Genomic DNA, 86,133 nt, shown 5'->3' on the forward strand with positions numbered 1-86,133 from the left:
TGCTGAAGAACTCCTGGTAGATGACGTCATGGTGGTCCGCCCTGGTGAGAAGATCGCGACGGATGGCGTAGTCATTGACGGCGCGTCCGCCGTCGACGCCTCTCTCGTTACCGGTGAATCTGTTCCGGTCGAGGTCGGTCCGGGCAGTCAGGTGACAGGCGCCACCATCAACACCTCTGGCCGTCTGTTGGTTCGGGCCACACGGGTTGGGTCCGACACCACCCTGGCGCAGATGGGCCGTTTGGTCAGCCAGGCGCAGACCGGAAAAGCGCCGATCGCACGTCTGGCGGACAGGATCAGCGCGGTGTTCGTGCCGATCGTGCTGGTGCTTGCGCTGGTGACGTTCCTGTTGTGGCTGTTCTTCTCCGGCGACCTCAATGCGGCGTTTACGGCTGCGGTTGCTGTCCTCGTGATCGCCTGCCCCTGCGCCTTGGGGCTTGCAACTCCTGTGGGCCTGCTGACAGGAACGGGCCGCGGCGCCCAGCTGGGCATCCTCATCAAGGGTCCACAAGTGCTTGAGGACACCCGCCACGTGGACACCATCCTGTTGGACAAGACCGGCACTGTGACCAGCGGAAAGCTTGCCGTGGACCATACAGTTGCCCTCAACGGCCACTCGCCGGCAGCAGTTCTGACCCTTGCCGGTGCGGTTGAGTCAGCATCGGAGCACCCTATCGCCCATGCGATTGCCGCAGCGGCCAAGGAAGCAATGCCCGACGCCGGTACCTTTCCGGGCGTGGATGACTTCAGTTCCGCTCCTGGCGGCGGAGTCCGGGGAACCGTGGCGTTGGACGGCACCGCAAAAACGATTGTCGTTGGGCGCTCAGGCTGGCTTGAGGAGAACGGCATTGCCCTCGATTCCAGCCAACGGGACGAACTCGCAGCCCAGGAGAACAGCGGTGCCACCGCAATTTGGGTTGCGGTGGACGGACAAGCTGCGGGCATCGTCAGCCTGAGCGATACCATCAAGCCCAGCTCGGCTGCTGCGATCCAGCGGCTGAAGGACCTGGGAATTCGTCCGATGCTACTGACGGGTGATAACGCCGCCGTGGCCGCCCAGGTAGCTGCCGCCGTCGGGATTTCTCGTGAGGACGTCTTCGCCGGTGTCTTGCCCGAAGGCAAAGTGGACGCGGTGCGGAAGCTTCAGGACTCCGGTGCAACTGTGGCTATGGCCGGCGACGGCGTGAACGACGCCGCAGCGTTGGCGCAGTCCGATCTTGGCATTGCGATGGGATCGGGCACGGATGTCGCGATCGAAGCCTCGGACCTTACGGTAATGGGCAGCGATCTGGGTCAGCTCGTCCAGGCCATTGAGCTCTCCCGCAAGACGCTCTCCACTATCAAGACGAATCTGTTCTGGGCCTTCTTCTACAACGCGATTGGTATCCCGGTGGCAGCTCTTGGGCTGCTGAATCCGATGATCGCCGGCGCAGCGATGGCAGCGAGCTCCGTGCTTGTTGTGGCGAACTCCCTGCGGCTGCGCTCGTTCGGGAAGTAGCGCCTACTACGTAGCAGCACATGACGTTCCGGGTTCCCGGAACGTCATGTGCTGCTTTCAGTTTTCAGGGTTGGGCCCGCTAAGCCGTCCCGAAGCGGACAGCAGCCCGGGCCTTTGCCTTGGCGGCTTCCTCGTCACGATTCTTCGCCGGGGCATGGCTCACCAACGAATCCAGCAAGTGCTGAGTGATGTGGGCGATCTCGTGGACGGCCTCAGCGAAAGCCTCCTCGTTGGCCCTGGACGGCTTGGTGGACCCGCTGATCTTGCGCACATATTGCAGCGCGGCGGCCTCCACTTCTGCCGACGTAGCGTGTGGTTCGAAGTTATGGAGAGTCCTGATATTCCGGCACATAACCCCATGCTAACTATGGGCAGCGCTGCATGGGGAGGGGTGCCCATCGACGCTCTTTGGAATCCCACGATAGGTTTTAGCTATTGGATCTTCCGGATGAGCCGGAGGCCGCTGGGGATGCCGAAGAGCTCGGGTCCGAACAAATGAAGGAGAATCTCATGGCTATTTGGGGTGCAGATGTTGATCAGCTTCGTCAGCTCGGTAACAAGCTGAAGGCCGGTGCCGAGAACATCGAGCAGCAGCGTTCACAGCTCAAGGGTGCCCTTGACGGCACCGACTGGAAGGGCCCGGACGCTGACAAGTTCCGCGGCGAGTGGGACAGCCAGCACGCTTCCAACCTGAAGAAGGTTGCCGACGCCCTTCGCGAAGCCGGTGACCGCGCTCAGAAGAACGCTGAGCAGCAGCAGCAGGCTTCCAACTAAGACAGTTGGGAAAACCCCGGACGCAAAGGCGTTCGGGGTTTTCGCTTTTCCAGGATCAAAACTTGCAGTCGCCCTTTAGTCCCGTGGGACCTTGGCGACAGGCCCCGAGGGGACAGGTTCGACGTCGTTCGCGTGATCCAGGACCCTGGCGCCGACGGCCTCTTCAGCGGTCCGGGCTGCCTTGCGGTCGCCGCGCAATTCGTCCACGCGGACCAGGACCACACCGCCCACAATCAGAAGTCCGCCCAGCAACTGGATGGAACCCGGCAGTTCGCCCAACAGCAGCCAGGCCCAGATCACGGCGAACAGCACCTCTGTCAGCGAAACGAATGACGCCACTTTGGACCCCAGGCTGCGCGCCGCCATGATCCCTGAAACGTAAGCGAGGACGGTCGCGAGAATAACAAGTCCCACAGCCGAAACCCACCAAGGTATTGTCCATGAGCCGAGGGTCGTATCAGCGGTACTGAATGTCATGGGGATCAATCCCAAGGCGCCCACCAGCCACATGACCAGCGCGCCCACCAGAAGCCCGCCCGAGGCGAGCACGAGTGGCGGAAGAGTGTCGTTTTCCTTGGCTGTGATGAAGAAATAGATCACAAGGCACACTGCGGCTGCCATGCCCCAGAGGACACCGATGAAGTCCACCTTCACAGCACCGGTCAGGTCCAGGACAAGGACCAGTCCGCCCAGCGAAAGCAGTGCGCCGGCAGCGGTGAGGGCCCGGGGACGGCGTCGGCTGGCGATCCAAAGCCACAGCACGATCATCACCGGAGCCAGGTATTCGAGCAGCAGTGCGACACCCACGGACAAGCGGGCCACCGCATTGAAGTAGAACAGCTGGCAGCCGGCGACTCCGATGAGCCCGAACAGCAGGATAGTCAGCCAGTTGTCCTTGAGCTGGTGCCAGCGGCCGCGGAGAACTACGACGCCGGGAATCGCCAGGATCAGCGCGGCACCGGTGAGTCGCACGGCAACAGCAGCGCCGGGTGACCAGCCGGTTTCCAGCATGGATTTAGCGAAGGAGCCGGAGGTGCCGAAAACTGCGGAAGAAAAGAGAGCGATGCCGAGTCCTGAGGCCAGGAAACCTTTTGCATCAGCCTTCGTCTTTGTAGCTGACACAGCAGCCTCCTGTCAGGAGTAAAGTGGGCTTATGGTCATGACAGTACTCCCGAAACATGTAAGGAGTCAAAGTGCATTTTGCGCCTGACACCGAGATTGCACTTCGCAGCGTCGTAAATCTCGTCAACACCGCAGCCAATGGCGAGGATTCCCTGACGTCCGTGGAGGACCTTGACGCGTTTCTGGCGGCCGAAGAATTTTCCGGTTCGAGGACTCATGACGAAGCGGAATTGCGCAGTATCAAGCGCCTCCGGAGCGAATTGGCATCACTGTGGTCCGCCGATGAGGACACCGCCGCAAAGACTGTGAACAAACTGCTGGTTGACGCCAAGGCACTCCCCCAACTCGTGAAGCACGATCACTGGGACTGGCATCTCCACGCCACAACCCCCGAAGCACCCTTGGCCGACCGCATGGGCACGGAAGCTGCCATGGCAATCATTGACGTGATCCGCAGCCAGGAAATGGACCGCATGCGCGTGTGCGCCGCCGACGACTGCGACGCCGTGGTCCTTGACCTCAGCCGGAACCGTTCCAAGCTCTATTGCGACACAGGTAACTGCGCCAACCGGGCCCACGTCGCGGCATATAGGGCAAGGAAAGCTGCTGAGGGCGAGTAAGAACCCTGCATAATGGCTGACATGGGGACATCGAGTGACGCTAACGAAGGCAGTATCAACGCCGGACCGCCGCGCTACCCGGTTACGGCTCAGACTCGATTTCAGGACGCGGACTGGCAGCACCAGATGACAGGGCCTTCCCCAAGGCGGCCAACGCTCGGCACCCTCCCCAAAGAGCGGTACGGGACAGGGGGCATGACAAATTTCGGTCAGTTGGGAATTGCGTTCTCCCTGTTGGCGCCGACTTGGGTCATGATCCAAATGTCCCTAACAGTCGATTATGACGGTTTGGCGGGGATCGTCGGTTTGCTATTGAGCGGCATGATAATTCCAGCATTCGCCATCATTGCCGTCATGGTGCTGGGCCTGCCTGTTCGTCTGGCTCCTCTCCTCAGTCGCTGGTGGACTGGGAACGGAGGCGCACATGTTTCAGTCGCTACTGTCGCGGTAGGGCTCATGGTCGCCGGCATCGTCAAAACCCAGCGACAGGTTGGCATCTTGGATGGAGTCGCCTATGACGTCGTTACGCCGGACCCCGGCTTGCTTTGCGGCGGGTGGTTCCTACTAGCGTTCCTCTTTGTCAACGCGGCACTGCCTCTTCGGTGGCGTCGCCGCACAACCCCGAATAATGCATATCCCAAGAAAGCTGCCGAAGGCGAGTAAGAACCCTGCATAATGGCTGACATGGGGGAACAACCAAACCAGGATCGGCGATTTCAGGCACACAGGCAACCTCATACCGCCTGGGTTCGGCCACCAGACTGGCCGGACATGGCCCACTATTGCAATGGGCCTCGCCGTGGCCCTGGGTCTTCCCCTACGCCTTAATCGTCGACTGAGCCTTTGGTGGGTGGGAAATTGGGCCGTGTATATCGTTCTCGCTGTGGCGGGCGCCCTGCTTCTGGTTTGGGGCTACAACAAGCCTGAGCGTCAGGTGGGTGAGATCGACGGATTCACTTACGACGTCGTCCTGCCGGACGCAGGCTTGCTCATGGGCGGATGCTTCCTCGTGACGTTCCTCGCCGTTAACGCCGGTTTCCCCCGCAGATCCCATCGCGTGCCACCTATGCCACGCAAATTCCGCGGCGCCCAATAAACGGACGAGTGCCACCCGGATCGAGGTGGCGCAGACGAATTTTCGTGGCGCGCACGCGTTCCGTGGCGGTCGCGGATATGCGCGTCAGCGGGCCGGGACGTTAAGGGGCACCCGCCCCACAAAAAAGCGCCTCCCCACCGAAGTGAGGAAGCGCTGGAAGGTCAGTGGCCGCCGTCGGGAGTTTCTGTCTCATCAGCAGCCGAACCGGGGGCTGCGGAGCCGCCGTGCCCTGGGCGCTTTGAACTGAGATTGACGCCCGAGCCCTTGCCCAGGTGCTCGGCGTTTTCCTTGTGGCTCATGGAAAGCATCGCAGCCACTACGAGGCTCACGATGAACGCGATACCGGCGCCCGTGAAGGCGAGGTCGAACCGGGGAGCGCGTGCGCTGCCGCCCGAGGCGAAGATCAGCACGGCAACAAATGCCAGTACTGCGAAGAACGCGGAGAACATGAGGGGTCCCTTGACCGAGGTCCGCATCTTGCGCGGCTCTCTTGGTGTCTGGTCTGCCACGGTCATTCCTCCAATGATGGCGGGCCTGTTCGGCTCCCCGCCGGTTGCAAAAGTTCTACAGCGAGTAGAACGTCCAGCTACTAGTTTACGGCCTCGGGGGAAGCGCCCGGCGCAGTGGCCTGGGTCCCCGACTGAGCGTCATGCCGGAGGGTGAGTCCGGAGAGCATCCACAACACTCCGGAAAGGATCGCGCCGCCACCAGCGACGCCCAAAAGGGCGTGCGCCCCGAGCGAAATGAAGAACGGCAACGCCACTGCAGTACCCACAGCGATAACGCCGGAAACAATCCAGTCACGGGTCAACGTGTCGCGATTTCGCAGGCTGTGGACCAGTTCAAAGACGCCAAGTACCAGTAGCGCTGCGGCGGCGGAAAGCGCGACGCCGGCGTCGGACTGAGTGACCAAAGCCGCCACACCGCCTGCAGCGACCACCACCGGAACGGCCGCCGGCAGAACGGGGGACATCCACAAAGCGCCTGCCGTCCCCAGCAGATAGAGGCCGATAGCCCACGCGAGGACCTGCACAGAAGGCGATCCCCAGAAGATCGTGACAAGGCCAAATACCAGTGCAACCGCAGCGCGGATCAGCACGGGTTTCCAGAGCTCGGCCACGGAGGCAGACGGTGTCTGGGCAGAATTCGCTGGGAGAGTCACGCGTCCAGTTTAGTGCGAACCCAGCACCATCCATTTATCAGTGCGCGCACGCAACCCCAACGTGACCCCGCGGGCCAGCATGTAGCCGAGCGCAAAGACGACCCACAACCACACCAGGCCCGCCGCGCCGTCGGGCCTGATGACATGGACGGCCGCCAGCAGTGGCACATAGACCGCAAGATTTACGACGCCGGCAATCGCCAGATAGCGCGCGTCGCCAGCACCGATGAGGACTCCGTCGAGGACAAACACGTAGCCCGCCAACGGCTGTCCGACGGCGAGGACCCAGAGGGCAAGGGTCAAAGCCTCCCGGACACCGGTATCAGAGGTGAAGAGGTAGCCGGCCCAAGGAGCAACCAACGCCAGCAGCAGCCCGGTGACCACCCCAAAACCGAGACCCCATCGGATCATGGTCCGCGTGAGTTCCCGGACGCGGCCAGCATTTCTCGCACCCAGCTCCTTCCCGATCAAGGCTTGCGCGGCGATGGCGAGGGCGTCCAGAGCGAAGGCCAGGAAGGAGAAAATGGTCATCGCCAACTGGTGCGCGGCGAGGTTCACCGCACCCTGGGCTGTGACCACTAGGACCGTGGCGAGGATGGCGAGGCGGAGGCTGAGCGTGCGCAGCATCAGCCACGAGCCAACCTTGGTCATGGCCCGGATGCCGTGCCAGTCGGGCTTGAAGGACACGTCGTGTTGCCGTGCATTCCGCCCGACCATCACCAAATACACTGCGGCCATGGCCCATTGCGCAATGCTGGTCCCGATCGCCGAACCGGTCACGGAGAGGTGCACGGCGTACACGAGAAACCAGTTCAGCCCGATGTTCAGCGCAAAACCTGCAGTTGCAACCACCAGAGGAGTCCGGGTGTCCTGAAGACCACGGAGCACGCCGGTGCCTGCGAATATCAGGAGCATCGCGGCGAGCCCGGGCATCGACCAGCGCAGATAATCGACCGCGAACCCACGCACATCGCCGGTGGCGCCCATCAGACCTACGAGAGGTTCGGCAGCGACGAAGCCGACCACAGCGAGCGAAATGCCCAGCACCAAAGCCAGCCACACGCCGTCGCGCCCTGCAGCCAAAGCTTTCGCCAACTTACCGTCACCGATCGCGCGGGCAACCGCCGGCGTCGTCGAATATGCCAGGAAGACCATAAGTCCCACTGCGGTGTGCATGATCGTGGATGCCAGGCCAACACCAGCGAGCTGATCGACGCCAAGGTGGCCAACGATGGCGGAGTCGGCCAGCAAGAACAGCGGCTCGGCTATGAGCGCACCGAACGCGGGCACTGCCAGATGCAGAATCTCGCGGGCATTCGAACGAGTGGTGATGGTTGTGGTTTGAGGCACTAAACAAGCCTAGTCTTCTCGGGGGGCGGGTAAATTTGGGGCCGTGTCACACAAGCATCCCGTTACAGTTTCCGTTGCCCGCACCATCCTTCCGGGGTACACCCGACAAGCAAACGCCTGGGCACACGCCGGCCAGGAATTGGCGCGTGAGTGGCCTGGGTATCTGGGGTTGGGATGGGTTCGGAGTGGCGCCAGATCAAACGAATGGCACATGCTCTACCGCTTCGCTGATGCTGAAACGCTGCACGGATGGGAGCAGTCCGAGGAGCGGCGCTGGTGGATTGATAGCGCCCGGGAAATGATGGAGACCACCCGCGTTGAACGGCGCACAGGAATCGAGGGCTGGTTTTCACAGGCCGGTGACGCCTCTGTGGTCGTCCCCGAAACCGTTGTGCCGCCTCGTTGGAAGCAAGCTATCAGCATCTTCCTGCCTTTCTTCCCACTCAGTCTGTTGGCTAATTTCCTGCTGCACCCCCTGACGCAGGGGTGGCCGCTGGTGTTCCAAGTGCTCCTGAATATCGTCATCCTGACGCCGTTGATGACGTACATCTTCCTGCCGATCACGACGCGCCTTCTGCAGCCATGGCTACAAGCAAGGCCACGTGGGAAAAGTCACGGAACTTCTTAATTGGTTGACTCTTCAACTTATCTGGGCAAAGGTTGAAGCTATGAACAAGTCCAGCCTGAGCACCACAGCCCTGACCGTCCTGCGCGTTATTGCAGGTTTTCTCTTCGCCGCGCACGGTTGGCAGAAGTTCAACGAATTCACCATCGCCGGAACGCAGGCCTCCTTCGCGCAGATGGGTGTCCCCGGCGCTTCCGCGGTAGCCCCGGTGATTGCAACCCTTGAACTCGTGGGAGGTATCGCGCTGATTATCGGGCTCCTGACCAGGGTCTTCGCAGCCCTCCTCGCCATTGACATGCTCGGCGCACTGTTCCTGGTTCACGCACCGGCTGGCGTCTTCGTCGCCAATGGTGGATACGAGCTAGTTCTGCTCTTCGCCGGCGCCGCCCTGGCCCTCGCTCTTGCTGGTGCCGGCAAGCTCTCCGCCGACAACGCACTCTTCGCCAGGCAGGGATCCAAGCTCCGCGTCCTCGCGTAAGCGCCCTGCTAACCCCAGACGTTCTCTCACATACCAGCCCATTGAGCCGGATGTTCTCTCCCTTTCGTCAGGAAAGCGATAGAACATCCGGCTTTAAGCCGCTGGAAGTGAGAGAGCGTTTAGCCTTCTACACCAGTCAGCTCATTCGGAACATGCTCCAGCTCAGCTGACTTCTTCACTTTGCCCGTCTTCAAGTCCACCGCGTGAATGGTGCTCGTCGCAGGTTCAGTGACGAACGCCGTCGAGCCTTGGACAAACAGCGTGGGACGCGGGTCCTGCCACGTGGTGGATTCTTCCCAAGCGGCGACAACCGGGATCGTCGAGGTCACAGAACCGGAAACCGGGTCGATAACGCGTAAGGAACCATCAGTTCCGAGCACCAGAGCTTCACCGGCAGGTCCGCGCCCCAGCGAGCGGAAGGAGTAGCTGGTTCCAATATCCACAAGCTGAAGGTTTGCGGTCTCAGTGTTGACCAGCGAAATACGGGTTGGGCGTTCCAGCTCAGCAGCCTTGTCCACCTTGTAATCCCCCAGAATCACGGGCGACTTCTCGCAACCCGCCTGATTACCCAGACGTCCATATGCATCGGGGCTGGCCACCTTGGTGATCACGCCATCCTTGTAAATCAGCATGCCGTTCTCACAACCGACCACCACAGCTTCTCCGGCAGCAACAGCCTCACCATGGACGCCAGGGCAGTCCTCATTGCGGACGATTTCCTGACGCTCTTGGCCCTTACCTGCGGTGAGGATAGCGATTCCGGAGCGGCTTTCCTCATTTCCGAGCGTCACCAGCAACTTGCCATCTTCAAGTTCGACTGCCACACCGTGATGCGCTTCTGGCGTTGTGTAGACGTCGGTTGCGGGCAGGGCACCATCCTCGATCGAAGCACCCAATGAGGACGACTTGAAGCTCTCAACCTTGCCTGATCCGTCATTGAAGAGGACTGTCTTACCGGCATGACGAACCACGTGACCGGACTTGTCCGCTTCCAACGCCAGCTCGGTCAGCTTGGGCTCAGCGACGTAGTGATGACTATGGTCACCGTGCGGCTCGGTCCAGGCACCTGCGTCGAACAGGCGGAACGAGTCTCCCGTGGAAACAAACACGTGGCGTCCGTCTCCAGCTGGATTCAGTCGGTTGAAACCGGACAATTCCGCTCCTCCCACAGGCTTGAGGGTGGTGGCGTCCAGGACTCCAATACCGGCATCGTGCGTGTAAACCAGACGCGAAATGGGCCCGCCGGCCTCTTTCGGGCTGGACTTCTCACTGCTGGAAGCGGCGGGCTCTGCACCATTGCCCGCTGACCCTCCAGGGGCTCCGCACGAGGTCAGCAGAAGGGCGGAAAGCCCGACGGCGGCAAGCGGCTTTGCGGGGAATCGGCGTTTCGGGGTGGCTGGGACAGGGGAAATAAGGATGGGATGATGAGGCATGCGTTAAATGATATTGATTCTCATTTGTGTATCAAGTACAACGCTGGCTGTGTCACTTAGAAGGGCAGCATCAACAGTATGTTGACAACATAATGTTGATATTCCATGCTTGGGGTCGAAGAAGCGAAGGAGCAGCACATGGAAAACGTCGGAGGCTCCCAGGACGCTGACGAAGCGGAGCGGGAAACCAGCGCCGTCCGTTTACTCATGGACAGGGGTGGGTCAAACCTCAGTCGCCGGCCCTGGCTTGCTCCTAGCCAACCTCCCGCCGCTATGGACCTGATCCAGCACGTACTCTGGCGGTCTCGGGGTTCCGACCAGGGCGCAGACGCGAATCTCGCCCCCGTCGAGGCCTCGGATCTACGTGGCGCCCTCGCGCTGGTGGCCGCCGCTCGTGGTGAGATGGACGCCGTCGAAACCGCGCTTCTGTTTCTTGCGCGGGCAGAAGGCCTCACGTGGCCGCAGATTGCAGAGAGCCTCGGGCTCCGCTCCGCCCAGGCCGCACAACAACGACTGGATCGGCTTTCGGATCGACCGAACCCTGGTGTGCGGTGACGATGGCTCTGACACTGAGCGGAACCGCCGCGAGCGCAGGGACCGCCTCCGGGACAGCGCGAAGCATCAACGGGCCTGATTGCTTCGGTCGGTTTCGACTTGGCGATGTCTTGGTGGGCCGCACCACGGACCCCGCGTGGACGCCACTTTTCGGAATGGCTGCGGCAGTTGTCACTGAGAATGGCGGAATGTTGTCCCACGCCGCGATCGTTGCCCGTGAGTTCGGAATACCGGCCGTAGTAGGTGTCCGGGACGCTATGACGTTGCTCGCGGACGGAAGCTTTCTGATGATCAACGGATCCTTGGGCACAGTTGCCTGTGCTGCCGTTGCGGAATCACCTAATGACTGGCGACTTGTTGTTTACACTTCACGCCGTGCGGCTCCTCGGGTTCGCCGAAACCCAAGCGGTCGCGGATCGATTCAACCGGGATCACAGCTTGGTCGAATCCGAACTCATCGACGCCGGCGTGCTCGGGTTCGTTTCCCATACTTCCTTTGCTGGTAGCAGTGGGTGGTCCCTGTCCAGTGCCGGGCGTGTAGAGAATGAACGCCTCCTCGCAGCTGAGCTGGAGCGTGAAGACGCCCGCCCAGCGGTGATCGGGGTGCACGGCGAGTTCGTGAACCTCAATGTGACCGTCGTCAGTGCCTGCAGCGCCGTCCAACTGCAGCAAGTGACGGGCACGGCCGCCTCCGGGATTTTGGAGGAGGCGCTGGCTTCGTGGAGTCTGTTGGAAGAACGCCTGACGGGATCATTGCCACGATTCGGGGGCTACTCCCGGCGGCTGATGGACGCGCTCGAGCACGCCCGGAGGGACATTGCCTGGTTCACTGCAACCGACTGCGATTCCTTCCACCGGGCATGGTTCGAGCTGCATGAGGATCTCATCGCAACCCTGGGAATCCAGCGCGGGTAGGCAGCGGTCGTCCGGTCACTTGGACAGCGGGTCCAGACTTACTCACGTAACAGAAACATGCCGACAGTAAACTTCCAGCATGAGTGAGACAGCCGACAATTCAGTGACCCTCCGCTTCCTTGCGGCTCCGATGGACATTGGACACAGCGGCTCGGTCGACGCTGGCACAGTCCTTGAGTGGGTGGACAAGGCCGCGTACGCCGCAGCGGTGGGCTGGGCTAAGTCGTATTGTGTCACCGCCTACGTGGGCAACATTCACTTCACCGATCCGGTGAACAGCGGCGACATGGTGGAGGTAACTTCCACCATCGTGTATACGGGTCGCTCCTCCATGCACATCCACACGGTGGTCAGTTCCCGTGACCCCAAGGGCGGACCGGAGACGATGCACAGCCAGTGCATGGTGATTTTCGTGGCGGTCGGACCTGACGGCAAGCCGATTCCCGTGCCGCAATTCGAGCCCGCCACCCCGGAAGAAATCGAGCAAAGGGATCATGCGCTTGCGCGCATTGAAGTTCGTGAACAGATCGTCAATGCGATGAACGCCCAGGAATATACCGACGCCGGGACCGCCGAGCGCGTCGTCCTGCGGTTTATGGCGGCCCCAACTGATGTGAACTGGGGCGGCAAGGTCCACGGCGGCATCGTCATGAAATGGATCGACGAAGCCGCGTACGTTTGCGCCTCGCGATACTGCGGCAAGGACACCGTGGCAGTGTTCTCAGGCGGCGTGCGCTTCTACCGGCCGTTGTTGATCGGCCACGTGGTGGAAGTAGAAGCTCGTCTCGTTTACACGGGCGCAAAGGGGATGCACATCGCTGTCCACGTCCGCTCCGGTGATCCGAAAACCCGCGAGATGAACTTAACAACGTACTGCCTCACCGTGATGGTGGCCCGGGACGAAACGGGAACGGCGGTGCCCATTCCTGAGTGGGTTCCTGTGTCCGAAGAGGACAGGAAGTTGCATGCCCACGCCCGCGAGTTGTTGGAAATCCGAGGCCGGGCTCCGGGGAATCGGCTGCCGGATCATTTGCTCAAGGCGACCGGCAACTAGCTGAAACTCCATCACCTCAGGCCCGAACACCAGTAAAATTAAGCCTAGAGGTGCGTGGAAATGTCTCTGGCTTTTGCTGTTGTCTTAGTCCTGTTGGGCTTGGCTTCCCTTGCCGCCGCGATAGGCGCGGTGGTGCTGATTATTCGCGACGGCCGAGGGCAAATTCCGCTGGTACCGTCGGTTCGGCCGTGGGTGGCAGGAACCCTCCCAAGTCGCCCATACTCCACGCTCCGTCGCATTTAGCGTAGCGGCGCCCGCAGCCAATGGCGGAAAAGGCTGCCTTCAGGTGGAAGACAGCCGGGCGCTAAACTGGATCATGACCGGTGCCCGTGCCCGTCTTCCGGCTTGGTTCTTCGCCCTGGCCGTTCTCCTTTCAGGCTGTTCGTCCGCGACCGGCGTAGACGAGGCCGCTCCGAATCAACAGACATCATCTTCCACGGCCCAGCCAGTGGCCGGCGGTGTCGCCGGTCCAGCTCAGGGGCCCACTCAGACAACAGCCCCTCCTCCGATTCAGACACCGGCTCCAGTCCCAACGCCTGTAGCGGTGCCTCAGGCGTACTCCCTGAACCTGTACCAAGAAGGCGACTTCGTACCGCAGTACACCTTTGATTGGTGTGTCGCAGCGAGCATCCAGATCGCGCATAACCTCGTCGACGATACCGGAGGCGGCACGTGGGCGGGCCGCGCCCAGCAGTCCGAGCTGTGGGAAATGGCGCGAATGCGCTCGTCCGACTCCTTCAACGGCGCGAACCCCTTTGGCTGGGCAGCGGTGCTGACAGCCGTCGGGATGGGGCCCTACGAAGTCGTCAGCATCGGTAATTATGGGGAAGCAATTCGAACTGCAGCACGGGCCATGGCCACTACAGGCCGTCCGGTCGGCCTGGTCATGTGGAGTGGCCGTCACGCCTGGGTGATGAGCGGATTCGAGTCACTCGGGGATCCCTCCCAGTTCCCGGACTTCTCCGTCACGGGAATTCGCGTGCAGGATCCGCTCTATCCCTACGGCAGTGGGCAGTGGGGGCCTTCCCCTGCGCCCAACAGCCTGCTGACCCCTGAACAGCTGGCGACGCAGTTCGTGGTCCGGGAGCCGCGACGCTGGAGCAGCGCGCTCCCCACTGGGTACCTGCTGGTGCTTCCCCGGCCTTGAACAGCCGAAGCCCTGATGAAAACACCCCACTAAATCAAGTGCAGGTCTATACGCGGACCGGGAGCCCGCCGGAGAGCGCATGGGACAACAGGGCCCCTGCCGTCCACCTCATTGAGGCGACGGCTTCCACACGACTAAGCCCGCCGACGTCGATTAGCCAGACGAGGGACTCAATGCCGATGGCGCTGCGTATCGCCAAGACCAATTGATGGATGTCCCGGTCCGTCATTGTCCTTTGCAGTGGGGCAAGCGCTTCGGTGATCCAGCCAATTGCCCTGCCCTGCCGGAGGGGAAGGCTGTTGCCTTCTCCGTTTGACTGCTCAAGCGAAAGCCGCAACATGGTGCGTTGCTGGGCTTCGGTTTCAACAATAATCCGAAGGAACTCCACTACCACTGCGTCCAATCGCTCCGCGACACCCTCGGGAGGAGAGGCCGGAAGCAGTGATGTTCGTGCAGTTTCAGGATGGGCGGCAGCCAGAAGCTCCCGCTGTCCGGAGAAATACCTGTAGGCGGTGCTTCGTGGGATGCCCGCCGCTTGAGCGGCCTCATCCACAGTGGGAGAAACGCCGGACGCGATCAGGGTACGGGCTGCCGCGAGGAGCGCCTCCAGGGTGCGACGCTTTTGACCGGTCCGCCCAACGTCAACGTAGGCTCTTGACATACCCCTCATGGTACATGAGTCTTGTCATGAGACATACGTCTCATAAAGTCTTCCTACAACGCATTGAGGCGAGCACCATGGAGACGAAGAAGGCAGCATCGGCAATCATCCGACAGCCCGGAGAAGGGGCCAAGCGCTGGTTCTTCGGTGGCGGCATCCATACTTGGAAAGCGACGGCTGACGAGACAGCAGGGGCGTTCCTCCTCTTTGAAGACGAAATGTCCCTCAATAAGGTGACGCCGATGCATACGCATCCGGAGTCTGACGAGACCATGTACATCTTGGCCGGAGAGATCCTGATGAACATGGACGGTGAGGAGCATCGCGTCGCCGCCGGCGGAGTGACCATTGCGCCCCGCGGCGTGCCACACGCGTTCAAAGTTCTTCAGGACGGAACCCGCGTTTTATGCCTCCACACACCCGGCAGCTCGCAGGCGTTTTACGACGGCGCCAGCGAACCTCTTCGCACGGAAGACGAGGCTCAGGCGGTGGACTTCGACCGGATTCGAGAATCCGGTCGGGTAAATGGCGGCATCGAAATCGTTGGCCCTCCCCCGTTCGCGTAGGCCGGGCCCTGAGCCTGAAGGGTTAGAACCCGCCCCCACCACCAGAATCGCCGGCCATGTTCGCGAAGCGCGAGTAGTGGCCCTGGAACGCGACAACAATGTCTTTGGTGGGACCGTTACGGTGCTTGGCGATGAGGATGTCGGCCTCGCCGGCTCTCGGCGATTCTTTGTCATACACGTCTTCACGGTGGAGCAGGATGACCATGTCGGCGTCCTGCTCGATGGAACCTGATTCACGAAGGTCAGACACCATGGGGCGCTTGTCCTGGCGCTGCTCGGAACCACGGTTCAGCTGTGACAGCGCAATGACGGGAACCTGAAGTTCCTTGGCTAGCAGCTTGAGGGCACGCGAGAACTCGGAAACTTCCTGCTGGCGCGACTCAACCTTTTTACCGGAGCTCATCAGCTGGAGGTAGTCCAGGATCACGAGCTTGAGGTCATGCTGCTGCTTCAGCCGGCGGCACTTTGCCCTGATTTCCATGAGTGACATGTTGGGGCTGTCATCGATGAAAAGCGGGGCGTCGTTCATGCGACCCATGGTGGTGGCGATCTTGGACCATTGCTCGTCCTTGATGGTGCCCTTGCGAAGGTCCTGCAGCCCGATGGTTGCCTCTGCCGAGAGCAAACGCATGGCGATCTCGTTCCGACCCATTTCGAGGGAGAACATGACCGTAGCCAGGTTGTGCTTGATGGCTGCCGATCGGGCGAAGTCCAACGCGAAGGTGGACTTACCAACCGCAGGACGGGCCGCGATAACAATCATCTGGCCAGGGTGGAGGCCGTGGGTCAGTTCGTCGAGTTCGTAGAAACCGGTGGGAACGCCCACCATGCCTTCGCCGCGATGCCCGGAAGCTTCGATCTCATCCACGGTGGACTCCATGACGTCCTTCAACGCCACGTAGTCTTCGGCAGTGCGCTTTTCTGCAACCGCATAGACTTCGGCCTGTGCCTGGTTGACGAGGTCTTCCACCTCGCCGTCCTGGCCATAGCCCATCTGGACAATCTTGGTGCCTGCGTTCACGAGGCGGCGCAACACTGCGCGCTCTGCCACGATCTCGGCGTAGTAGCCGGCGTTGGCTGCCGTAGGCACAGTTTGGATGAGCTCGTGCAGGTAGGCAGGTCCGCCGATCCTGTTGATCTCACCTCGCTTGGTCAGTTCATCGGAAACCGTTACAGCGTCGGCAGGTTCGCCGCGGCCATAGAGATCAATGATGGACTCGTAAATCGTCTCGTGAGCCGGACGGTAGAAGTCATGACCACGGACGATTTCCACAACATCGGCAATGGCATCCTTGGACAACATCATGCCGCCCAAGACTGACTGCTCAGCGGGGATATCTTGCGGAGGTTTCCGGCTCGAGTCCGAAGCGCGTGTGCCCTCGATTGAGTCCAAGTGCGTAACTGACAAAGCCGTCCTCCATTTGTGTACCGCTGCAGAGAGTTAATCCCTCAGTGGTGCGTAAAGCGCAGGTGAACCTGGGATGGATTGCCCGAGCCTCCGGACCAGCCGAGTGCTCCTGTTATATCCATGGGGGTCCGACAATTTTCGGCTTTCCCCAATTTCCACAACTTATCCACAGAAGTCTCCCCAAGCATGTTTGCGCGCGGCTGCTTGAAGGTCACTGAGAGGGCAAATTCCATACTGAAACAGGTACCCGAGCCACGTTAGCGGTGTGCAGTCCGGGCGCAAAGTCCGCCGTCAAGTGCACATGTGGATAACCTGTGGAATACCGCCCCCACGTTGTGCACAGTCTGTGCGTTACCCTGTGGATAGAGAAATTCTTTTTGCAGTAACTAGGTTCTGACCTGCGGAAACATTCATCACAGGCTGTGGAGCAAAGAAAGTTTTGGTGGAAAACCATCCACAGACCCAGCTGATCTGGTTGGTCATCAGGGCCTCAAATCCATGCTAAACATGCCGCAAATGTGATGCATCTTACAAAGCGGGCCTTAATTTGACACTGCCCTCTCAGAAGTCTATGCCGAGACTGGAATGTGCTGTGGATAACCAAGTTCTGGCATAAGCTCTAAGCATGGGGATGAACTTTGGTGACGTGCTGATGATTGCCCTTCCGCTAATTGTCCTCGTGGGCCTGCTGTGGGCGCTTTCAGCGGCCTTCAAACCGCGCGATACAGGCCTTTCTGATGCCGAGCGCTATCAACACGAACTTGCGGCCCGTTCCGCAGCGCACCAAGCCTCGCAAGTTCAGGCTGCGCTTGCTGCCAGGGCCAAGATCGAGGCTTCCACCAAACCAAGCCAGAACGAGGCCCAGCACACCCAGCAGACAGAGCAAAGCCGGGCCGCTCATCAGGCCCAAGCCGCCAGGACGGCGGGCGCCCAGACGGGGCATCAGCCTGCGGTGCTTCCCAATGGGCAGCTCAATCCGCAGCTCGCCTTTGAGTTGCAGAACCTGGTTCGCGGCGGGCGCAAGATAGAAGCCATCAAGGTCTTCCGCCAGGCCACACATTCAGACTTACTCACTGCTAAGAACTACGTAGATCGGCTCTGACAACGCCATGGATTCCTTGTTTGTCCCGCTCGTGATTTTGATCGCGGTCATTGCGGGCGTATTGCTGCTGATGCGTTCCTTTAGCAAGCGTTCGGCCGAGACAAAGGCTGGTGTAGCTGCAGCCAACTCCCCCAAGGATCCGGTTCAGCTGGCCAAAGAATCCGCGGCGAAGCTGAATGAGGAACAGCACAGGCGGCTCTATTCGCTCATTGCCCAGGGTCAGGGCATGGCAGCGATCAAACTGTATCTGCAGGCCACTGGTGAGGGGCTACGGGCGTCGCGCGACGCCGTCGGCGCTCTGGCCGCCCACCCACAGCCCTTCACGCCAGAGGCGCAGCCCAAGGATCTGTTGTCGGACGACGACGACGAGCCCGAGCGTTTCCCCTACCGGTACCGGGCCATCGTCAGCAAAGGCGATGTGACCCGCGAGGTGAGCAGCAACATGCTCAACGACGAGATCTACGGACGAATCCGGACTTTGGCAAAAAGCGGTGATGTGGAGGGCGCAGCTCTGGCCCTGACACGCCACTCGGACATCACCATCAAACAGGCCCGTGAGTTCATCGAACTCCTGGACGACTAAGCGCGACTAAAAGTCGAACAGGTCCCCCAGGAATCCTTCCTTCTGAGCGACGCCTGACATTCGAAGAGTTGGAACGCCCGTGCATACTGAACGCATGATTCATCCGGACCTGGTCGAAGCACAGCGGCTCATCAAACGGCTTGGGAGGGAGTGCCCCCAACCCACTCCGGAGGCCGACAACGTAGAGTACGGAGCCGCTATCGCCATCAGTGGCAGGGCGTCGATTCGTTTCCGGGTCGGCAAGCTCACGCCGACGAAGGTGGGTCTGTTCGTGGCTGTGTGGCGGCGATCGGCCGACGGAGGCACGGAACCTTTCCCCGCGGACCACGCTTCCGCCGACGACGCGGACACCCTGGTGATCTCAGTAAGGGAAGGGGCGAAGTCCGGTCACTTCGTGTTTCCACTGTCAGCCCTGATCAGCCACGGCATAGTTTCCGTCGGCGGCTCCGGTGGGAAGCGTGGTTTCCGCGTTTATCCCCCGTGGTCCCTTACGTCGAGTCGCCAGGCGCGAAAGACACAGGAGTGGCAATGCGCCTACTTCCACGACTCCAATGACATTGGATTACCTGCCAGCTGAAATACCGGCCAGCAGCTGTTCGAATGGCAGTGACTCCAAGGTTGGGGCCTTGCGCCCAGGCTGGGGGCCGCTGAGCAGTTGCACGAGTTCACCGGCAGCCCGGTCTACGCGGGCCGACAGGGGCGAGCCGCCGTCGTCGTTTCCCCAGTCCTGGGGCCCGGCGAAGACGCCGGTGGACGCAACCCGGGTCCGCAGGTAGCTGAACAGCGGACGCATGGCGTAGTCCAGGACCATCTGGTGGCGGTCGGTACCGCCGGTGGCGCCAAGCAGTACGGCCTTGCCGTCGAGGGACTTGGGGTCCAGGACGTCGATGAAGGACTTAAAGAGGCCGCTGTAGGACGCGCTGAAAACGGGGCTTACGGCGATGATGCCATCGGAATCCTCGACGCCGGCAATCACCTCTGCGAGGCGCGGAGCGGCGTACCCGGTGACGAAGTTGTTGGCGATGTCCACGGCCAAATCTCGAAGTTCGACGACGTCGATCCTCGCCTCGTAGCCTGCCGCCCGCAGCTGCCGCTCAGTGGAGGCCGCCAGCTGGTCGGCCAGTAGACGACTCGACGACGGGACGCCGAGTCCGGCGGAAAGGACTGTGATGCGGCGGGTTTCCATGGCATTCTCCTGTTGCTCGTTCATTCCCAGCATACATGCATATGCATCTAAATGAGTGAACGGGGGAGCATCACAAACTATTCCCGCACGGTATCTACGGTCAGCGCTTCTTTCCTCCAACACCCGGGACGGCCGTGACCTGTTTCATCCAGGTCGCAATTTGGTCTTCGTCGATGTCGTCAACGGATTCGAGCTCCACACCCCGCGTCGCTTTGCCCATTCCCACGGGCGTCACCGGCGGCACGGGCTGGAGTGTCACGCCATTGATAAACATGAGTTTGACGTGGCCAGCGAAGCCACCGCAGCTGAAGCACCAGCCGTCGCCGACGCCGTAATACGCCATGCCCCATTTCACCGAGCGCTCGAGCCCCGGTAGTGTCTTGGCCGCCAGCGCATCAATGGCTTCGGCGACGCCACGCTGAGGCTGCGGAAGGCTGGCAATGTAGGCGAAGACGGGCTCGTCGCCAACTGCCGCCTTGGCGGGGCTTGCCCTCCCGGTCATGGCTTCCGGCAGCCGGAAGGCACCGGCCTCGATATGTTCTTCCGAATGGTCCACGGTAATTCCCTCACTTCGCTCTGGAGGCATGCGTGGACAGGAAGTCCAAGGTCTTGTCCCTGGCATCGCGAGCCTCGCTGAAGTTCAAGTGGAACTGGTACTCATGCGGCAGCTCGGGGTCGTGATCCGCAGCCCAAAACAATTCGGTCACCGGAACACCCGCTTCCTTCAGGCGATTGCTGTAGGGAACCGACTGAAGCCACGTCAGACCATCGCCGTTGCCGCCACTGATGAAGGTCGGCGGGAAATCCTTGGTCACGAAATCGATGGTGGACATGGTGCTGCCCGCATATGTGGAGGACCAGTCCTTAGTTCCCGTATATGCCCACAGCGAGGTTTTGAAGCCCCACGCAACCAGGCCATTGAGATCCGCCATCGCCCGGAGATCGTAGACTCCGCAATGCAGGATGGTGGCGGCAAGGTCCGATTTCTGGAGCGCGGGTTTGATCCCCATCAGGTTGGCGTACTCGGGATTAACAGTGAGAGTGGTCATTTGGCTGGCCAACTGCGCTCCTGCAGAATCGCCGGCCAGGACAATCCGCGTGGTGTCCACATTCAATTCAATGGCGTGCGCCTTGATATAAGCAAGGGCATCGTTGATGTCCCGTACTGCCGTGGGATAGACGGCCTCCGGTGCGATCGGGTAGCTCATCCCAATGGTCGTGTATCCCTCAGCGGCAAGAATCCGAAGATATGGTTCCACATCGCCTTGAGCCCCGGAGATCCACGCGCCGCCGTGAATCCAGACGATGGTGGGGAGCGGAGAAGTGGTCCCCGCAGGGCTGAAAACGTCAAAGGCGGAGCCGGGCTTGTAAACGACACCGGAGCGCTCCTGCAATGGAGTGTCCGGGACATACGGCGTCATCTCATCGATAGTGGACTGAGCTCCGCGTTCAAAAACGCTGCGAATTAACATGGCGGACGGCCAGGGAGTAGCGGAAACGGCTAGGAGGATGATCAGGACCAGGATGATGGCCAGGTCCAGTTTCCTCAGGCGGGAAGGGCGCCGTCGTTTGGCCCGCAAAGCCGCACGGGAGCCTGAGCCTAAGGGGGAATCGCCTCCCGCCGCTGTTCGGGCTGATGCCGCGCCAGTCATGCTGGCTTGAGTCGATTCCAGTGGCCCCATTACACACTCCCCCAGTCGGTGTACCTGGGGACCATGCTAAGCCGTCAGACCTGCATCACGAAGGCCAGGCACTGAAATCGCCCGCGTCGCCCTTCTTAGGCCTTCGGACGCGACGCCTTGAGCAGCAGTCCCCCACCGCCGTCGAACGTTACCGTGTGAAATCCGGGGCCGCGGGCCACCTCCTCAAAGCCCCAGCGCTGGTGGAGGGCGAGCGACGGTTGATTGCGGGAGTTGACCACATACCAGGCCGAATCCGCCCGCTTCCAGATCCACAGCAGCCTCGCCTCCGTCAGTTCTGCCGCCACGCCTTGGCGGCGAAAATGCGGAGCAACCGTGATTCCGCCGAGGTAGTAGCCCGCAGGCGCAGGTCCGTCAGAATGGTCCCAGTAGTGCGTTTTGGCCCAACCCACGACGCCGGGACTTCCATCCCGGGGCATGTCCGGTGGCGCTTCGGCCACCAAGACCAGTCGATACGAATCCATGATTGCGGCACTGATTCCAGCTCCGAACTTCGAAGCAGCGGCGGGAGAAGTTCGCCCGGCGGTGAGCTCTACTTCGGTGATGCCAGGAACGTCACCCTCACGAGCGGGACGGATGAGGAAAGACATTGGGCCAGTCTAATTTGCTGCAAGGGCTTGCAATATGAGTTCAAACTCATAATATGGGATTAGTGATGTGGCCTGCCTCACGCGGCGCGCATCAATTCCAAGCCTTCAAAGTGGAAGGCCCAACGATCGGATTCCCCATGTCAGACATTGCTGTTCTGATCAACACAGCTGTAGCGGTCCTGGCCGCCGTTGTGCTGATCGTCCGCTTCAGAGTCAATCCCGTCATTTCCTTGGTCATCGCCTCCGTGTATTTAGGCCTGGCGGTCGGCCTCGGTGTCGAAGAGACCGTCAAGACGATCACGTCCGGCTTCGGCGAGATCATGGTCGATGTTGGGCTGCTCATCGCTTTCGGCGTTTTGATGGGCTCCATCCTCAATCAGAGCGGGGCTATCCGGCGCCTCGTGGAGCATCTGCTCAAGACCTTCGGTCCCAAGCGCCTGCCGTACACGATGGGTCTGGCGATAGGCACGCTCCTCCAGTCCATTTTCCTGGATGTCCTCCTGGTTATCTCAGCCCCGCTTGCCCGTAAGTTGGCTCCCAAAATCGGAAAACTGGGGACGGCACGCATGGCAACCGCCATGGCTATCGCACTGGAATGCGGCATTGTCTTTACCGTGCCCGGTGTGGCTTCGCTGGCTTTGGCCGGCCTCCTCAACGTCCCGCTCGGCAAAATGTTGCTCTTCGGCCTGCTGCTGGTGATTCCCACCATCGTCATTTCCATTGCCATCATGACGTTCCTCTTCCGCCGCGGTTTCTGGAATGAAGCCAAGGACGAGGACCACACCTTCGTGGCAGAGGAAGACAGCGAGGGCGAGGAACCCGTAAGCGGCTCCCTCCCCGGAACAGATACCGCCAGCAACTCCGGCGCCGGCTCCAACACCCAACCAACCAAGGGCGCAGTGGTTGTTGCCGAACGCGAGAGCAAAGAGAAACCGCTGATCATGCTCTTTGCCCCGCTCCTGACTTCCCTGATCCTCATCGGCGCGGGTGCCATCCTCCAGATTTTCAAGATCGATCTCCCCTGGCTCCAGCTCCTTGGCGAACCTGTCATCGCTCTTCTCATCGGACTGATCGGCACGTGCCTTGTAACCCGTGCGTCCATTGGCCAGAAAAAGGTTGAAGAGGCCATTGCTGTCGGCTTCAAGGAAAGCGGGCAGATCCTGATCCTCACCGGCGTGGGCGGATCCCTGGCGGCCACCGTAAAGGCAGCTGGTCTCGGCGACATCCTTGGTGGCTTCTTCTCAGCGAGCACCGTAGCCCCCTTACTGGTGGTCTGGGCCATCGCCGCAGTGCTGCACATCGCCGTCGGCTCCGTCACCCTGTCCGCCATTACGGCAGCCGGGCTGCTGGCACCCATCGCGCCCGCGATTGGACTTGATCCCGTGCTGCTGGCCCTCGCCGCCGGCGCCGGCTCGCTCTTCATGGTTCACGTCACCAGCAACACGTTCTGGCTCCTGCAGTCCCTTTTGGGCCAGAGTGTGAGGGGTGCATTGAAATCGGTCACGGTGGGAGTGTCAGTAGCCTCCGTGGTCGCGATCCTGCTCATCCTGCCCATGAGCCTGCTGTTCTGAACGCCCGTCGACCGTCCCATCACCAAAGCACGCACGAGAGAAGACCATGACACACGAAACAATCACCCCGCTGGACGGCGTCCGAGTCCTCGAACTCGGCAATTACATTGCCGCTCCCACGGCTGGCAGGCTGCTTGCCGATTTCGGCGCCGAAGTCATCAAGGTCGAGCGTCCAGGCACCGGCGACGAGCTCCGCAACTGGCGCCTCCACAAGGGCAACACCTCCATGCTCTACCGCACGCTGAACCGCAACAAGAAGTCAGTGGTCCTGGACCTCCGCACCGAGGCCGGCAAGCAGGCTGTCCTGGCCTTGGTTGCCAAGTCGGACATCCTGCTTGAGAACTTCCGCCCCGGAACGCTGGAGAAGTGGGGCCTCGGACCGGAAGTCCTCAACGAAGCCAATCCGGACCTCATCGTCACCCGCATCTCTGCCTTTGGACAGACCGGGCCCCTGTCCGAGCGGCCGGGGTTTGCCGCCGTCGCCGAGGCCTTTAGCGGTTTCCGCAATCTGGTAGGTGACCCGGACCGCGCTCCGGTGCGCGTAGGCGTCTCCATCGGAGACTCGATCGCGGGCCTTTACGCCGCCTTCGGCTCCATGATGAGCCTGTACCAACGTGAAGCACGACGCCGAAGCTCGGCTGGCGCTGTTCCCCTCACCGAGCGCATCATCGATGTCGCGCTGAACGAAGCGATGTTCTCCATGATGGAATCGCTGATTCCTGACTATCAGGCTTACGGCGTGGACCGGCAGCGCGTGGGCGGCCGGATGGAGGGCATTGCGCCCTCGAATGCGTACGTGTGCAAGGACGGTGCCAGCATTGTGGTGGCCGGCAATGGCGACTCGATTTTCCAACGGTACATGCAGACCATCGGCCGGCCGGACTTAGCGGAGGACCCAGCGCTGCAGACAAATGCCGGACGCTGGGCGAGCCGCGAGGAACTGGACCAGGCAATCGGCGACTGGACAGGGCAGCTGACCGCGTCTGAAGCATTGGCCGCCTTGGAGGAGGCAGGAGTTCCTGCAGGTCCCATCTACACCGCCGCGGATATCAGCACGGACAGCCAGTACGCGGCCCGCAACATGATCCAGAAGTTCGATGTTTCCACAGGCGAGGAGATCCTCCCGGGAGTAGGTTTCCCGGGTATCGTGCCCGTGATCGGGGAGCAGTCCCTGCCCATCCGCAATCTTGGGCCGGACCTCGGCGAAAATACTGAAGAAATCCTTGGCGGGCTCCTTCACTTGGATGCTGCCCAAATCGATGCGGCTTCCGGCCGCGAGGAGGCTCTCCGACCATGAACGGCTTTGAAAGCACCCACGCCACAACGCTTGGAAACACCTTAGGCAGTGCCATCCTGAGGGACGTCACCTTGCGGGACGGGCTGCAGCTCACCGGAAAACTCCTGCCAACGGAGCAAAAGATCGAAACAGTCCGCGAGATGCTGCGCCTGGGCGTCCCGGCGATCGAGCTCGGATCCATGGCGCGCGCGGACCTCGTCCCCACCATGGCCAACACTCTCGAAGTGGTCCACGCCCTCACGCCCGAGGAACTCGAAAAGTGCTGGATCTGGGTAGCCACACCCGGCCATGTTGCCAAGGCATCAGCTGCAGGCGCGCGGAATTTCCAGTACTGCCTGTCTGCTTCGGATTCACATAACAAGGCGAACATCGGCCGGACCACGGACGAGAGCCTGGCTGCTTTGCCTGAGGCCGTGGAGTACGCGCGTGCAGTGGATGGCCAGATTCAGCTGTGCATTGCAACGTCCTTCACCTGTCCTTTCGAAGGCTACGTTCCGGAGGAGCGCATCCTGGCCATTGCTAACGATCCCCGGGCGGAGGGCACCACTGACATCGTCATCTGCGACACCTTGGGGCAGGCCGTTCCTGCCCAGGTGTCCAGCCTGATCGAGCGTGTGCGGGATGAATCTCCTGCCCGGCGAATCGTCTATCACGGCCACGACACTTGGGGGTTGGGCGTGGCCAACACGCTCGCGGCAATCGAGGCGGGCGCAGCAATGGTTGACGGCGCCTTGGGAGGCCTGGGTGGCTGCCCCTTCGCCCCCGGCGCCAGCGGCAACACTTCCAGCGAGGACATCGTGTTTGCCACACGTCCCGAATGGCTGACGCCGGATGTCTTCGGGGAGCTTGTGGTCTTGTCCGAGAAGCTGCTGGCAGAGCTGGGCGAACCCAACCGTTCAAAGGCTGCCCAAGGCGCCCGCTCCCGGGCGGCAGCCTTTGACTGGGTCATCCCCTCCCCGGCCGTTTAGAAGCTAGGCTTCCCCGCTCCGCCGGCCGCCATCAGCTCCAGCCGCCGCAGAGTTTCGCGGTTGCGGACGGTAATCATTGGATCCCTAAGTACCTTTGGCACCACCTTGCCGGGGCCCCGGATCGCGTCTTCGGCCATGGACACCCGGCACTGGTTGCCACCCAGGTCCTCCAAGGTGATGCGGACCTTTGCTTCACCTACGGGCCAGCCACGGGCCAGGAGTTCCAGGCTCCGGCCAGGCTCGACGGCGGTGACACTCGTGCTGTCGTTGAGGAGGAGCGGCCACGATCCCACGGAGTGATGGAGCTTGGATCCGACCTGTGGCCACTGGTCATCCACAGCACGAATTCTTGATGCACCCACCACCCACCCGGAGTAAAGCCAACCGTCAGCGATGACATTCCAGACGTCGGCGGCAGAAGACTTGAACAGCTGCGTAACGGTGGACATGGAGTTCCCTTCTACGTGCCTTCGGCATCTGTGGTGGGGCTAAGCTAAGCATGCTTATAAATTCTCCGCCATAGGCCGCTTACACTGTTGCCATGGTCAGCAGGGAGTGGCGTTACTGGGCGGCATCCGTAGCCCTGTTGGCCGCCCTGCCCCTGGCGGCATGTGACGGCTCCCCGGGCCAAGAACCGCCCACCAACCCCGAGGCACAGCCCATCTCCGTAGAGGTTAATCAATCCCGGGACCAATACGGCAAGCAAGCCATCCTCATACAGCTCACCAACACCGCAGACATTACCGTTACCGTGAGCGGTGCGCGGCTGAAGTCCGCGTTGTTTGAGAAGGACATCATCTGGGAGCCAACAGCCGGCGCCCTGGAGCTACCGCCTCGGCAGCCCAAGAGCCTTCCTGCCAACCTGCCTGCGCCGCATTGCGGGCAGTCGCCTACTCAACCCCTCAAGGCCGTCGTTGAATATTCGGAGCCAGCTAAGGGATCCGCAGAAACCTCGGTTGAGGCGCAGGATCCGTTCAACGTCCTGCCCCGGAACGCCGACGAGCTGTGCTTGGCAGCCGACGCTGCCGCCGTAGCTGCCATCGTCTTGGACCCCGATCTTGAGGTGGCCCCCGATGGTCGCACCGCCGTCGTGCGTCTTGTCATTACTCCTGCGAGCACTCCTGGTGAGTCAACGCAAAAGCTCACGATTAACTCCATCGACGGAACCACCCTGCTGGCCGAATCGCCCGCGGATCCTTGGCCGCGGGACATCGCGATATCGTCCGGCGCCGCCCCGAAAGAGGTGCCCTTGACGATCCGTCCTGCGCGTTGCGACCCGCATGCAGTGGCCGAGGATAAGGTGGGAACGCTGTTGCCGCTAAGGATCTCGGTGGGTGCACGGGAAGGCGTACTGAAAATTGCGGCACCAAATGAGTTGCGTGGGCGTATCTACGACTTCGTGACGTCAGCCTGTGGTGGAGCCGCTCGTTAGGGCGTTTCTATTCGTCAGTGCTCGACGTGACGGTCCCCTCCGAGAAGACGAACTCACCTATGACGGTGACGCCGTCGAGGTCGTAAACCGGGATACTCACCGGACCCTTGGCCCGGCTTGCCTGCCAATGCAATGCCTCTTCTGGCGACTTGAACAGCGATGGATCGCCAGTTGCTACTTTTCGTTCCTCGTTCTTGACATACCCAATTCGATCGTTGGTTGCATACGCCCGAATCAGGTCCGGTTCAAGGGAAACCCCATCGACCTCAGTTGGAAGGCCATACGTTTGGCCAGCGGCATTCTTCTCGAAGGTGGCGTCACCTAACACGACAGCTGGCGCATGCGGCACTACTTGGGGCTTGGCCGTCGGCTGGGATGTAGCGCTGGCAACTCCGATTCCGGCACCCCCGAGAAGAACTGCACCCAGAAGGACAGTTGTTGTTCGGGTTTTCAATAGACGTTTCATTTTCCCCTCCGAAATTATGGACACTGGACGCTCCTCGGAAAAGGCCAGCACTGTCGAAAATTGTTTGGAAGCTTTTCAGACACTTGGCCTAGGACTCCAGTCCATGTACGGATGCCTTTAGGACGCTAATCACTTCGGGCGGTATCTGGGGATCATTGATCAGGCTCACAACCGGTTCATACCAGCGAAGTACACAGTTCGAATTGAGTCTGCCGAAGGCTATTAGGTCCTGATCCTCAAGCTTGTCGCCGTTGATCAGTCGTCGAAGGGATGGGAGGGCAAGCGAAGCAGCAATTATCAGTTGTGCATCGATCGGGACCATGGGCTCACCGCTGATCCATGACCTCAGCGGCTCACCAGGTCTGTAGTTGGCGGATTCCCGTGGCAACTCCGGTGAAGGACTGATGGACACCAAGTGTTGTCGCCTCTCTCACGGACTAGGTAAATTCCTCACAGGATTTCCCACGATTGATCCGGCCCCGCCTGTGTGCACCAGACAAACAGTGAGGGGCGGACACATACTATGTGGGCCTGCATACGGAAACGTGACGTGGTTCTCAATGATCCGGCCAGGGAAATTCAGACAACCTACCCGGACGCTGCCAGAGAGACTGGATTTAGCCCACTGTCGCCAGAGCGGCCGGAGCGCATTCCACCCTGACTTTCACATTGGCTTCCACCGTCTTCACTTCACCGTCCATCTGGTATGGCAGGGGTTTGAGTGTAGTGAATTCGTAGCTGCTCACGCTCGGCTGATCGCCCAGACCTTGCGTGGTTGCTCGGAGGGCAGTCAGGAGCACTCGCCATTTGGGCATGTGCGGAAAGATGATGACCTCAAATTTCCCGTCCGAGGGGTGATCGTCGGCCTCACTGAGCGTGGCGTACTTGGCCATTTCGGGGATGTTGGCGAAAACCAGGCTGTCGAATTTCCTGCGTTTGCCCTCGGAGGTGCGGATGCCGAAGGGCTCGAATTTCGAGAAGGTCTTGATGACCGAAACCATCTCAGTCAGGGCTCCCTTGCTGCCCTTTTCGAGCTCGGTGGCCACAACAGGTGTGAGGCCGAATCCGATATAGGAATGCGCATACTCCAACGGCTCGCCTTCTTTTTGGCCAGTGTGAATGCTCAGGAGGTCAATTTTCCGGACGTGTCCCTCAGCAATAGCCTCTTCCAGTGGCTTGGTTCCCGTGATCCGACGGTGATCGTTGGCGTTGCCCGCGGCCATGACCGCACACACCGCTTGCGGGTTTCCGGCCTGCATCACGCCGTTGACAACCTCGTTATAGCCACCATCACCGCTCACGGAGACAACAAGGACGTCGCCTCCCTTTGCTGCCGCCGTCCGGGCCAACTCCACAGCATGTCCAGCGTGTTCAGTGGGCTGCAGGGTAATCTCTGGCGCGTAGGGCAGCATGTCCTTCAGCTTGACCTGTAATTGCTCGGCCAGTTCGGGCGCATTGCCCGTGCTGTTGGGATTGAAAATAATGGTGATCGATTCAAAAGTTCGTGCAGAATCCATAATGTGCTCCTTGCGTGTGCGCCCGTTTGGTTACTACCCGTTAGCTCTCAATATCCCCTACGACTCCCCCGGGAACCGCCCACCAATGAGTCTGGTCATATGTTCCGCAGTCGCGAGCAAAGGTTCCACCCACGCTTGGCACGTTTCCAGTGGCATCCGCAGCGTGGGGCCGCTGATGGTGACTGCGCCCACCAGGGCAGCGGCTGAATCGAACACTGGCGCCGAAAGCCCGGAGGCCCCGTCTTCCCGCTCCCCTACAGTGATCGCAAAGCCATCGGCCCGCGTCTTCTTGACCGCAATCTCCAATTCCTCGGAGCTGGTGATCGTGTAGTCGGTAATGGGCTCCAACGGGTCGCGAAGGACAGCCTCCATCAATTCCGGCGACCAAGCGAGCAGGACCCTGCCGGCCGAACCTGCGTGGAGCGGAATGATCTTGCCAAGGTGCATCTCCCGGCGGAGCGCGTGACGGGTATCTGCCATGGCGACGCACACGCGGTAGTGCTGTTCGGCTTTGAAGAAGCACGCAGTCTCACCGGTAGTATCGCGCAACGTCTTGAGTAGCGGGCTCAGGATGTCCACCACCTCCATGCCACGGGTGGCTGGAGCTGCCCAATAGGCCATCCGCATGCCAATGCGGTACGCGTCGCCCTCCCGGTCCAGGAATCCTTGGGACGTCAGGTTGGTGACGAGACGCTGCACCGTGGATGTCGGCATCCCGGTGTACTCGCGAATGTCGCTCAGCTGCAGCACCGGCTTCGAGAGGGAAAAGGCGTCCAGGATGGACGTGATCTTGCCAAGGACAAGCAAAGGGTTGCCGTTGGCCTTCACGGAAGCATCGGATGCTGACATAAGTCTCACGCTAAACGCTCGCCGGAGGGGACGCCAATCCCCGGGCCGGTAGAACTACAGCAGGACCGTGCCCTGGATGCAAGTAACAGATGCCCCTCCGACCCAGATGTCACCGCCCCCAGCCTTCACATGGATGCGACCCGCCCTGCCCAAGGCAGTGCCCTGCGCCGCCACGTATTCTTCAGGAGCCCGGCCGCTGCCGATCAGCCACTGCGCTGCACCGGCATTGAAACTGCCGGTCACGGGATCTTCCACCATCGCGTCGCCTGGAATGAACGTCCGCACTTCAAAGTCGACGTCGGAACCGGGCTCGTGCGGGCCGATCACCCCGACCTTGAGATCACCCATGGCCACCAGATCCGGCTCGATCGCCAGGACCTGTTCGGCGGACTCAAGCAGGACACCAACCCACTCAGGGCCGTTCACCAGCCATGATGCGTCCAGCAAGGAGTCCTTCGGCAGCCTAAGACCGGCCGTCAGCTGGGAACGAACATCGGCATCCACCGGCTCGAAGCGGGTCAGTGGTGGTGCAGCAAAAGCCAGCCGACCGGCGTCGTGCTTCACCCGGACCAAACCTGCGCCACATTCCTGCACCAGCACGCCGTCAGTCTTGGGCTCTCCCCCGGCCTGCAGCCAGGTGTGTGCGGAACCGAGGGTTGGGTGCCCAGCGAACGGGAACTCCTCGCTGCCCGTGAAGATGCGCACACGGTAATCGGCACGCGGATCTGTTGGAGGGAGAAGGAAGGTGGTCTCGGAGAGATTGGTCCAATTAGCAAAGTGCTGCATCGCCTCGCTGCTCAGTCCCTCTGCGTCAACTACTACTGCCAGCGGGTTACCGCGATATGGCTGGGCTGAGAAGACGTCAACTTGGTGGAAAGGGCGGATGCGCAAGGATTCTGAAGTCACCGCTGCAGGCTATCACTGGGTGGCTGGCCGGTGATGTGCATGCGAAACTACGAGCATGGCAGAGAACAAGACCCAGCCCACGGACGTGTCCGTGGATGAATTCCTGTCCTCCGTGGAACACCCCGGCCGGCGCGCCGATGGGTTGGAACTGCGGAGGATGATGCAGGAGATCACCGGGGAGGAAGGGGTTATGTGGGGGCCCACCATCGTGGGATTCGGTAGCTACCACTACAAATACGAGAGCGGACGCGAAGGTGACTCTGCCGCCGTCGGATTCTCACCGCGCAAGGCGAACCTCGCGCTCTATGGCCTCACGTACGGCCCCGATGCCGACCGCCTGCTTCCGGAGTTGGGCAAGCACAAGACCGGAGCCGCATGTTTATACATCAATAGGTTGGACGACGTGGACCGTGAGGTCCTCGCAGAGATGATCCGGACGGGCTACCAACACGTCATGTCGGAGCTCAATACCCCGTAAATCTCCGCCGAGGTGGCATTTAATGACAATCCCAGCGCTCCGGATTGGCATTAAATGCCATCTCGGCGCGGGTTGGGGGCAACAAAAGGACCCCCACCACCGGAAACCGGCAGCGGGGGTCCTTCTTAGCAGTCAGAGACTACTTCCCTGCAACGACCTCGAGGTCGATAACAGCGGAAACATCCTCGTGCAGGCGAACGTTGGCCTGGTACGAACCGACAGACTTGATGTGGTTCGGCAGTTCAACGTTGCGCTTGTCGATGGCGCCGAGGCCAGCGGCCTCAACAGCAGCAGCGACATCAGCAGGCTTGACGGTGCCGAAGAGACGACCGGACTCGCCGGCCTTCACCTCGAGCTTGACCTTCTTCGAGGACAGAGCCTGAGCCTGTGCCTGTGCAGCTTCAACAGAAGCGTGGGCACGAGCAGCGCGGGCAGCCTTGATGGACTCAACCTGCTTCTCGCCACCCTTGGTCCAGGTCAGAGCGAAGCCGCGGGGCAGCAGGAAGTTACGTGCGTAACCGTCCTTGACCTCGACAACGTCGCCAGCAGCACCGAGACCGGTTACTTCGTGGGTCAGAATGAGCTTTGCCATGTTAGTTAATCCCTTCCCTTAGCCGCGGCCAGCGCCGGAGTAAGGCAGCAGAGCAACTTCGCGGGCGTTCTTGATTGCCTGGGCGATCTTGCGCTGTTCCTGAACGGTAACGCCAGTAACGCGACGAGCGCGGATCTTTCCGCGGTCGGAGATGAACTTGCGCAGCAGTGCTACGTCCTTGTAGTCGATGACAGTGATGTCAGCGGCCTTCAAGGGGTTGGACTTTGGTTTGGGCTTACGGAGTTCAGCCTTAGCCATCGTGGAGCTCCTTTTCTATGGAGCCCGTGGATATTGATCCACGGGATGGTGGTGTTCGACGGCGGTAATCGCCCGGATGCCTTGCGGCAGTCCCGGCGGGTTCCGGCGTCGGACTTTTTCTTGGTGTTTAGAAGGGAGGTTCGGAATCCGGGCCGTTGCCCCAGCCGCCTGCATTGCTGACACCGGGCGTAGCCCAAGGGTCATCCTGCTGCGCGGGCTGGTTGCCGCCCCAGGTTCCACCGGAGTTGCCGCCCTGGCTTGCACCAGCTGCTGCACCTCCTCCAAAGCCACCGGCGTTACCGCCACCGAAGCCACCCTGGCCACCGTTTGCGGCGCCGAACTGGCCACCGGAGCGCTGGGTACGGTTGACTTTGGCGTTTGCGTAACGCAGGCTCGGGCCGATTTCATCGACCTCGAGCTCGATAACGGTGCGCTTCTCGCCTTCTTTGGTTTCGTAAGAACGGCTCTTCAAACGGCCGGAGACAATGACGCGCATGCCCTTGGTGAGGGACTCGGCCACGTTCTCGGCTGCTTCGCGCCAGACGGAAGCGCGGAGGAACAGGGTTTCCCCGTCCTTCCACTCATTCGACTGACGGTCAAAGGTCCGGGGAGTAGAAGCGATGGTGAAGTTCGCTACTGCTGAGCCAGACGGGGTGAACCGCAGCTCCGGGTCATTGGTGAGATTACCGATGACCGTAATAGTGGTTTCGCCTGCCATCTACTGCCTCCTTGTTCGTTCCTGCGGTGTAAAGATCTGGAAGGGGCTGATTACTCAGCAACGACCTTCTGGTCTTCGGGGCGGATGATCTTGGTGCGCATGATCGTCTCGTTAAGAGACAGCTGGCGGTCAAGTTCCTTGGCGGTAGCCGGCTCAGCGGTGAAGTTCACCACTGCATAGATACCTTCGGACTTCTTCTTGATGTCGTATGCCAGACGGCGACGGCCCCAGATGTCAACCTTTTCGATGGTTCCACCATCGGTGGTGATGACATTGAGGAACTTCTGAAGCGACGGCTCTACGGTACGCTCTTCGACCTCGGGGTCGATGATTACCATCAATTCGTAAGGACGCATATGTGAACCCACCTCCTTTGGGCTAAGCGGTTACGGTATTTCCGTAACAGGAGGTTCATTTGCGATGCTGTGGCTCGCTCCCCCGCCGAAGACTCGGAAGGAGGGCGCAACACAGACTTCAATATCTTAGTGCATCTCCTGCACTCAAAGCTATTCGGTGGGGTCGTGGACCGAAACCTGCCAGTTGCCGTATGTGGATAACCCCGGCTCTGCAGGAAGCTGGCGCCCGCTTGAAACGACAAAACCCCTGGAAGATCAGCGATCTTCCAGGGGTCTCCTGTGCGCGGAGGGGGACTTGAACCCCCACCCCCTTTCGAGGACTAGCACCTCAAGCTAGCGCGTCTGCCATTCCGCCACCCGCGCAGGGTGATTCGAAGAAACAGTGTTTCGTTTTTCTCCGTAACAGCGACAAAGACACTAACACGAGGATGCCCATTCCGTAGATTCCTGCGTCCCGGATCAAAAGGGGAACCCGAGCTAGGGTGGGGGCATGGATGCACTGAACTCCCTGGTCCTGACAGTCGTTTTCGCAGCGATCTTCCTCTACGCCCTCTATTTCGTGGTCCGTTCGGGCGTACGGGATGGCATCCTTCAGGCCGACAAGAAGCGCAGCAGTACCGGCGTCGGTGACTAGGTGGCCATGAACAATGTGAGAGTCAGGCGCAGCCGGTTGCGCTTCGTGGTCATGGTGGCAGCGGGCGCCGCAGCCTTCGTGGTCACAGGCTTCGCAGGCAGCTGGGTTGATGCCCCGGCCGTGGGCTGGGCAACGGCCGCGCTGATCTATGTTGCGTGGGTGTGGCTGGTGATAGCGCGGATGGATCCCGCCGAAACGCGGCAACACGCGACCTCCGAGGACCCGTCCCGTGGGGCCACCGACCTTCTGATCCTCATCGCAAACCTGGCCAGCATCGCAGCCGCGGTCGCGGTCATCGTCAACTCGCACACCGAAGGATCGGACACGCGCTTTTACTCGGCCGCACTGTCCCTTGCATGCGTAGCCCTGTCCTGGATGCTGGTCCAGACGCTCTTCACCCTGCGCTATGCGGAGCTCTACTACAGCCCCGACGCCGACGCCGGTGGTGGAGTGGGTGGCATCAGCTTCAACCAGGATCGCCCACCGCAATACACGGATTTCGCTTACCTGGCCACGAGCCTGGGCATGACGTATCAGGTTTCAGATACCAACCTGGGCAACCATAGGATCCGGCTTGAGGCCTTGAAACACGGTCTGCTCTCCTACCTGTTCGGCACCGTCATCCTGGCCGTCACCATCAACCTCGTCATTGGTTTGGCCCAGTAGTCCACCGCCGCCCGCCGAACAGTTCCGGACGGGACGCCCAGTTCCGGACGGCGTGGCCAGGCGTAGGCTACTTGCCATGAAGCCCCGGCTGATTTGGGTTGCGGCGATCATTCTCGTGGCCGCGATCGGCGGACTGGTGTGGTTCGCGGTGGACAAGTCGCGCGTGTGCCCAGCCATTGGGAGCGCCACGCCGATCGAGCTGAAGATAGCGTCGACGCCAAGCCGCGTCCAGGCATGTTTCGGAGACGGCTGCACACCGCGGCCCCTCCAGCAGCAGACGGATGGCCGCTGGCTCGTTCCTCAGGAGCCACAGTATCTACCTGCCGGGCAGTCAGCTTCCCCTCCCAGCGTGGTGGCCAAGGTTCGTGTTGTGGTCAAGGAGTCCGGCAAACGCCAGCGGGACGCCGTCTTCGACATCCCTGCGATTCCGGGTGTTCCGGACACCACCGGCGCACAATGCCCCGGGCCCATCCAGTACCTCCCCGTTGAGGTGCCTTAACCACAAACGGGGCAGCCGCCGTCGAACGCTGACGGCGGCTGCCCCGGACGAAAAGGACGCTTACGACGCCGGACCGGAACCCGACGTCACACGCTCGGCTTCCCCGTCACCCACCGGAGCCGAGGGCGTGCCACGCTTGCGGTATCGGAATACGCCGATGGCGACGACAACCGCAGCCAGAGCCAGCGAGAGGAAGAGCGATTCTCTTGTGGATTCAAGGATCACCATGCCGATGATGAGCGCAACGATGCTTCCAATTGCTATCCACGTGAGATACGGGAAGAACCACATCTTGAGGTCGAGCTCCTTTGCGGCCGCGCCCATTCGACGGCGAAGGATGAGCTGTGAGCTGGCGATGACCAGCCACACAAACAAGGCGATGGCACCGGACGTATTGACGAGGAACAGGAACACGGTGTCCGGCGCAACGTAATTCAGCCCAACCGTGATGAAGCCGACCACGGTTGAGGCCAATACTGCTGCCGCAGGCACGCCGCGCTTGGAAATCTTCATCCAGGATTTCGGGGCGTCGCCACGCTGCGAGAGCGAAAAGAGCATACGGCTTGCTGTGTACAGGCCCGAGTTCAGGCAGGAGAGAACCGATGTGAGGACCACGATGTCCATAATGGTGCCGGCACCCGGGATTCCGTAAAGCTCAATCACGGCAACGTACGGGCTTTTGGCAACTGAAGCGCTGTTCCACGGCAGGAGCGTGACCACAATGGCAATGGAGCCGATGTAGAAGATCAAGATGCGCCATACGGTGGACTTCACGGCCTTCTTGACGGCGTCCACAGGGTTTTCGGACTCGCCCGCAGCGATCGTGGCAATCTCGGCACCGAAGAACGAGAAGACCACTACGAGGATGCCGGCCAGGACGGCGCCGGGACCGTTGGGCATGAAGCCACCCTGATCCAGGAGGTTGGCCACGCCCGGAGCGGAAACGCCCGGGATCAGGCCAAGGATCGCTGCAATACCTGCGAGCAGGAAGATGACGATTGCGGCCACCTTGATGGACGCGAACCAGAATTCGAACTCGCCGTACGACTTCACGGAGCCGAGGTTGGTAAGTGTCAGAAGCACCATGAGAACCAATGCCCAAACCCATTGGTCGACGCTTGGCACCCAGCGGTGCATGATGGCAGCGCCGGCGGTGGCCTCAATGCCGAGCACGATGATCCAGAACCACGCGTAGAGCCAGCCAATGCTGAATCCCGCCCAGCGGCCCAACGCCTTGTCCGCGTAGGTGGAGAAGGAGCCTGTCTCCGGGTTGGCCGCAGCCATCTCGCCAAGCATCCTCATGACGAGGATGACCACCAGGCCAGCGGCCAGATAGGCAACAAGGATGCCTGGACCGGCCTGTTGGATGGCGGCACCGGAGCCCACGAAGAGCCCAGCACCAATCACGCCGGCGATGGCGATCATGGAGAGGTGTCGTGGCTTCAGGGACTTTGAAAGCTGTTGGTCAGCGTGCATGGGTCGGCGCCGTCCTTAGTGTCTTTGGAGAGGGCCCGAGTTGATGTGCAACGGGCCACATGGCTTTTCCACACTAGCCATCCGCGAAGGGCAAAATCCTGTGCGAGTGTACATTTTGCGGTTCTCGAAAAAGGAAGCATGCACAAAAAGTATGACTATAGGCATCTAAAGTTTCCTAGGAGAAACATTCGAAACGCCCTTGAAACGAGTCCTTGAGGCTTTCTTAGCCTCCTTCGGGGACTTAGACGTCGGTCCGGAAGAACAGCTCCGCCACAGAAGCCAAGCGGAGCGGGTCCTCCACGCCGCACAACTCCCGTGCCGAATGCATGGACAGCAGGGGGATGCCGACGTCGACGGTCCTTATCCCCAGCCGCGTCGCTGTAAGGGGACCGATGGTCGAGCCGCACGGAAGGTCATTGTTGGAGACATATTCCTGATACGGCACATTAGCGTCGTTGCACATACGAGCCCACAGCGCAGCTCCCGTCGCGTCGGTGGCGTAGCGCTGGTTGGCGTTGATCTTCAACAGCGGCCCCCCGTTGAGTACGGGCCGGTTTACGGGATCATGCCTCTCGGCGTAGTTCGGGTGGACGGCGTGGCCGGCATCCGCAGAGACACAGAACGACGCCGCCAGGGACTGCCGCCGCTGGCTCACCGAAGCGCCAAGACCGTCAGAGATTCGGGTCAGGATGTCCTCAAGGATGGGCCCGCAGGCACCCGAGCGCGAGTTGGAACCGATCTCTTCATGGTCAAACGCGGCGAGGACAGCGATGGGGCCGTCTTGCGGCGCCGCTTTCGCATGTTCGATCAATGCCACCAAGCCAGCGTGCGTCGAGGAAAGGTTGTCCAAGCGGCCGGAGGCGAAGAACTCACCCTTGGCGCCGAAAATCGCAGGTGCCTGGGTGTCCGCCACCACGACGTCGTAACCACCGATGTCTGCCGGATCAACGTCGGCGCCCTCGACTCGACCGGCAAGCAGGCCTAAGAGATCCTCGTTGGCCGGGTCACCCAGCCCGAAAATCGGGTTCATGTGCTGCTGCTTGGACAGAAGGAGGCCGTTGTCATTGACGGCACGATCCAAGTGGATAGCCAGTTGCGGGAAGCGCAGGAGCGGGCCCGTTGCAGTCAAGTGCTGCGTGCCGTCGCGTAGCACCAGGCGACCGGCCAGTTGCAGCTCGCGGTCCAGCCAGGAGTTAAGGAGAGGTCCGCCGTACACCTCGACGCCGGCCTGCAGCCAGCCGAACTTGCCGGTAGTGGGCTTCGGCTTCAGTTTGAAGGAGGGGGAGTCCGTGTGGGCGCCCAGAATATTGAAGCCGGTGGTTGGACCGGCATTTTCGGGCATAACCCACGCGATCAGGGCGCCATCGCGGATGACATAGAACTTGCCCGCGCCACCTTCCCACGGCTGCAGTTCATCCAAGGAGGTGAAGCCAGCGCTATCAAGCCGGCGACCGGCCTCGTGCACTGCATGGAAGCTGGACGGCGAAGCCGAAACATACGCGCCGAGGTCCTGGACGTGGTCAACTGCTGCGGAGGCATTCGAAGGCATGCCCCCGAGTCTAGCCGCGCGCTTCGACCTCCTCGCGTCAGACCGTGACGTTCAGCGCGGCTGTGTAGCCTCCCTGGACCGAACCAGACATGGTGGCCAACTGATATATGCCTCCATCGTCAGCAAAGACGTTGTCATCCGCCAGGGTGCTCTTTGCGAAGTTACGGACACTCGACTCATATCCCTGCGAGGCGTAGACGTCCTTGCAGGCCGCCTCGGTCAGGGCGATCTGGGAAACTGCCAACACCTGCCCAGCCGCAGACGTGTTGCTCATGGATTCAAATACCTCAAAGTGAATATGAGGCCACCGGCCACTGTAGGCGCCGGGATAGATGGTGGTGAAAGTGACCTGGCCGTTGCTGTCGGCTTCCTGGACGCCCCGGAGGTAGTTCTCGTTCTTCAGCCCCGAGTCGTACAGGGAATACTTTCCGTTCTGGTCACAGTGCCATGCATAGACCGCTGCGCCCGCCAGCGGCGAACACCCGTTGGCGTTGTCCAGCAGCGTTAGCGTGAAGGTCAGCGGGACACCGGTGGCCTTCGTGCTGGAGCTTCCGAAGCTTGAAGTGATGTCCTTGCGGACCACTCCCGATGCTTCGAGCACATTGGGCCCGTTGGAACCATCGCCGGGGTAGGGGCCGAGTGTTTCCTCGGGGATCTCTACTCCGCATTCAGCGAGTGCACGCGTCACGGTACTGGTGGCGGAAGGCGTTCCGGCCGCCGTCGTGCTTTCTGTTCCGGTAGCGGCAGCAGCGCTGGAAGACGACGACGGCGATGCGGTGCCACCTCCGGAACCCGGCGTACAAGCAGCCAGGGCTGCTGCCGTCCCGGCGCCGAACAGGACGCCCAATGTGCGCCGGCGGCTAAGGAGAGTGGAGAGATCGAATTCAAGGCCGCGATCGTGGTCTGGATGGGGCTGCGGGGAGGTCATAGGTCCATCAAACCCACAGGGGCTGTGCCTTGTACATGCAGAATCTGTGGCGCGCCTATGAAAGTTGCGCGCGCAGGGCCTCCAGCATGTGTGTGCAATATAAACATTTCTATATGCTTGTAATGCTCGTCACGTTGTGCCACGATTGCTCCCAGTAAGCACATCCACGGAAGGCATTGCCCCATGAACATTGAACTTAAAGCCGTGCGGAAGCTGCGCATCCACTGGCCCATCCCGCTGGACACGATGACCCAACTTGCTAGTGGCGATCTGGGGGCCCTGGAGTCTGACCCAGGCATCGCCTCGCTGCTGCAAGCGCTCACTGCAACGCCGGAGCTGGGTGGCTTCGGCAATTACCACCACGTCTTCGAGTCCTCAGCAGGGTTCGAGGGGTTTACCGTCGCGGAAGGTGCCAATCCCACGTTGGGAAGCGTGGGGCAGAGGACCATCTCGCCGACATTCGTGTTCACCACCTACTTCGATGACTCGCTCTCAGACCAGGCCGTTCATGAGCTCGTCCAGCGGATCGTGGATATCCACCCGTGGGAAGTTCCCGTCATTGAAGTCTCCGGGCCACTGAGTGTCTCCAGCAGCGTCCATGCTCCCGCCATTGAAAGCAGGGTAGCCTGATGAATTCCCAGTTATGGCAGCAGCTCGCGCCCCTGCTCCAAGGCAGGACGTACACCGATCTGACGCACGCGTTCCATCCGGGCCAGCCCCATTTTGCTGCCTTTCCGGATGAGTCCCGCGAAGCCCTCTTTGACATGGAAAAGGGGGACGGCTTTACCGCCCACCGGTACTCGATCGTTGGCCAGTGGGGCACCCACGTGGATCCGCCGTCGCACTTTGTCCGGGGCGGCCGAACGCTTGACGAGATACCAGTGGAACAAATGCTGTTGCCCTTGGTTGTCCTGGATATCAGCGACCGTGTTCGCGACGATGACGATGCCACCCCCACGCTCGCCGACGTTCAGGGGTGGGAGGCGAGGAACGGGCACATTTTGCCAGGTTCGTTTGTGGCGCTCCGCACTGGTTGGAGCCGGCGATGGCCCGATGCCCAGGCCATGGCGAACAAGGACCAAGCCGGTATCAGCCACACTCCCGGCTGGTCACGGGAGGTTCTGGAATACCTGATCGAGAAGCGGGCTGTGGCTGCGGTGGGCCACGAACAAACGGACACTGATCCCGGCGTTGCCACTTCCCAACAGGACTTCAGCCTGGAAACTTATGTCCTGGCCCGCGACAAGTGGCAGATTGAACTCCTCGCCAACCTGGATAACGTACCCGAGGCAGGCGCCGTCCTGGTTGCTACCTGGGCCAAACCCTTGGAAGGCAGTGGCTTTCCGGCCAGGGTTTTCGCCATCCACTAGCTAGAATCAATCCATGTCAAAGACCTCAAGCATGGGCCGCGGCATGATGGCCATCCTTGCGATCGGTGCCCGTCACGCGCAAGGACACGACGGCGGTACGGTCGCCGACGTCGCGGCCGACCTGGACAAGGACCGCAGCCAAGTATCGCGGAGCCTCAAGGGCGCCTTGCAGGAGGGTTTCCTGGCCCGCAGGGATCAGAGGAAATACAGCTTGGGCTGGACTATCCTGACGGACGCCCAACTGGTCGCTGAACAACGGCTGAAGACGGACGGGCTAACTGCGCTTGAGGGTCTCGCTTCTGAAACCAACGAGGCATGCTTTCTTGGCGTGCTCAGCGGCAACAGCACGGTCACCATCGGTGAACAAGTGCCTGCCAGCGCCAACCTCGTGGGATCGTGGCTTGGACGTCCCTATCCTGCATATTGCAGTGACGCGGGCCAAGCACTTCTGTGGGACGCCCCGGACGATGAAGTTCGCAAGATCTTCGAGTCTGTTGAATTCGTGAAGCATGGACCCAATACGCCTTCTTCCGTGGAGGACTTCCTGGCGCGGCTCAATGATGCTCGCGAACGCGGTTACTCGATCGTGGACGAAGAAGCTGAGCCCGGACTCTACTCACTGGCTGCGCCTATACGCGACTTCAAAGGGGAGGTTGCTGCGGCCCTGCAGATAGTTGGCCCGAAGTCCCGCATTGAACCTCACCGCGAAACGTACGCCGTCGCGCTCCACTCCTGGCAGGAATGGCTGGAGTCCATGGTGGGTGGACGACTTCAATAGCCGCCCTGACCTCAGTTCCCCGTTGCGGAACCGGGAGTCCCGGATGCGGAACCGGGAGTCCCGGATGCGGAACCGAGCCGGTGCGCTGCCGAATGCAGCAGCGGGGCCAGTTCCGGCGCGGCCCTCTCAAGATCGGAAAGCGTACCCAGGACACTGAGCGCAGCAATGATGGCGCCTGAAGAATCCCGAACAGGTACGCCCAGTTCCCACACGCCGTGTTCGAACTCCTCGGCCGCCAAAACAAATCCCCGGGGCCTGTCGCGCTCCATGAGGGCGTCGACTTCCGCTTCGGAATGCGCTGCAGCAGGCCCGCCAACTCCAATGAAGTTGACATCCTTGAGCAGGGCTTCAAGTTCGTTCCGGGAGTGGTCCCATAGCAATGCCCGCCCGGAACCCGTACACCACACAGGCGTGACCATTCCCGGCTTCGCGAATCCGCCCAGCACCGAGTTGTTGGTGGAGGAACGCAGCAGCAGAACCTTGACACCATCGCGCACTGACAGCCGGGACCTAAGCCCCAGGGACGAGACCAACTCTTCCAGTTCTGCCCGGGAATCACGCACCCAGCCAACATTAAGGGAGGCGGCCAGGCTGAAGAACCGGGGTCCCGCACGGAAAGGTCCGCGCTCCAGCCGCTCCAGCAGCCCCAAGTTGCACAGTTCCTGGGCCAGTCGCGAGACCCGGCTCTGCTCCATGTCCAGCTCAGCCGCGAGCTGGGATACGCCAAGGAGCTGACGGCCCTGCTTTTCGCGGTCAGTAACCAACCGAACGAGACGAAGCCCCTGCGCCAACGACGACGCCTCCGGTGACACCTCCAAGAAATCCCGCTCCTTCCGCCAAGCGCTCACGCCATTCTCACACGCCCGCGTCAGGGGCAAGAATCAGGGGCCCTTGGTCAGGACGACAAACGGCTTCACGGCCGGACTCTCTCTGAAGTCCGGCCGTGAAGCTCTGTGCTGGATTGATCAGGCGATCTGCTTAGCCGCCGCGCGTCCATGCCTGAAGTGGAAGTAGATGTAGCAGGCGGCCACGAACGGAATACCGAAGTAAAGGGCAGCAACCTGGTTTGGATCGAAGGCAATGCCTATCAGTGAGACCAGGCAAAGCGTGAATGCCAGGATGGGAACCAACGGGAAGAACGGGGCCTTGTAGGCAAGATCGGCCACCTGCCCGCCGTTTCGGATAAATGCCCGGCGATGGAAGAAGTGGGATGCTGTGATTGACATCCATACCCCTACCACCGCGAATCCCGCCACGGAAACAAGGGCAAGGTATACCGTTTCGGGGGCAACCACGCTGCTGATCAGCGATGCCAGCCCGCCAAGCATGCTGACAGAAAGGGCAACAAGGGGAATCCCGCGCTTCGTCAGTCGCTTCAGTGCCTTTGGCGCGTGCCCCTCGTCGGACAGCGAGTACAGCATGCGGGCACAGGAGAACAGTCCGCTGTTTCCGGCAGACAACAGTGCCGTGATGATGACGAAGTTCATGATGTCCGCCGCATAGGGGATGCCCACCGAGGAGAACACCGTAACGAACGGGCTCTCATCCAAGCCCACCTGATCGAAAGGAACAGTGGCGGCGATGACGGCAATGGCACCGACGAAGAAGATCAGGAGACGAATTACAGTGCTGCGCATGGCTTTGGGAATGTTTCGCGCGGGATCGGTAGTTTCTCCAGCAGCGACGCCGATGAGTTCAGAGCCGGAGAAGGCGTAGAAGACTGCCAGGGCAGTAACAAGAACCCCCGAGAAACCGTTGGGGAAGAGGCCCCCTGAGGTGTTGAAGTTTTCAAAAAGGAACGGCTGGTTTCCGGATTCCGAGAGCGGCTGGAACCCGAGGAGTGCGGCTCCGCCAAGCACGATCAACGCGATGATCGCCCCCACTTTAACTATGGAGAACCAGAACTCGGACTCTCCGAAGAACCTGGAGGAAATGGCATTGAGTCCGAAGAGGATTGCTGCGAACACCACGCACCAGACCCACACGTCCACGCCGGGGAACCACCGCTGCATGAGCAGGCCCGACGCCGTGAATTCGGACCCGATCGCAACCGCCCAGCAAAGCCAATAGAGCCAGGCTGTGGCGAAGCCCGTGGCGGGACCAATGGATCGTGCAGCGTAAATGTGGAAGGCGCCTGAAACCGGGTAGGCAATGGCCAGTTCGCCGAGGCAAGCCATCACAAGGTAGACCACGAAGGCCCCCACCAAGTAGGCAATGACAGCGCCAAGGGGACCCGCTTGGGAAATCGTGTATCCGGAACTGAGGAAGAGGCCCGATCCGATGACGCCGCCCATCGCGATCATGATGAGGTGGCGCGGACCCATCGTTCGGCGGAGGCCGGTTTCGGCAGCGGTGGACGAGGCGGGAGAAGCGGGAGCATCAGGTAGTTGGTCCAATTGCAGGGGTGCTGAAGGTTCCATGTGGTGTCTCCGGTTAATGACAGATGCGAACGGTACGCCTGAGGACATCCGGACTGAGGGTGCCAAGAAGGGCGTCTGTAGTGACGAAGGTAACACAATTTCGACGCATATGGTCATTAAAAACATTTGTTAATGCATATGTTGCACGTTACGCGCTGCGTGGTTAGCCGGGATTAGTAGTCCGGGTTGCTCGGTACAACAAGTCCCGTCTCGTACGCGTACACCACCACTTGCACACGATCCCTCAATTGCAGCTTGCTGAGGATGCGGCGGACATGGGTCTTGACAGTGGCCTCGGACAGGAAGAACTTGTGGGCGATCTCCGCGTTGGACAGCCCCTCGGCGATGGTCGTGAGGATCTCGGTTTCGCGCGGAGTGAGATCGTCCAATAACGGATCGCGATGTGGGTTGGGCGATTGGCCGGGCACGCTGCCGCCGCGTACATATGTTTCCAACAGCCTCTGCGTCACGCGGGGGGCGACAACGGCGTCGCCACTGGCCACTAGTCGCACAGCGTGCACGAGTTCAACCGGGGCAACATCCTTGAGCAGGAAGGCAGAGGCGCCCGCTTGCAGCCCCGAGAAGGCGTATTCGTCCAGGTCAAACGTGGTGAGGATGATGACCCGCGCTTCGGAACCGGAGTCCGAAATGCGGCGCGTGGCTTCTATGCCATCCATGGTGGGCATCCGGACGTCCATAAGCACCACATCCGGCTGCAGCTCCTCAACCTGCCGGACTGCCTCGTTCCCGTCCGATGCCTCGCCCACTACATGGAAGTTATCTTCACCTTCAAGGATGAGTCGAAAGCCCATTCGCAGCAGTGGCTGGTCATCCACCAGCAGGATCTTGATGACGCCGTTCTCTACCACTATTCCCCCTTTTCGCCGTTCCAGTGCAGCTCGGCGTGGACCGCCCAGCCTCCCCTTTTGCTCGGACCGGCACTAACGATTCCAGCATAGATTCCCGCCCGTTCACGCATCCCGGCGATGCCTTGCCGTGTTCCCAGGCTGTCCATTGACTCGCCACCCTCGCGGGTTCCGCGGCCGTCGTCGAGCACGTCTATACTGACCAGGTCGCCCTCGCGGGCTACCTGCACGTCCACGCGGCTAAGAGAGCGCCCATAGCGAAGAACGTTGGTCAACGATTCCTGCACAATCCGGTAAACGGTGAGCTCGAACGCAGGATCGGCCGGAAGCGCGGGCCCAGTGTGCGCGTAGTGCAGCGGCAGGCCAGCCGTGCGGAATCCATCCAGCAGCTTGGCCAGGTTAAGCCCGGACTCAAGCGGTGTCAGCGGCGCCGGGCGGCCGGAATCGTCGCGCAGGACTCCAAGCACCCGGCGCATGTCCGCAAGCGCCGCCCTACCCGTTCGGGACAGTTCACCCAGGACATCCCCGGCGCGGTCGGGGTCCTTCTTGACCACAACTGCAGCACCGTCCGACAAACTGATCATTACCGTCAGGGAGTGAGCCACGACGTCGTGCATTTCGCGGGCAATCCTGTTGCGCTCGGTGACCTTGCCCAACTGCGTTGTCCGCGCCGCCCAGGCAGCAATCTCGGCCTCATGCTCCCGCCTCTGGCGGACCGAGATACCAATGCCCGTGGCCAGCAGGTTGGACAACATGATGGTTACAGCAGTGGCGATGTTGTTGATGAGGTGGAAGTTCTCGGGGACGTCCTGCAGGGTGTTCATACTGCTGGGACTTGTCCACATGAAAAGGTACAGCAGGCTCAGCGGCAGGCTGGCAGCGCCAAACACCACCAGTGAAGTTGCTCGCTTCCGGTTCGTGGCTACAGCGTAGAGGGCGAACCACAGGCCCGCGGAAACGTTTGAGCCCCACGGGTTCAGCACGGTGGCCAGGACTTCCAGAACCGCGACGGCGGCAACCACCTGAAGCGGGTAGCGCCGCCGGAATATCAGGACAGTCGCGATCAGCAGCAAGAGCCCGACGACGAGCCACTTTCCCTCAATGATCGAGGCGATGATAGTGGGCAAGGCCAACAGGACGTAGCAAAGGACAACCACTGCATCCATCGCGCGGGGACGCTGGAAAAAGTACCGACGAATACGGCCCCTGCGGCGCTGGGCAATTTCAGCGAAGGACGCGTCGGCTGTCACAGCCGGCGCGTCCTTCACTTGTGGAGCTTCAGTCATGGATTGAGCCTAGACGGCCTAGACGTCCCGCTTCTTCAGCAGGACCATCGCCAAGGCAACCGGCACTACAACCCAGGCGCCGAGAACCAGGGCGGCCTGCCAGACTTCCAGGGTGTCCGGAACATGCTCGACGGCGGTCATCGGGTTGATCGTGTTACCCGGAAGGTACTTGCGGGCCTCCACGAGGAAATCGCCGGGAATGAGCTGGAAGGCAATCGGAGCCACAAAGAACAGGCCCACGAGGCTCATGATGCCTCCTGCCGAGTTGCGGACGATGGTTCCAAGTGCCATACCAATCGCTGCCACGGCTGCCACGTAAATGCTGTTGACCAGCAAAAGCTTGACCGATTGCGAGCTACTGAGATCCAGCTTCAGATCGTAGTTATCCACGATCGGGAGTGACACGAGGCCAGCTATGAAGGTGGACACCGCCGTCAACAGGAAGGCACTGACCATCACGACTATCAGCTTGGCCAGGAATGGCGAGAGCCTCTTGGGGACCGCGGCGAAGGTGGAGCGCGCCATTCCCGTGGTGAACTCGGAGCTCATGAGCAGGACGCCCAACGAACCGAGGATTAGCTGGGCGAAGGCGATGCCGGAGGTGGGGATGCTAACGGCGATGTCCCCGCCCTGCGCGGCAATGGCTGCGGCCGCTTCAGGATCCCTCGCAGCTTGCTCAGCGAACTGCCCCGTTCCCCAGGCCGAAAGTGCTGCGAAGCCGACCATCACCAAGGCTGTGGAAGCAAGGAGAATCAGCGTGGACAACAGTGTGCGGAACTTGATGAACTCCGAGTTCAGTACGCGATGGAACGCCGGTCCGGGACCGACGGAATTACGCATGGACTTGCGGTCCAAAGTGGTGGTGCTCATGTCTATTTCCCTCCGGCCTGAACGGGAACAGCGGCCCCGGCGGTGATGTGCGAGTGGTATTCCACCTCGTCTTTGGTCAACTCCATGTACGCCTCTTCAAGGCTTGCCTGGAGCGGGGTCAACTCGTAGACCATGACCTGGTTGTCCAGGGCAGTCCTGGCGATTCCGCGCGGATCCAGGCCCGAAACTTCCAGCAGCTCACGCTCGTGGACCTCCACGGAGACACCCGTGCCGGCGAGCAGTTGCATGAGCCGCTCCGGCTGGTCCGTGCGGACGCGGGTGCGGGCCTGGCCCTTGCCGGTGATGATCTCTGCGATGGGTGCGTCCGCAATGATCTTGCCGCGGCCAATCACGATCAGATGGTCTGCCGTCAACGCCATCTCACTCATGAGGTGGCTGGACAGGAATACGGTGCGGCCCTCGGAAGCGAGGTACTTCACCAGGTTCCGAACCCAGACCACGCCTTCCGGATCCAGGCCGTTGACGGGTTCGTCCAGGATGATGGTCTGTGGATCGCCCAGGAGCGCTGCCGCAATGCCGAGGCGCTGGCCCATACCGAGCGAGAAACCCTTCACCTTCTTCTTGGCGACTTCTCCCAACCCGGTCATCTCGATGACCTCCCGCACCCGGCTCTTGGGGATGCTGTGGGTCGCGGCCATGGCGAGCAGGTGGTTGTACGCCGTGCGGCTCGTGTGGACTGCCTTGGCATCCAGGAGCGCACCGATTTCACGCAGCGGCGCAACATGCTTGGCGAACGGCTCACCGTTCACGGTCACCGAACCCGCAGTGGGAGTATCCAGCCCCATGATCATGCGCATAGTGGTGGACTTGCCGGCACCGTTCGGGCCCAGGAAGCCCGTCACCCGTCCGGCTTGGACAGTGAAACTGACACCGCCGACGGCGGTTTTCTCGCCGTAGACCTTCGTCAGGCCTTTTGCTTCGATCATGGAAGCGTTCCCTCCTCGGAGCACGTGTGCGTGCAGATGAGTTGTTGACTGTACTAACCACGCTAGTCACAGAGGGTGCGGAAATCGCCTGTCTCAGGGATGATTCAGGGTCCAGTCAGGGTAGTCCTCCCGGATGACCCCAGGATCTAGGATCCTGGGTCCACCGGCAGTGGGCAGTACACACGGAGCTCGCGCCTCTTGACAGTGAAGACGGCACTGCGCACCCCTGGCTTAGGCTCACCGTCCACGGCAAGGACCAACGGTTCTCCGATCGCCTCAATGGTCACGGTGGTTGCCTCGGTCAGATGCGTGACTTTGGAAGCGGCAACGGTACCCGTGACCACGGCCCACAGCAGTCGGGCACGGGCAAATGGTTCATCCGCCGTGATCATGCGGACGTCGAAGACGCCGTCGTCCAGCACGGGGCGTCGAAGTGGGGCATGGTCGCTGGGGTAGTACCGTCCTCGGCCCAGGTACAGGATCCATAGCTTGTGCCTCACGCCGTTAACGGTGAGCGTCGTGGGCGAGTTCACGCCGAACGTTCGCAGCGATGCCACCAGACTGGCCAGGGGCTTGCCCATGGCAGGCTGCAGTCTCTCCCTACGGCGTACGAGGTTCGGATAAACACCCACACTGGCCGTATTCAGCATGGCGATCTCACTGGCCTCAGGGTTGTCAGGCAAACCGCGATGTACGGCAACATGCCCGAAATCCACCAACGCGGCCTGACCTTGCGTGACTGCCTCGATTGCGTCGTCAATCGAACTGGTCCCAAGATCACGCGCAAAGTGGTTAAGGGTGCCCCCGGGCAATACCAGCAGAGGCAGGGAATGCTCGACGGCGGCAGCCGCCGCAGTGCCCACCGTCCCGTCACCACCCCACACGCCAAGCGCTATGGTGCCCGGCCGGGTAGCTGCCGCTTCAACTTCCGCGGCTACATCCTCGCCCTCAGCGATTTCATGAATATGCGCCTTAGGGAATACATCCTTCAAGAGTTCGCCGGTTTCCTGAGAGTACGAACCGCCGAGGACGTTGACGGCGATACTCAGCCCCTCGCCGTCGACAATCGCTGGAGCATCTGCCGGCGTTCGGCGGGGTTTGGGCTCGGCGGGCTTGGCCGGCCACCATTTACGCGTCAGCAGTGCAGCACCCGCTCCAAGAGCAGAACCAAACACCACGTCTGACGGCCAGTGGGCGCCTGTGTGCACACGGGAGTAAGCCACGCCTGCCGCTAGGGGCGCGAGTACGGCACCCAGGACGGGAGAGACCATCCCCGCTCCCACAGTAAAAGCCACGGCAGAAGCCGAGTGGCCAGACGGCATTGACGAACTAACGGGCTGTGGATGCACGAATCTGAAGACCGGCAAATGCTCAGGCAGGGGTCGCGTCCTGGGGAGTGCCGTCTTGAAGATGACGTTGGTGACGCCGGAGGCAACGCCCAAAGCAAGGAGTCCGTGCAGGGCTGCCCTGCGCGGCTTTCCTGGAACACTCGCCATGATTCCCGCGATACCGAACCAGAGCTTCCCCTTGGTGGCCGCTGCGGAGAGCCGCCGGAAGAGATCATCATGTTCACCGTGAGGCTGGCGCGAAACCGCCCTGACAAGGAAATGATCGAACCTTGCCACGTGCTTGGGCCCTTTGCCCAGGAAACCTCGCATGCCACCACAGTAGCGCGAGCTTGGCCGCACGAGCCTGCGGCATTCCCGTGACGTTCAGACGCTCCATCCAAACTTTCCCTGACTACGATGAGGTGCATGCTCCGAGTCCTGCGTCCGCGTCGAAGGCCCGGCTGGCAGATCGTCGCCCCAGCCTTGTTCTTGCTCTGCGCATTCGCGGTCCCGGGAGCCATGCTTGTGGCCGGTCAGGGAGAACCCGCCCTTAACAGAATCGATACAACATGGCAGGCCTATACCTTCACCCTGCACGCCCCGTTCTGGGACGGAGTAAACGTAGTGCTCAACGCGGTTGGCTATGTAGGGATGCTGGTGTTGCACCTTGTTTTGGTGCTCGCACTGCTCATCTGGCGGCGTCCCAAGGCTGCTATCTTCACTGCACTGGCGGGACTTTCTGCCCTGGGGCTCACGCAACTGACCAAAGCCGTTGTCGGCCGCGAAAGGCCGCAAGGCGCAACGGTCCTCTCGGATACCGGTTCATACCCTTCGGGGCATGTTTCTGCCACAACCGCGTTTCTCGTCGTGTTGGCGTTGCTGATTGGCCGGCAGTGGGCGAAGGTGGTGGCCGTTCTTGGCATACTCGCGATGATGATCAGCAGAACCTACCTGTCGGCTCACTGGTTAAGTGATGTCTTGGGTGGCGCTTGCCTTGCCGCCGGCGTGGTTCTGCTGTTGTGGTGGCCGTTCTCAAAGATATGCGTCCAGGAGAATGAAACCGCTGGCCGGGCAACTATTTGGCGCGCAGGGGCCTCGCAACGCCAGCAAGAAGCAGGGCAACAAGAATAGGTACTCCGATCGCCAGGAGTGCCATGTGAATTCCCGTTTGATCGCCAAGGTAACCCAGAAGCGGCGGGCCAGCCAGGAACGCGACATAGCCAATCGTTGAGACCACAGAGACCCGTGCCGCTGCATGCTTGGGATCGTCGGCCGCAGCGGACATGCCCATGGGGAAGGCCAACGCCGCACCAACGCCCCAGAGAGCAGCACCAAAGCCGGCCAGCACCACGTTGCCGGCAAAGACGAACAACGCCAGGCCCAGCGCGGCCGCTGCCATGCTGGCCCGCAGGACAGCGACGCGGCCGAACCTGTCGATGACCTTGCCGCCTAGGAAGCGCATCCCCGTCATGGCAGCAACGAAGAGCGCGAAGAGCAGGGCGCCGGTCGCTTCGGAGGTACCGAGTCCATCGACTGCTGCCTTGGCAATCCAGTCATTGCCGGCGCCCTCCGTGAGGGTCGCACCCAAAACCACCACACCGATGAGCAGGGTCCGGCCGTCCCGCCAAGCCGTGGGTCCCTTGGGAGCCGGCGCGCCGTCGTCGAGAGTTTCAGCCACTGACGCTTCGTGCGGCAGGAAGTAGCGCGGCACGGTCAGCGCGAGGAGGACAGCAAGTCCAGCGATCACGAGCAGATGCTCAGGGAGGCCAACACCAAGTTGGGAGAGCCCCGCCCCGATCAAAGCGCCTACAAAAGCCCCGCCGCTGAACGCTGCGTGAAACTGGGGCATGATGGTCCGCTTGAGCCGGTGTTCGACGTCGGCCCCTTCGATGTTCTGGGCCACGTCCCAGAGGCCGATGCCGATGCCAAAGAAGAAGAGGGCCATCGCTGTGGCCGGAACCGATGCAGCCATGAGGGAGAAGGCGATCGCCGCACCTGCCGCCCCCGCCACGATGCCCGCAAGACGTACCGTTCCGGCGGTACCGATTCGGCCCACCACCCAACCTGCGGATGGCAATGCCATCAAGGACCCGACGGCGGTGCAAAGCAGCAGGGTGCCCATTTGACCGGAGGTCAGGCTGAGAGCCTCAGTGACAGCGGGGATGCGTGCCGCCCAGCTGGCAAACACCAAGCCGTTCATGGCGAAGATCAGGAACGTCGCCACCGCCGCGGCGTTGACATTGGCGGTGCTTTTTGTGCTGGTGGTCATGCAATCACAACTTCCACAGAGAGTTTGTCGAGCCGGGCAAGATCTTCGGAGGATGGCTTGAGGTCCGTGACGATGATGTCCACAGTGTCCATCGCAGCAACCAGAGCTACCGCGCTGGCATTCCACTTACTGCCGGAGGAGGCAACGATCACCCGCGACGCCGATTCCAGGCCAGCGCGCTTCACTGCGGCGTCGTCCAGGTCATGGGCCAGCAGTCCATCCTTGAGATTGAGGGCGCAGGGCGTCACCACAGCGGTATCGAACCGCAACGAGCGGATATTCGCTTCGGTCATGGGCCCGCGGAAAGACTGTTCGCCTGGAATGAGGCTTCCTCCCGGGAGTATGAGCTGCGGCCGGCGGCCTTCCTTGGCGTGAGTCAGCGCCTCGACGCCGTGCAATGACATCGGCATCACTGTGAGTTCACGCTGGCCCAGTCGCCGCGCAATCTCCGTGGCGGTGGATCCGCTGTCCAACCACACATGCTCGCGGTCCTTCAACAGTGCGTCAACAGCCGCCGCGATCTTGAGCTTTGCCTCGTGATCTTCCAGTTCTCGCTGCCCATAGCCGGGGTTGTCACCTCGCGCTACCAGACTGCGGGCGCCGCCGTGGATCCGCTTCAGTACTCCATTGGCAGCAAGAATCTCGAGATCACGGCGGACTGTGGCGCCCGAGGCTCCGGTGGCGGCTACCAGCTCGTCCACGGATACTTCTTCGCGTTTGCGCAGCAGCTCGCCAATGAGCCGGTGGCGGTCAGCAGTTCCCATGATTCAACGGTATCAGGCTCGCGCTCATTTAATCACGCAGTGTGATCATTTGCTCACCGATGCTCTCTCACATCCGGACACTTAAATGCCGATGCTCTTCCACATCCCACCCCTCAAACCCGGATGTTCTCTCCCTTGCGTCAGGAAAGTGAGAGAGCATCCGGCCAAAAGGGCAACGAGGTGAGAGAACGTGGGGACTACCGGGCGCGCTCCACGCGTTTCTCATCCCAGACGGGTTCCTCGGACTCGTAGACCTTGCCATCGGAGCCGAAGATCAGGAAGCGGTCAAAGGACTTGGCGAACCAGCGGTCGTGGGTGACAGCCAGGACCGTTCCCTCGAAGGCATCGATTGCCCGCTCCAGCGCCTCGCCGGAGTGCAGGTCCAAGTTGTCGGTGGGCTCGTCAAGGAGCAAGAGGGTGGCTCCAGACAGCTGCAGCAGCAGGATCTGGAACCGGGCCTGCTGGCCACCGGACAGTGACTCGTACTTTTGCTCCGATTGACCGGCCAATCCGTAGGAGTCCAGAGCACCTGCCGCAGCTTCGCGGGGCAGGCCCGAGCGGTGTTCATCGCCGCGGTGCAGGATCTCCAACAACGTCCGGCCCAGCAGATCGGGGCGAACGTGCGTCTGTGCGAAGAATCCCGGGCGGATACGGGCGCCCAACTTCACAGTTCCTTCATGCGGCACTTCAGCAATGACAACGTCCGACACCGGCAAGTGCTCCCGCTCGGGGTCGGTGCCACCGGTGGCAAGCAAGCGCAGGAAGTGGCTCTTACCGGAACCGTTGGAACCGAGTACGCCCACACGGTCGCCGAACCAGATTTCCGTGGAGAACGGCTTCATGAGCCCAGTCAGTTCAAGCTTCTCCGCCACGACGGCGCGTTTGGCTGTTCGCCCACCCTTGAGGCGCATCTTGACGTTCTGCTCAATTGGCAGGGCCTCGGGTGGTCCAGCCTCCAGGAACTTGGCAAGACGGGTCTGTGCTGCCTGGTACCTGTTTGCCATGTCAGACCGGAACGCGGCCTTGTTCTTGTACATGTTGACGAGTTCCTTGAGCTTCACGTGCTCCTCGTCCCAACGCTTGCGGAGTTCCTCGAATCGGGCGTTCCTGTCGGCGCGTGCCTCTACATAGGAACCGAAACCGCCGCCGTGGATCCAGGCTCCGGCACCGTTGATGCCGGGTTCCAGCGTCACGATTCGGCCGGCGGCGTTGTTGAGCAGCTCGCGGTCGTGGCTGATGAACAGCACGGTCTTCTTGGATTCGTTGAGCTTGGATTCGAGCCAGCGCTTACCGGGGACGTCAAGGTAGTTGTCCGGTTCGTCCAGGAGCAGGAGTTCGTCCGGACCAGCGAAGAGGGCTTCCAACACGAGGCGCTTCTGCTCCCCACCGGACAGCGTGGAGGCACGTCGGAACTGTGCTTTGTCGAAGGAAATTCCCAAAGCCGCCATGCACACTTCGTCCCAGACGGTCTCGACGTCGTACCCGCCGGCGTCTCCCCAATCCACGATCGCCTGGGCGTACTTCATCTGGGTGGGCTCGTCGTCGTGCTCCATCATGGCGAGCTCTGCGTCTTCTACAGCCTTGGCAGCTGCCGCGAGACCGGCTTGGGCCGTCGAAACCAGCAGATCCCGGACAGTTGATTCATCCCGGACTTGCCCCACGAACTGCCGCATGATGCCCATGTTCCCGGATTTGCCCACGACGCCTTCGTCGGGTGTGAGGTCGCCGGAAATGATCTTAAACAGCGTCGTCTTGCCGGTTCCGTTGGGTCCAATCAGCGCGGTCTTGGTGCCGTCAGGCACCTTGAAGGTCACGCCGTTGAGCAGCTGGGTGCCGTCGGAGAGGAAGTAGTCGATGCCGGAAACGTCAATATGGGCCACCGCCCAATCTTCCCACGGCCAGGTATTAGGGCTCGACGGCGGAACTTGGCCTGGGTGCCCAGCGGGCTAAGCGTCAGGCTTTCGCCGGGCAAACTGGGGTGCATGCTCGGGTCGTGGGCCGAAGGCAATCATCCGTGCAGGCAACTTCCGGAAGCTGGGAAAATTACGGAGCACAAAGAGCAACAGCTTGGGCGGCTTTGGCTGCTTGCCCGCCATGACCTGTGCGAAGATCACGCGATGCAGCACCCGCTGAAACGTCTGCACAATCACGGTTGGGGCCCACCGCCGCTTCTGGACGGCGGCGAGGTGATCGTCGTCGAGCGTTTTGCTCAGCAGCGGGGAAGCAAGGATCCGGGCCGCTGCGACGGCGTCCTGCACCGCCAGGTTGATCCCCACGCCGCCGGCGGGGGACATCGCGTGCGCAGCATCGCCAATCAGCAAGAGGCCTGGCTTGTGCCACTCGGACATGCGGTTGAGCTTCACGTCCAACAGGTGGAGATCATCCATGGAGCCAATGTTGTCCACGCGGTCGGCAAGATCTGGCCGCAATCTGGCGATGCGTGCGCGAAACGCCTCTACGCCTTCGGCCCGCAACTGCGGATCCAGTCCTTTCGCCGCAAGGTAGGCGATCTGATAAAAGTCCTTGCGGGTCAAACTCAGCAACACGTCCGAGGTCCCGAAGCTGGGCGCAATCGACGCCACGGCTTTCCTCTCGTCTGCATTCCTCGGAAGCCGGAACCACCAGGTATCGAACGGCACCGGAAATTCGCGTGGGATCAAACCTGCCCGTGAACGAAGTACGGAACTACGACCGTCACATGCCACCGTCAATGAAGCGTTCACTTCGCCCGTCCGCACGGTTTCGCCCGTCAGGGGATCCCGGGTTCTGTAGGCCACGCCCGTCACGGCGCCGGACCCATCGCGGAGCAGCTCTGTCGCCTCAGTGTTCATCCGAAGTGTGAAGGTGGGTTCCTGCTTGGCTGCCTCCACCAGAAAGTTCAGCAAGTCCCACTGGGGCACCATGGCCACGTAGTTGTACGGCTCCTTGAGGAGCCCGAAATCAGCGAGGATCACTGAATCCCCGGTCCCGGCTGGCAGTTGGAAATTGCCGAGCTTGCTCTGCGGCAGCTGCCGGAAACCTTCGCCCAGCCCCAACTCGTCCAGGAGGCGAATGGTGGAAGCATGTACGGTATCGCCACGGAAGTCCCGCAGGAAATCGGCGTGCTTCTCCAGCACAGTGACTTCGACTCCGGCCCTGGCAAGCAGCAAGCCCAGCACAATCCCGGCCGGTCCTCCACCAACCACAACGCACTGCGTGCTGCTTTGCATAGCTTCTCCCGATTTAGCCGGCGGCGGTGAGGAACGACTTCAACAACGGCCCGCTGGTGGTCGCACCCAGCCCGCCGTCTTCCACGAATACTGCAACTGCCAGGTCTCCATGGACGGCAACAATCCAGGCGTGCGTTTTGGGCGGGTCGTCATTGCCGAACTCGGCAGTTCCCGTTTTTGCGCCAACGGGCGCTCCCGGTACCTGGGCGAGGAATCCTGCGTGCCCGGAGGTCACCACTGCCCGCATCATGTCCGACAGTGCCGCGGCTTCTTCCTTGGTGATCGGCTTGGTTGAGGGTGGTGATGCGGGCGCCGTGCTGGCGGAAGCGGACGACGGCGGCGCGCTGCCGCTTTCCGTGGGCGTGGCTGTGGCGCTGGAGTTCTGGGCCTCAGGGTTCAGCACGAGTTGAGGCGACACCGGAGCGCCGTTGCCAACAGAGGCTGCCATGATCGCCGCAGACAGCGGGGAGAAGAGCACCTTCCCCTGGCCGATCATGGATGCCGCGTGCTCGGTTCCCTCTGCCGCTCCGGGGACGGAACCGAGGAAGGCGTCGGCTCCCAGCTTGGGCGCTTCCACGGCCACGCCCAATGCCATCGCGGCAGACTCGAGTTGGTCCTGGCTGACGGTGTCACGGGCATTGATGAAAGCGGTATTGCAGGAGTGCGCAAAAGCGTCCCGCAGCGTAACAGAGCCCAAGGAGCTTTCCGGGTAGCCCTCGGAGTTCTTGAAGGTCCTGCCGTCAACCGTCAGGGTCGGGGTACATTCCACCTTGGAATCAGGCGTGGCGCCGTCGCGGAAGAGCGCCAGGGAATCGACGATCTTGAACGTGGAGCCCGGCGCATATTGGCCAAGCATCGCCGTGTTGTAGCCGTTGCTGCCCGGACCGGATGCCGCCGCCAGAACAGCTCCAGTAGAAGGCTTCAGCGCCACAATGGCGGACGCTGGCCCTACTCCGGCAAGCGTTTCTTCAGCCAGTTGCTGCAGCTTCAGGTCAAGCGTGGTCTTGAGGGTTGTTCCAGGCACGGGAAGGGACGAGAAGAACACTTTGGTTGCCGGGGTCTCGCCTTCCGACTTCGCTTCCTGCTTGGCGACTACCTCCACGCCGTCCTTTCCGCGGAGCAGAGAATCGTATTTCTGTTGAAGGCCGCCGGTTCCTGTGGTGTCCCCGGCCCTCAGGGCACCATTGGACTTTTCGATCTGCTCTGCACTGGCCTGGCCCACGCTTCCCAACAGCGCCCTGGCGAAGGTGCGTGTCGGTGCCAGAGCCATGGAATCCAGGATGCTCGCGCCACCCGGAATGGCAGTGATCTTTGCTTCGGTAATTTCGGGGGTGTAGGCACGGAGGACGATGCCTTCCACGAAAGCTTGCGGACCCGAGGCTGCCACCTGCTTGGCGTACTCTTCAACATCAAGGCCGAGCAAAGCAGCCATTGCCCGGGCGGACGCATCCGCCTGATCAGCGGCAAGCTTGGTCTTGTCGATACCAACGCGGAAAACAGGGCGGTCTTCCACAATGGGGGCATCCCCTGCGCCGAGGATCTGTCCGCGCTGGGCAGGAACCGTCTTAACGGAGAGGGTCTCGTCATCCGAAAGTTCGGGCGCGAGGAGCTGGGGTTTCCATTGAACAGCCCACTTGTCGCCGGACTTTTTCAACGTAGCTTCGGAGCTGTACTCCCATTTGGCCGAGCCAATGTTCCAGCTGTAGTTCAAAGGGAAGGTGGCGGTCTCGCCGTCGAGCTTCACGTCACCTGACTGAACCGATGGCTTGGCGCCGAGTCCCTCAAACACCGCTTTGAGTTGATCGTTGGCCGCGGAGCTGTCCTTGCCCTCCACGGTGAGCGAACCGACGTCGAGCGCGGCAAGCGAGGAGGCCAACTGCTTCGCTGCACCCTCGGCACCCGCGCGGCCGTCATCGCAGGCGGTCAGCGAACCAGCCATCACCAGCGCCACCAAGCCAAGAACAAGATTCCGTGTTTTCATTTTCCCCATTTGCGACATTATGCCCCGTTCCACTGACACTTTCTTGTCGCGCCCACACCCCGGACCCGTCCCACCCCCGGGTCCACCGAAAATGACTTTTAACGCCGGCGAATGATCCTGCGTTGCGCCGCCACGGCAATCGCCGCCGTTCGGTTGTCCACGCCGAGCTTGGAGTAGATGTGCACCAAGTGCGTCTTCACTGTTGCCTCGGAAATGAACAACTGCTTCGCCATGGCGCGGTTGCCCATTCCGGTGGCCAGGAGTTCCAGCAACTGGACTTCCCTGGGGCTCAATGCAGGGGACGGATTCCGGATCCTGCCCATGAGCCGGGCGGCCACCTCCGGTGCCAGCGCGGTCTGACCAGCGGCAGCGGACACCACAGCTTGCTGGATCTGCTCAGGCGGGGCGTCCTTCAACATGTAGCCGCTGGCACCGGCCTCGACAGCGGCAAGGATGTCAGCGTCCGTGTCGTAAGTGGTGAGGATAAGGACAGGCGGCGGGGGAGTCCCGGCCTCGCCGGCTTTGATCCTGCCTGTTGCCGTCACGCCGTCCATACCGTTGCCCATTTGCAGGTCCATCAGCACCAGGTCCACGGGCTCACCCAGTGTGTTCAACCTGCCCAGCTCGGCCAGCGCTGCATCACCGTCCGCCGCCTCGGCCACAACGCTGATACCAGGAAAATCGGCGAGCATTGCCCGGAGGCCGGCCCGCACAACAGGATGGTCGTCCACCAGGAGGATGCGGATCTCACTCATGCCGCACCATTCCCGGCAGGCAGCGGCACCCGAAGGGCAACCACCGTTCCCTCGCCAGGCGCCGACTCTATATCCAAGCTGCCTTCCAGCGCCGCCAACCGTTCGCGAAGGCCCTGAAGTCCGACGCCGGTGCCGTCCCCGCGAGCATTGCCAACCGCCGTCGACGGTTCAAAACCCACGCCGTCGTCAAAAATGTCCAGGGTTATTTCCGAGCCAAGGAAGGACAAGGTCACGACGACGGCACTCGCGCGGGCGTGGGCCCACACGTTTGCCAAGGAGGCCTGGGCGGCCCGAAGCAGGGTGGTCTGGTACGTATTGGGCAAGTCCAAGGGGGTGCCCACAAGTTCGAAGCGGCAGCGCAGTGCGGTTCCCCGGGCGGCTGCTTCGGTCTCGGTCTTCTCGCAAAGCCTGCGCAACGTGTCCACCAGATTGGACTCCTCCAAAGCAGGTGGCCGGAGATCACGGACAAAACTCCGGGCCTCGGCAAGGTTGGCCGAGGCGGTGTCCTGAACTATCCTCAATCGTTCGTTCGCAGCCTTCACGTCCCCCTCGTCCAAGGCTTTCCCCGCAGACCTGCCCATCAAGACGATGCTGGAGAACCCCTGCGCCAAAGTGTCATGTATTTCCCGGGCCAGCCGTTCGCGCTCAGCCAGGACCCCGGCATCGTGCTGGGTTTTGGCCAATTCTGCCCGTGTTCGTCGGAGATCGTCAGCAACAACGCGTTGATTCTCGGCTTCCAGGAACAAGGCACGGTATGCCAACCCGGTGACCACGGCAAAGCCAGCTCCAAACATGGGTCCCAGGACCATCGCAAGCTGCAGACCGCCGTCGGCCGCGCCTCTGCTGTGGAACCAGAGGGCACCAATCAGCAAAGCGGTGCTCACCACGATTGCCGGCAAGGCGAGACGACGGGGGAGTACGTGCAATTGGAGGAAGAAGAGCGGGAAGGCAACCCATGCGAAATCGCCGCTGACCAGGAGAAGCAACAGCCACAAGATCATCACAGCGGCAAGCCACCAACCTGAGTAGGGTGTGGGATCGAACCGGCCGGCTCCGGTGGCGTGGCGTTTCTCGAGGATGGTTCCCACGAGATACACCAGGGCCAAGGCGGCTGACAGTCCCAGTCCAGCAATGACCGCCACCGGCGACGGACTGCCCGCAGTGCCTGCCAGGAGCCGCACCACTGCCACCAACAGCAGCGCCGCGAAGCCCACATGGAGACTTATCCGCAGCACACGGAGGATTGTGGCGGTGCCCGTAGGAGTCTCCTGCATGCGTCCCAGCCTATCCCCGGCCTTGCGCCGCTCCCTGAAAAATTCCGCGTCGTGAAGCAGGAATCAACCAATCGGATGATGGCCGGTTCAACCCCTTGATGTGCGCGAATCCATCGGGCTCCCGATGTGCCCGGTTCCATTGGCCGGAAGAGTGGATTCAGACGGGACCAAGCCCGCATCCAAGCAAAGGATTCTGATGTTTCTCGCCATCCGCGACATCCGCTACGCCAAGGGCCGCTTCGCGCTCATGGGGAGTGTTGTCGCACTTATTACGCTGCTGCTGGTAATGCTTTCGGGGCTTACTGCCGGGCTCGGAAACCAGTCGACGTCGGCCATTGAATCATTGCCCGCACAGCAGATCGTCTTCGGCACACCGGCGGGCGGGGAGCCGAAGGCCTCCTACACCGAGTCTGAGGTTTCCACTGCCCAGCTCGAGGCCTGGCGGGAACAACCCGGCGTGTCATCGGCACAGGCGGTGGGCATTAGCCAAACCCGCTTCCAATCCTTGGCCGGGGATGGCGTTCCTAAAGGCACGGCAAATGTGGCAGTTTTTGGCGGTTCGACGGCTCCTGCCCCTGTTGAAGACGGGACGGTAGTGGTCGGCGAAACCCTTGCGAAGGAACTGACGCTTGAGGCTGGCAGCCGCGTCCGGGTCGGTGGTACGGAGCTGACTGTTTCAGAAGTTGTGCAGGACCAGTGGTACTCGCACACCGGCGTCGTGTGGACCACGCTGGACACCTGGCGAAACATCGCCCACGCTCCCCAGGGCACCGCCACGGTCCTGGCCATAAATTACGACGCCGGTGCCTCCGTCAGCGTTGATGCCGCCAACGCTGCGGCTGGCACGGTGAGCATGGATCCCGTCGGCTCTTTCCAGGCTCTCGCCTCCTACAAGAGTGAGAACGGCTCGCTAATGCTTATGCAGGCATTTCTTTACGGAATCTCTGCTTTGGTGATCGTGGCCTTCCTTACGGTGTGGACAGTGCAGCGGACGCGTGACATTGCGGTCCTGAAAGCCCTCGGCGGCTCTTCCGGGTATGTCCTGCGTGATGCCTTGGCCCAGGCGGCGATCGTGCTGCTGGCCGGCGCCGCATGTGGCGGTTTGTTAGGTCTGGCAGGCGGACTTCTCGCGGCCACCGCGGCGCCGTTCCTCGTCACGCCTTTTACCACCTTGGCACCGGTTGTCGGCGTCGTCCTCCTAGGCCTCGGCGGCGCTGTCCTCGCGGTCCGCAATGTAACCAAAGTAGATCCACTATTTGCCCTCGGCGGCAACTAGACCTTGAACATTCCCAGGAAGGCATAAATCATGACGCATGCATTGAATCTCATCAACATCACTCTGGAATACCCCGACGGCGACTCCACCCTCAAGGCCTTGGATGCCGTAGACCTTGCAGTTGGACGTGGGGAGTTCCTCTCTTTGGTGGGTCCGTCCGGTTCCGGCAAGTCCTCACTCCTGGCTGTTGCGGCCACGCTCGTGAAGCCCACCTCCGGACTCGTCCTCATCAACGGGCAGGACGTTTCCGCGCTAAAGGAGGCCGAACGCACGGCCCTGCGGCGCGACAAAGTCGGCATCATCTTCCAGCAGCCAAATCTTCTTCCGTCGCTGACCGCCGTCGAGCAGTTGCTGATCCGGGACCATCTTCGTGGCAAAGCTGTCCGTGAGGCCCTTGGCAAAGCACATGAACTCTTGGAGATCGTGGGCTTGGCCGCATCGGCAAACAAGAGGCCGCACCAACTATCCGGTGGGCAGCGTCAGAGGGTGAACATCGCCAGGGCCCTCATGGGCAGCCCCACCGTATTACTGGTGGACGAACCTACCGCAGCCCTGGACCACGAACGCAGCGAATCGATCGTGAGGTTGTTGCGCCGGATAACGGACGAATTCTCCACGGCTACTGTGATGGTCACGCACGACACCGAGTTTCTCCCTCTGACTGACTCCGTCGCAACCATGCGGGATGGACGAATCAGCCGCGCCGTCCTCCCGTCCGCTCTGCCCAATTAGGTCGCAGTTGAGCGCGTTTTGCGTGCTCAGAACGCGCTCAGCTGCGACTTACTTGGGGGAGCCGAGCAAAGCTTCATCCTGCGCGTCGTCGTAGGCGTCGCGGGCTTCGAGAATCGTAGGCACGTGGCTCTCGGCCCAATGACGCAAAAGTGTGAGGGGTTGCAGGAGGGATTCGCCCATTGGAGTAAGTTCGTAATCCACTCGCGGAGGCACCTGAGCGTGGACGGTCCGCGTAATGAGCCCATCGCGTTCCAGGGCACGCAGGGTCTGCGTCAGGACCTTCGGCGTGACAACGTTGACCATCTTGCGCAGCTCCGAGAACCGCACGGGCCCATCACCGAGGACTTGGATCACCAAAGACGCCCACTTGTCGCCGATTCTTTGGAAGATCACGCGGGATGGGCAATTGGGATCCAGGATGTTCCCCGGCAGGGCATTAGTATCCATCAGGTAACTCAGTTCCTTTGAAGCTATCAGTATCCAATAGATACCTTCGTGTTATCGCAAGGATAGCAACCCAAAGGAGAGTCATGAAAATCGCAGTCTACGGCGCAACGGGCATGGTGGGCACTGAAATCGTCAATGAATCCATCAACCGCGGCCATGAAGTGACGGCTATCTCCCGCAAGGGCGCCGAGATCGCCGGCGCAACTGCCCAGGTTGCCGATATGGGCGACGCTGAGGTCTTTGCCTCCATTGCAAAGGACCACGACGTCGTTGTGCTGGCTACGGGTCCCAGCCGCACCGGCGGGGATCACGGAGAGTGGCTCGATGCCATGGCCACTGCTTACAGCAACGCCGAAGGAACCCGCCTCATGATCGTTGGCGGTGCAGGCACCCTTGAGGTAGACGGCGTCCGGCTCCTCGACTCCCCGGACTTCCCCGAGGCATACAAAGCGGAGGCCACCACCGCCGCGAAGGCACTGGAAGCCGTCAAGCAGACTCCCGAGGACGTCGACTGGACCGTCCTTGCCCCCGCTCCGGTTATCCAGCCCGGCGAGCGTACCGGCGAATACAACGTGGCTAAGGATTCCCCCGCCGGAACCAGCATCTCCTCGCAGGACTACGCCGTTGCAATGCTGGATGAAATCGAAAGCCCGGCTCACCGCCGCGCACGCTTCACGGCCGCGAACTAAACAGCAGCCTGGCTTAACCCACAGTCAGGCCAAGCCCGGGTACCGGTAGCTGGAATATGTCCTTGAGGGCATGTTTCGCCGCATGGTACCCGGGCATCCCCGTAACACCAGGCCCGGGTGGGGTGGAAGAGGAACACAGATAGACGCCCGGCATGGGCGTACGCCACGGCACGTTGGACACCACTGGCCTCTGCACGAGGCCCCGCAAATCCAACAGACCCGCGCTGAAGTCACCCCCCACGTAGTTTTCGTTGTAGGCGGCCAGTTCAACCGCCGTCGTGGTCTTCGAGGCAACCACCACGTCCCGGAAGCCTGGCGCGTATCGCTCAATCCGTGCGGTGACAGCCTCAGCCATGTCCACATCAGAGTCAGCTGGCACATGGCAATACGTCCACAGGATGCGTCGTCCCGCTGGCGCCCGCGACGGGTCCACAAGGGACGGCTGGGAAACCAGCACGTAGGGCTCCGTTGGGTGTTTGCCCATGTCCACGAGGTTCTCGGATTCGGCCATGGCCATTCGCGAACCGCCCACATGAACCGTCCCCGCCCGCCTCAGGCCAGAGGCCAGCCAGGGAACGGGTTCGGACAGGATGTAGTCCACTTTGCAGGCTGCATTCCCGAAGCGGAATGCATCCAGAGCCCGACGATAGTTGTCGGGTATCTCAGCGCCACCCAGACGTGCGAGCGTCGGGGGTGCAACATCCAGCAGGATCGCCTTTGCCGGCCTGACCTGATCGAAAGAATCCACGCGCTCACCGGTGTGGATGGTTCCGCCGTGGGCAATGAGGTCCTCGGCCATCGCACCTGCAATTGCTGCGGAACCGCCCACAGGCACTACCCATCCGCCGGCGTGGGCCAGGACGGCAAGCATGAGTCCGGCACCGGTCGAACTGAGCGCGGGCTGCGAGCCCAAAGCGTGGGACATCACGCCTGTCAGTAAGGCCGGAGCAGCCTCTTCACGGAAGCGCCGTCCCCAGAACGGTGTTCCTTGGTCCAGGGTTGCGAGGCCAAACAACACAGCCGCAAGCGGGTCCTTGGGCACACGGAGCAACTGGTTCGACGTAAAGTCCACCACCCCATTGACGCGCGCAAGAAGCGGCGCAATCAGCCGACGGTACGCTGGACCATCCACCCCCAGTTCCATGGATGTCCGTTCCAAGGACTGGTAAGCGAGGGCGGCTCCGCCCACGTCCAGAGGAGTCCCGTGCTGGACTTCGGGCACGCGCAGCTCAATGCGCTGCGAAAGATTGAATTCCTTGAAGAAAGGAGACGCCACTGCCATTGGATGCACTGCGGAGCATACGTCGTGCAGATGTCCCGGCTTGATCAGCTCGCTTGTCCGGGTTCCGCCTCCGATGTCATCGGCGGCCTCGTACAGATGTACCTCCAGCCCCGCCCGGGCCATGGTCACTGCCGCTGCAAGACCATTGGGACCGGACCCGACGACGGCGACATCAGCCATCGCTACCCACCTCCAACTGCCGGGGTGCTTCAGGCTCGGCCGACTCAACCCTTGAACGCCAAGGGAGAACCGACGTGGACGGATGGAGAACGTTAATCCTGAGCCAATCCTTGGTGCCCTCGAAAGGCCCGCCATGGGGATCGTCTTCGCCGAAAGCACGTAGGGGATCCTGCGATGGATCCCAGATATCCATCACCACCCTTGCCATCAGGTACGCCGTTGCAACCATGTGCAGGGCCACGGCCAGGACGTAGTAGGACGTGTCTATGTTGTGCTGCACGGACCCGCCGCTGGTCGCTTGGCCCAGGTACATCCAGATGGCGGCCCAGTGCAGACCTTCGGCGGCCTGCCAGACCAGGAAGTCCCGCCAGCGCGGTCTCGCGAGTGCAAGTAGGGGAATGAGCCAGATGACGAACTGGGGCGAGTACACCTTGTTGGTGAGGATGAACGCGGCCACAATCAGGAAGGCCAACTGGGCGAGGCGCGGGCGCCTGGGCGCCGCCAAAGCCAGGGCACCGATCAACGCGCACGCAATGACGAACAGGTTCAGCGCGAGCGAGTTGATCGTGACGGCGTTGAGTTGGCTCCATTGAAGCCGATCGGCAACGAGGTTGAACGCGAACCAGGGAGAGCTGTATCCGGCGGGCCGTTCCTGGGTGAACTCAAAGAAGTAGCGCCAGCCCGAAGGGTTCATTGCCGCGATGGGAAGGTTGACGGCCAGCCATGACGCAGCGGCCGCGGCGGCTGTCATGAAGAAGGCCCTCAAACGGCCACTGCGCAGGGCCAACACCAAAATGGCACCCAGAATGAGGACAGGGTACAGCTTGGTGGCTGTTCCCAGCCCTATGCAGATTCCCGCCAGGATCAACTTGTCGCGGGAGAAGAAGTACATGGCCAGCGCGAGGAGGGCCACCGCCCACATGTCCCAGTTGATGAACCCCGCAAGGACGATTCCCGGGGCCAAAGCCACCATGGCGGCATCCCAGGGGCGGCGCTTGTTCATTCGGGCGGTCAGGAGGACGGTAATTATCCATACGGCAACGATCAGCGTTGCGTTGACGTCGAAGTAACCCAGAATGCGTTCGCTACTCACCCCTTGGCCAGGCACCAGCAGTGCGGTCAGTCCTGCGACGATCCCCATGAGGACCGGGTACTCAAACAAGCTGCCTTGCGTGAAGAAGGGGAACACTCCATCGCCCAGGCCGCGGTTGCGGAAGAGCTCGGGGAAGTCGGAGTAGCACGTGGCGTAAAACTGTGTGGGCGTCTCCCAACCATTGACGCGGCAATAGTCCTTCGCCAGCACCGCCAGCAAAGCAGCGATCACGGTGAGGATAACGAGGACGCGTTCTACCGTGAACGGTGCGGGGGAGATCTGTCCTGGGGCCGAGTGGCGGCCCAAGGGCCCACCTACAACCTCCGTGAAGTTACGAAGCAGGGAGTCGCTGCGGCTTGGAACCACAAAGCGGGCACGTTTTCGCTGCCGGTGCGGCTTCGTCTCCTGCATAAATCGAGCTTACAGTCAGGCAGCTTAACTATCGCCACCAGAGCAGACCGCTAAAAGGGGGAAGCCCACGCGTAGCCGCGTGGGCTTCCTGGGGTTCAGCATGCATCTGCGGCACCGGAAACTCCTTCGAAAGGGCTGAAGGACATCAACGGATGAGTCCCATCTGGTGCAGGACGACGAAGACGTCTTCACGACCTTGCTTGAGCAGCTGGTCGTTGAACAGCGTGCGTTCCTTGGGAGCATCGCTGCTCTTGTAGAAGCGCAGGTCCTTGGGGCGCTTTGGCATATGGTTCACCTCCTTTCATTGCAGGAAATTGCCGGAATTGGGCACAACAAATAAAGCCAATTGAGTTCAGGAGAAATCAAGGCATAAAAACGCGCCCAAATAGTCCGACGCTAATAAGGGGAGTGGGCAGACCTATACGGGAGCAGCGAGTGATCGTGCACAATTGCGTGTGCTTCCTGCAGTCGGCCCAACAAGAAGCTGGTTCCGAACTTTGGGGAAACTGCGCACCCGCGTCTTGTTGCGTGGGTCTGCGCCTACAACTGACTGCTCAGAATGCCACCCTTGACGGGTGGCCATGAAGACCGCCGACGTTGGAGCCGGTCCGGTGGTTCAGGGAGTGGTCAGCGCTTCGAAAAATGCTTCGAAAAAGGGCGTCGATCAGCGCAAGAGGCCGGGGTAGCAGTGACGGTCACATTCCATCCGCTAGTCAAAGTAATCATTTTTCCCAACCTCCTTTTCCGCTGTGGCATTACGTTCCGACTGATTAACCGGAGTAATGCGCGCCTCGTTCCCGGCGGGTCGCTCTGGGAACAAGATATAAGCTACCCCATGAATAGGAGTCTTGGCCAGCGCAATTCGCTATTTAGCCAAAGTTTTTCTAAATTCGCGTTTCAGAGGCCCCAACGGACAATCGCCGGCGTCCGCTTATCCCATCCAAGCGTGCAAACCTTGGCAGTTCCAAGAATGAAGTGGCGGCCTTCCTTGGCATCCATTTCCAGCCACCGGGCCGTAAGAATACGGGAGAAATGCCCGTGTGCCACTACCAGCACATTGTCCATTCCCGACTCCAGGACACGTCCAATGATCTTGTCAGCGCGGGCGGCCACTTCGTCCAGCGTTTCCCCGTTGGGCACGCCGTCCGTCCAGATGAGGTAGTCCGGGTTGTCCTTGCGGATGAGGTCGGAGCTGACGCCCTCGTAGTCTCCGTAGTTCCATTCCACTGCCAGTGGCTCGTGCACGGCGTCAGGGAAGCCGGCCAGTTCTGCCGTGCGGCGGGCGCGACGCAGTGGGGAGGTCAGCACCAAGTCGAAGTCGATGCCCTCAAGGACTTTGCGCGCCTCGACAGCCTGCTGCTCACCCTCGACGGTCAAGGGAAGGTCGGTCAAACCCGTGTACTGGCCGCTCTTGGACCATTCCGTCTCGCCGTGGCGAAGGATCCAAAGTTGCGGACGCGGGGAGATCGCGGCGTTCATGAGGACTCCTTGGTTTCTGCGGCGGTTTCGGTTGAAGGTTCGACGACGGCGGACTCGGGTTGCGCTTCCCACCACGCCAAGAGCTTCTTCTCGGCTTCCTCCGGGGACAGCGGTCCGTGTTCCATCCGTTCTTCCAGAAGGAACTTGTAGGCCCGGCCGACGACAGGACCTGGCTTTAGCCCCAGAAGCGCCATGATTTGCGCGCCATCGAGGTCAGGCCGAACAGCCGCCAACGATTCCTGCTCCAAGAGGGCCGAGATTCGGTGCTCAAGGTCATCGTAGGCGAAGGACAAGCGGTCGGCCTTGCGTTGGTTACGCGTGGTGACATCGGATCGGGTGAGCCGATGCAGGCGTTCCAGCAGCGGACCGGCATCGGTCACGTAACGGCGGACGGCAGAATCGGTCCAGCCAGCGTCTCCATAGCCGTAGAACCGCATGTGCAATTCGACCAGGCGGGACACGGCTTTGATCGACTCGTTGTCGAAGCGCAACGCCTTCATTCGCTTGGCCGTCAGCTTCGCACCCACAACGTCGTGATGCCTGAAGCTCACCGCGCCGCCCGGTTCGAACCGGCGCGTAGCCGGCTTGCCGACGTCGTGCATTAGGGCGGCGAACCGAAGCACAAAGTCCGGACCTGGTACGGGACCGTCGGCGCCGGTTTCCAGCGAGGCCGCCTGTTCGAGGACCTGCAGGGAGTGCTGATATACGTCTTTATGGCGGTGGTGTTCATCGGCTTCCAGGCGGAGCGCGGATACCTCAGGGAGGACAGACTCAGCCAGCCCGGTGTCCACCAGGAGATCGATGCCCACGCGCGGGTGCGCGCCATTAATCAGCTTGACCAGTTCATCGCGGACGCGCTCGGCGGAGATGATCTTGATGCGGTCGGCCATCTGGGACATGGCGAGGCGGACGTCGTCGTGAACCGACACGCCCAGCTGGGACGCGAAACGCGCTGCACGCATCATGCGCAGCGGATCATCGGAGAAGGAGGCCTCAGGCGCACCGGGAGTGGCGAGTTCGGAGGCGTGGAGGTCCCGGACGCCACCGAAAGGGTCCACCAGTTCCAGGCTCGGCAGGCGCAAAGCCATGGCGTTGATAGTGAAGTCGCGGCGCAGCAAGTCCTCTGTCAAGGAGTTGCCAAAGGCGACTACGGGCTTACGGGAGTCGGGATCATACGCCTCGGCGCGGTAGGTGGTGACTTCGATCTGGAAGCCGTTTTTCTTCATCCCGATCGTGCCGAAGGCCCGCCCTATTTCCCAGAAGTTGTCCGCCCACTTCTTGATGACGGAGATCGTCTGCTCGGGCGTCGCGTCTGTGGTGAAGTCCAGGTCCGGGGACGTCCTCCCCAGGAAAAGGTCGCGCACAGGTCCACCAACCAAAGACAGCTCGAAGCCGGCATCGACAAAGCGCTGCCCGAGATCGAGCACCACCGGATCGATGGTGAAGTTAACTGAAGAGCTGTCCAATACGTGCGCCATAGTTCCTTAAGCTTGGCAGATTTTTCCGCAGCATTGGGCCAGAGTTGCATCCGAAAACCGGCGGACCCATAACGCGTGTCTCCTGCAGTCCATCTTGCGGCCATGTCCCGGTCATCACTCGAGGGCAAGAGTCGTTAGAGTGGACTTCATGGCCAATCCGATCCCGAGCGCTCCTGGCAGGAGGACGAACGCACCGTTGCCGTCGGCAATCGGCGCCCACGTCGCGCCTGCCCCGCAGCACCCGGTCCAGGCCTCGCTTCCCACTGTGGAGGAAGTGTCGGCAGGCGGTGTCGTTGTGGACACGTCCGACGGCGAACTCCGGGTCGCGATCATCGCCCGCCTTAATAGGGGTGGCCGGCTTGAATGGTGCCTGCCCAAGGGCCATCCGGAAGGTCGGGAGAACAACGAGGAAGCTGCCGTCCGTGAGATCGCCGAGGAAACCGGCATCGAGGGCAACATCCTGGCGCCCCTGGGCAGCATCGACTACTGGTTCACCGTAAGCGGCCATCGGGTCCACAAGACCGTGCACCATTTTCTGCTCCAGGCCACCGGCGGCGAGCTCACCATCGAGAATGATCCGGACCAGGAGGCCGTGGACGCCGCATGGGTTCCGATCCAGGAATTGGCGCGCAAATTGTCCTTCCCGAATGAACGGCGCATCGCCGATTTGGCACGGGAAGTGCTTCCCGAACACCTCTGACCCGGGTGCATGGGACGATAAAGGCGATGTCTGAAGCCAAAACTACCCAGTCCGTTCAATCCGGAGAAGCACGTTCCAGCGCCATCATGGCGGCCGGAACGTTGGTTTCCCGGTTCCTTGGCTTCGCCAAAACGTGGATGCTTGGCGCTGCACTCGGCCTGGGTTCAACGGTCAATGACACGTTCATTAATGCGAACAACCTTCCGAACCTGATCTTTCTGTTGGTGGCTGGCGGCGTGTTCAACGCCGTCTTGGTCCCGCAGATCATTAAGGCCAGCAAGGGTGCGGACAGCGGCGCCGATTACATCAGCCGGCTCCTGACCCTGGCTGTTCTGGTGCTGCTGGGGCTGACGGCCCTTGTCACACTGGCCGCGCCCGTCGTTATCGACTTAACGACGCAGGGCTACTCGGAACAGCAGAAGGCCTTGGCTGTCACTTTCGCGTTCTGGTGCCTTCCACAGATCTTCTTCTACGGCCTTTACGCCCTTCTTACACAGGTCCTGAACGCGCATGGCGCCTTTGGCCCGGCCATGTGGGCTCCCATCCTGAACAACGTGGTGGCCATCGCAGGCCTGGGCATGTTCATTTGGATCCTGGGTGCCAACTACACGAATCCCCACACACTCGATAATTGGGGACCAACCCAGACATTCCTGATTGCCGGGTTCTCCACGTTCGGCGTGATCGCCCAAACCGCCATCCTGATGATTCCCGTCATGAGGCTGAAACTGGGCCTGCGGCCACGCTTCGGATGGCGCGGCGTTGGACTGGGCCAGGCAGCCAAGCTGAGCGTATGGACGCTGCTGACTGCCGCCGTCGGACAGTTGGCGTTCCTGTACGTCATGAAAATTGCAACGATTCCCGGCGCCGAACGGCTCCGGCTGGACAATTCAGGCCAGACCACGGCGGCCTCCACTCTCCCAGGTAACGCCGTCCTTGAAGTTGCGAGCCAGCTCTACCTATTGCCGCACTCGATCATCGCCCTGTCGCTGGCCACTGTCCTCTTTAACCGCATGACGCGGGCGTCCCAGGATGGCAACAAGGCCGAACTGCGTGACGCGCTCTCGCATGGACTGCGAACCATGGCAGTCGCAACAGTTTTTGGAGCCCTGGCTCTGTTCGCGCTGGCTGGCCCGCTGGGCATGTTCTTCTCCGGCGGGAAGCCCCACGACGGCGTCATGCTGGCCCAGACGCTCACCATCCTGGCGTTGAGCACGCCGTTTATGAGTGCAAACTTCATGATGTCGCGCGTGTTTTACGCCAACGAGGACGCCCGCACACCCCTCTACGTGCAGCTGTTGCTCGCCGTCGTTTATGTGGTGGGCGCCTTCTTCATCCAGTTCCTTCCCGTAGGCCAGATCATCTATGCGATTGCGGTTCTCTACACCTTGGGCAACATCCTGTCCGTGGTGATCAGCGTCGTGTTCCTGCGCCGCATGCTGGGTCACCTCGATGGTCCGCGAATCGCCAACTCCTACATCCGCATGGGTTACGCGGGCCTTGGTTCGGCGATTGCGGGTGCGCTGGCGCTGTGGCTCCTCGGCGCCTACCGTGCCGACGGTTTCGCGTGGAGCAGCCGGCCGGCCGCCTTGGTGACCGTGGTCGTCGTCGGGCCCGTCATGCTGGTGGCCTACCTGCTCCTGCTTCGCGTCTTCCACGTCACCGAGCTGCGCGATCTCATGCGCCCGCTGATGGGCCGCTTTGGCCGCGGCGCGCCTGCCATGGCAGGGGCCGCTGCTGAACCCACGACGGCGGCACGCGCCACAGTCTCGGATGATACGGGTTTGATTCCTCGCATCTCGGGCGAGTTCGATGCTGCCTCCTTCAGAGCCGGCCCGGCACTCGAACCGGAGCCCGCCGTCGAGGCTCCAGCCAAAACTTCAGACTCTTCTGACACCTCGGGCTCTGAAGAACTGCACACGAACTATCTGCCGGATGAGGACGTACCGAGCACGGCCAAGGGCGGCAGGTTCCACCCGCAGGTCCCGTTGCCGGGCAGGCGAACCTACCAAGGCGATCCTGGCCACAATCCCTACTTTCCCGCCAACGGGGAAGCTGGACAGCACACCAGGCAGAAGCGGAAGAAGTGAACCGGTGCCGTCAACATGGGCGGCGGGCGCCAATCGGCTAGGCTAGAAATGAATACAGGTAGTTGCAAAAGCGGTACCACCGGCTCGCCGGGCGGACCGCGTGCAGGACCCGCAGCTCCCGGACAGCCTAGGAGGAACACGTGTCCCACCCGATCGACGTCGGATCAGTGCTTGGCGGCCGCTATAAGGTCACGGCCACCGTATTGACCTCGCATGACCAAGATCTGGTGCTCGACGGCGTGGACCAGGTCCTCAACCGCCCCGTCAGCATCCTCGTTGCCGGTCCCGGAAACGCCGAGCAGGTAGCACAGAGCGCCCGCGAAGTCGCCACGGGGGAGCGCCCTGGCCATGTCCAGATCCTGGACCTCGGAGTCAGCGACAACACCACGTACCTGATTACCAACCACAGCACCGCGCCGGATCTTCTCGATCTCGTGGTCGCCACGCACCCGCCGTACGTGGAACCGTTCTTCACGGAAACCCTCGGCAGCGAGATCTTCGGCCAGGCCCGCACCTACGAGCCCGAAACTTATGACGGCCTCTACGAAGACGACGAGCACGAAGCCGAGTACATCCAGTACGACGAAAATGGCTACCCCGTCCAATCGGAATCGGATGCTGCCCGCGAAGCGACGGCCACACCCGCCGGTAACGTTCCGCCCATGCCTTCATCCAGCCCGTCGTCGGCCAGGGGTGGTCTCGCCGGGAAGCTCGCTGCTGCTGCGGCTGGCGCCGGGGCAGCAGGAGTTGCTGCCGCTGCCGCTCTGAAGAACGCCGGATCCAAGAACCACGACGCCGGGGCTGCCGCGAATGGAGCTTCCGGTGCTGGCGGTACTCCTGCTGCCGCTGCTAGTACGGAAGCCCAGCCGCGGACGCAGGCTGTACAGTCGCCGTCGTCCGGAGCTTCGCCTGCTACTACACCCGTTGCCCCGGTTCAGCCGCCTACCCAAGCAGTCACTTCGCAGCCTGTGGCTTCACAACCCGTGAACCCGCAGCCCGCACCGACTCGCGAGCCTGCCGGGGAACCAAAGGTTTCCCTCTGGTCTGAGGAGGACTACGGCCTCGCTGCCGGCGGGGCGGCTCAAGCCGCTGGAGGTAGCTCAGATCCTGGTTACGATCGTGCTCCTACCAGCTTCCCGGCGTCGGCCGCTGCCACAGAAGATTACGAAGATGAAGAGGTCTACGAGGACGAAACCCCGGAACGCGAGCCGCGGTCCCTGCGTTGGCTCGTCGGCGGTCTGTTGGCAGCAGTGTTAATCGTTGGACTTGTCCTGGCGGTCACCAACCTGGGAAGCCTCCTGCCCAGCGGCGCTCCGAAGGCATCAGACAAAACAACGACTTCCTCGCAGGCAACGGGCACCGAGTCCGAAAAGCCGACGCCCAGCGAGACCGCTGCTCCAGCAACGCCTCCGGCCATCGATGGCATTACGCGCCTTGGCGATTTCCCCTTCGCTGCATCCTTCGATAAGGACCTTCCCAAAGCATTTGATGGGAACCCGGCCAGTTACTGGTCCGACATGGAGTTCGCTTCCGCCAACTGGGGTGGACTCTCGGGTGAGATGCCCTTGGTCGTGAAGCTCAAGCAGCCCACGGAGGTCAAGTCAGTGGTGCTGAACCAATTGGGCGGCTCGGGTGGAAGCATCAGCGTCTACACCAACGATCGTCCCGCAATGGACGGCGCCAAGCTCGTCGGCACCAACAGCTTCACGTCTCCGGACCTGACAATGCCGCTGGCTGCTCCCACGCAGACCCAGTACGTCATCGTGGTCATCAAGACGCTGCCTAAGCTTGCTGCTCCCAAGACCCAGTTCGGATTTGGTCTGCGCTTGGCCGAGGTCACGGTCCAGTAGTTCCGTTTTCGCCGCGCTTACCCAACTAGGTAGCAGCTGAGCGCGTTTTGAGCCGCCAAAACGACATGTGCTGCCACTTACTTTTTGCATGTTCGCCTTGTGACTGCTGTGGCCACCGGTCATCCGGCGTCCCCGGCTTCGATTCGCCACGCCTCCAGACGGTACCCTGAATGATGGTGGGTTTTAGGCCCTCCAAATCCAACGGAATATTTGGACCGTTGAAGGGGTTGAGTCAGGTGGCTGCCCCGAAAGCCGCAGCATCGACTAAGGAAGAGGTTCACGCCACGTGAGCATTGCAGAAAACAGCGCATCGCAGGTGCGTGACGTCATCATCGTCGGTTCAGGCCCCGCCGGTTACACAGCCGCCGTTTACACCGCCCGCGCCAACATGAAGCCTCTGCTCATTGCCGGCTCCGTCACTGCTGGTGGCGAGTTGATGAACACCACGGACGTCGAAAACTACCCGGGGTTCCCCGACGGCATCATGGGTCCAGATCTCATGGAAAACTTCGAGAAACAGGCAGCCCGCTTCGGCACAGAGATTGTCTTCGAGGATGTCACCGAACTGAATCTCGACGGCGACATCAAGTCGGTCACCATCGGCACGGGGGAGACCTTCCAGGCGAAGGCCATCATCCTGTCCACCGGTTCGGCCTACCGCGAGCTTGGACTTAAGAACGAAAAGCGCTTGTCGGGCCACGGTGTTAGCTGGTGCGCAACCTGCGACGGTTTCTTCTTCAAGGATCAGGACATCGCCGTCATTGGTGGTGGCGACTCCGCCATGGAAGAAGCTCTCTTCCTTACCAAGTTCGCCAAGTCCGTAACGGTGGTCCACCGTCGCGACACCCTCAAGGCTTCCAAGATCATGGGCGACCGCGCCCAGGCGCACGAGAAAATCAACTTCATTTGGAACACTGCTGTTGAGGACGTTCTCGGCGATGACAAGGTCACGGGCCTCAAGCTCAAGAACCTGGTTGACGGTACCGAATCTGAACTCGACGTCACCGGCGTCTTCGTGGCGATCGGCAACGATCCCCGCACGGAACTCGTGAAGGGCAAAGTCGATCTGACCCCCGAAGGAACGATTGCCGTAGAGGGCCGGACTTCCCGTACCAACATCAAGGGTGTGTTCGCCGCAGGCGACGTCATTGATCCCACCTACCGCCAGGCCATCACGGCCTCGGGTTCCGGTTGCGTGGCTGCCCTCGATGTGGAGCACTACCTCGCAGACCTGCATTCCTGAGCTTCACCAGACCAGCAACCATACGAAGGGAAAAGTTATGAGCAACGCTAAAGACGTAACTGACGCAAGCTTCAGCACGGACGTCCTGGCTTCCGAGAAGCCGGTCATCGTGGACTTCTGGGCAGAGTGGTGCGGACCCTGCCGCAAGCTCGGCCCGATCCTCGACGAGATCTCCGTTGAATACGGCGAGAAGGTTGACGTCGTGAAACTCAACGTCGACGACAACCCTGCCATCGCGGCCGAGTACGGCATCACGTCCATTCCGGCTGTGTACCTCTTCAGCGGGGGAGAAGTGAAGAGCACGGTCATCGGCGCCAAGCCAAAGCAGTTCTTCGAAAAGGAATTCGCAGACGTCTTGTCCTAGGTTCTCCTTAGTTAGTCAGTGAAAAGCCGGCGGCTGTCCCTCCTGAAGGAGTGGGAGTCGCCGGTTTTTTGCATTTGGCGAATTTGCACCCCCTAGAGTTTGTTTCTATCGGTGTGATTGCGCCAAAGGCCCTGTGCGTCCGCCGAACTCCTCAATGCGTGCTCTCCTTACCTGGGGTAGGCAAACACGCACCCTCTCTCACATCCCCACCCCTCCCGCCGGATCCTCTCTCAGATCCCCACCCCTCCCGCCGGATCCTCTCTCACATCCCCACCCCTCCCGCCGGATCCTCTCTCAGATCCTGAAGTGCTCTGCAGACAGGGCCGTGGAGAATTTTGGCCTGCCTAGCGATCACCACTGATTGGGCGCCTATCTCGGGCCATGTTCAACCGGATACAGCAAACAGCAGCGCCGGCGCGGTATACGCATACTCGTTCTCAGTCCGCCGGGGAAGTTGCGATCGTTGCAGGGCATCAATCGTGCCGCTCCGACATCATCTGATGCCAATGTCTGGGTTCGCCGAATAGTTTCACCAACACCGATAGGTTTCCGGTGGTAAATTGTCGAACAAGCCCCGACATGACCCTCCGGATCGACAGCATCATTTGGATCTGCAACTTCGCAACCGCCTGACTCTTGATAACACACGGCTCTCAGCCTCAATGCCCTTACCTGTCAGGTCAAGCAACACCCAGGAGTCTCAAGCCGCCTAGTAGGGGACATGCACAGTTCTTTCCCTCTATTCCCCTTCGTGTCGTTCGCTCCGCAGTGGAGGGATGCGGTCAAGATTCCAAGCTCACTAGTTCATGCGGCTCACGTTCTCTGGAGCATCCCGGACGCAAACAGGTGCATTTCTGGTCGCTGAGCTCCTCCGGTCAACGACGGGGCGCTCGAGATGTTTCACGTGAAACGGCTTCGCTTCGGCCCAACTTCGGAGCCTCAAACCACCCGGCGCCGGCTACAAATTCGGACAACACACTGCTGCCCTGCTCACATCGAGGGAGTCTCGCGGTGTTTCACGTGAAACATCTCCGTGCAGTGGTGAAAAATGTTCACCTAGGGAGACAAACACGCTGTGAAGCCAAGGAGAAGGACTGTTGCAGGAAACATAGGCCAGCGACCACTCGGGAGCATCACAAATAGCAATGACGCAGGGGTCGGCAACCGAGGGTACGCTCCACTTGACCTTAGTGAGTTCCCAGCCTTGCTCGTTTGCCCCCTTGCTGCTGTCCCAACCAATGCAATAGACGACTGCGATGACCGGCTTCATGAGAGTACCCGCTTCGAGAATCTGCCACGGAACGACTCAATGCAAGCGCAGCAATCTCTCGCGAACATCGTCTGAGCTGTTGTCCGTTTCAATACGCGTCCCCTGGCGGACCTAGCTAATTGTGCTCCGCCTGTAAGGAACACACCGGAAGCTATCGGCATACGCCTGAGAACGGTCATCACGCTCCAATACGGTCCGCTCTACGGTCCGACCGCCCAATAGTTCACTCCAACCTTGATCATGGATCTTAGGGCAGTGCGAAACGCTCCCTCGACTCGCTAGGCCCTGGAGGAGTCAAAAGAACCCCCTGCCGTCTTCCTGGGGACTAGAACTGGTGTGGAATTCGACTTAAGGTGGAGCGGTATTTCAACGCTCGTGTCCAATGCGCGAATTCCTTCGTCGGAGTTCAATGCGTAACGGGCATTCGACCCCAGGCTGCATTTGGCAGCTGAAGGACACAGCTCGGTGTGGGGCGCGGCTCGACTCGTCTGGCATTGAGAACTACACGATTGTTCCATGGAGCCGGCAGGCGGACCCCAACCTATTCAGAGCAACGAGCTCTCCAGTCTTGGACATCCGTTTCACGTGAAACATCTTGACTGGCACCTGGCAACTCCATTGTTGTCCGAACGGCTCCTGCGCCTATGTGCAAAGAAGGCATTCTGCGTGCAGGTGACACCAGTGAAGCCGTACATACTCCCACACAGCCCAGACGGGGCGGTTGAAACCAAGTGCGGCTCGGGCCCGCGTACGGGACAGTGGGACTTCATTACTGCGGCGCGCAGACGTCCAGGAGTACCGACTCGCGCTTTCCTGAGCCCATGCCCGGCAATAGCAAGAACCTCATCTGGCCTGGCCATGGAAGCATGACCTACAAGTCGAGAGTTCTTCCTGCGACGTGCGTGGGCGGCCAGCTTTCTACTGCGCTCGAGATGACTCCTTCCACCTACCGTCGACGCACCTTGGGAAAATGAAGGAGCGGCAGCTTCGTGGAGAACTTGCCGCCACCGGAATGTCCTATCAACTGTCTAGCCGGGAACCACCCAGCACTCGATCACGCTCGACGGCAAGAGATTGATATCGGAACCCAAGCCTTCCAAGGAAGTGCTCTGCGGGGAAACCCCAGGCGATGCGAATGTTTCACGTGAAACACAGCAGTGGTACTGAGCCACCATGGTAAGTAACCTGACCGTCTCGCTGTACGTTCACAAGATGGATGGGCCCCCTGCAGAAGACTTCTTGGGCGGAAGGCAGTCTACTCCGACAGAAGCCTTGCAATCTCAAGGACGACGCCGCCGACCATACCGTCCGCAAACGCCACTTACGTTAGCGCCGAGTAGGGACGACCACAGGGTGGCCGTTGAGTCGTACACGATGCGCTCCTCGTCCCGACTATTTGGGAAAAGCGTGCAGCAACTTGCAGTACGCTGCTACCGTTGCCCGGCCAGTGATTGCCCCAGAAGGACAGTTAGAAATTTTCGGCGTAGAGCTCGACCCTGTCCCTCAGGACGAAACATCCGATCAAAGAAGCCGGAGTCGGAGTCGAAACCTGGCTCTGACCGGCCCTCAGTACCTTCCTGCATGAACCGCGGTTCACCGGCGAACCTAATACACCGCGGTGACGAGTCCCAGGCGGCGTTGGGCATTGAACATGCTGTTGCCCTTGCGCGGCACTCGACTTCGCAGTTCTGGACTAGACGCTGGCTAATCGAGGGTCACACCAATCTAAGCTTTCCCGGGAAGCCAGCAGTGGCACGCAGACCCGGAGACTGGCTCACGTTATTCACAAAGTTATCCACAGGCTTATCCACCGGCCAGTTGGCCTTCCACATATCGATTCCACAGCTCTTCATAGTGCTGATCTTCGCCTCCCTGATTCATCTCCGTCTGACTACTCCGGATCTGCTGAGGGTCTCCGTGTCGCCTTCGGTTCGCGTACGCGCCAAATTCCCGCAAATCAAAGCCTTTCGGGATCATGTGACATGAAATACACCCCTTTCCCTTGCGGAGCGTTTCACGTGAAACATGCGTCGAAACCTCCAGGAAGGATCGCGGTGCACGCTTCTCCTACTTTGAGCAACTTGGACACTTCCGGAAACGGGCACTCCTCAGCGAGGGGCAGACTTATCCCCAAAGTTATCCACAGGCTTATCCACCGCCCAACTAAGGTGTAGTCCCATGCATCTCGATGTCAGCTTCCGCCCACCGCGTATGCAGTTAACAGTGCATGCTGTTTCACGTGAAACAGACACTGTCTGCCGTTCGTCCTAGACGTGTGTCCGGCATGTCCTTTCAGGAGGCCATCCACAAAGCCGGGTGACTGGTCGGCCGAGCCAGACATCTAGCGAGGTCGGCGATTACCATGACGGAATATCAGGGCAAACGTACAACATCAGATCTATCAGGCAGCCAATGTCAAATCCATTCAATTCCCAACAGACCAGCCGTGATGCCTCGCTCACCCACGAGGTTCAGTGGTATGTGTAACTGCCCCTGGATAGTTGGTGTGGGTGGCGCACCCAGCAAGGGCTGTGGGTCGCACGACGGAACTCATCGCTGCTGAGCGCCAGGATGCGATGACGTCGCTGTCTTCCAACGTGGCACCGCGTCTCAAGGTCGACGGCCACTTGGTACAAGTCGCATGGTCCGCATAGGCCGTTGCCACTGTGTACGAAGAATTTGGGCGTGCGAAGATCTTGGATGGGCGAAAAGCTTAGGTAGTCGATGAGCTCAGATGCACATCGTGACGACCCTCGACACTCAGTGGCTACTGTGGGAAGTTCACGGATTATGGCTGGACAGGCATCTGCGTCGAGGAGCGCAAACGGGGGGAGGCTTCTCCCTGACGAAGCCTAAGACCTCTTGTCCCAGTTGTCCTTCCGGCCACATTGAACATTGGCGTTCTCCTCAGTTCAAGGTCCGCAGAATCGGCGGTCCATCTGCGTCGTCAGTTCGCTGGGCCAAGACGATAAAGGGTGGCGGCAATGCCTCGGCCTGTGTTGTGCCGGCCCCAGGGCGTTGGCAGGAGGGAAAAAGGAGGTCATTTGTGGCGTGGGCGCCAGTGTCGTGAAGACTTCATAGATGTACGCGACAACTGGAACGCCCAGCTCAGACCCCTCGAGCGCGCTACACGAGAACGTTCAGTTTACGATGCTCGAACCGATCGAACACCACCAGACATTGGGACAATGGTCTATCGGACTCAAGATGCCGCCACTAAGCCGTTGCATCTCACGCCGGTCCGTCGCTCCCGTACCCACAACCAACAAGCACCGCTAGGACGTACGTCCGGCCCTGGCATGGCCGGCCCGTTACATAGGCCCGGATCTAGCTCCCACATCCAAAGCCCGACTGACTTCCCTTCCTGGTATGGCGCTCGTTGGAGTGATGGGGAGTACGACGCTTGATGCTCGTCGGCAGACCCTAGTGGGAGTTCGCGCTACACCATCACGAATTACAGGACTGTAATTCGGTCTTTGCCTAGTCGCACTCTCCGTATCCGACAGTCGATGCTCTGCCCCTTCGGCCCAGTTGAGACAACTGGGCGTTTCACGTGAAACAATCGATGTCCCTTCCTTTCGGTCGCGAGGCTGCTACGCACATCGCAGTGTTTCACGTGAAACAAGGACCGGCAACCATGACCAGCGGGCCATGCGGCCCCAAGCGAGGATCGGAAAGAGACCGAACCACGAGACAGGGCTGCAAAATGCCAAAGTAGTGCATTCAGTTGCTCGGAGACATGAGCTCAATCTCATTCCAACGAGCTCCAGACCACGGACCGTATCTACACCTCCGCGCCAGAAGCACGATCGCTCTAGACCTTCTCCCGGTCGTGCCGGGATGGAGGACCCAACGTCCCACGCCACAGTAAAATCGTTTACTTTCCTTTAGCGCGGAGCGGGCTAGTTCAAGAACCTCTTCCCACCAGGAAGAAGTCCAGCCATACAAATCGGAACCAGGCGTAATACGTACCGCGCGGGGCGAAGGCTGTTCGAGGGTATGCGACGTTCCAGTTTCACGTGAAACATCCCTCATCATCAGGCAGTCAGGTGCTGCGGGATGCGGCGTCCTTTCAAAAGCCGCTGGAAAACAGCTTCGGTACCGGCCTCGAATGTTTTGGAGATGTGCCTCCACGCGGATTCCGGCTCCAGTAGCTTGGAGGCCAAAACGAGGCCTTAAACGCTGCTGGTCAATGCGCAGATATGCTCATGAACGGAACCCATCGAACACGGACTCCCTTCTCCGTTGCCGCGCAGGAGCGATTGCGGCTCGTGCGCGGCAGACTTGCCGGAGCAAGAAGAGATGTGTCCTCTTATCCACAACGTCGAACGCTATAAAAAGCCCAGAGAAAAATGGCATCCTGAAGCGTTGGGAATACATAGTTTCACGTGAAACCACGCACTCGGAAGGGCAGCCCGCCTACCGATACCTAACAACTTCGCATTGAGAAGGACAAGGCGCTTCGGAACACAAAGCTCCAGGGCACAAAAATGGGGTCTGCCCACATGGCAAACCCCATTCAGTTGGTCGGGAAAACTAGTCTTCAGAGCCCGGTCCCAAAACATCCATGATGCGGTTGAGATCCTCTACGCTCGCGAATTCGATGCTAACGCGGCCCTTGCGAGCACCCAACGTGATCTTCACGTTCGTATCCAAGCGGTCGGAAAGCGAGGACGCCAGGTAGTCCAGGCGCTCGTGCCTCGCGTTGGGCTTGGGAATAGCACTCTTGGCTGGCGCGGTGGGGTCCTGGTACAGAGCTACGGCTTCTTCAGTGGCCCGGACAGACATACCTTCAGCAACGATCTTCTGTGCAAGACGCTCCATGGCGGCCGCGTCAGGCAACGCCAAGAGAGCACGGGCGTGGCCGGCTGACAAGACACTGGCTGCCACACGGCGCTGCACCAACGGCGGAAGCTTCAAAAGTCGCAGCGTATTGGATACCTGAGGACGGGAGCGACCGATGCGGTCGGCCAGTTGCTCATGGGTAGTTCCGAAGTCTTCCAAGAGCTGCTGGTAGGCGGCTGCCTCTTCCAACGGGTTCAACTGGCTACGGTGCAGGTTCTCCAGCAACGCGTCTCGAAGAAGGTCGTCGTCAGTGGTGTCACGAACGATCGCCGGGATTGTTTCCAGCCCAGCGGCCTGAACTGCACGCCAACGGCGCTCACCCATGACCAGTTCGTACGGTTCTCCACCTTTTTCGGTTGAAGTACGTACAACAATTGGCTGGAGGACACCGATTTCCTTGACGGAGTGCACCAGCTCGGCCATGTCGTCTTCATCGAAGACAGATCGAGGCTGCTTACGGTTGGGATGAATGTCCGTCACCGGTATTTCAGCGAACCTCGCTCCTGGAACCTCAACCAACTCCACCTCGGGCGGAGTAGCTGCAGTGCGAGCAGCAGGGGCGGAAGACGCCGTCGAACTCGTCTCCGCACCACTCGTCTTCACCGAAGCAGACGAAGAGCGCTTTGTAGCTGCCTTGGACGCGGCTGGCTTCGCCTCGCCGGACTGGGATGCTTCCTTCGCAGCGCCAGCACGCGAACCGTCAGATCCACTCGACGTCCCTGACTCGGCCGTAGGTGCAGGAGCCGTAGCATCGGTCACTTCCACCGGCTCCGCTGTCTTACGGGCTTCCGGAAAGAACAGATCCACTGGGCGGGACGGCGCTGCGCCGTTTCCCTGGGCAGCCGCGGGCGAGCTAGGAATGAGAGCCCCAAGACCCCTGCCGAGGCCCCTTCGCTTTTCGCTCATTGATTCATCCCTCCGATGGAATAGCCGAGTGCGGACCCGCCCAGGCTGTTGCAGTGTTTCAAGAATTCTAGCGTTCAGCGATTTCGGCAGCGGCTTCCATGTAGGACAACGCGCCGCTCGATGAAGGATCATAGGTCATGACAGTCTGTTGGTAGCTCGGCGCTTCAGAGATACGTACCGAGCGGGGGACCACGGCGCTCAGAACCTGCTCGGGGAAATGTTGGCGGACCTCAGACGCAACCTGTGCTGCGAGGTTGGTTCGGCCGTCATACATGGTCAGGAGAATAGTCGAAACCACCAGGTCAGCGTTGAGGTGCTTCTGGATCATCTCAATATTCTTCAGGAGTTGGCTCAAGCCCTCCAGGGCGTAGTACTCGCACTGGATGGGAATGAGAACTTCGCTGGCGGCGCAGAATGCATTGACAGTCAACAGACCCAGGCTGGGTGGGCAGTCGATAAAGATGAAGTCCAAACGTCCCTCACCGTTTTTCTCCCGCTCTTTTGAGTAGACGTCTATGGCGCGGCGAAGCCTCTGTTCACGAGCCACCAATGAAACCAACTCGATTTCCGCGCCGGCCAGGTGGATCGTCGCTGGGGCGCAGATGAGGTTGGGAATGTCAGGGCACGGAGCCACTACATCTTTCAGCGGAAGGTCGTTGATCAGGACGTCGTAGATGCTGTCCACATCTGCGTGGTGCTCAATGCCCAAAGCTGTAGAGGCATTTCCCTGGGGATCAATGTCAATGACCAGGACGTTGAGTCCTGCAGATGCCAGAGCAGCGGCAATGTTGACGGTGGTAGTCGTCTTGCCAACGCCACCCTTCTGATTGGAGACCGTGAAAATCCGGGTCCGATCAGGTTTAGGGAGTTCACGTCCAATCAGCCGCTCGCGTCGGCGTGTTTCGTTGGCCAGTTGGCGAGCGATAGGGCTCGAATCATCGATGGAGTCCATCACGTTGTGAACCTCATCCGTCAGCGTTTCACGTGAAACGGCAGCATTATCAACTGAATTCGTTCGCACAATAGCGGATTGAAGTGACGCCGAGGGTGTGGCCATGGCCCGCGCGGACCCCAGGGACATAAAGGGGGGGATCCGTTGCGTGGAGGTTTCGCTACTGCCCACTGGTCACACTCTCACTCTCATTCGGCGCTTGCTGCCGTTCTCTAGCCTAACTGCTCAGCCGCCGACACGCGGGAAACCGGGCGGTGACTAACCCGTCTTTCCGGGCTTGTTGACGATGATCCTCACCACGGTGGTGGGTTCCTCCAAAAGCTCCTGTCCACAAACCACAACGGACGTTTCCACGCCGCCAAGTTTACGGATGACCTTCTTGGCCTTCTCAATTTCTTCGGCAGCGCTGCGACCCTTGATCGCGACAACCTCCCCCTTGCCATTCAGCAGGGGGATAGTAAGCCCAGCCAGGTTGGAAAGAGCGGAAACTGCCCGTGCCGTAACGACGTCCGCATCCACCAATCCCACAGCCAGTTCAGCGCGGGTTCGCATGATGGTCACATTGTCCAGGCCGAGGTCGTCCACGACTTCCTGAAGCCAGATGACTCGACGCTCCAGAGGTTCAATCAGGGTCAGTTCAAGGTCTGGGCGGGCAATTGCAAGGCACAGGCCAGGAAGCCCGGCACCGGATCCGACGTCTGCCACGTGGCTGTCCATGGCAATGGCTGACTCGATGACTGCACAGTTCAGGACGTGGCGGCTCCACAAGCGCGGGACCTCACGAGGACCGATCAGCCCACGTTCAGTTCCGGACGTGGCCAGATGTTCTACATAGCGCTTGGCGAGATCCAGGCGGTCCCCAAAGATCTTCTCTGCTGCCTGCAGTTCAGTTGCCGTAATTTCAACCATGAGCCGCTAGTCAGCCGAGACCACGATGTGGCGGCCAGCGCCCTCGCCCTCGGATTCGGAGACGAATCCGAGATCAGCGACGGCATCGTGAACGATCTTGCGCTCATAGGCGCTCATTGGCTCCAGTGCAACGGTCCCGCCGGATTCCTTGACCTTGGCAACGGCGTCCTCGGCGATCTGCTGAAGTACGCCGGCACGTTCCTTGCGGTAACCGTTGATGTCCAATACCAAGCGGGACCGGCTTTCAGTCGCCGAAAGAACGGACAGACGAGTCAGTTCCTGCAGGGCTTCGAGGACTTCGCCGTCCCGACCTACCAGGCTGTCCAGGGCAGTGGACTCTTCGTCAGTTCCGATGGAGATGTAGGTACGGCCGTTCCGGACCTCAATGTCAATGTCGCCATCAATGTCAGCGATATCAAGAAGTTCCTCGAGGTAGTCGGCAGCAATGTCGCCTTCCTCTTCGAGGCGGCTGGCCGTCTTGGACAGCGACTCTTCCTGCGTGTCGTCCTGCTCCTCAGTCTCGGCGGCAGTTACATCTTCAGTGCTCTCAGCAGACATTACTTCTTCTTCCTGTTCTTACGTTGTGGCTGGACGCGCTGGGCCCTGATTTCGGCCGCAGCGGCAGCCGCGGCAGCCTCGGCGTCGTCGTCGTCCTTCTTCTTGCCACCCAGCAGCGGCGGCAGGCCCTTCGCGGCGCGGCGCTCTTCCAGTGCCCTGGCGGCAGGCGAGCCCGGGGTGGGCATGCGGCGGATAACGAAGAATTGCTGACCCATGGTCCAGAGGTTGGTGGTGGTCCAGTAGATCAGGACACCGATGGGGAAGTTGATACCACCGATACCGAACACGAGCGGCAGGATGTAGAGCATCATCTTCTGCTGGCGCATGAACGGGCTGGCCAAAGCTTCTTCGGACATGTTCTTGGCCATGATCTGCTTCTGCGTGATGAACTGCGAGGCTGTCATGGCGAGGATCATGATGATCGAGAGGGTCCAGACCGCTACTTCCGTGCCAGGTACCCCACCGTGGAGCAACGATGCGGACAGCGGCGCACCAAAGATGCTCGACTGATCGAACTCGATAACCTGTTCGTGGCTCAGCGCACCAATGCCTTCACCAGCGTTCTTGGCAGTCGAAATACCAGACAGCACCTGGAACAGGGCGAAGAAGAACGGCATCTGGATCAGCATGGGCAAACATGCGGAGAACGGGTTGGTGCCGTGCTTCTTGTACAGGGCCATCTGCTCTTGCGCCATGGCCTGGCGGGAGAGCTGATCGGTCTTGCCCTTGTATTTGGTCTGCAGCTTCTTCAAGTCGGGCTGCAGCAGCTGCATGCCGCGCTGCGCCTTGATCTGCTTGACGAAGACGGGAATCAGGGCGGCACGGATCACCAGCACGAGCCCGATGATGGAGAAGGTCCACGTCCAGCCGTTGGCGGCGGGCATGCCAAGGAAGCTCAACCCGTCATGGAAGCCAACCATGATGACTGACACCAGCCACTTGAACGGAAACATGATCGTTCCAAAGAAGTCCATACGATATCCCTATTCGTTAGGCCGCAGTGCGGCCTTCTTCATCAGCCTGAACAACCAGGAACTGGTCCGGGTTGTTCAGTACAACAATTGTGGGCGTCTGGCCATCGGGCCAATGACGATGGCCGGCGGGGACATGGTCCACTCCACCGGCATTCCAAGGATGGCATTTGGCGAGCCTCTTGGCTGCGAGCCAGCTACCCTTTACGGCGCCGTGCACAGTCACCGCTTCCAGGGCATATGCCGAGCAGGACGGAAAGAACCGGCAAACCTGGCCGTACAGGGGCGAGATGACCTTGCGGTATGTCTTCAGCAGGAGAATCAGGATATTTCGGGGCAGGTCCCACATGAACTTGCCAACCGCTGCCAACAGGCTCCCATGGGGAATCTTGCCAGCGGGGTCACCAAAACCAGAGGGGTCGCCTGAGGAAGGAACGACGGCGGTGCTTATGTCATGCACGCGGTGTCCCTTCCCTTGTGGTGCCGTTGTGGTCTGGCGAAGCGCTGCGTGGAACGGATCCACCCAGTCGCTTCGTCGTCACTGCCAATGCGGCGTTGTAGTCCGAGAGCAGTTGCTCCCAGCTGGCAGATGCAGCTGCGGGCAACGCCCGGACCACGACCGCCAGGCCCGTTCCATGCGTGTGCAAGGACAGTGCGCCTGCTTCTCTCAGTCTCCTCTTAACGAGGTTCCTGGTCACGGCGTTCCCGACGGCTTTGGAGACAATGAAGCCGATTCGACTCGGCTCCGCGGCCCCGATAGGGGCCGTATATAACACTAAGTTCCGGCGTCCATTGCGGACGCCGGAACGTACAGTTGTTGAAAAGTCGGTAGACGTCCGCAGACGGTTAGGGGTGGCTAGCACCGTCGAACCCGCAAAAAGACCCTTACCGACAAGTCAGTTATTTACGCCGACAGTTCGACGCGGCCCTTGCCGCGACGTGCAGCCAGGATGGCGCGGCCGGCACGGGTGCGCATACGAAGGCGGAAGCCGTGCTTCTTGGCCCGACGGCGGTTATTCGGCTGAAAAGTCCGCTTGCTCACGTTAGTTACTCCAGTGGATCAAAGGTGCGCCCACCCGATCAAAAGGGGAAGAACTGGCCGACGCTAAGTTTTGTATGTGCCTGCCGCCGTTGCCTGCCGCACGATAAACGTACGTCGATGCAACTGATCACAAAAGCGGACACAAAGGACTTCACAACGTTAGGGCAAAAAGGCACCCCCAGTCAAACCGGGAGCCATTCCTGCAGCTATCCACAGCTGTGCCAAAGGATGCTGCACAGCCTGTGGATGAAGTGGCTCACAAGGCCGAAATCAGAACCACAACGGTGTAATTATCCACAAGCAACTTCCCAGCTATCTTCTAGCGATTCCATCCCCTAGAGTGGCTCAGTAGCCCATTGTCCACCCGCTGTGCATAACTCTGTGGATTAACCCCGGAAACATCGCCAGTCGGAGACACTTCGGCTGCCAGCGACGCCGGCAAGCAAGTATTTAGGAACTGATTG

87 protein-coding genes, 1 tRNA gene and 1 pseudogene (1 of these 89 only partly in view) are annotated in these 86,133 nt (G+C 60.9%); 36 read left to right on the plus strand and 53 right to left on the minus strand.

Features of this window, described 5'->3' with window-relative positions:
- On the plus strand, positions 1 to 1,498 hold the 3' portion of the coding sequence (locus tag VUN82_24545; GenBank protein XAS72203.1) for a heavy metal translocating P-type ATPase. It extends 1,073 nt beyond the left edge of the window; the window shows 1,498 of its 2,571 coding nt (coding positions 1,074-2,571); the start codon falls outside the window, past its left edge; it ends in the stop codon at positions 1,496 to 1,498.
- A gap of 79 nt (positions 1,499 to 1,577) precedes the next feature.
- Here the strand turns inward: VUN82_24545 and VUN82_24550 are convergent, their stop codons facing one another.
- A complete protein-coding gene (locus tag VUN82_24550) occupies positions 1,578 to 1,850 on the minus strand; it encodes a DUF2277 domain-containing protein (protein ID XAS72204.1) in 273 nt (90 codons plus the stop codon).
- A gap of 158 nt (positions 1,851 to 2,008) precedes the next feature.
- Between VUN82_24550 and VUN82_24555 the strand changes: the two genes are divergently transcribed.
- Positions 2,009 to 2,272 (plus strand): WXG100 family type VII secretion target, encoded by a 264-nt coding sequence (locus tag VUN82_24555; GenBank protein XAS74785.1) that lies wholly within the window; start codon positions 2,009 to 2,011, stop codon positions 2,270 to 2,272.
- A gap of 75 nt (positions 2,273 to 2,347) precedes the next feature.
- On the opposite strand, the gene VUN82_24560 is transcribed toward VUN82_24555, so the two are convergent.
- The gene (locus VUN82_24560; protein XAS72205.1) at positions 2,348 to 3,394 is read right to left on the minus strand and encodes an EamA family transporter; all 1,047 of its coding nucleotides are present in this window, start codon (positions 3,392 to 3,394) and stop codon (positions 2,348 to 2,350) included.
- A 71-nt stretch (positions 3,395 to 3,465) separates the two neighbouring features.
- Between VUN82_24560 and VUN82_24565 the strand changes: the two genes are divergently transcribed.
- From VUN82_24565 to VUN82_24575, 3 genes are all read left to right on the plus strand, one after another.
- Positions 3,466 to 4,014 (plus strand): CGNR zinc finger domain-containing protein, encoded by a 549-nt coding sequence (locus VUN82_24565; protein XAS72206.1) that lies wholly within the window; start codon positions 3,466 to 3,468, stop codon positions 4,012 to 4,014.
- A 195-nt stretch (positions 4,015 to 4,209) separates the two neighbouring features.
- Positions 4,210 to 4,677, plus strand: coding sequence for a hypothetical protein (locus tag VUN82_24570; protein ID XAS72207.1), 468 nt, complete (start codon positions 4,210 to 4,212; stop codon positions 4,675 to 4,677).
- A gap of 202 nt (positions 4,678 to 4,879) precedes the next feature.
- A complete protein-coding gene (locus VUN82_24575; protein XAS72208.1) occupies positions 4,880 to 5,110 on the plus strand; it encodes a hypothetical protein in 231 nt (76 codons plus the stop codon).
- Positions 5,111 to 5,271: 161 nt separating this feature from the next.
- Here the strand turns inward: VUN82_24575 and VUN82_24580 are convergent, their stop codons facing one another.
- From VUN82_24580 to VUN82_24590, 3 genes are all read right to left on the minus strand, one after another.
- Positions 5,272 to 5,625: a hypothetical protein gene (locus tag VUN82_24580; protein XAS72209.1), complete on the minus strand. Its 354-nt coding sequence runs from the start codon at positions 5,623 to 5,625 to the stop codon at positions 5,272 to 5,274.
- Positions 5,626 to 5,699: 74 nt separating this feature from the next.
- Positions 5,700 to 6,272: a DUF308 domain-containing protein gene (locus tag VUN82_24585; GenBank protein XAS72210.1), complete on the minus strand. Its 573-nt coding sequence runs from the start codon at positions 6,270 to 6,272 to the stop codon at positions 5,700 to 5,702.
- 9 nt (positions 6,273 to 6,281) lie between these two features.
- The gene (locus tag VUN82_24590) at positions 6,282 to 7,622 is read right to left on the minus strand and encodes an MATE family efflux transporter (GenBank protein XAS72211.1); all 1,341 of its coding nucleotides are present in this window, start codon (positions 7,620 to 7,622) and stop codon (positions 6,282 to 6,284) included.
- A 43-nt stretch (positions 7,623 to 7,665) separates the two neighbouring features.
- Between VUN82_24590 and VUN82_24595 the strand changes: the two genes are divergently transcribed.
- The gene (locus VUN82_24595; GenBank protein ID XAS72212.1) at positions 7,666 to 8,250 is read left to right on the plus strand and encodes an antibiotic biosynthesis monooxygenase; all 585 of its coding nucleotides are present in this window, start codon (positions 7,666 to 7,668) and stop codon (positions 8,248 to 8,250) included.
- A gap of 40 nt (positions 8,251 to 8,290) precedes the next feature.
- Positions 8,291 to 8,725 carry a DoxX family protein gene (locus VUN82_24600; protein XAS72213.1) on the plus strand — a complete coding sequence of 145 codons (435 nt, stop codon included), beginning with the start codon at positions 8,291 to 8,293 and terminating at the stop codon, positions 8,723 to 8,725.
- A 119-nt stretch (positions 8,726 to 8,844) separates the two neighbouring features.
- Here the strand turns inward: VUN82_24600 and aztD are convergent, their stop codons facing one another.
- Positions 8,845 to 10,158 carry a zinc metallochaperone AztD gene (gene aztD / locus VUN82_24605; GenBank protein XAS72214.1) on the minus strand — a complete coding sequence of 438 codons (1,314 nt, stop codon included), beginning with the start codon at positions 10,156 to 10,158 and terminating at the stop codon, positions 8,845 to 8,847.
- 138 nt (positions 10,159 to 10,296) lie between these two features.
- Here aztD and VUN82_24610 point away from each other — a divergent pair, with 138 nt between their 5' ends.
- From VUN82_24610 to VUN82_24630, 5 genes and pseudogenes are all read left to right on the plus strand, one after another.
- Entirely contained in the window at positions 10,297 to 10,713 is a 417-nt protein-coding gene (locus tag VUN82_24610) for a hypothetical protein (protein ID XAS72215.1), read from the plus strand.
- Between the two features lie 155 nt (positions 10,714 to 10,868).
- Positions 10,869 to 10,961: pseudogene (locus VUN82_24615) on the plus strand (PEP-utilizing enzyme).
- Between the two features lie 94 nt (positions 10,962 to 11,055).
- Positions 11,056 to 11,628: a hypothetical protein gene (locus VUN82_24620; GenBank protein ID XAS72216.1), complete on the plus strand. Its 573-nt coding sequence runs from the start codon at positions 11,056 to 11,058 to the stop codon at positions 11,626 to 11,628.
- Positions 11,629 to 11,707: 79 nt separating this feature from the next.
- Positions 11,708 to 12,682, plus strand: a complete 975-nt coding sequence (locus VUN82_24625; GenBank protein ID XAS72217.1) for a hotdog domain-containing protein — start codon at positions 11,708 to 11,710, stop codon at positions 12,680 to 12,682.
- Between the two features lie 316 nt (positions 12,683 to 12,998).
- Positions 12,999 to 13,829, plus strand: a complete 831-nt coding sequence (locus VUN82_24630) for a hypothetical protein (GenBank protein ID XAS72218.1) — start codon at positions 12,999 to 13,001, stop codon at positions 13,827 to 13,829.
- 46 nt (positions 13,830 to 13,875) lie between these two features.
- Here the strand turns inward: VUN82_24630 and VUN82_24635 are convergent, their stop codons facing one another.
- Positions 13,876 to 14,490: a helix-turn-helix domain-containing protein gene (locus tag VUN82_24635; GenBank protein XAS72219.1), complete on the minus strand. Its 615-nt coding sequence runs from the start codon at positions 14,488 to 14,490 to the stop codon at positions 13,876 to 13,878.
- A gap of 77 nt (positions 14,491 to 14,567) precedes the next feature.
- Here VUN82_24635 and VUN82_24640 point away from each other — a divergent pair, with 77 nt between their 5' ends.
- Positions 14,568 to 15,056 carry a cupin domain-containing protein gene (locus VUN82_24640; protein ID XAS72220.1) on the plus strand — a complete coding sequence of 163 codons (489 nt, stop codon included), beginning with the start codon at positions 14,568 to 14,570 and terminating at the stop codon, positions 15,054 to 15,056.
- A 22-nt stretch (positions 15,057 to 15,078) separates the two neighbouring features.
- Here the strand turns inward: VUN82_24640 and dnaB are convergent, their stop codons facing one another.
- Positions 15,079 to 16,464: a replicative DNA helicase gene (gene dnaB / locus VUN82_24645; protein ID XAS72221.1), complete on the minus strand. Its 1,386-nt coding sequence runs from the start codon at positions 16,462 to 16,464 to the stop codon at positions 15,079 to 15,081.
- Positions 16,465 to 17,095: 631 nt separating this feature from the next.
- Between dnaB and VUN82_24650 the strand changes: the two genes are divergently transcribed.
- The 3 genes from VUN82_24650 to VUN82_24660 all read left to right on the plus strand — a co-directional run bounded on the left by VUN82_24650 (position 17,096) and on the right by VUN82_24660 (position 18,726).
- Entirely contained in the window at positions 17,096 to 17,566 is a 471-nt protein-coding gene (locus VUN82_24650) for a hypothetical protein (GenBank protein ID XAS74786.1), read from the plus strand.
- Between the two features lie 7 nt (positions 17,567 to 17,573).
- Positions 17,574 to 18,149: a hypothetical protein gene (locus tag VUN82_24655; GenBank protein XAS72222.1), complete on the plus strand. Its 576-nt coding sequence runs from the start codon at positions 17,574 to 17,576 to the stop codon at positions 18,147 to 18,149.
- Between the two features lie 94 nt (positions 18,150 to 18,243).
- The gene (locus tag VUN82_24660) at positions 18,244 to 18,726 is read left to right on the plus strand and encodes a MepB family protein (GenBank protein ID XAS72223.1); all 483 of its coding nucleotides are present in this window, start codon (positions 18,244 to 18,246) and stop codon (positions 18,724 to 18,726) included.
- Here VUN82_24660 and VUN82_24665 read toward each other — a convergent pair.
- The 4 genes from VUN82_24665 to VUN82_24680 form a co-directional block, all read right to left on the minus strand.
- The gene (locus VUN82_24665; protein XAS74787.1) at positions 18,712 to 19,335 is read right to left on the minus strand and encodes an FMN reductase; all 624 of its coding nucleotides are present in this window, start codon (positions 19,333 to 19,335) and stop codon (positions 18,712 to 18,714) included. The two genes, VUN82_24660 and VUN82_24665, sit on opposite strands and share 15 nt — an antisense overlap.
- A 100-nt stretch (positions 19,336 to 19,435) precedes the next feature.
- Positions 19,436 to 19,891: a DUF1801 domain-containing protein gene (locus VUN82_24670; GenBank protein ID XAS72224.1), complete on the minus strand. Its 456-nt coding sequence runs from the start codon at positions 19,889 to 19,891 to the stop codon at positions 19,436 to 19,438.
- Positions 19,892 to 19,901: 10 nt separating this feature from the next.
- Positions 19,902 to 20,987, minus strand: coding sequence for an alpha/beta hydrolase (locus VUN82_24675; protein ID XAS72225.1), 1,086 nt, complete (start codon positions 20,985 to 20,987; stop codon positions 19,902 to 19,904).
- A gap of 125 nt (positions 20,988 to 21,112) precedes the next feature.
- Positions 21,113 to 21,625 (minus strand): GNAT family N-acetyltransferase, encoded by a 513-nt coding sequence (locus VUN82_24680; GenBank protein XAS72226.1) that lies wholly within the window; start codon positions 21,623 to 21,625, stop codon positions 21,113 to 21,115.
- Positions 21,626 to 21,762: 137 nt separating this feature from the next.
- On the opposite strand from VUN82_24680, the gene VUN82_24685 reads away from it, so the two are divergent.
- The 3 genes from VUN82_24685 to VUN82_24695 are packed head-to-tail and all read left to right on the plus strand — an operon-like array spanning position 21,763 to position 25,461.
- Positions 21,763 to 23,196 (plus strand): SLC13 family permease, encoded by a 1,434-nt coding sequence (locus VUN82_24685; protein ID XAS72227.1) that lies wholly within the window; start codon positions 21,763 to 21,765, stop codon positions 23,194 to 23,196.
- Positions 23,197 to 23,242: 46 nt separating this feature from the next.
- Positions 23,243 to 24,493: a CaiB/BaiF CoA-transferase family protein gene (locus tag VUN82_24690; GenBank protein XAS72228.1), complete on the plus strand. Its 1,251-nt coding sequence runs from the start codon at positions 23,243 to 23,245 to the stop codon at positions 24,491 to 24,493.
- Positions 24,490 to 25,461, plus strand: coding sequence for a hydroxymethylglutaryl-CoA lyase (locus tag VUN82_24695; protein ID XAS72229.1), 972 nt, complete (start codon positions 24,490 to 24,492; stop codon positions 25,459 to 25,461). Before VUN82_24690 ends, VUN82_24695 begins: the two co-directional genes overlap by 4 nt.
- On the opposite strand, the gene VUN82_24700 is transcribed toward VUN82_24695, so the two are convergent.
- Positions 25,458 to 25,910 (minus strand): SRPBCC family protein, encoded by a 453-nt coding sequence (locus VUN82_24700; GenBank protein XAS72230.1) that lies wholly within the window; start codon positions 25,908 to 25,910, stop codon positions 25,458 to 25,460. The genes VUN82_24695 and VUN82_24700 overlap by 4 nt on opposite strands.
- A 92-nt stretch (positions 25,911 to 26,002) precedes the next feature.
- On the opposite strand from VUN82_24700, the gene VUN82_24705 reads away from it, so the two are divergent.
- The gene (locus VUN82_24705; GenBank protein ID XAS72231.1) at positions 26,003 to 26,893 is read left to right on the plus strand and encodes a hypothetical protein; all 891 of its coding nucleotides are present in this window, start codon (positions 26,003 to 26,005) and stop codon (positions 26,891 to 26,893) included.
- A gap of 7 nt (positions 26,894 to 26,900) precedes the next feature.
- Here the strand turns inward: VUN82_24705 and VUN82_24710 are convergent, their stop codons facing one another.
- From VUN82_24710 to VUN82_24725, 4 genes are all read right to left on the minus strand, one after another.
- On the minus strand, positions 26,901 to 27,359 hold the full coding sequence (locus VUN82_24710; protein ID XAS72232.1) for a hypothetical protein: 459 nt from the start codon (positions 27,357 to 27,359) through the stop codon (positions 26,901 to 26,903).
- Positions 27,360 to 27,976: 617 nt separating this feature from the next.
- The gene (locus tag VUN82_24715) at positions 27,977 to 28,876 is read right to left on the minus strand and encodes a diacylglycerol kinase family protein (GenBank protein ID XAS72233.1); all 900 of its coding nucleotides are present in this window, start codon (positions 28,874 to 28,876) and stop codon (positions 27,977 to 27,979) included.
- A gap of 57 nt (positions 28,877 to 28,933) precedes the next feature.
- Complete coding sequence (locus VUN82_24720; GenBank protein XAS72234.1) at positions 28,934 to 29,725, minus strand: IclR family transcriptional regulator; 792 nt, start codon at positions 29,723 to 29,725, stop codon at positions 28,934 to 28,936.
- Between the two features lie 54 nt (positions 29,726 to 29,779).
- A complete protein-coding gene (locus VUN82_24725) occupies positions 29,780 to 30,631 on the minus strand; it encodes a PhzF family phenazine biosynthesis protein (protein XAS72235.1) in 852 nt (283 codons plus the stop codon).
- 55 nt (positions 30,632 to 30,686) lie between these two features.
- Here VUN82_24725 and VUN82_24730 point away from each other — a divergent pair, with 55 nt between their 5' ends.
- Positions 30,687 to 31,109 carry a DUF1801 domain-containing protein gene (locus tag VUN82_24730; GenBank protein XAS72236.1) on the plus strand — a complete coding sequence of 141 codons (423 nt, stop codon included), beginning with the start codon at positions 30,687 to 30,689 and terminating at the stop codon, positions 31,107 to 31,109.
- A 139-nt stretch (positions 31,110 to 31,248) separates the two neighbouring features.
- Here the strand turns inward: VUN82_24730 and rplI are convergent, their stop codons facing one another.
- From rplI to VUN82_24755, 5 genes are all read right to left on the minus strand, one after another.
- Entirely contained in the window at positions 31,249 to 31,701 is a 453-nt protein-coding gene (rplI, locus tag VUN82_24735; protein ID XAS72237.1) for a 50S ribosomal protein L9, read from the minus strand.
- A gap of 18 nt (positions 31,702 to 31,719) precedes the next feature.
- Positions 31,720 to 31,959, minus strand: a complete 240-nt coding sequence (gene rpsR, locus VUN82_24740) for a 30S ribosomal protein S18 (protein XAS72238.1) — start codon at positions 31,957 to 31,959, stop codon at positions 31,720 to 31,722.
- 127 nt (positions 31,960 to 32,086) lie between these two features.
- Positions 32,087 to 32,677 carry a single-stranded DNA-binding protein gene (locus tag VUN82_24745; protein ID XAS72239.1) on the minus strand — a complete coding sequence of 197 codons (591 nt, stop codon included), beginning with the start codon at positions 32,675 to 32,677 and terminating at the stop codon, positions 32,087 to 32,089.
- Between the two features lie 50 nt (positions 32,678 to 32,727).
- Positions 32,728 to 33,033 (minus strand): 30S ribosomal protein S6, encoded by a 306-nt coding sequence (gene rpsF / locus VUN82_24750; GenBank protein XAS72240.1) that lies wholly within the window; start codon positions 33,031 to 33,033, stop codon positions 32,728 to 32,730.
- Positions 33,034 to 33,313: 280 nt separating this feature from the next.
- Positions 33,314 to 33,396, minus strand: a tRNA-Leu gene (locus tag VUN82_24755).
- A gap of 127 nt (positions 33,397 to 33,523) precedes the next feature.
- On the opposite strand from VUN82_24755, the gene VUN82_24760 reads away from it, so the two are divergent.
- The 3 genes from VUN82_24760 to VUN82_24770 all read left to right on the plus strand — a co-directional run bounded on the left by VUN82_24760 (position 33,524) and on the right by VUN82_24770 (position 34,832).
- On the plus strand, positions 33,524 to 33,667 hold the full coding sequence (locus VUN82_24760; protein XAS72241.1) for a hypothetical protein: 144 nt from the start codon (positions 33,524 to 33,526) through the stop codon (positions 33,665 to 33,667).
- A gap of 6 nt (positions 33,668 to 33,673) precedes the next feature.
- Entirely contained in the window at positions 33,674 to 34,333 is a 660-nt protein-coding gene (locus VUN82_24765; protein XAS72242.1) for a DUF1345 domain-containing protein, read from the plus strand.
- A 76-nt stretch (positions 34,334 to 34,409) separates the two neighbouring features.
- A complete protein-coding gene (locus VUN82_24770; protein ID XAS72243.1) occupies positions 34,410 to 34,832 on the plus strand; it encodes a hypothetical protein in 423 nt (140 codons plus the stop codon).
- A gap of 60 nt (positions 34,833 to 34,892) precedes the next feature.
- Here VUN82_24770 and VUN82_24775 read toward each other — a convergent pair whose 3' ends face one another.
- The 3 genes from VUN82_24775 to VUN82_24785 form a co-directional block, all read right to left on the minus strand.
- The gene (locus tag VUN82_24775) at positions 34,893 to 36,308 is read right to left on the minus strand and encodes an amino acid permease (protein XAS72244.1); all 1,416 of its coding nucleotides are present in this window, start codon (positions 36,306 to 36,308) and stop codon (positions 34,893 to 34,895) included.
- A 241-nt stretch (positions 36,309 to 36,549) separates the two neighbouring features.
- On the minus strand, positions 36,550 to 37,857 hold the full coding sequence (locus tag VUN82_24780; protein XAS72245.1) for a M18 family aminopeptidase: 1,308 nt from the start codon (positions 37,855 to 37,857) through the stop codon (positions 36,550 to 36,552).
- Between the two features lie 37 nt (positions 37,858 to 37,894).
- Positions 37,895 to 38,785, minus strand: a complete 891-nt coding sequence (locus VUN82_24785) for an intradiol ring-cleavage dioxygenase (protein XAS72246.1) — start codon at positions 38,783 to 38,785, stop codon at positions 37,895 to 37,897.
- Positions 38,786 to 38,968: 183 nt separating this feature from the next.
- Between VUN82_24785 and VUN82_24790 the strand changes: the two genes are divergently transcribed.
- The 3 genes from VUN82_24790 to VUN82_24800 are packed head-to-tail and all read left to right on the plus strand — an operon-like array spanning position 38,969 to position 40,933.
- Positions 38,969 to 39,415: a hypothetical protein gene (locus VUN82_24790; GenBank protein XAS72247.1), complete on the plus strand. Its 447-nt coding sequence runs from the start codon at positions 38,969 to 38,971 to the stop codon at positions 39,413 to 39,415.
- Complete coding sequence (locus VUN82_24795) at positions 39,415 to 40,155, plus strand: cyclase family protein (protein XAS72248.1); 741 nt, start codon at positions 39,415 to 39,417, stop codon at positions 40,153 to 40,155. The genes VUN82_24790 and VUN82_24795 overlap by 1 nt, the downstream gene beginning before the upstream one ends.
- 13 nt (positions 40,156 to 40,168) lie before the next feature.
- Entirely contained in the window at positions 40,169 to 40,933 is a 765-nt protein-coding gene (locus tag VUN82_24800; GenBank protein XAS72249.1) for an IclR family transcriptional regulator, read from the plus strand.
- Between the two features lie 11 nt (positions 40,934 to 40,944).
- On the opposite strand, the gene VUN82_24805 is transcribed toward VUN82_24800, so the two are convergent.
- The 7 genes from VUN82_24805 to VUN82_24835 form a co-directional block, all read right to left on the minus strand.
- Complete coding sequence (locus tag VUN82_24805) at positions 40,945 to 41,751, minus strand: IclR family transcriptional regulator C-terminal domain-containing protein (protein ID XAS72250.1); 807 nt, start codon at positions 41,749 to 41,751, stop codon at positions 40,945 to 40,947.
- A 147-nt stretch (positions 41,752 to 41,898) separates the two neighbouring features.
- Complete coding sequence (locus VUN82_24810; protein XAS72251.1) at positions 41,899 to 43,353, minus strand: amino acid permease; 1,455 nt, start codon at positions 43,351 to 43,353, stop codon at positions 41,899 to 41,901.
- Between the two features lie 173 nt (positions 43,354 to 43,526).
- Entirely contained in the window at positions 43,527 to 44,222 is a 696-nt protein-coding gene (locus VUN82_24815) for a response regulator transcription factor (GenBank protein XAS72252.1), read from the minus strand.
- Positions 44,222 to 45,505 (minus strand): histidine kinase, encoded by a 1,284-nt coding sequence (locus VUN82_24820; protein XAS72253.1) that lies wholly within the window; start codon positions 45,503 to 45,505, stop codon positions 44,222 to 44,224. Before VUN82_24820 ends, VUN82_24815 begins: the two co-directional genes overlap by 1 nt.
- An 18-nt stretch (positions 45,506 to 45,523) precedes the next feature.
- Positions 45,524 to 46,375 (minus strand): ABC transporter permease, encoded by an 852-nt coding sequence (locus VUN82_24825; protein XAS72254.1) that lies wholly within the window; start codon positions 46,373 to 46,375, stop codon positions 45,524 to 45,526.
- Between the two features lie 2 nt (positions 46,376 to 46,377).
- Complete coding sequence (locus tag VUN82_24830) at positions 46,378 to 47,322, minus strand: ATP-binding cassette domain-containing protein (GenBank protein XAS72255.1); 945 nt, start codon at positions 47,320 to 47,322, stop codon at positions 46,378 to 46,380.
- 146 nt (positions 47,323 to 47,468) lie between these two features.
- The gene (locus VUN82_24835) at positions 47,469 to 48,980 is read right to left on the minus strand and encodes a phosphatase PAP2 family protein (GenBank protein ID XAS72256.1); all 1,512 of its coding nucleotides are present in this window, start codon (positions 48,978 to 48,980) and stop codon (positions 47,469 to 47,471) included.
- Positions 48,981 to 49,076: 96 nt separating this feature from the next.
- On the opposite strand from VUN82_24835, the gene VUN82_24840 reads away from it, so the two are divergent.
- Positions 49,077 to 49,781: a phosphatase PAP2 family protein gene (locus tag VUN82_24840; protein XAS72257.1), complete on the plus strand. Its 705-nt coding sequence runs from the start codon at positions 49,077 to 49,079 to the stop codon at positions 49,779 to 49,781.
- On the opposite strand, the gene VUN82_24845 is transcribed toward VUN82_24840, so the two are convergent.
- The 7 genes from VUN82_24845 to VUN82_24875 form a co-directional block, all read right to left on the minus strand.
- Positions 49,726 to 50,919 carry an MFS transporter gene (locus tag VUN82_24845; GenBank protein XAS72258.1) on the minus strand — a complete coding sequence of 398 codons (1,194 nt, stop codon included), beginning with the start codon at positions 50,917 to 50,919 and terminating at the stop codon, positions 49,726 to 49,728. The genes VUN82_24840 and VUN82_24845 overlap by 56 nt on opposite strands.
- Positions 50,916 to 51,683, minus strand: a complete 768-nt coding sequence (locus VUN82_24850) for a DeoR/GlpR family DNA-binding transcription regulator (protein ID XAS72259.1) — start codon at positions 51,681 to 51,683, stop codon at positions 50,916 to 50,918. Before VUN82_24850 ends, VUN82_24845 begins: the two co-directional genes overlap by 4 nt.
- A 197-nt stretch (positions 51,684 to 51,880) precedes the next feature.
- The gene (locus VUN82_24855) at positions 51,881 to 53,563 is read right to left on the minus strand and encodes an ATP-binding cassette domain-containing protein (protein XAS72260.1); all 1,683 of its coding nucleotides are present in this window, start codon (positions 53,561 to 53,563) and stop codon (positions 51,881 to 51,883) included.
- 66 nt (positions 53,564 to 53,629) lie between these two features.
- Entirely contained in the window at positions 53,630 to 54,892 is a 1,263-nt protein-coding gene (locus VUN82_24860; GenBank protein ID XAS72261.1) for an FAD-dependent oxidoreductase, read from the minus strand.
- Between the two features lie 13 nt (positions 54,893 to 54,905).
- Positions 54,906 to 56,882, minus strand: coding sequence for a penicillin-binding transpeptidase domain-containing protein (locus tag VUN82_24865; protein ID XAS72262.1), 1,977 nt, complete (start codon positions 56,880 to 56,882; stop codon positions 54,906 to 54,908).
- A gap of 89 nt (positions 56,883 to 56,971) precedes the next feature.
- Positions 56,972 to 57,628 carry a response regulator transcription factor gene (locus tag VUN82_24870; GenBank protein ID XAS72263.1) on the minus strand — a complete coding sequence of 219 codons (657 nt, stop codon included), beginning with the start codon at positions 57,626 to 57,628 and terminating at the stop codon, positions 56,972 to 56,974.
- Positions 57,625 to 58,902 carry a sensor histidine kinase gene (locus VUN82_24875; GenBank protein XAS72264.1) on the minus strand — a complete coding sequence of 426 codons (1,278 nt, stop codon included), beginning with the start codon at positions 58,900 to 58,902 and terminating at the stop codon, positions 57,625 to 57,627. The genes VUN82_24870 and VUN82_24875 overlap by 4 nt, the downstream gene beginning before the upstream one ends.
- Before the next feature lie 196 nt (positions 58,903 to 59,098).
- On the opposite strand from VUN82_24875, the gene VUN82_24880 reads away from it, so the two are divergent.
- On the plus strand, positions 59,099 to 60,178 hold the full coding sequence (locus tag VUN82_24880; GenBank protein XAS72265.1) for an FtsX-like permease family protein: 1,080 nt from the start codon (positions 59,099 to 59,101) through the stop codon (positions 60,176 to 60,178).
- A gap of 30 nt (positions 60,179 to 60,208) precedes the next feature.
- Positions 60,209 to 60,910 carry an ABC transporter ATP-binding protein gene (locus tag VUN82_24885; GenBank protein ID XAS72266.1) on the plus strand — a complete coding sequence of 234 codons (702 nt, stop codon included), beginning with the start codon at positions 60,209 to 60,211 and terminating at the stop codon, positions 60,908 to 60,910.
- 48 nt (positions 60,911 to 60,958) lie between these two features.
- On the opposite strand, the gene VUN82_24890 is transcribed toward VUN82_24885, so the two are convergent.
- Complete coding sequence (locus tag VUN82_24890; protein XAS72267.1) at positions 60,959 to 61,357, minus strand: helix-turn-helix domain-containing protein; 399 nt, start codon at positions 61,355 to 61,357, stop codon at positions 60,959 to 60,961.
- Between the two features lie 83 nt (positions 61,358 to 61,440).
- Between VUN82_24890 and VUN82_24895 the strand changes: the two genes are divergently transcribed.
- The gene (locus VUN82_24895; protein ID XAS72268.1) at positions 61,441 to 62,046 is read left to right on the plus strand and encodes an NAD(P)H-binding protein; all 606 of its coding nucleotides are present in this window, start codon (positions 61,441 to 61,443) and stop codon (positions 62,044 to 62,046) included.
- A 13-nt stretch (positions 62,047 to 62,059) separates the two neighbouring features.
- Here VUN82_24895 and VUN82_24900 read toward each other — a convergent pair whose 3' ends face one another.
- The 5 genes from VUN82_24900 to VUN82_24920 form a co-directional block, all read right to left on the minus strand.
- Positions 62,060 to 63,508 (minus strand): NAD(P)/FAD-dependent oxidoreductase, encoded by a 1,449-nt coding sequence (locus VUN82_24900; GenBank protein ID XAS72269.1) that lies wholly within the window; start codon positions 63,506 to 63,508, stop codon positions 62,060 to 62,062.
- A complete protein-coding gene (locus tag VUN82_24905; protein XAS72270.1) occupies positions 63,501 to 65,012 on the minus strand; it encodes a glycosyltransferase 87 family protein in 1,512 nt (503 codons plus the stop codon). The genes VUN82_24900 and VUN82_24905 overlap by 8 nt, the downstream gene beginning before the upstream one ends.
- A 145-nt stretch (positions 65,013 to 65,157) precedes the next feature.
- On the minus strand, positions 65,158 to 65,298 hold the full coding sequence (locus VUN82_24910; protein XAS72271.1) for a hypothetical protein: 141 nt from the start codon (positions 65,296 to 65,298) through the stop codon (positions 65,158 to 65,160).
- Positions 65,299 to 65,909: 611 nt separating this feature from the next.
- On the minus strand, positions 65,910 to 66,491 hold the full coding sequence (locus tag VUN82_24915) for a histidine phosphatase family protein (protein XAS72272.1): 582 nt from the start codon (positions 66,489 to 66,491) through the stop codon (positions 65,910 to 65,912).
- Entirely contained in the window at positions 66,488 to 67,969 is a 1,482-nt protein-coding gene (locus VUN82_24920) for a CCA tRNA nucleotidyltransferase (GenBank protein ID XAS72273.1), read from the minus strand. The genes VUN82_24915 and VUN82_24920 overlap by 4 nt, the downstream gene beginning before the upstream one ends.
- A 196-nt stretch (positions 67,970 to 68,165) precedes the next feature.
- Here VUN82_24920 and VUN82_24925 point away from each other — a divergent pair, with 196 nt between their 5' ends.
- The 5 genes from VUN82_24925 to trxA all read left to right on the plus strand — a co-directional run bounded on the left by VUN82_24925 (position 68,166) and on the right by trxA (position 74,216).
- Positions 68,166 to 68,669 carry an NUDIX hydrolase gene (locus VUN82_24925; GenBank protein XAS74788.1) on the plus strand — a complete coding sequence of 168 codons (504 nt, stop codon included), beginning with the start codon at positions 68,166 to 68,168 and terminating at the stop codon, positions 68,667 to 68,669.
- A 26-nt stretch (positions 68,670 to 68,695) separates the two neighbouring features.
- Positions 68,696 to 70,759, plus strand: a complete 2,064-nt coding sequence (gene murJ / locus VUN82_24930; GenBank protein ID XAS72274.1) for a murein biosynthesis integral membrane protein MurJ — start codon at positions 68,696 to 68,698, stop codon at positions 70,757 to 70,759.
- Positions 70,760 to 70,899: 140 nt separating this feature from the next.
- Positions 70,900 to 72,609, plus strand: a complete 1,710-nt coding sequence (locus tag VUN82_24935) for an ABC transporter substrate-binding protein (GenBank protein XAS72275.1) — start codon at positions 70,900 to 70,902, stop codon at positions 72,607 to 72,609.
- A 286-nt stretch (positions 72,610 to 72,895) separates the two neighbouring features.
- Entirely contained in the window at positions 72,896 to 73,852 is a 957-nt protein-coding gene (gene trxB, locus VUN82_24940; GenBank protein XAS72276.1) for a thioredoxin-disulfide reductase, read from the plus strand.
- 37 nt (positions 73,853 to 73,889) lie between these two features.
- Entirely contained in the window at positions 73,890 to 74,216 is a 327-nt protein-coding gene (gene trxA / locus VUN82_24945; protein XAS72277.1) for a thioredoxin, read from the plus strand.
- Between the two features lie 5,806 nt (positions 74,217 to 80,022).
- Here the strand turns inward: trxA and VUN82_24950 are convergent.
- The 8 genes from VUN82_24950 to rpmH all read right to left on the minus strand — a co-directional run bounded on the left by VUN82_24950 (position 80,023) and on the right by rpmH (position 85,669).
- Positions 80,023 to 81,237 (minus strand): ParB/RepB/Spo0J family partition protein, encoded by a 1,215-nt coding sequence (locus tag VUN82_24950; protein XAS72278.1) that lies wholly within the window; start codon positions 81,235 to 81,237, stop codon positions 80,023 to 80,025.
- A 67-nt stretch (positions 81,238 to 81,304) separates the two neighbouring features.
- Positions 81,305 to 82,360 (minus strand): ParA family protein, encoded by a 1,056-nt coding sequence (locus VUN82_24955; GenBank protein XAS72279.1) that lies wholly within the window; start codon positions 82,358 to 82,360, stop codon positions 81,305 to 81,307.
- An 87-nt stretch (positions 82,361 to 82,447) separates the two neighbouring features.
- The gene (rsmG, locus tag VUN82_24960) at positions 82,448 to 83,098 is read right to left on the minus strand and encodes a 16S rRNA (guanine(527)-N(7))-methyltransferase RsmG (GenBank protein XAS72280.1); all 651 of its coding nucleotides are present in this window, start codon (positions 83,096 to 83,098) and stop codon (positions 82,448 to 82,450) included.
- Positions 83,099 to 83,104: 6 nt separating this feature from the next.
- Positions 83,105 to 83,656 (minus strand): R3H domain-containing nucleic acid-binding protein, encoded by a 552-nt coding sequence (locus VUN82_24965; protein XAS72281.1) that lies wholly within the window; start codon positions 83,654 to 83,656, stop codon positions 83,105 to 83,107.
- Complete coding sequence (gene yidC / locus VUN82_24970; GenBank protein ID XAS72282.1) at positions 83,656 to 84,630, minus strand: membrane protein insertase YidC; 975 nt, start codon at positions 84,628 to 84,630, stop codon at positions 83,656 to 83,658. Before yidC ends, VUN82_24965 begins: the two co-directional genes overlap by 1 nt.
- A gap of 16 nt (positions 84,631 to 84,646) precedes the next feature.
- The gene (gene yidD / locus VUN82_24975; protein XAS74789.1) at positions 84,647 to 84,976 is read right to left on the minus strand and encodes a membrane protein insertion efficiency factor YidD; all 330 of its coding nucleotides are present in this window, start codon (positions 84,974 to 84,976) and stop codon (positions 84,647 to 84,649) included.
- A gap of 103 nt (positions 84,977 to 85,079) precedes the next feature.
- Positions 85,080 to 85,490 (minus strand): ribonuclease P protein component, encoded by a 411-nt coding sequence (gene rnpA / locus VUN82_24980; protein XAS72283.1) that lies wholly within the window; start codon positions 85,488 to 85,490, stop codon positions 85,080 to 85,082.
- A 41-nt stretch (positions 85,491 to 85,531) separates the two neighbouring features.
- On the minus strand, positions 85,532 to 85,669 hold the full coding sequence (gene rpmH / locus VUN82_24985; protein XAS72284.1) for a 50S ribosomal protein L34: 138 nt from the start codon (positions 85,667 to 85,669) through the stop codon (positions 85,532 to 85,534).
- Between the last annotated feature and the right edge of the window lie 464 nt (positions 85,670 to 86,133).

The sequence above is a fragment of the Micrococcaceae bacterium Sec5.1 genome (genome assembly GCA_039636795.1).
Classification (GTDB): Bacteria; Actinomycetota; Actinomycetes; order Actinomycetales; family Micrococcaceae; genus Arthrobacter.

Coding starts and splice junctions, on each gene's coding strand:
- VUN82_24550 (XAS72204.1), bottom strand. CDS start 1,850: ATGTGCCGGAATATCAGGACTCTCCATAACTTCGAACCACACGCTACG.
- VUN82_24555 (XAS74785.1), top strand. CDS start 2,009: ATGGCTATTTGGGGTGCAGATGTTGATCAGCTTCGTCAGCTCGGTAAC.
- VUN82_24570 (XAS72207.1), top strand. CDS start 4,210: ATGACAAATTTCGGTCAGTTGGGAATTGCGTTCTCCCTGTTGGCGCCG.
- VUN82_24580 (XAS72209.1), bottom strand. CDS start 5,625: ATGACCGTGGCAGACCAGACACCAAGAGAGCCGCGCAAGATGCGGACC.
- VUN82_24600 (XAS72213.1), top strand. CDS start 8,291: ATGAACAAGTCCAGCCTGAGCACCACAGCCCTGACCGTCCTGCGCGTT.
- aztD (XAS72214.1), bottom strand. CDS start 10,158: ATGCCTCATCATCCCATCCTTATTTCCCCTGTCCCAGCCACCCCGAAA.
- VUN82_24610 (XAS72215.1), top strand. CDS start 10,297: ATGGAAAACGTCGGAGGCTCCCAGGACGCTGACGAAGCGGAGCGGGAA.
- VUN82_24620 (XAS72216.1), top strand. CDS start 11,056: ATGACTGGCGACTTGTTGTTTACACTTCACGCCGTGCGGCTCCTCGGG.
- VUN82_24625 (XAS72217.1), top strand. CDS start 11,708: ATGAGTGAGACAGCCGACAATTCAGTGACCCTCCGCTTCCTTGCGGCT.
- VUN82_24630 (XAS72218.1), top strand. CDS start 12,999: ATGACCGGTGCCCGTGCCCGTCTTCCGGCTTGGTTCTTCGCCCTGGCC.
- VUN82_24635 (XAS72219.1), bottom strand. CDS start 14,490: ATGTCAAGAGCCTACGTTGACGTTGGGCGGACCGGTCAAAAGCGTCGC.
- VUN82_24640 (XAS72220.1), top strand. CDS start 14,568: ATGGAGACGAAGAAGGCAGCATCGGCAATCATCCGACAGCCCGGAGAA.
- VUN82_24650 (XAS74786.1), top strand. CDS start 17,096: ATGAACTTTGGTGACGTGCTGATGATTGCCCTTCCGCTAATTGTCCTC.
- VUN82_24655 (XAS72222.1), top strand. CDS start 17,574: ATGGATTCCTTGTTTGTCCCGCTCGTGATTTTGATCGCGGTCATTGCG.
- VUN82_24660 (XAS72223.1), top strand. CDS start 18,244: ATGATTCATCCGGACCTGGTCGAAGCACAGCGGCTCATCAAACGGCTT.
- VUN82_24665 (XAS74787.1), bottom strand. CDS start 19,335: ATGGAAACCCGCCGCATCACAGTCCTTTCCGCCGGACTCGGCGTCCCG.
- VUN82_24675 (XAS72225.1), bottom strand. CDS start 20,987: ATGACTGGCGCGGCATCAGCCCGAACAGCGGCGGGAGGCGATTCCCCC.
- VUN82_24680 (XAS72226.1), bottom strand. CDS start 21,625: ATGTCTTTCCTCATCCGTCCCGCTCGTGAGGGTGACGTTCCTGGCATC.
- VUN82_24685 (XAS72227.1), top strand. CDS start 21,763: ATGTCAGACATTGCTGTTCTGATCAACACAGCTGTAGCGGTCCTGGCC.
- VUN82_24690 (XAS72228.1), top strand. CDS start 23,243: ATGACACACGAAACAATCACCCCGCTGGACGGCGTCCGAGTCCTCGAA.
- VUN82_24695 (XAS72229.1), top strand. CDS start 24,490: ATGAACGGCTTTGAAAGCACCCACGCCACAACGCTTGGAAACACCTTA.
- VUN82_24700 (XAS72230.1), bottom strand. CDS start 25,910: ATGTCCACCGTTACGCAGCTGTTCAAGTCTTCTGCCGCCGACGTCTGG.
- VUN82_24705 (XAS72231.1), top strand. CDS start 26,003: ATGGTCAGCAGGGAGTGGCGTTACTGGGCGGCATCCGTAGCCCTGTTG.
- VUN82_24710 (XAS72232.1), bottom strand. CDS start 27,359: ATGAAACGTCTATTGAAAACCCGAACAACAACTGTCCTTCTGGGTGCA.
- VUN82_24715 (XAS72233.1), bottom strand. CDS start 28,876: ATGGATTCTGCACGAACTTTTGAATCGATCACCATTATTTTCAATCCC.
- VUN82_24720 (XAS72234.1), bottom strand. CDS start 29,725: ATGTCAGCATCCGATGCTTCCGTGAAGGCCAACGGCAACCCTTTGCTT.
- VUN82_24730 (XAS72236.1), top strand. CDS start 30,687: ATGGCAGAGAACAAGACCCAGCCCACGGACGTGTCCGTGGATGAATTC.
- rplI (XAS72237.1), bottom strand. CDS start 31,701: ATGGCAAAGCTCATTCTGACCCACGAAGTAACCGGTCTCGGTGCTGCT.
- rpsR (XAS72238.1), bottom strand. CDS start 31,959: ATGGCTAAGGCTGAACTCCGTAAGCCCAAACCAAAGTCCAACCCCTTG.
- VUN82_24745 (XAS72239.1), bottom strand. CDS start 32,677: ATGGCAGGCGAAACCACTATTACGGTCATCGGTAATCTCACCAATGAC.
- rpsF (XAS72240.1), bottom strand. CDS start 33,033: ATGCGTCCTTACGAATTGATGGTAATCATCGACCCCGAGGTCGAAGAG.
- VUN82_24760 (XAS72241.1), top strand. CDS start 33,524: ATGGATGCACTGAACTCCCTGGTCCTGACAGTCGTTTTCGCAGCGATC.
- VUN82_24765 (XAS72242.1), top strand. CDS start 33,674: ATGAACAATGTGAGAGTCAGGCGCAGCCGGTTGCGCTTCGTGGTCATG.
- VUN82_24770 (XAS72243.1), top strand. CDS start 34,410: ATGAAGCCCCGGCTGATTTGGGTTGCGGCGATCATTCTCGTGGCCGCG.
- VUN82_24775 (XAS72244.1), bottom strand. CDS start 36,308: ATGCACGCTGACCAACAGCTTTCAAAGTCCCTGAAGCCACGACACCTC.
- VUN82_24780 (XAS72245.1), bottom strand. CDS start 37,857: ATGCCTTCGAATGCCTCCGCAGCAGTTGACCACGTCCAGGACCTCGGC.
- VUN82_24785 (XAS72246.1), bottom strand. CDS start 38,785: ATGACCTCCCCGCAGCCCCATCCAGACCACGATCGCGGCCTTGAATTC.
- VUN82_24790 (XAS72247.1), top strand. CDS start 38,969: ATGAACATTGAACTTAAAGCCGTGCGGAAGCTGCGCATCCACTGGCCC.
- VUN82_24795 (XAS72248.1), top strand. CDS start 39,415: ATGAATTCCCAGTTATGGCAGCAGCTCGCGCCCCTGCTCCAAGGCAGG.
- VUN82_24800 (XAS72249.1), top strand. CDS start 40,169: ATGTCAAAGACCTCAAGCATGGGCCGCGGCATGATGGCCATCCTTGCG.
- VUN82_24810 (XAS72251.1), bottom strand. CDS start 43,353: ATGGAACCTTCAGCACCCCTGCAATTGGACCAACTACCTGATGCTCCC.
- VUN82_24820 (XAS72253.1), bottom strand. CDS start 45,505: ATGACTGAAGCTCCACAAGTGAAGGACGCGCCGGCTGTGACAGCCGAC.
- VUN82_24825 (XAS72254.1), bottom strand. CDS start 46,375: ATGAGCACCACCACTTTGGACCGCAAGTCCATGCGTAATTCCGTCGGT.
- VUN82_24830 (XAS72255.1), bottom strand. CDS start 47,322: ATGATCGAAGCAAAAGGCCTGACGAAGGTCTACGGCGAGAAAACCGCC.
- VUN82_24835 (XAS72256.1), bottom strand. CDS start 48,980: ATGCGAGGTTTCCTGGGCAAAGGGCCCAAGCACGTGGCAAGGTTCGAT.
- VUN82_24840 (XAS72257.1), top strand. CDS start 49,077: ATGCTCCGAGTCCTGCGTCCGCGTCGAAGGCCCGGCTGGCAGATCGTC.
- VUN82_24845 (XAS72258.1), bottom strand. CDS start 50,919: ATGACCACCAGCACAAAAAGCACCGCCAATGTCAACGCCGCGGCGGTG.
- VUN82_24850 (XAS72259.1), bottom strand. CDS start 51,683: ATGGGAACTGCTGACCGCCACCGGCTCATTGGCGAGCTGCTGCGCAAA.
- VUN82_24860 (XAS72261.1), bottom strand. CDS start 54,892: ATGCAAAGCAGCACGCAGTGCGTTGTGGTTGGTGGAGGACCGGCCGGG.
- VUN82_24865 (XAS72262.1), bottom strand. CDS start 56,882: ATGGGGAAAATGAAAACACGGAATCTTGTTCTTGGCTTGGTGGCGCTG.
- VUN82_24870 (XAS72263.1), bottom strand. CDS start 57,628: ATGAGTGAGATCCGCATCCTCCTGGTGGACGACCATCCTGTTGTGCGG.
- VUN82_24875 (XAS72264.1), bottom strand. CDS start 58,902: ATGCAGGAGACTCCTACGGGCACCGCCACAATCCTCCGTGTGCTGCGG.
- VUN82_24880 (XAS72265.1), top strand. CDS start 59,099: ATGTTTCTCGCCATCCGCGACATCCGCTACGCCAAGGGCCGCTTCGCG.
- VUN82_24885 (XAS72266.1), top strand. CDS start 60,209: ATGACGCATGCATTGAATCTCATCAACATCACTCTGGAATACCCCGAC.
- VUN82_24890 (XAS72267.1), bottom strand. CDS start 61,357: ATGGATACTAATGCCCTGCCGGGGAACATCCTGGATCCCAATTGCCCA.
- VUN82_24895 (XAS72268.1), top strand. CDS start 61,441: ATGAAAATCGCAGTCTACGGCGCAACGGGCATGGTGGGCACTGAAATC.
- VUN82_24900 (XAS72269.1), bottom strand. CDS start 63,508: ATGGCTGATGTCGCCGTCGTCGGGTCCGGTCCCAATGGTCTTGCAGCG.
- VUN82_24905 (XAS72270.1), bottom strand. CDS start 65,012: ATGCAGGAGACGAAGCCGCACCGGCAGCGAAAACGTGCCCGCTTTGTG.
- VUN82_24910 (XAS72271.1), bottom strand. CDS start 65,298: ATGCCAAAGCGCCCCAAGGACCTGCGCTTCTACAAGAGCAGCGATGCT.
- VUN82_24915 (XAS72272.1), bottom strand. CDS start 66,491: ATGAACGCCGCGATCTCCCCGCGTCCGCAACTTTGGATCCTTCGCCAC.
- VUN82_24920 (XAS72273.1), bottom strand. CDS start 67,969: ATGGCGCACGTATTGGACAGCTCTTCAGTTAACTTCACCATCGATCCG.
- murJ (XAS72274.1), top strand. CDS start 68,696: ATGTCTGAAGCCAAAACTACCCAGTCCGTTCAATCCGGAGAAGCACGT.
- trxA (XAS72277.1), top strand. CDS start 73,890: ATGAGCAACGCTAAAGACGTAACTGACGCAAGCTTCAGCACGGACGTC.
- VUN82_24950 (XAS72278.1), bottom strand. CDS start 81,237: ATGAGCGAAAAGCGAAGGGGCCTCGGCAGGGGTCTTGGGGCTCTCATT.
- rsmG (XAS72280.1), bottom strand. CDS start 83,098: ATGGTTGAAATTACGGCAACTGAACTGCAGGCAGCAGAGAAGATCTTT.
- VUN82_24965 (XAS72281.1), bottom strand. CDS start 83,656: ATGTCTGCTGAGAGCACTGAAGATGTAACTGCCGCCGAGACTGAGGAG.
- yidC (XAS72282.1), bottom strand. CDS start 84,630: ATGGACTTCTTTGGAACGATCATGTTTCCGTTCAAGTGGCTGGTGTCA.
- yidD (XAS74789.1), bottom strand. CDS start 84,976: ATGTGGGACCTGCCCCGAAATATCCTGATTCTCCTGCTGAAGACATAC.